We start from the raw sequence: 115,343 nt of genomic DNA, 5'->3' as shown, positions 1-115,343 counted from the left end.
GACGTACCCCTCGCGCAGGAAGCGCCCGCGCGCGTCGAGGTTCCGCGAATACTCCGGGTGCATGATCTTCACCGCGACGTTGGGGCCGCCGCGCTCGCTCGCCTTGAACACGGTCGCGACGCCGCCGCGCGCGATGCGTGAGTCGATGCGCCACCGGTTCCCGATGATGGCGCCGATCCAGCCGGTCTGACGGGGATCCATTCGGGGACTCGGACGCCGAGGTTACCACTTTCCCATAAAACGCCGGAGAACATACGGGTTTGCTTGCTCCCGCTCGGGCCCTTCGCTACGACCGGGCTTCGCTCACATGTTCGAGAAAGTCTCCTGGTATTCTCAGCGCCTCCAGTGCGACACGACGATGGCCCGATGGGGCTTCTCCGGGCAACCGGTGCTCGTCTTTCCCACCGCGGGCGGTGACGCCGAGGAGATCGAGCGCTTCAAGATGATCTACGTGCTCGAGCCGCTCCTCTCGGCCGGGCGCGTGAAGATCTACTCGATCGACAGCGTCGCCGGCCGCGAGTTCTTCTCGAACCAGCACTCGGTCGAGCACCGCTACTGGATCACGAACCAGTTCCACCAGTACATCAAGCACGAGGTCGCCCCCGCGATCCGCCGTGACTGCCGCTCGAACGACATCGGCATCTGGGCGACCGGCGCGTCGATCGGCGCGTTCCACTCCGTCGCTGTCACCTGCCGCTTCCCGGACATCTTCCACCGCGCGCTCGGCATGAGCGGCTCGTACGAGCTCCTTCGCTTCATCGGTCATCCGAAGGCGAACGACTTCTGGCGCGTGTCCTCGCCGCTCCACTTCGTGCCCACGCTCTCGGGCCCGCACCTCGACACGCTCCGCACGCGCTACATCCACCTCGCGACCGGCGAAGGCAAATGGGAGAACATCGGCGAGAGCTTCCGCATGGGGCAGACGCTCGGCAAGAAGGGCATCCCGAACTGGGTCGAGTCGTGGGGCAAAGAGTGGGACCATGACTGGGTGACCTGGCGCGCGAAGCTGCCGAAGTACCTCGACGAGTGGACGCAGGCTGCCGCGCAGCCGAAGGCGGTCGAGGCGCGCGGCTGAATGGACGTCAACGGCGACGACGAAGCAGCGAAGAAGGACAAGACGTCGGCGGGGGAGCTGGAAGGGCCCGACCGCGCGCGCTACGTCCGCGCGCTCCTGAACGATCTGCGCGCGCTCGAGCGCATGGTCGACGAGGACATGTTCGAGAAGAACGTGGCGATGATCGGCGCGGAGCAGGAGATGTTCCTCGTCGATCGCGCGTTCAACGCGTCGCCGACCGCGCTCCAGGTCATCGAGAAGGTCGCGGACAAGCACTTCACGACCGAGCTCGGTCTCTTCAACCTCGAGATGAACGCGGACCCGCAGCCCCTCGCCGGGAGCGGCTTCTCGAAGCTGGAGGCGCAGCTCCACGAGCTCTACGCCAAGGTCAAAGGCGCGTGCTCCGAGATGGGCGTGAAGCCGGTCCTCTCCGGCATCCTCCCGACCCTGCAGCGCACGGACCTCTCGCTCGACAACATGGTCCCGAACCCGCGCTACCTCACGCTGAACCGCGTGATGCGCCAGGCGAAGGGCGAGGACTACGACATCTCGATCAAGGGGCTGGACGAGCTCAACGTGAAGAGCGAGTCCCTCATGTTCGAGGCCTGCAACGCCTCGTTCCAGGTCCATCTCCAGGCGCTCGAGCCGAAGGACTTCGGTCACTTCTACGACGTCGCGCAGCTCGTCCTCGCGCCGACGATGGCGCTCGGCACGAACTCGCCGCTCCTCCTCGGCCAGCGCCTCTGGGCGGAGACGCGCATCACGCTCTTCGAGCAGTCGTGCGACATCCGCACGCGCGACCTCCACGCGCGGCAGGACGTCCCGCGCGTCGGCTTCGGCACGCAGTGGCACACCGACGGCGGCGTGGTCGGCATCTTCAAGGAGAACGTGACGCGCTACCGCCCGCTCGTCGGCATGAGCGGCGAGGAGGACTCGAGCGGCATCCTCGCGAAGGGCGGCGTCCCCGAGCTCCGCGCGCTCCGCCTCCACGGCGGCACGGTCTATCGCTGGAACCGCGCGTGTTACGGCATCTCGCCGAGCGGCAAGCCGCACCTCCGGATCGAGCTCCGCATCCTCCCGTCGGGCCCCTCCATCATCGACGAGGTCGCGAACGCCGCGTTCTGGATCGGCCTCATGCGCGAGCTCACCGAGACGGTGGAGGACCTCCCCGCGCGGATGGAGTTCGAGAACGCGAAGCAGAATTTCTACAACGCCTCGCGCGAGGGCCTCTCCGCGCGCTTCGTGTGGCTCGACGGCCAGGACGTCATCGCGCAGCCGTTCATCCTCGATCACCTCCTCCCGCTCGCGGAGCGTGGCCTCGCGCGCGGCGGCGTCGACGACGCAGAGGCGAAGAAGTACCTCTCCGTCATCGACAAGCGCGTCCGCTCGCTCCACACCGGCACGCGCTGGGCGCTCCGCTCGCTCCAGGACATGAAGCCGCGCGGCCGCGGCAACCGGGGCGAGGAGCTCGCCGCCCTCGTCGCCGCGACGATCGCGCGGCAGGAGACGGCGCGTCCGGTCTCGGAGTGGGAGCGCGCGCGCATCGACGAGCTCCCCGCGCGGAAGACGGGCTGGGAGCGCGTCTCGCAATACATGCAGACGGACCTCCTCACCGTTCACCCGAGCGATCCGGTGGAGCTCGCGGCGGACATCATGACGTGGGAGCGCATTCGGCATTTGCCGGTCGAGGACGAGAACGGCAAGTTCCTCGGCGTGGTCACGTCGCGCGCGGTGCTCCGTCACTACGCGCGCCGCCTCGGCCTGCCGACCGAGAGCTCGAGCATGCTCCCGCGGAGCGACAGCTCCACCTCCCTCATCGCGGAGATCGTCCGCACGACCGGGACGTCGAGCGGCACCGGCAGCTCCCCTCCCCCGGGCGTGACGACCGTGGGCGACGTCATGCGCGCGGATCTCGTCACGATTCCGCCGGACACCTCCACCCTCGAAGCGATCAAGCTGATGCGTACGCACCGCATCGGCTGCTTGCCAGTCGTCAAAGATGGTCGCATCGTTGCAATGGTGATGGAGGAGGACTTCATGGGCATCGCCGCCGACCTCCTCGAAGAGAAGATCCAAAGCCAATGACGCTGCACTACCACCCGGACTGGACCTCTCCCGACCTCGCCGCCGCCGCGCGCGGCCCCGACGTGCCCGCCGGCCGCATCATCGGCCAGATCGTGGGCGAGCACGCGGGCCCCACGCTCATCGTGGTGTGCGGCATCCACGGCAACGAGCGCGCGGGCGTCCTCGCGGCGAAGCGCGTCTTCGCCACGCTCGAACGCCGCAAGAGCCGCATCCGGGGCGAGATCGTCGCCATCTCCGGCAACCTCGCCGCGATGCGCCTCGGCCTCCGTCATCAGGTGCGCGACTTGAACCGCGTCTGGACGGACGCGCGCGTCGCGGACCTGGAGGAGCGCGCCGCCAAGGGCGCCGACCTCGACGCGGAGGACAAGGAGCAGCTCGAGATGCTCCGCGAGATCCGCGCCGGCATCGCGCGCGCGCGCGGCCCGGTGCATCTCATCGATCTCCACACCACGAGCGCGCAGGGCTTCCCGTTCATCCTGTTCGGCGACACGCTCCGCCAGCGCAAGTTCGCGACCGCGATCCCGCTCCCGATCCTGATGGGCCTCGAGGAGCACCTCGACGGCGTGCTCTCGGCGTACTGGTCGACGCAGGGCCTGATCACGATGGGCTGCGAGGGCGGCCAGCACGACGATCCGGGCTCGGTGGACAACCTGGAGGCGGTCGTCCTCCTCGGCGCCGAGTCGGCGGGCCTCTTCGGCGCGGGGACGATCATCGAGACGAGCGCGGCGTTCGCGCTGTGCGAGCGCCGTCGCGGCGATCTCCCGCACATCATGGAGGTCATCTCGCGCCGCGCGATCACGAGGGACGACGAGTTCGTGATGGAGCCGGGCTTCGCGAACCTGGCCCCGGTCCGCGCCGGCCGCCTGCTCGCGCGCGACAAGAACGGCGAGATCCGCGCCCCGCGCGACGGCATCGTGATCCTCCCGCTCTACCAGGCGCAGGGCAGCGAGGGCTTCTTCTGGGGCCGCGAGATCAGCCCGGCGCGTCTGCGTCTCTCGGAGGCGCTCCGCAAGGTGCAGGTCGATCGCTTCCTCAAGTTCCTCCCCGGCGTCGAGCGCACCGCGGTCGCGAAGGACGGCAAGGGCAAGACGCGCCTCACGGTCGACACGAAGCTCGCCGCGTTCTACCCGCGCGACATGTTCCACCTCCTGGGCTTCCGCCGCATCCGCAACCAAGAGGCGGTCTGGCTGGTGGAGCGCCCCCCGGAGGGGTGAGCGCTCGCTCTCGCCGGGCTACGGCGCGATCTCGTTTCCGCTTTCGTCCCACGCACGCGCCGGGCCGCGCTCTTTGCCTTTCGCGAAGGTGCTCTCGCGCTTCTTCGCGCCGGAGAAGTGCCACTCCGTCCAGGGCCCGTCCTTCTTGCCGGCGACGTATTGCCCTTCTTCCTTCGGCTTCCCGTTGAAGTAGTAGGCGCGGAACGGGCCATGGAGCTTGTTCTTCGCGTACGTCTCTTCGCGGAGCTTCTTGCCGAACGACTCGTAGACGCTCCACGCGCCGGTCTTCGCGTCGGCGGAGAAGTCCCCTTCCCGCTCGAGCCACCCCTTCGCGTGGTGTTGGCGCCAGCGCCCGATCTTCCGGCCCGCCTCGTAGGTTCCTTCCCAGGCCTTGCGGTCCTCTTCCCAGTACGAGACGAACGGGCCGTCGAGCTTTCCGTCCTTCATGCCGTAGTCGCAGAACCACTTCGCGCCTTCGTGCTTCAGCATTCCGCGATGACGACCGTCCGCCGCCGCCGGGCTCCCGCCGAGGTTGTACTTCTTCTTCTGCGCGTTCGAGAGGAAGCGCCCGAACGGCAGCCCGGTGAGGATCGAGAGGATCTCCTCGCGCGATCCCAGCTCCGCGTCGAGGATCGCGACCAGGACGCGCGCGACCGGCTTGGCGCTCGCCGCCACCGTCGTCTGATGGAAGCAGGCGTTCTCGAGGAAGCCGAAGGCGTACGGGGGACGGCGCGATCCCGTCAGCGAGGCGAGCGCGTAGGGCAGCGACGCGCCCGTCTCGTCGAAGACCTCGAGCGCTCCCCAGGCGACGCCTTCGAAGATCGAGTGATCGACGCCGATGCTCGCTCCCGTCGCATCGAGCCATCGAGCCTTCAAGGTGGCCTCGTCGACGTGTTTCATCATGGAGGGAGGATCAGAGTAGCCGTCGATACGGTCGGATGCCGAAACGCAAGCGGCCTCGCTCGAAGGACTCTGTACGATCGGCGTTCATGGCGATTCGGTTCCGTCGAGCGATCGTGCTCTTGCTTGGAGGGGGCTTCGCCGCGTGCGCGCGGGACGTGGTGCCGCCCGACCTCGGAGGCGACCCCGACGCCGGAGGCGAGGTCGTTGAAGCCGCGAGCCCGGACGCCGCGACGTGCTGCGACGTGGAAGGCTGGACGTACGACACGGCACGAGGCTGCATGGGCGAATGGATCGTCATCGGGTGCTCGCCGCTGGCGTGTGGACACGGCAACGACGCGACCGGCTGCTATCGCCTCACACGCGACGCGGCGGCGGAGACGACGATCGTCACGCCGCAGGCCTGGTACGACGGCTTCCTCGGCATGAAGACCTGCCCCCGAGACGTCGCGATCCAAGCAGCAACCTCCCGATTCTGCCCCGACGGCGGCTGACGCGCCCGTCGCGCCGCGGCTTTGGCTCTGAACGCGTCCTCGATTCAGTCGGACGACACCAACGACCGCGCGGCCTCGACAAACACGCGCGCGCTCTCGACGAGCACGGAGGCCTCCTCCGGAGCGACGTCGGCAACGCTGTAGTCCGCGATGTTCCGCCGTTCTTGCAGCGCTTGGAACGTGCGGAGGTGCGCGGCGTCCATTCGACCGGTCGCGACCACGCGGGTGGAGAGCAGGCGCTGCACACCGCGATGCGTTCGAGCCTGTTCGCCGAGTTGCGCGAGGAGCGCGCATGCCGCATGAAACGCGGCGTAGTAGGCACGGCTCACCGCATCCCTGCCGAGCCCCAGACCGATCAAGGCCATCGCGGCGCGTAACGATTCCTCCGCGCGAATCAATCTCGGCTCGCGACGCGGCTTCGCGGTTCTCCGGGCTCACAAGGTGATTCCCTCGCGGTCGATGTCCTGCACCAGCAATGCCTCGCGTCGTCGGAGCTCGTCCAGCTCCACGTCGCTGAGGACGATCGGGCTGACGATGAGCCCCTCCGGGGTCGTGCAGGCGACCTCGCCGACGACGCGTGCGCGCTCGCCCGGCGCGAGCGGCGCCGTCACCACCAACACGTCGACGTCGGAGTCCTCGTTGAACTGCCCCCGCGCGTACGAGCCGAACAATCGCATCTCGCGGAATCGCTCGCCAAGCAGCCGCATGGCCCGCTCTTTCCGCGTCTTCAGGAGCAGAACGACCTCCGGTGGCACGCGATGACGACGCTCCTCGAGCGGAGCGAGCGGCAGGGGCAACCCCAGATCGTAGGCGTTGAGCTCCTCGCGAGACGTCACGTGCTCGATTCTAGCGCGTCCGTCAGAGGTGGTGGTCGCCCGCTGCCTCGGGTTGGTAGGGGATCGCGGTGATGCGCTGCGATGAAACCGTGGAGCCGACCTTCGCGCCGAGGAGCACGGCGCCGAGATCGGAGAGGACCGACACGCGATCGGCGGCGGCGGCGTCCCACGGGTACACGAGCGAGACCTCGCGCTCGCGCGCGCCTTCGCGCAGCGTGACGCGGGAGCTCATCGTCACCGCGGAGCGCGGGATCGCGTCCGCGGCGAGGACGGTGAGGCGCTCGAGGCGCTCGCGCAGCCGCGCGCTGCCGGCGGGGTCCGTCTCCGCGTAGACCGCCGCTACCGCGCTCAGGCGACGGACGTCCTGCGCCGTCATCGGGATCGACGCCCCGCGAGGCCGCGTCGCCTTCGCCTGTGCCGGCGGCGCCACGGGCTTCGCGCGCGGCTGCGAGACCGTCTTGCCGAACACCTCCGCGAGGTGCTCCACGAACGCGCGCACGCTCGCCGACGCGAGGCGGCGATGGGCGTGGAGCGCGAGGATCGAGACCTCGTTCGCGTGGAAGTCCTCGAGGATCGCGTGGAGGCGGCCGCTCGCGAGGTCGTCGCCGACGACGAAGCGCGGGAGCACCGCGATGCCGAGGCCGGCGAGGACGGACTCGCGGAGGAAGCGCGCGTCGTCGGAGCAGAGGCTCCGCGCGCTCGGCAGCGGGATCCGCCCTTCGTCCGTGTCGAACTGCCAGTCCTCCGTGTGGAGGAGGCGCAGGCAGTCGTGATGCACGAGGTCCTGCGGGCGGAACGGGATCCCGCGGCGGCGAAGGTAGGCGGGGGCGGCGCAGACGACCGCGCGCGACGTCGCGAGCTTCCGCGCGACGAGGCCGGAGTCGGCGAGGCGCCGCGAGACGACGACGGCGACGTCGAACGGATCCGGCGTCGGATCCGGCGCGCGGTCGATGAAGCGGAGCTCGACCCGGACCTCGGGGTACGCCTGCGTGAACTCGCCGATCGTCCGCGCGAAGATCGGACCCGCGAGCGCCGACGACGCGTGCACGCGCAAGGTCCCGCGCGGCGCCGCGCTCGCGCCGGCGGCGACCTCCGCCGCCTGGTCCGCCTCCGCGACGAGGCGCGCGCACCGCTCGTAGAGCCGCACGCCGTCGGCGGTCAGCGCGAGCCGCCGCGTCGTGCGATGGAGCAGCTTCAGACCGAGCGCCGCCTCGAGCCGCGCCACGCGCGCGCTCACCGCCGACTTCGAGACCCCGAGCGAGCGCGCCGCGTCCCGAAACGACTTCGCCTCGACCACCCGCGCGAAGAACGCCATCCCCACGATGTCGTCCGGCGTCGCACGCACCCAAACATCCTACCAGCACACGAACACGCAAGCCGCCCCAGCTCATGCCCACGCCAGAGGCACCCCTGGGCCCTCGAACGCCGACTTCGAGAAGGGCCCCCAGAAGCGGCCGCCACAGCGGTTGCGAAGCAACCCTCGCGCTCCGCGCGAGGGCCGTGTCTGGGGTGGGAGCTCGAGGGCAAAGCCCTCGAACAAGACAGACTCGAACTAGACAGGATTCGCTTTGCGCCAGTCCTGGATGCGCTGCCAGAAGTGCTCCGTGAACTTCTCGACCTCGTGGGCCGGGAAGAGCGCGGTCACCTTCTGGCGGACGGCGTCCTTCGCCGCGGGGGTGCCGAAGAACTCGTGCGCGACGCCGTCGAGGTGCTTGAGGTGGGTGGCGCAGAACTCCTCGAACTTCTTCGTCTCGAAGCGCTCGTCCGCGATCGCGGCGTAGCGCTCGAGCTTCTCCTCGAACGGGAGGTCGAGGCTCGAGACGTCGATGAACGGCTGCCAGCTCTGGTTCTTCCGCATCTTCCGCTTCGTCGCGGCGCAGAAGATCGACCACTTCACGTAGGCCTTCACGAGCCAGGGGAAATGGTAGTGGAGGCTCGTGACCTGCGAGTCGGGGCACGGGTTCGCGTAGTCGATCGGGTACCAGATCCCGTCCTTCCGCAGCGCCTCGCAGGAGTTGAACTCCCAATCGAAGAAGGAGTTGATCGTCAGCGTGAGCTTGCGGAGGTGCTCCTCCTCCGCCTTGGTGATGAAGTCGGTCTTCGTCGTGTAACGCTCGTGGAGCGGCGCGCTCGGGTCGTAGAGGACGCAGCGGGTCTGCGGGCCGAAGCCGATGCAGCGGACGAAGCTGTCGAAATCGTGGACCGCCGCCTGGACGTGCATGACGGACTTGCCGCTCTCGTCGTAGGCCTTCCACATCGACTCCGCGTCGTCGACCTTCGTGACGCCGCGCCAGCCGCCGCCATCGTACGGCTTCATGAACATCGGCCAGCCGAGCTCCTTGCCGAGGAGCGTGACGTCGAAGAGCTTCGCGTGGCGCGAGAGCGTGAGCTTCAAATCGGGGTTCGGCTCGTACGTCTTCGGCGGGATCATCCACGTCTCGGGGATGCGCATGCCGAGGCGCATCATCGCGACGTAGCTGGTGTGCTTCTCGTTCGCCTGGACGCTCCACGGGTTGTTGAACACGTAGAGGTCATTCATCAAAATGGCCTTTTTGATCCACTCGCGGCTGGTGTGGTACCAGTGCGTCAAGCGATCGACGACGAGGTCGTATTTGACCGGCTGCCGCAGGTTGAACGGCTCGATCATCACCCGCTCGACGTTGAACTTCACGGTGTCGCCGCCGATCGGGATCGCGAGGTTGAGCTCCTTCACGATCGCCTCGAAGCAGAGAGGCCAGCAGATGTCGGCGCCCAGCGAGAGCCCGATTTGGCGAGTAACTTCGGCCATAGTCCTTTATCCCCGTTATTCGTAGATGAACATCAGCGGACCCGGGAAGAGCCACGAGAGGCCCTCCCGCAGGCGGTCGCGCCAGTTTTCCCAGTTGTGACCGTCGCGCGCTTCGACGAACTTCACCTGCATGCCGGTCGTTTCGAGCAGGGGAATGAGAGAGCGATTCTCGTAAATCAATGATTCGTAGACGCCGCAGCTCACGAAGACGCGCTCGCTGACCGCCTTGGGCTCGCTCCGCATCTCGTTCATGAACTCGACGATGCGGTCGAAGAGCGGACCGCGACGGTTGGTCTTGCCGATGTCGGTGAACGCAAAAGAGCCGGACTGGAGCAAGAGGCGCCCCCACACTCCGGGGTAGCGCGTCGCGGTCGAGAACGCGGCGACGGCGCCGAAGCTCGCGCCCATGAGGCAGCGCGACTGCGGGCGATCGATGATCGGGAGTCGCTTCGTGAGGTCGACGAGCAATTCCTCGGTGAGGAACTTCGCGTGCCGCTCGTCGTTCGCGTATTCGCGGAGGCGATCCGGCGAGTCGGTGAAGGCGACGATCATGTCGGGGATTTCGAGGCGCTCGATCAGGTTGTCGAGCACGTTCTTCATCGCCGCGAAGTTGATGTAGTCGGTGCCGTCGTGGACGACGAGGATCGGATAGAGGCGAGACTTGCGGAAGCGCGCGGGCAGATAGATCTTGCCGCTCCGCATTCCGCCGAACGCCTTCGAGTGGAAGCTGAACGGCTCGAGGTAGCCGGGGCGCGAGGTGGCGTCGTACTTCGCCCAATCCGGGAACGCGTAGCCGTCGCTCTGGAGGACGGAGTTGGCGCCGAACGGATCCCGCGCGCGGTTGGGGTTCCGCGGGTCCTCGACCCACTTGAAACCCTTCTCGCGGACGAGCTCGAACTTGTACTCGACGCGCGAGTTCTCCGGGATCTCGAGGGTGAGGTACCAGAGGTCGGTGCCCTCGATCCGCGCGAGCGCGTTCGCGGTCTCGAGGCCGAAGATCCAGTGACGCAGGTTCACCGCGTTGGCTTCGCCGCGCCAGATGAAGGTGCAGCTCCGGCCCTCGACGATCGGGATCGTCCGGCCGTCGAGCCATTTGTCGATCTTCTCCGGCGTCGGCTTCGTGCCGATGAGCTCGTGGATCGCGAGGCGAGGGAGACTCGAAGGTGCTGCGCTCATGAGCCGAGGACTCCGCGGTGCTGGAACACCCCCGACTCCGTCTCGTGGAAGCGCACGTGCATCCCGTCGTCACGCAGGGCGATGACGCCGTGCGCGTGCTCGGGGCCGCGCCTCCGCCACGTCACGCGCGAGCGCGCGGGCATCGCGAGGCACGTCGCCGGAGCGAACCGGCGCGCCATCGTCTGGATCCGCTCGCGGTCGTCGAGCTTCAGCCGCAGCTCCGGCTGCGGGAGGACGACGACGTCGCCGGCGAGGCCGAGGCCCTCGTCGAGCACCTCTACCGCGGCCGGCCCCTGCGGCGGCGAGTGATGGAAGATGACGACGCGCTCGCTGATCGCCATCGCCCCCGCGCACCACGCGAAGATGAATTTTCCCTTCGCGAAGTTCTGGATGTCGAAGAGGCGGAGGCGATTGAGGAGCGACGCGACGTGGCCGCCCGCGATCGCGATCGCGTCGCAGTCCTTCATGATCTCCGCGAGCTCGGCGACGTGCCGCGCGATCGCGGGGCGCGTGAGCGGCTTCCACTTCGCGTCGAACTCCTCGCGGTCGCGGACGCAGCGCTCGAGGTGCATCCGATCGATGTCGCGGATCGCCTGGATGCTCGCGCGCGCCTCGTCCTCGAGGATGTCGGGCGGCGCCTTGCGGTTGTCGATGACGTGCTGCGCCTCGAGCGCGTGCTCCATCCGGATGCGGTAGAAGTCCTGCCGGTGGCGGAGGAGCGCCTGCCGCTCGCGGTGCGCCTCCATCAGCTCGGCGTCGTCGCGGAACGCCTCCTCCGCGCGCTTGTGGAGCTTGAGGTTCACCGCGCGGCCGCCGAGGTGCTCCCGGAGGTCGTCGTCCTCTTCTTCGCGCTCCTGCCACCCCGCCGTGATCGTCGCGATCTTCCCCTCGACCTTCAGCTCCGCGACGGCCTCACCGAGGGTGGGGTCGAATCGTTGCGCGCCGAGCAAGACGATCGCGCGCGTGTGTCCGGAGATCATGCGGTCGCGCGCACCTTCAGAGTCTGGCCGACGATGTCGAGCATCGAGCGGAGGGTGTCGTAGTCGGGGTGCTTCATGCGGAGCCAGGCGTTCGCCATGTACCCCGCGTCGACGCCCTGCGTCGGCGTGCCGGGCGGCGGGAAGTGGCCGTCGATGATCATGCCGCCGAACTTGTGCTCGATCGCGTCCTTGCCGTCGTAGTGCGAGATGCGGCCGTCGCGGTCGGGGCGGAGCGCGATGATGCCGGCGGCGAAGCGGCGCGAGAGGCGCTGGCTCGTGCGGCCGTGGACGATCGCCATCGCCCACTCGCGGTAGATGTCGAACTCGTTCGCGGCGGCGTAGAGGTCCCACGCGCGGACGCCGGGGGGACGGCAGCCGATCTCGCTGAACTTCAGGCCCTTCGGCCCGAAGAACCACTCCATGTGCGTCGCCGACGTCGTGATCTCGAGGGCCTTGATGACCCGCTGCCCCATCTCGCGGAGCTCCTTGTAGCTCGAGAGATCGACGCGGTTCGTCGCCACGAACTGGGGCGAGATCCAGCGCGTGCGCATCGCCTCGAGGACGTTCGGGTAGTAGTGGGAGACGAAGTCGTGGGCGACCTCGCCGTTGATCGTGATCGTGTCGTAGAAGCCCTCGTGCCCCTCGATGAACTCCTCGATCGCGACGGAGCGGCCCTTGTCGACGTGGCAGGCGACGAGCGCGTCGTGGAGCTGGCCCGCGTTCTCGCACTTGTACGTGCCGGAGGCGCCGGCGGCGTCGCGCGGCTTCACGATGAGGGGGAAGCCGACGCGCTGGGCGAAGTCCTTGATCTCGGCGGGATCGGAGCTGCCGATCGACTGCGCGCAGGGGACGCCCGCCTCGCGGAGCGCCTCCTTCATCGAGGGCTTGTCGCGGCAGAGGAACGTGGTCTTCACGCTGATGCCGGGGATCCCGCAGGCCTCGCGGACCTTCGCCGCCGCCATGACGTGCGCCTCGACGACCGCCTCGAGGCGCTGGACGTTCGTGCCGGGGTGGCCCTGCAGCTTCCGCACGACGTGCTCGAGCGCGCCGGCGTCGGTGACGTTGCCGATCTCCTCGTAGTGGGTGAGCTGGCGGCGGAGGTCGTCGGTCAGGGACGACTTCGGCCGCTCGCCGATCCCGATGACGCGGGCGCCGACGGCGTGGAGGGCGCGGACGAACTCGCGCTGATTGGCCGGAAAACAAGGCTCGACGAAGATGACGTCCACGCTGTCCTCGATCTCTAGGTGGGGAACGCAACCTACCAGTCTCCCTCTGCAAATTCCACGGCGCTCTCGATCCCGCGCCGTAGTAGGGTGCGCGCCCCGTGAACGTCCTCTTCGTTTCTGCCGAGGTCGCGCCTTTCGCCAAGACGGGGGGCCTCGGCGACGTCGGCGCCGCCCTCCCCCGCGTGCTCGGGACCAAGGGTCACGACGTCCGCGTCGTCATGCCGTTCTACGCCCGCGTCCGCGAGAAGGCGTCGAACGGCCCGTTCGAGACCGTGCTCAAGGACTGCGTGGTCGTGCTCGGCGGGACGCGGATCGTCTTCTCGGTCCTGCGCGGCAAGCTCCCCGACTCGTCGGTGCCGGTCTACTTCGTGCGCTGCTCCGGCCTCTACGACCGGCAGGGGATCTACACCCAGGACCACGACGAGCACCTCCGCTTCGCGGTCCTCAACTGGGCGGCGCTCCACATCTGCCAGCGGCTCCAGTTCCGGCCGGACATCGTCCACGTGAACGACTGGCAGTCCGCGCTCATCCCGCTCCTCCTCCGCACGATGTTCGCGTGGGACCGCCTCTTCAACGGCACGCGCACGGTGCTGACGATCCACAACATCGGCCACCAGGGCACGTTCGGCGCGGACAAGATCGCCGACACGGGTCTCGCCGACGCGCGCGATCACTTCCATCAGGACCAGCTCCGCGAAGGCCGGATCAACTTCCTCCTCACCGGCATCATGTACGCCAACGCGATCACGACCGTGTCGCCGACGTACGCGCGCGAGATCCAGACGCCGGAGCACGGCGTCGGCCTCGACTACTTCCTCCGGAACCGCCGCGAGTGGACGTTCGGCATCCTGAACGGCATCGACGACGGCGAGTGGAACCCGGAGACGGACACGAAGATCGTCGCCAACTACTCGGCGGAGAACCTCGACGGCAAGGAGGCGAACAAGAAGGCGCTCCTCGAGAACGCCGGCCTCAAGTACTTCCCGCGCGTGCCGGTCGTGGGCATCGTCTCGCGCCTCGCGTGGCAGAAGGGCTTCGACCTCGCGCAGAAGGTGCTCCCGCGCGTCCTCGCGAACCGCGCGATGCAGCTCGTCGTCCTCGGCACGGGCGAGCCGCAGTACGAGAAGTTCTTCAACGCGCTGAGGTACGAGTTCCCACGTCAGGTCGCGTACAAGCGCGGCTTCAGCGAGCCGCTCGCGCACATGATCGAGGCGGGGTCGGACATGTTCCTGATGCCGTCGCGCTACGAGCCGTGCGGCCTGAACCAGATGTACTCGCTCCGCTACGGCACGGTGCCGATCGTGCACAAGACGGGCGGCCTCGCCGACACGGTCTTCAACTTCGACACCACGCGCGGCACCGGCAACGGCTTCTCGTTCGAGAACTTCGACGAGGGCGGCCTCTCGTGGGCGCTCACGCGCGCGATCTCACTCTGGGGCACCGGCGACGGCCCCGACCGCGAGCGCTGGAGGGTGCTCCAGCGCAACGGCATGCGCATGCGCCTCTCCTGGGACGAGCGCGTGACGGCCTACGAGACGGTGTACCGGATGATCGCCCCGGGCCGCGCGTAGCGACCCGCGATCAGCGCTTTCCCACGACCTCGATCGAGGTCGCGCCGCTGCAGATCGGCGCGTTCTCGCCGCTGCAGCTGGCGAGCCGTTCCCACCCGAGCGTCGCGCGGTAGGTGCCGTTGTAGCTGGCGTCGAACGGGACGCTGAGCTGGGCGTCGCCCACCTCCGCCCGCCTGTCGCTCGGCTTCCTGAATACGTTCGCCTGCGCCCCGGTCAGCGAGAAGCGGAGGCACGTCGGCGCGTTGCCGGAGTTCGTGAGCTTCCCGACCCCGGTGCGGTTGTCCGGAATGTTGTCGAGGCTGTAGTAGTAGTACGCGTTCCACGTCTTCGAGACGCTCAAGACGGAGCCGACGACGAGCGCCTTGACCTTCACCGGCCTCACGACGTCGTCATGCCCGGAGCGCGTGACCGTGATCGTGACGTTTTCCTCGATCGGCCCCGGCTTGTCGAGCGCGACCGCGGCCGCGGTCGGCGTGAACGTGATGTCGGCCGTCGTCGCGGTGGTGCTGTTGCCCGCTCCGATCGGGGTGTCGCCGCTCGTCGCGAACTTCGACGCGCCGGTGATTTTGACGGTGCCGCTGGTGGTGCTGTAGTTCGCGATCGTGAGCTTCGCGCCGGCCGTCGGAGCGGACTTGCAGTTGACCCGCCCGACGTCGACGCTCGGCGGGACGATGACCGCCTGGTTCGTCCGCTGCCCCTCCACCTTGACGGTCGGCGCCGAGCCGCAGAGCGGGCCTTCGATCACCGGCGTGAACGTCGCCGAGACGACGTTCGCGTCGACGCCGCGCATGGCGGCCGAGAACTTCACCGCCACCTGCTCGCGCGCACCGATCGTGATCGCGGACTCCGTCGCGAAGCCCTCGTCTCCCGTTTGGTCGAACGACTTGATCGTGATCGGCTGATTGCCGTCGTTCACGAACACGGCCGTCTTGTCCGCCGTGTTCGCGTCGGCGCGCAGCGTGCCGAAGTCGACGAGCGTGGGGTTCACGGCGAGGGTCGCGCCGCTCGTCTCCATCGACGCGTCGATCGTCCTGACCTCCTTCACCCCCTCGCCGGCGCTCACGATGATCTGCACGTTCGCCGTGCCGGGCGCCTTCGGCTTCGCCTTCACCTTCACGGTCTCACGGCCACCCGGCGCGACCGTCCCTTTTCGTGGAGCGTCCACGCTGGCGCCGTCGATGCTGAAGACGTCGTTCTCGCCGATGAAGACCTCGTACGGGACCGGCTTGTCGCTGCCGTTGTAGAGCGTGAGCGACGACTCCTTCTCGTCGTCGCCGCACTTGCCCTCCGGGATCGTGAGCGTCGACGGGCTGATCGTGAGGCCGCTCTCCGTCGCGATCGAGCCCGCGTCCTGGTCGTCGTCGTCGTCGTCGCCGGGGCTCAGGCCGTTCTGGTTGGGTGGGTCGGCCTTGTCGAGCCCGGCGATCGAGGCGCAGGCGACGAGGCCGGCGAGACCCATCCCGGCGAGGGCGAGCGAGAGACGCGGAGGCACCTAGGGAGACTAGCAAACGCCGGATCGCAACCAAGGGCATCCCCTCGCGGGCCGGAGAATCGCTCCTACCCTGTGCTCCGTCCGTTCAGGCGTAGTGGACTTTGACCGTCTCGATGATCTTCTTCACCATCGCGCGGACGCCGTCGGTCGTCTCGTGGCGGACGATGAAGTAGCCGTCGCCCTCGTAGCTGTCGGACTTCGGCGCGCCGAGGGTCGGGATGCGGTAGTCGACGACGTGTTTGCCCACCGCCTCGCGCGTCTCGCCGATGCCGGAGACGCCGATGACGCGGCCGCGGCCCATGCCGCGGACGAACGCGCAGCCGACGGCGTACTTGCGGTGCCACGGCGCGTCGAGCTCGCCGTCGACGACGGCGCGCGCCCACGCGCGGTAGCAGTCGACGTCGTGCGCGAGGCCCGTCATGCGCGTGATGTTCGCGCCGGGCGGGCGCTGCGCGATCTCGCCGATCGCGAGCGAGCCGTCCGCCTTCTGGAACCACTCCATGTGCGTCATGCCGTTGTCGAGGCCGAGCGCCTCGATCGCGGCGGTGCCCATCTTCGCCGCGGCCTGGTACTCGGGCCGGTCCTCCTCGCGCGGGAGGATGCACGCCCACTGGATCCAGTCGTTCTCGACGACCTCGAGGCAGGTCGGGAGGTAGTCGCTCACCGACCAGACCGCGGGCTTGCCGTTGATCGTGATCGTCTCGAACGAGTGCTCACGGCCGCGGAGCATCTCCTCCGCGAGAACGGGATTTTCGCTCGAAACGTTCATTCCGCGGATGACGTGGAGGAACTCCTCCATCGACTTCACGCGGAACGTCGCCTTCGCGCCCATGCCCGCCGGGGGCTTGAGCACCATCGGGAAGCCGACCTTCTCCGCGAAGCCCTTCGCGTCCGCCTCGCTCGTGACGAGGCAGTGCTGCGCGCACGGGAGGCCCGCCGCGCGGAGCGCGTTCTTCATCGCCGCCTTGTCGCGGAAGAGCTCCGCCACCTCCGGCCGCGTGCCGGGGACGCCGTACTTCGCGCGCGCGGTCGCGATCTGGACCATGAGCGCCTCGAGGATGCCGATGATGCGGTACGGCTCGCCGTAGCGGCGGCGGAGCACCTCCACGCCGTCGAGGACGTCGCGCACGTCGAGCGGCTGCGTGACGCGGACGACGTCGTGATAGAGCTTCGCGTCCGCGCCGTCGGGCGGCGTGTGCACGAGGCCGAGCAGCCGAACGTCCGCGAGCTTCGACGTCGCGCGCACGAAGCGCATGGTCGTTTCGATCGGGAAAGGCGCGACGAAGATGACGTTCCTGGGCATGGGGCGCGCGAGCATGGCCCGCGCGGCGCCGGGGCGTCAACACCTCACCACCTCAACGGCGGTGAGCGACAGGGACCGGCGGCGGCGTCACGCACAGCGGAAGCGGCGTGCCCGTCGCGCCGGCGCAGAGCTGCGAGCGGATCGTGAGCTGCCCCTCTCCTTGGGCCGCCCCCGCGCCGCTCCAGCGGATCTCGACGTCGTCGCTCGTTCCCGGCGCGAGCTCGTCCCCCTCCGGCTCGACCTGGAGGCGGCCGTCGCCCGCGAGCACGTAGTCGATGCAGGCCTTCACGTTCCCGTCGTTCCGGACGATGAGCGACGTGTCGATCGGACGGTCGAACGTCACCGACGTCTTCGAGAGGTTCAAGACCACGCCGTTGACCTTGACGGTCAGCTTGATCGTCTTCGTCGCCGCCGCGGCGGCGGGAGAGAGGATCTTCACCTCGAGGTCCGAGGTGTACGTGCCCGGCGTGGCGGTCGGCTTCAGGCCCACCGCGATCTCGCGCGTGGCGGGGGTCGTGCCGGTCGCGGCCGGCACGGTGCCGTCGGGGACCGTGAGCGTGAACGGCGCCGTCTCCGGCACGGTGGCGCTGAAGACGACGGGCTCCGCGGTGGAGTAGTTCGAGATCGTGATCGGCGCGCTGGCCGGCGTCGTGTTGCAAGGGACGGCGCCGAGGTCGAGCGTCGCCGGGTTGACGAGCACGTCCTGGTTGACGCGATGGGCCTTCGCCGCGAGCGCGGGCGCGCCCCCGCACAGCGGCGTGCTCGTCGACAAGGTCCCCGTCGTCTCGATCGGCGAGCCCGCCGCCCCGCCTTCAGCGCGACGAGCGCCGGCACGGTGCCGCCAGCCGGCACCGCGAGCGCGGACGGGAACGTGAAGTCGGCGCTCACGCCCTCGAAGGCGGTGATCGTGGCGTCGACGTCGCCGGTGTTCTGAACGACGATCGGGATCGGCGGCGGCGTGGTCTCGCGCCGGACCTGGCCGAAGTCGACCACCGCGGGAGCGATGGTGAGGCGCGCGCCGTGCGTCGTCGCGCGGAGCGGAACGGAGACCCGCTCCTCGCCCGCGATGAGCACGAGGTCCGCCGTCGTCGTGCCCGGGAGCGCCTGCGTCGCGGCGAGGCGCACGGCGCCGGTCTGACCGGGAGCGACGTCGAGGCGGAGCTTGCCGCCGGTCGCGCCTTCGATCGTGAAGGTGCCGTCGCCGCCGACGCTCGCGTCGATCGCGAGCGGCGCCGCGGTCGGGTTGGTGACGGTGACGGCGGTGGTCTTCGTCTCGCCGCACTGCGCCTCGGAGAACGTCACCGCCGCGGGCGCGACCACGAACGACGCGCCGCCGTCGGCCCCGTCCGCGCCGCCGTCGTTCTCGACCGCGGGATCGATGACGTAGGCGTCGAGGCCGATCACCGGCGCACACGCGACGAGCGCACCGGCGACGATCCACGCCGGACGGAAGGAGCGCAGTCCCACCCATCGAGCGTACCCCATCCGCCCCTTGGGCGTGATAGGACGGCGCACGCCATGAAGGTCGTGTTCCTCTCCCCCGTCTACCCGCCCGAGATGATCGAGTACACGCGCGGCCTCGCCGAGGTCGGCGCGGAGGTCTACGGCGTGGGCGACACGCCCTTCGAGGCCCTCCCCGCCCGCGTGCGGCCGCACCTCCACGACTACCTCCGCGTCCCGCGCATCATGGCGGAGGACGACGTGATGGACCGCGTCAGCGCGTGGATGCGCGGCAAGACGGTGGACCGCGTCCTCACGAACTGGGAGCCGCTCGTCATCCTCGCCGCGCGCCTCCGCGAGCGCTGGGGCGTCCCGGGCATGAGCGTCGACACGGTGACCGGCTTCCGCGACAAGCAGCTGATGAAGGAGCGCGTCGCGGCGGCGGGGCTCCGCGTGCCGAAGTCGCGCCGCGTCGCGACCGAGAGCGAGGTCCGCGCGGCGGCGGAGGAGATCGGCTATCCGCTCATCCTCAAGCCGATCGCGGGCGCGGGCAGCGCGGACACGTACAAGGTCACGAGCGACAAGGAGCTCGAGGCGGCGATGAAGTCGATGCGCGGCGTGCCGGAGGCGAGCTGCGAGGAGTACGTCGCGGGCGAAGAGTTCACCTACGACACGGTCTGCGTCGACGGCGTGCCCGCGTACGAGAACGTGGCGCAGTACCTGCCGAAGCCGCTCGAGATGCGCACGCTCGAGTGGGTCAGCCCCGTCATCATCACGGTGCGTGACCTCCAGCAGAAGAAGATCCGGACCGGCATCGAGCTCGGTCGCAAGGTGCTGAAGGCCCTGAACATGGGCTCGGGCTTCACGCACATGGAGTGGTTTTACACCGCGAAGGGCGAGGCGGTGTTCGGCGAGATCGGCTGCCGGCCCGGCGGGGCGCACCTCGTCGATCAGATGAACTACACCTCGGACATCGATCTGTTCCGCGAGTGGGCGCGCGCGTGCGTGCACGGCGAGATCGCGGCGAAGGGGCCGCGCAAGTACAACACCGGCATCGTCTTCAAGCGCGCGATGGGCCAGGGCCGCATCACGCGCATCGAGGGCCTCGGCGCGTGGCTGCGCGAGTGCGGCGCGTGGGTCTGCGAGGAGAAGCTCCTCCGCCCCGGCACGCCGCGCCGCAACTGGAAGCACACGCTGCTCTCGGACGGCCACGTCATCGTGCGCCACCCGGAGTGGGACGAGGCGCACCGCATGTCGTTCGCCGCGGCGACGGGCATCCGCATGTTCGCGGAGTGAGCGGGGTCAGCGGTCGCGCTCGCACAGCGCGGCGAGCGGGGCCGTGCACGTGAGGTCGCCCCAGTCGAAGGGCTCGTTCGGGTACATGCGCGCGCACTGGTGCCCGCCGTTCGGATCGGGCGGGCGCCAGGCGATGAAGGTGACGGGGTCTTTGGACAGCCAGCCGAAGCCGTCCGGATCGTTCACGCGCTCCGGCGGCGCGACGAAGCCGATCCATTGATCGACGCCGCCGCCGGCGTCGGCGACGAACGCGTTCTCCTCCGCGCTGCGGATCGTCACGAGGTGCATGCCCGCGTCCTCGCACGCGAGGCGCTGCTCGGGCTGCGATCGCTGCTCGCGCAAGCGGAGGTAGCAGCGGCCGAACGCGACGATCGCCGCGTCGCCTTCGCACGGCGCGAGCGGGCTCGCCGCGTCGGCCGCGTGGACCGCGTCGGCGTCCGCGTCCGCTCCCGGCGCGGCGGGCGCGTCCGGGACGAACGCGTCGACGACCACGCTCGCGTCGTCGCCGGAGCCCGGCGCCTCGAAGACAGCGGTGCCGACGAGATCGAGCCCACACGCCGTCGCAGCAGCGCACACCGCAGCCACGGCGACACCAGCAACGACGCGACGCACCACACGACCATCCTACGAAAGCCGACGCGCCACGTCTTCCCGCTCAGCCGGCCCGCGGCCGGTGCGTCGCTCAGGCGGGGCCGCGGCTGGTGCGTCGTTCAGACGGCTGCGTCGCGGTAGGGGCCGCCCCAGCGGGCGCGGAAGCGTGGGCCGCGGGCGAGGAGCTCGGCGAGGCGTTCGCGCTGGTGTGCGTCGAGGACGGCGTGGATGCGGCGGAGCGTGGCGGCGAGGGCCTCCTTCACCTTGCCGGTCGCGTCCTCCGCGGTCGCGCTCGCCTCGACGAGCGCGCTCTCGTCGAACGCCTCGGCGCCGACCGCCTTCGCGAGGTGCTCGCGCGCTCCCTTCAGGCCCTCCTTCGCGGCGCGCGCCTGCGTCTGGAAGTCCTCGATCGCGGATCGGATCTCGCGCTCCTGTCCCGGCGTCGTGTCGAGCCGCGCGAAGACGGCGCGGAGCCAGAAGCTCCCGCCCGGACCGCGACGCCAGCGCGCGCCGCCGCGAGGCCCACACGCATAACCACCGCCGCCGAAGCGCGCGTAGTGCCGCCGGAAGAGGAAGCGCCGCACGAGCGCGACGACACCGATCACACCTGCCGCAATGCCGATCCCACAGAGAGCCATTCGTTACCTCACCTTCGTAACGAACCGATGCCGCGAGCCCGGGCGGAGGTCGCGCGGGGACCGGTAAAGAACCGTAAAGGAGTGTGTGGCTCAGGGGCTCGACGCGTCGCGCTCGCACACCGCGGCGAGGAGCTGGCTGCACGGCCGGTCGACCCATTGCGGCTGCCGACCAGCTCGAGCCGACCAGCTCGAGCCCACGCGCCGCGAGCGCGAGCGCGGGCACGACTATCCGGATGCGGCAGAGAGCCCGATGCGTCACCAGATCGGTCGTAGCACCAACGCTCGTGGTGGTAAGACCGGCGCGTGGCAGCCACGAAGAAGAAGGCGGCGTCGCGCGCGGCGCCGAAGCGGACACCGCGGAAACAGAAGGCCGACTCGGCGGGGCTCGAGCCGCTCGCGTGCCGCGTCGACGAGGGCGATCCCGCGCTCGCGCCGCTCGAGGCGATCATCGAGGCCGAGGGCGGGCTCGTGGTCGGCCGCTACAAGGATCCGCTCGGCGGGCATCCGCTCGTCGCCGCGATCCTGCCGGTCGGGAAGATCGAGCCGACGCCGTTCCAGCGCGACCTCAGCGACACGCATCACAAGCGGCTCGCCGACGTGATCCAGAAGACGGGTCGCTTCCTCGATCCGCTCATCGCGATCACGTCGCCGAAGCACGCGCCCGGGAAGAAGAAGAGCGGCGAGAGCGACGCCGGGTTCTGGACCCCGAATGGACGCCACCGCCTCGAGGCGATGCGCCGCCTCGGCGCGAGGGCGATCACGGCGCTTGTCGTCCCCACGCGCGAGGTCGCGTGGCAGATCCTCGCGCTCAACACCGAGAAGGCGCACAACCTGAAGGAGCGCGCTCTCGAGGTTATTCGCATTTATCGCGGTCTACTCGAAGAAGACGATTCGCTCTCCGAGAAGGGCTTCGCGTTCTACCTCGAGGATCCCGCGCTCGTGACGCTCGGCGTCTGCTACGAGAAGAACCCGCGCTTCGCCGGCGGGGCGTACCACCCGGTCCTCCGCCGCGTCGAGGAGTTCAGCGAGCGACCGATCAAGGAGGCGATCGCGGAGCACGAGCGCCTCGCCGCGCTCACGCTCGAGGTCGAGGCGCAGGTCGCCACCGCGGTGCAGCGGCTCCGCGAGAAGGGCCTCGTGAGCCCGTACCTCCGGAGCTTCGTCGTCGCGCGCGTGAACCCGCTCCGCTGGATCCAGGGCGACCTCCCGCCCGCGGACAAGGTGCTGACCCAGATGCGCGACCGCGCCGCGAAGTTCAACGTGGACAAGGTCAAACAGGACGACCTCGCGCGCATGGGCGGCGGCGTCCCCGACGAGGAGTAAGACCCGACGAAATGCGTCGCCTCGTCCGAGGCGAGACCTTCGCGCCAGCGGCGCCCGAGCCATCGAGGAGCCGCAGCGCGAGGACGACGCCACGCGACCGAGCCAATAGAGGAGACGCAGGGCGAGGCGGAGAGCAGCGACGCGCGGGCCGAGGTCATCGAGAGACGCGAGGCCACGGCGGCGACCTGCGACCCGCGCCAGCGAGATCATCGAGGGACGCGAGGCCACGGCGGCGAGCTGCGACGCGCGTACGAGCTATTCGGGAGGCGCGAGGCGACGGCAGCGACCGCGACCGCGCTTGCCATTCGACGAGACGTGAGGCGACGGCGGCGAGCGGTGACGCGCGGGCTGGGTTGCGCGTCGTGGGTCCTGGGGTGCGCGAGCTTCGAGGTTTTGGGCTCAGTCTGGACGTGGAGGTGCGTGCGGGCCGCAGCTGCGGCGGCGGGAGCTCATCGAAGGCGAAGAGCAGGCAGCGTCCAAATCGCGCACCGTGATCATCGACGGTGTCGGGTGGGGCCAGGGTGAGCAACCGCGGCACCACCAGGCGGGGCGCTGCCCGGCGGGATGACCCACGATCACTGACCTGCAACCACCCCGCGGAGCCTATGCGGGCCTGTTGTTCGCGAGAGAAAAACTGAAGTAACTTTGAATCGGATGCTGGCCCGGGGCGTGCAGGACCATCGAACCGTGATGATGGGACTCGCGAAGACCGCCGTTCTCGGTTTCGCGGCCTGTTTCGCCTTGCTGGCCTGCGAGGCCGAGCAGCCGGAGGCCTTCCAGGGCCCGGTGAAGACCGGCAAGTCCACCAAGGACAAAGACAAGGACGACGACAAGCCGTCGAAGGGCTCGACCTCGACGTCGTCGTCCGACGACGATCCGGAGCCGTCGAGCACGACGCAGGCGCAGACGACCCCCGTGGACGCGGGGCCGAAGTTCCCGGACTGCACCGGCACCAATACGCTCCAGGCCTGCCTCACCTGCTGCGATCAGGGCGGCGTCTACCAGGCCTTCTACACGAAGGCGGTCGCCTGCAACTTCGAGCCGACGTGCAAGAACGCGGCGTCGCAGGAGTGCTTCGCGAACGCGACCTGCACCAACTCGGACCAGTGCATGGCGGCGAACGGCTGCTGGAACAAGCCCGACCCCGAGGGCGACGCAGAGTAGTGACCGGTCCGCGTGACCGGTCCGCGTGACCAGTCAACGGATCCGCTCGACGCTCGCTTCCCACTCCAGACCGTGGAACCGCTCGACGCGGAGCGACGGCCGTAGCGCCTCGAAGTCGTCGAGGCACCGCGCGTTCACGTCGACCCCGTCGGGGTGCGACCGCGGCGTGTAAAACGCGTGTACTCCGCACGTACTGCAGAACGTGTGCTTCGCGACGCCGGTGTTGAACGTGTACGTCGTGAGCGCGTCCGCGCCCGCGAGCAGCGTGAAGGCCTCCTTCGTCACGATGACGTGAAGGAACCCCTTCTTCGTGCAGATGGAGCAGTCACAGTCGTGGACCGGCGCGCCCTCGTCGAACGTCACGCGGAAGCGAACGCGCCCGCAATGACACCCGCCCTCTCGAGAGATCATCTTCGTCCCATAGCAGCGCGCTCGCCCGACGGGGGGCTGGGTGGTGGACTCGGGGATGGTGCCGTGGCTGGGATGCAGGCGCGATGCGGAGCGAAAGGCAGATCCTCGCGACGCCGCATACCGAAGACATCACCGCGCGCTGGAGAGTCGTGCGCGCCTAAAGAAAAACGCACGTAGTCACCACATCACACCAGGGTCCGGGCGGCCGCATCGGGCCGGGCCACGCCAGGGTCCGGGCGGGCGGCCGCGTCGACCCGGGGCCCCAGAAGCGGCCGCGAATGCGGGCGCGTAGCGCCCCGAGCGCAAAGCGCGAGGGCCGTGTCGGGGGTGGGGTGTCGGGGCAAAGCCCCGACGTTGAGAAGGGCCCCAGAAGCGGCCGCGAATGCGGGCGCGTAGCGCCCCGAGCGCGCAGCGCGAGGGCCGTGTCTGGGGTGGGGGTGTCGGGGGCGAAGCCCCCGACTATGGAACCTGCTTCGCGAGGTCCTTGAGCGCCTGCTTGACCTTGTCCTTGGTCGGGACGCTGGCGTGTTCGAGGTTGTCGGCGAGGCCGATGCCGGGGACGTGGGCGCCGGCGAGGAGCGCGGGCGGGGCCCAGAGCTCGTAGAAGAGCTCCTCGACGATGCGGCGGACGAGGTGCTCGCCGAAGTTCGTGATCTCCGTGTCCTCGTTGAGGCAGAGGACGCGGTGCGTCTTCTTCACGCTCGCCTTGATCGCCGTCCAGTCGTACGGGTGCAGCGAACGAAGGTCGATCACCTCGACCTCGACGGACTCCTCGCGCGCGAGCTCGTCGGCGGCGGCGAGCGCCATCGGGACGTTGCGGCCGTAGGTGAGGACCGTGACGTGCTGGCCCGCGCGCGCGGTGCGGGCCTCGCCGATCGGGATGAAGAGGTCGTCGAGCTTCGGCCACTCGGGCTGCCACTTCGAGCGATCGCCGAGCGGCGCGTCGATCATCTTCGAGAGCGCCTTGTCGTCGCCGGGCTCGCCCGGGATCTCCTCGCCCGGGCGCGCCTTCGCGCGGAGGAGCGCCTTCGGCTTCAGGAAGAAGACCGGGTTCGGGTCCACGATCGCCGAGAGGAGGAGGCCGTACGCGTCGCGCGGGTTCGACGGCATCACGATCTTCCAGCCGGGGATGCGCGTCGCCTGCGCGTCGAACGAGTGCGAGTGGTAGATGCTGCCGCGGATGCCGGCGCCGACCGGCGTCATCAGCACCATCGGGACGTTCCAGTCGCCGGCCGACGACCAGTACGTGTTGCCCGCGATCTTGAGGAGGTCGACGGTGTTGAACGCATAGTCGCAGAACTGGATCTCGGCGACCGGCTTGCGGCCCGCGAGCGCGAGGCCGATCGCCATCCCGACGATGCCGCGCTCGTCGAGCGGCGAGTTCCACGCCGTCTTGAGGCCCTGCGTCGCGGTGAAGACGCCGCCGAGCGGCGGGCCCACGTCCTCGCCGAAGATGTCCGTCACCCCGAGCCGGCTCTCGCCGACGTGGAGCGCCATCCGGATCGCCTGGACCATCGTCGCCATGTCAGCCCTCTCCTGCGACGTGGTTCTTCGCCGCGAACACGTGGTCCCAGATCGACTCGCCCGCCGGCTGCGGCTCCTCGCGGACGCGCTTCGAGGCCTCGAGCAGCTCTTGCGTGTATTTTGCACGCATCTCGTCCATCTCCGCGCGCGTCTTGAGCTTCCGCTCCTCGAGCTTCTTCTCCCAGCTCGCGAGGCAGTCGAGCTCGTCCTTCACGAAGTTCGCGCCCGACGCGCTCGAGTGGCCGTTCAGGCGTGAGACCATCGCCTCGAGGAGGTAGGGCTTGCGCTCGGTGCGGACGTAGTCGATCGCCTTCTTGAGGCCCCAGTACGCGCTCTCGACGTCGTTGCCGTCGATCGTCGCGGTCTGCATCCCGAACGCCTTGCCGCGATCGGAGATGCGGACCTCGCCGTGCTGGCCCTCGTACGGCGTGGAAATCCCGTATTTGTTGTTCGTCACGATGATGAGGATCGGCAGCTCCGTGCCCTTGCGCGACGACCACACGAGGCAGGTCGCGAAGTCGCCCTCGGCCGTGCCGGCGTCGCCGCCCTGGACGATCGTGATCCCCTTCGAGCCCGCCGCGCGCTGCGCGAGCGCGGTGCCGGGTGCGATCGAATACTGCACCTCGATCGGCGAGCTGATCGGCGCGACGTTCCACTTCCGCGCCGAGTAGTGGCCCGCGAAGTTGCGGCCCCGCGAGTACGGATCGGTCGCGGTGTTCTTCATCTGCCGGAGCGAGTCGACCGGATCGGCGCCGAGCGCGAGGAGCGTAGCGCTCGAGCGGTAGTGGAGGTGCAGGTAGTCGTGCTGGATCCCCTGCCCCTTGTCGACGAGGAGGCCGAGCGGGACGTTGAACGCCTCCTCGCCCGGGCCGCCGATCCAGAAATACCCGTCACCTTGCCGATACATGGTGATGAGGCGGTCCTCGAGGACGCGCGCCTTCAGCATGAGATCATGAATCTTCAGCGCGAGATCGGGCGCGAGCTCTTTCGCGCCCGAGCCGCCGGGCGTGGCCGAGGAGGACGAGGTCTCGAAGGACGTGGACATCGGGGACGCGTTCTAGCGCGAGTGGCATGTCGAAAGCCACCCTGGTACGGTCGGGCGCGGTGGGTCTCTCGGAAGGCGCAAAGCTCGAGCGCTACGAGATCGTCCGCCTGGTCGGGCGTGGCGGGATGGGCGAGGTCTATCACGCGATCGACACGCGCCTGCGACGGCCCGTCGCCTTGAAGGTGCTGCGAAACGACACGGACCAGAGCTGGGAGACCGGGACCGGCGGCGTCGCGCGCCTCATGCGCGAGGCCCAGGCCGCCGCCGCGCTGAACCATCCCAACTCGGTCGCGATCTACGAGCTCGGCGAGGCCGACGGCGTCCACTTCATCGCGATGGAGCTCGTGAGCGGCGAGTCCTTGCGGAGCCACACGAAGAACCCGCTCACCACGCTCGAGACGAAGGTCGGCTGGCTCGTCGACGCGGCGCGCGCGCTGTGGGCCGCGCATCGGGCCGGCATCATCCATCGCGACATCAAGCCGGCGAACATCATGGTCTCGGACGAGGGCACGGTGAAGGTGCTCGACTTCGGCCTCGCGAAGCCGCTGCCGGAGGGCGCGCAGTCGGCCCCGAACCCGCACAGCTTCCAGACCAACTTCGGCCAGGTCCTCGGCACCCCGCGCTACATGGCGCCGGAGCAGCTCGTCGGCGAGACGCCCGACGGCCGGTCCGATCAGTTCCAGTTCGGGCTCACCGCCTACGAGCTGCTCTCGGGCGAATACGCGGGCGGGCCGCTCGTGCTCGAGGTCATGCCGCTCCACAAGATGAAGCCGGAGATCCCGATCGAGCTCTCCGACGTGGTGATGCGGATGCTGAAGCAGGAGCGACAGGAGCGCTTCGCCACGATGGACGAGGTCGCGCAGGCGCTCGCGCGGTGCCTCCCGCTCGTCGCGCCGCAGGAGAAGACGGAGCGGTTCAAGCCGTTCGACGACGAGACCATCCGCCAGGTCGGCGCGCCGGTCACGGCGGAGATGCTCGCGCCGAAGGACATCCCGCTCCGCACCGTGAACGGCAAGGCGGTCGGCACGGTGAAGATGGCGACGCCGGTCGGCCCGATGACGCCGCTGCCGATGCCGTCGGCCGCCGCGCCCGGGCCGCCGCGGCCCGCGCCGAACCCGAAGAGCGTGACCGCGCCGTTCAGCGCGCCCGTCCCGCCGACGTCGGCGGTGCCGGTGCCGCCGTCGTTCCGCGCGAGCCGCGTGAGCGTCCCCTTCCCCGTCCCCGCGCCGCCGCCGAAGAACGACAACGTCGTGTGGATCGCGATCGGCGTCGGCGTGCTCACCTTCGCGATCGTGGTCGGGGGGCTCCTCGCGCTTTTCCTGCGCTGAGCGCGTCAACTCGACTACGATTCGGGCCCAAGCGCGATGAGTGACGAGCTCCTGTTGCCGCAGGTACCCGAGCCGAAGCCGGAGGATCCCGAGGACGTCTCGTGGGCCCTCTCGACCGCCGAGGCGATGTGGGCGCGCGGCGATCACTCCGAGGGCGTGAAGTGGGTGCGGCGCGCGGCCGAAGCCGCGGCCGACGCGGAGGACGACGCGCGCTCGCTCGAGCTCGCGAAGGCGGCCGCCGACCTCGCGAGCATGCTGACGAAGCGGCAGAGCCGCGCCTCGATCCACATCGACGACGACGAGCTCGTCGCCGACGAGCCGCCGCCTCCGCCGAAGCCGCCGACGGCGAAGCCCGCGCCGCCGAAGCCCGCGCCGAAGCCGGTCGGCGCGCCGGCGTCGATCACGAAGCAGGTCTCCACCCCGAGCCGCCCGCCCGCGCCGCTCCCGTCGAAGACCTCGCAGCCGCCGCCGGCGATGGGCAAAGGCAAGCCGCTCGGCACGAACACGCCGAAGTCGATCCCGCCGCCGAAGATGACGGCGAAGAGCGAGAAGCGGAAGTCGAAGGCGAACCTCGAGAACGAGGCGCGCGCGGCCTTCGCGGCGCCGGACACGTCGCCCGATCCGATCTCCGACACGTCGGAGGCGCCGGTGATCGAGCAGCCGGTGATGCGCCGGAGCCGCCCCGAGCTCGGGAGCAACGATCCTACGTTCGTCGGCAGCGTCGCCGACGTGATCAAGAAGAAGGCCGAGTCGCAGGCCGACGACGGCGCGTGGGAAGGCGAAGACAAGAGCGCGGCGGAGTGGGACGCGTCGCCGACGCAGAACCTCACCGGCGACGAGCTCGGCTTCCCGATCCCGAACATGCCGGACGCGCGCAAGACCTCGGTCCAGCTCGCGCCCGACTTCAAGGCGACCGTCGCCGCGATGCCGAAGCCGAACACCAAGTCGGCGGCGACCTCGACCGCGTCGTCGCGGGCGGTGGAGCCGCACGATCCCGGCATCACGACGACGCAGGCGGTGCGGGTCGTGGTGTGGCGCGACGGCAACGGGGTCCACGTGGCGCCCGCCGGCACCGTCGTCTCTGCGATCACGGTCGACGCGGTCCTGGTCGCGCTCGACGCGAACGCGGATCTCACCGCTTGGCTGACGCAGAAAGGGCGCTAAGAAGCCCTACGACTCAGATTTCAGCGTTCCTTGTGGTAGGAAGGGCCTTCCATGGCGTTCGACGATTTCGGCATCAACGCAGGCTTCGTCGAGGACCTGCACGCGCAATATCGGCAGAGTCCTCAGTCGGTCGAGGAGCACTGGCGGAGCTACTTCGCCTCGCTCGACAACGGCGGCGCGGTCGCGAGGCCGGCGCACACCAACGGCGGGACGAACGGCGCCGCCGCGCACGCGTACACGAACGGCGCGAACGCGCTCGCGAGCGTCGTCCGTGACGACCAGCACGCCGCGGCCGCGATCGCGAGCCGGGTGCAGCAGCTCGTCAACGCGTACCGCGTGCGCGGCCACCTCTTCGCGCGCATCGACCCGCTCGGCCAGGCGCCCGTCGCCGCGCCGGAGCTCGAGCTCTCGCACTTCGATCTGACCGAGGCCGACTACGACGTCGAGTTCCCGACGGTGGGCATCGGCGGCATGCCGACGCGCGCGACGCTGCGGCAGATCATCGATCACCTCTCCGAGACGTACTGCGGCTCGATCGGCGTCGAGTACACGCACGTCGAGGAGCCGGAGGCGCGCGACTGGCTCCAGAACGCGATGGAGTCGTCGCGGAACAAGGCGAAGCTCGACAACGCGGAGTGCGTCCGCATCCTCAAGCACCTCACCGACGCGGAGATCTTCGAGCAGTTCGTGCACAAGAACTTCCTCGGCGCGAAGCGGTTCTCGTGCGAGGGCGCCGAGAGCATGATCGCGATGCTCGATCTCCTGATCGAGTACGCCGCCGCCGGCGGCTGCCAGGAGATCGTCATCGGCATGGCCCACCGCGGCCGCCTGAACGTGCTCGCGAACGTCCTCAACAAGAACGTGCGCGAGATCTTCGCCGCCTTCACCGACTCGAACCCGGAGCGGAACCTCGGCCGCGGCGACGTGAAGTACCACCTCGGCGAGTCGATGGACCGCCCCACCACCTCGGGCAACACCGTCCACCTCACCCTCGCGTTCAACCCTAGCCACCTCGAGTTCGTGAACGCCGTCGTCGAGGGGCGCGTCCGCGCGAAGCAGGACCGCCGCAAGCGCCTCAACGTGATGCCGCTCCTCATCCACGGCGACGCGGCGTTCATCGGCCAGGGCGTCGTGCCGGAGACGTTGAACCTCGCCGGCCTCGAGGGCTACGCGACCGGCGGCACGGTCCACCTCGTCGTGAACAACCAGATCGGCTTCACGACGATCCCGCAGGACTCGCGCTCGACGCGCTACTGCACCGACATCACGCGGATGATGAAGGTGCCTGTTTTCCACGTCAACGGCGAAGACCCCGAAGCGGTGATCCAGGTCACGCGCCTCGCGACGGAGTTCCGCCAGCGGTTCGGCAAGGACGTCGTCATCGACATGCTCTGCTACCGCAAGTACGGGCACAACGAGGGCGACGAGCCGCGCTTCACGCAGCCGGTCATGTACAAGCTGATCGACAAGAAGCCGACCGTGCGCGAGGTCTACGTGAAGAAGCTGGTCGAGAGCGGCCAGCTCACGCAGGTAGAGGGCGATCAGCTCAAGGCCGACCGCCACGCCGCGCTCGCGCAGGCGCTCGAGGAGACGAAGAAGGGCGACTTCAACAAGCCGCCGAAGGCGATGGGCGGCGTCTGGGCGCCGTACATCGGCGGGCCCGACAAGAACGTCGAGGACGTCGCGACGAAGGTGCCGAAGGAGGTCCTCGTCGATCTCGCCGCGCGCCTCGCGACGATCCCGCCGAGCTTCAACGTGAACGAGAAGGTGCAGCGGCTCGTGATCGAGCCGCGGCGCGAGCGCGTCACGAAGGGCGAGCCGTTCGACTGGGGCACCGGCGAGGCGATGGCGTTCGCGACGCTCGTGAACGAGGGCCGCTCGGTCCGCATCACGGGGCAGGACGCGCGGCGCGGGACGTTCACCCACCGCCACGCGACGCTCTTCGACTCGGTCACCGGCGAGCGCTACACGCCGCTCCAGCACCTCGGCGCGGGCAAGTTCGAGATCCACGACTCTCCCCTCTCCGAAGCGGGCGTCCTCGGCTTCGAGTACGGCTACAGCCTCGACAAGCCCGACACGCTCGTCATCTGGGAGGCGCAGTTCGGCGACTTCGCGAACGGCGCGCAGGTGATCATCGACCAGTTCATCGCCTCGGGCGAGGACAAGTGGATGCGCCTCTCCGGCCTCACGCTCCTCCTCCCGCACGGCTACGAGGGCCAGGGTCCGGAGCACTCGAGCGCGCGCATCGAGCGGTTCCTCCAGCTCGCGGCGTCGGACAACATCCAGGTCTGCAACCTCACCACGCCGGCGCAGCTGTTCCACTGCCTCCGCCGGCAGGTGCTCCGTCCGTGGCGCAAGCCCCTCGTCATCTTCACGCCGAAGAGCCTCCTCCGGCACAAGGAGGCGGTCTCGACGACGGACGACCTCGCGAACGGCCGCTTCCAGCGCGTCATCCCCGACGCCGCGACCGATCCGGCGAAGGTGAAGCGCGTGCTCCTCTGCACGGGCAAGGTCTACTACGACCTCCTCGACGCGCGGCGGAAGCTCGGGCGCCAGGACGTCGCGATCGTGCGCCTCGAGCAGCTCTATCCGCTGAACCAGGAGCTCACCGAGGTCCTCGCGGCGTACAAGGACGGCACGCGGCTCGTGTGGGTCCAGGAGGAGCCCCGCAACGCGGGCTCGTGGTACTTCCTGAACGCGAACCTCGTCGCCACGATCGGCGAGCGGCTCCCGCTCAGCGTCGTCTCGCGCCCCGCCGCCGCGAGCCCGGCCACGGGCAGCAAGGCGAGCCACGACCTCGAGCAGAAGCGCCTGATCGAAGAGGCCTTCGCGGGCTGAGCTTGTCTCGTTCGAGAGGGCGGGCCCCGAGTCTTTTTCACGTGTCGTCGAGCGTGATTTTCGAGACCTTCAGCACGCCGCGGAGTACGTAGTCGAGATAGGTTTCGTTGCCCTCTTGCCAGAGGACGAATGGGGCGCGGGTTCGGCCGTCGGGTCCGAACGGAGCGAGGAGCTCCACTGGGCCGAGGAGCGGGAGCTCGTGGAGCGACACGAGCGGCGGGATCGCGCTCTCCTCCTCGAAGCGCGCGACCTCGAAGTCGTCGAACGCCTGGATCGCGCCGCGGTGGCGATCGAGGTCGAGGTGCGCGAGCGGCAAGAGCTCCCAGCCTGCGTCGACGAGGACGGGGAAAATGTCGTCCTCTCCGCCCTCGTCGAAGGGGAGCGCGGCGGCGTCGACCTTCACGTCGATGCGTGAGAGGTGGGCGCGCAGGCGGGACGCGGCGGCGCGATCGGGGCCCCAGAAGGCGCGGAGGACGGCGGCGAGCTCGGCCTCGGTGGCCTTGCGCCAGAGGCGTTCGTCCTTCGAGGCGAGGTCGATCACGCCGTCGGCGCCGGCGTTGATGACGCGCTTTGCCCATTCGGCCGCCTCCGGGATGGAGTCGTCCGCGGCGGCGTCGACGGCGAAGGCGTGGACGAGGAGGAGCCGGCTCGCGACGTAGCGATGCTGGCCGAGGGCGCGGACGAAGCGGAGGAGCTCCTCACCGGCGCGGGTTCCGATCTCGAAGCCGATCATGCGTGGGCTCACATGCTGAAGAAGCTTCGGATCTGCTTCAAGATCCGATCGCGCTCGTTCGCCTCGAGCTTCTTCATCGAGGTCTCGTCGAGGCCCTCGCGCACGCCGACGAGCTCCGTGCGCTGGTGCGCGAGCCGCTCCGAGAGCTCCTGCGCGATCTCGGGGCGCTCGAGGAGGACGCGCTCGAAGGTCGCCCGGTCGAGGCGGAAGCACGCGACGTCCGTCACCGCCACGACGTCGGCCGTGCGCGGCTCGCCCGTGATCAGCCCCATCTCTCCGAAGACGTCGGGCGCGGTCAGCTTCGTCAGCGTCGTCGTGCGCTCCGACATGGGGCCGGGGCCGTCGGGATCGAACCGCGTGCGGATCTCGACCGTGCCCTCGGCGAGGATGTAGAGCCAGTGCGCGACGGCGCCCTGGCGGGTGCAGACCTCGCCCGGGGTGTAGATCACGTGGCCGAGGCCTTCGGCGAGGGTCTCGATCTCCTCGTCGGTGAGGGAGCGGAAGAGCGGGACGCTGCGGAGCGCGTTCACCCTCGCCTCGTGGCGCTCCGTCCGCTTCCGCTGCTTGCGCGCGTCGTCCTCGACCTGGACCCACATCGTGTTGGCGGGCATCGCGAACGGGATGTCCGCGCGCCGGAGCGCGGTGAACACGCGCGTGCGCACGAGCGAGCCGGTGCCGTCGGTCGCGCCCATGTCGTTGACCCAGTAGCGCACGCCGTAGGTCGCGAAGCTCTGCGGCTGCTGGCCGGGCTCGCGACCGAAGTCGATGCAGACGCAGTTCGCGACCGGATCGCGCGCGACGTTCGGGATCGACGCGTTGACGAGGGCCGCGTTCACCGCGTCGATCACCTTCGACGGCGCATAGCGGAAGTCGACGTTGAAGTAGAGCCACATCCGCTGCGGCGTCGGCTTCCCGTCCCGCTTGCCGAGGAGCATGATGTTGTTCGCGAGCAAGAGCGCGTTCGGGACGATGATCGTCGACCAGTCGCGCGTCTCGAGGACGGTGTGCCGCCAGCGCACCGCGCGCACCTTGCCTTGTTTGCCGTCGGCGAGCTGGACCCAGTCGCCCTCCTTGATCGATCCGTCGAGCTGCAGCGCGACGCCACCGAGGATGTTGCCGAGGGTGCTCTGGAGCGAGATCGCGAGCACGGCGCTGACGACGGCGGCGGACGCGAGCGCGCCGCTGGGGTTCAGGCCGTGGGTGGAGAGGACGCCGAGGGTCGAGCCGATGTACCCGACGCCGACGAGGAGATCGCTCGCGATCATCGGGAGCATGACCCCGGCCGCGGGCAAGAGCACCGCGAAGATGCCGGTCGACCCGAGGTTCACGAGCGTGAAGGCCTTGAGGAGCTCGCTCGCGACGAGCGCGCGCGTGGCCCACGTGTCCTCTCCGAGCGCCGCCAGCCCGTGGTGCAACCCGAGCGCGGCGACGTGAAGCAGGAACAGGATGACGAGGCGACGGATCTGCTGCCGCTGGGCAGGCCGAAACCGATTGACGAGCCCCGCCACGACGACGATCGCCGCGAACAGCCCGAGGCCCCAGGTCAGATCGCCTCGCATGAAGCGCGCGATCAAGCACCACCCGGCCACCCTGCGTCAACCCGCTGGTTGAGACCGCCGATGAGTATCCCGTTTCGCCCCTTATGGTGCGTATAGGGATACGCGTCGCAGGGTGATTTCGGGGATTTTCGTGTGGGGTACGGGGGGAACGTCGCTTGCAGCTCAGCCGTGGTAGCCCCCGCGTGTCGAGCGAGGGCGAAGCGGAGGGCGAACGCAGTGAAGTCCGAGGAACGGGCATGTCATCACCACGCACCGCCGCGGCCGCGGCTCCGCATGCTCGGGGTCGCGCTCGCGATCGCCGGCGCGCTCCTCGCCGTGCTCGCGGGCTGCGCCGACGACGCGGACACGCCTCCTTACGAGGAGCTCTCGCTCCGCGACGCGCTCCGCGCCGACCCGGCGTCGATCGCGTCGATGCCGGAGCCCGCGCGGAAGACGCTCGCGGAGCGGCTCGAGCGCGCCTCCATCGCGTCGACGTCCGAGCCCGCGCAGAAGGCGCCCGCCGAGCGGCTCGAGCAGCGCGGCGCGGGAGAGGACCGCGTCGCGCTCGATCCGTCGCGCCTCTCGGCGAAGGAGATCGTCGCCGCGATCGACGCGCAGCGCGAGTCGCTGCCCGCCGACGCGCTCCCGCTCGCGATCGTCGAGCTCGAGGACGACGCGGTGAAGGTGCGCCCCGCGCCGCGCCCGCGCGACGCCGCCGAAGGCGCGCACGCGTCGCCGACGCTCGAGGGGAAAGGCGCGCTCGCGTTGCCGACGCTCGAGGGGGAGGCGGCGGCCGAGGCGACGCGCGCGCTGGAGGAGCGGGCGCTTCGCGGCAAGACCGCGGACGCGCTGCGCGCGATGCTCGAGGAGTCGGGCGCGACGCACCTCGTCCGCGTCACCGGGTGGCCGGCCGGCGCGGTCGCGGTGGACGACACGATCTACGTCAACGCGGCGTGGCTCGTCGCGAACGCGAGCCGCGAGGTCGACGGCGTGGGCGGGGAGCCGGCGCCGCCCGTCGCGATCGTCGCGCCGGGCGTCGCGCCGGCGACGTTCCGCGGGAACCCGTACTCGACGTACACGACGCTCGCGAGCTGCGTCGCCGACGTCGCGGCGCGCTGCGATGACTGCCGCACCAACGGAGCGTGCGACGAGGACGCGACGCTCGACTTCTCCGACGGACGCGCGGAGTGCCTCTTCCTGCTCGAAGACCGCGCGCGGATCGACCAGCTCTGCGTGCTCGCGCTCGCGAGCATCGTCACGGTGCAGGAGTGCGTGAAGAAGGAGGGGTGCGTCCCGCCGACCGGCGCGACGACGCAGAGCGCGCTCGGCGCCGCGATCCCGTTCCTGGAGAAAGAGGCGTGCGTGCGCGCGCTGAACCTCTGCCTCTCCGGCGTCGACGAGCGCAAGGAGGCGCCGCCGAGCACGCGCAGCAACGACATCCGCGTCGAGGGCTGCAGCAATCCCTTCTCCTCGTGCTCCTCCTTCTACGAGGGCTGCAGCAAGGCCTGCGAGCAAGGGAAGTGCAACGGCCGGAGCGGTCCTTCCTGCTCCTCGTGCTCGGGGTGCACCACGTGCTCGGGCTGCGACTCGAGCACGCGCACCGGTAAGAAGAGCGGCTACGGCAGCACCGGCACCGGCGTACCGCCGCCCGTCGGCGGCACGAGCTCGGGGGGCACGTCGTCGTCCGGCGGTACGTCGTCGGGGGACACGTCGTCGTCAGGGGGTACTTCGTCGGGGGGTACTTCGTCGTCCGGCGGTACGTCGTCGGGGGATACGTCGTCGTCAGGGGGTACTTCGTCCGGTGGTACGTCCTCCGGCGGTACGTCGTCGGGCGGCAGCAGCGGATCTTCCGGGAGCAGCGGGTCCTCCGGGAGCAGCGGCTCGTCGTCGAGCGGATGCGGGAGCAGCAAGCGATCGTCGTCGTCGGGGTCTTCGTCGAGCAGCAGCAACTGCGGGAGCTGCAACGACGGAAGCTGCAACTGCGGCGGGAGCAACTGCAACAACTGCGAGGAGGCCCCGCAGAAGGGCGAGCTGCCGATCGGGGCGATGATGCCGCTCTTCTGGCTCGCGCTCCCAGTCATGTTCCTCGGCAAGCGCGCGCGGCGCGTGAAGGTGGTGGCGCGATGAAGCCCGTGCTCGTCCTCTGGCTCGTGCGTCACGGTTGGCCGGAGTCGCTCGCGCCCGACTACGCGATGATGGTCGGCCTCGCGACGCTCCTCGGCTCGGTGCTGGTCCTGCGCCAGGCGGAGCGCGACGGCGCGCGCGTCCACGTGCAGGCGCGCGCCATCGTCTGCGCGTATTTCGGCGCGCTCGTCGGGGGCTACCTCTTCGAGTGGATCCGCGCGGTCCCCGACGCGATCCACGCGCACTCGTTCGCGCCGATCGCGTTCGCGGGGCGCGCCGCGTACGGCGGGCTCATCTTCGGCGCGCTCGCGCCGGCGGTGTACCTGCGCCGCCGCGGCGACACGTTCCTCGACTTTCTCGATCGCGCGACGCTCGGCATGGGCATCGTGTTCGCGTGCGTCCGCTTCGGGTGTTTCCTCGAAGGCTGCGACTACGGGCGGCCGACCGCCTCGGTCCTGGGGGTGCGCTTCCCCGCGGGGAGCATCGCGGCCGAGGCGCACGCGCTCGCGGGGTGGGTCCCCGCCGGAGCGCCGAGCCTCCCCGTGCACGCGACGGAGCTCTACGAGTCCGCGGTCGGCCTCCTCGCGACGTGCGCGGCGCTCGTGCCGCTCCGCCGTGGCCGTCGCGACGGCGCCGCGTTCGCGACCTGGCTCGTCGTCTACGCGATCGGCCGCTTCCTCATCGAGCTCCTCCGCGGCGACGTCGAGCGTGGCCGCTACGCGATGCTCAGCACCGCGCAGTGGGTGTCGGTCGCGATCCTCGCCGGCATCTTCTTCGTCACGCTCGCGCGCCGCCGCCGCCTCGTCGTCGCCGCGGCCGCCGCCGCCGCGACGATGACGGCCCTCGTCGTCGCGCCGTCGACCGCGAACGCGCAAGAGCCGAAGCCGGCGCCCCTGAAGCCCGCGACGGCGGAAGAGGCGCTCCCGACGACGCAGGCGCCCGCGCCCGTGCCCGCTTCCGCGACGGGCGAGCCGGCGGCCGCGACCGCGACGGGCGAGCCGGCGGCCGCGACTGCGACGGGCGGGCCGGCGGCGGCCGCCGCCGACCAGGCGGTCGCGCCGAAGCCGGCCGACGCGGCCGTGGAGTCGCCGAAGCGCGTGACGGCGCGCCTCAACCTCGCGTCGTCCGCGACGATCGCTCGCCCCGACGTGCCGAGCGGATGGGCCCTCGAGCTCGACGTGCTCTATCGTTTGCGGCTCTCGGAGAAATCGCGGATCGACGTCGGCGTCGAAGGTCGCCGCTACGTGAACGTCGAGGCGACCCACTGGTCGATCGGCGTCGCCGCCGATCTCGTGCTCATCGGCGGCAAGCACTTCGAGCTCCTCTTCACGTTCGTGCCGCATCACACGTGGTTCGACTTCGAGAGCGAGTTCTTCACCGACACGAACGCGTACGGCCTCCGCTACGGCGTCGGCGCGCAGTTCCCGTTCGGACCGGTCCTCTTCGGCCTCACGCCGCTCGCCTTCACGACGACGAGCTCCACGACCGTCGGCGTCATCTCGCAATACGAGCCGCGCCTCTGGGCCGGCGCCTCGTTCTGACGCCCGCTCAACGCCGCTCGAGCAGGACGCAGATGGAGCGCACCGTGAACGAAGTCGCCGACACGCCGTTGGGTGCGAACCCGCCGATCTCGATCGTGAGCGACCTCGACCCGGGCTGCCCGCTCCCGAGCACGCCGAAGGGCAGCGCCGTGCTCCGTCCTCCCTGGTCCCTGATCACGACGCCGCCGTCTTCGGCCCACGTCGTCGTGAGGGTCAAGCGACCGTCGAGCTCACGGAGCGGAACGTTCACCACGCTCTGCGGCGGATCCGACGGCCCACCATTCGGCCAGAAGTCCACGTACTGTCCGCTGCCCGAGAGTTGGAGCCCCCAGAGGGGCGGGCCCGACTCGAAGGTCGTCGTACTTCCGTAGTAGTGCGCGATGACGTTCGACCACCACTCGACGCCGGCGTTGGTGCCGGCCTCGACCTTCATCTCGACGTCGACGATGGAGCGACCGATCGACGCGTCGAGCTCGAACGTCGCGTAGATCGAGTTCTTGGCTCCGTTGAGCATCGGCACGATCCAGCCCGCGTCCCCCCACTTCGCCTCCCCGTGCGACTCGAACGGCCCGTCATCGAGCAGGAGATTGAAACACTGCATGTGCAAACGCTCAGGCACGTCTCCGTCCCCGGCGTTCGGGCCCAGCGGCATGTCCACCTTCACGTCCGCGTCGGCCCCCGCATCGGCTTCCGCTCCCGCGTCGTCGTCGGTCGCGTCTGCCGACCCTTCGGCGCCGAACGCCCTGCACGCCGCGAGCACGACACACGCCCCGCTGACGCTGCGCCACGACACAGCGTCAAAGTCTAGCCTGCGCTCAGCTCTCGGCCTTCTCTTTCGTCTCGGCCTTCGACACTTCGGCTTCTTCCGCCGCCTCGGCCGCCTTCGTGCGGCCCTCCGAGAGGGCGACCGGCGTCGCGCGCGCCGTGTCGTCGGCGTCGAGCTTGTTCGGATCGTCGTCCTTCTTCTCGTCGTCCTTCTTCTCTTCAGGCTCTTCGGGCGGCGCGTCCTCGGACGGGAGCTCCTCCGCCAGCGGCGGGGCGGGGCGCGCCCAGGGCTCCTTCGCCGACTTGAGGACCAGCGCGACCCAAACGACGAGGCCGACGACGACCACACCGGTCACGGAGTAGAGGACGTTGGCTTCGGGCATCGCTGGCGCATCGTAGTCATGCGAGGATGCGGGCGTGAAGCGCAAAGTGGGCAAGCGCCCGAGCGCCGCGCCGATCCCGGGCCTCGCGGACGCTCGCAAGCAGATCGACTCGCTCGACGATCGCATCCTCGAGCTGCTCGCGCAGCGCGCGACCGTCGCGCGCGACGTCGCGGTCGTGAAGCGCGCGGCGAAGGTGCCGGTCTTCCACGACCCCGAGCGCGAGCGCGCGGTCCTCGATCGCCTCGTCACCAAGGGCGGCAAGCGCTTCCCGCCCGACGCGATCCGGGCCGTGTTCCGCGAGGTGATGAGCGCGTGCCTCTCGCTCGAGAAGCCGCTCCGCGTCGCGTTCCTCGGGCCGGAGGGCACGTTCTCGCAGCTCGCCGCGCGCCGGCTCTTCGGGCTCCAGGCGCAGTACCGCGAGTGCGCGACGATCGACGCCGTGTTCGAGGCGACGTCGAGCGGCGACACGACCTACGGCGTCGTCCCGTTCGAGAACTCGACCGAGGGCGCGGTCAGCATGACGTCGGACGCGCTCCTCGAAGGGACGCTCGTGATCCGGCAGGAGTACGTGCTCCCGATCTCGCACTGCCTCCTCTCGCAGACGCCGTCGCTCCCGAAGATCACGACGCTCTACTCGCACCCGCAGGCGCTCGGGCAGTGCCGCTCGTGGATCCAGAAGCACCTCCCCCGCGCGACGGTGGTGCAGACGACGTCGACGTCCGCGGCCGCGCGCGAGGCGAAGGCGGACCCTCGCTCCGCCGCGATCGCGTCCGACATCGCGGGCGAGCTCGAGGGCGTGCCGGTCGTGCGCGCCAACATCCAGGACCGCGCCGAGAACGCGACGCGCTTCGTCGTCCTCGGGCGCGAAGACGCGCCGCCGTCGGGCGCCGATCGCACCACCCTCGCCTTCGGCGTGCGCGACCAGAAGGGCGCGCTCCGCCGCGTGCTCTCCGTGTTCGAGGACGCGAACGTGAACCTCACCCGCATCGAGTCGCGGCCGAACCGGAACCGCGCGTGGCACTACGTGTTCCTCGTCGACGTCGAGGGCCACCGCGCCGACGCCGCCCTCGCGTCCGCGCTGAAGCAGGTCGCGAAGAGCACCGACTTCGTGAAGGTCATCGGGAGCTATCCGCGCGCGCAATGAAGCGGGTCCTCGTCGCGCTCCTCTGCTTCCTCGTCCTCGGCCTGCTCGGCTGCGAGACGCCCGGCGGCCAGCGCGAGCCGCTCGCGACGCCGTTCGCGGGGACGAAGGACGTCGAGCTCACCTACGAGGTCGTCGGCGCGCCGATCCCGGCGCAGGGGTTCGGCAAGGACCTCCGCGCGCTCGTGCTCGCGCGGCTCGGCGCGGCGCAGATCGGCGCCGACGTCGACGAGGACGAGGCGGAGGGCCGTCCGCCGCGCCTCCACATCGTGGTCGACGAGAGCCTCGCGCCGCGCGTCGACGAGCTGACGACGTGGACGGGCACGCTCCTCGTGCTCGAGCGCGATCCCACCGTCGTCCTCGCCGCGCCGGCGACCTCGGCCAACCTCACCCGCGGCGGCGCCGACGGCGAGGTCTGGTACGAGGGCCGCCGCGGCGACGTGCTGCGCGCGATCGAGACGTGGACGATCGATCGCGACCACAAGATCGTCGCCGAGCCGATCCCCTCGCCGTCCGACGGCCTCGCCGTCCTACGCTGGCGGACGCGCGTCGTGCGGGCGGCGCCGCGCGGCGAGCTCGGCGACGGCGCGATCGTCGGCTGGGGCGGCGCGCCGAACATCCGCGTCCGCGCCGAGTCGGGCTCGCCGTCGGCGGCGGTCATCGACGGCGTGAAGGACGATCCCGCCGGCGTGGTCCTCGCGCGCGGCCGCATCTCCCTCGGCGCGCCGGCCTTCGCGAACGACGCGCTCCACGTCGACTTCGGCGAGGGCGCCGGCGCCTACGCGCGGGCGCGGCGCGAGCGCATCCTCCTCGCGACGCCGCGCCTCCCTCCCCTCCGTCGCGTCGACGCGGTCGGGCTCCCGCCGAACCGAACCCTCACCATCGCGTGCCTCGTCGTCCCGATCTTGCTCTCGCTCGGGTGGCTCTTCTTCATTCGGCGCTTCGATCGCGCGCACCCCGAGCCGATGTGGCTCATCGGCGCGACGTTCCTCCTCGGCGCGGTCTCCACCGTACCAGCCGCGTTCGTCGAGGAGCTCCTCGCGAGCTCGTCGCACTGGCTCGATCCGAACCTCGTGACGTACGGCGGCCAGATGTTCGCGTTCCCGCTCTCTTTCGCGGTGTTCACGGTCGTGGTCGGCCTCACGGAGGAGGGGGCGAAGCGCGCGGCGAGCGAGCTCGCGGTCCGGCGCGCGGAGTTCGACGAGCCGGTCGACGGGATCGTCTACGGCATCGTCGCGTCGCTCGGCTTCGCGGCGGCGGAGAACATCCGCTACTTCGCGATCGGGCGCCTCAACGCGCCGCTCGTGATCGCGCGCTGCTTCATGAGCGTCCCCGCGCACATGTTCTTCGGCGCGCTCTGGGGCTACGCGCTGGGGCACACGCTCGTCGATCCGAAGACGCGGCGGTGGGCGTGGATCGCGCTCGCGGCCGCGTGCCACGGCCTCTTCGACGCGCTCCTCTCGACCGACGGCGCGGGGATCCTCGCGGTCGTCCTCAACCTGCTCCTCGCCTCCGCCTTCGTCGCGCTCGTGCGCCGCTCGCTGCGCCACGGCCCGATCACGGACGAGATGCGCGCCGCCGCGATCGCGCCCGAGGACCGCGCGCTCTTCCGCGTAGGGCGGCCGCTCCTCTTCTGGGCGTCGGCGGTCCTCCTCCACGCCCTCGCCTTCGGCATCTTCGTCCTCGGCGCGTACTACCAGCTCTCGCGCCATCGACCGTCGATGCTCTTCGTCGTCGGCTCGACCGTGCTCCTCGCGCCGCTGATCCTCGCCGCGCTCGGCGTCGCGACCGCGCTCCCGCTCGACGTCGTCGTCGACAGCTACGGCATCACGTTCGCAGGCGCCGCGCGGCCATGGCGGAAGATCCGCGCGTACAAACGCGTGCGCGATCACATCGAGGTCGACTGCGAGGGCGGCCCGCTCCTCCTCGGCCCCGCGCCGAAGGCGACGCTCGAGGAGATCGGCGCCGCGCTGAAGGCGCACCTCGGAGCGTCGGGCGGCCAGGACCGCGTGAACACGCTGCAGAGCCGGAAGTGACCGCGGCGCCCGCTACTCCGCGAGCCGCCCCGCGACGCGACGACCGAGCGCCTCGAGGAACGCCCCGTACGATCCCTCCGTATCGGCGCCGCACACCGAACCGACGGCGCCCTGCTCGCCGAGCTGCCGCGCGAAGCGCAGCAGCCGGATCCCGGGGTACGCCTTGGCGCGCACCTGCGTCGTGTTCCCGGGGCCGCTGCACAGCGGGAAGTTGTCTTCGGGTCGGCCGCCACAAATGCAAGCGACGCGCATGCAGTCCTCCGGGACCGGCAAAGCGAACGTGCACGCGAACTGGAGGTCCGTGTTCCGGGTCGTCCACTCGCGGCCGTGGACCGGATCGGTGCCGTTGTCGCCCAGCGGCAGATCGGCGCCGCCGAGCCCGGCGCGCGGGAGGCTCGACGGCAGCATGTGAGGATCGAGGCCCGTCGTGTCGTCGCTCTCGAACCCTCCCTGCCCGAGCAGCTTCGTCCAGTCGGGCGCCGGCGACACGAGGCCGGGTGGAGCGCCGGCGAGGATCCCGAGCACGACGCGCCGCGGATCGCGCGGACCGGGCGGCAGCGCACAGAGCTCGTCGCCTTCCTTCGCCGGCAATCCGGTGCTAAACAGCGGATTGTCGCAATTGGTCGCTTGCTCGTACGGTGCCGGCGCCGCGGCCATGCTCGGGCGCGGATGCTCCGAGGCCCGATTGGGCACTTGCCGGCGCGTGAGGGCGGCGACATATCGCTCGATCGGATATCGCGCTTCGACGCCGAAACGACGCTTCATGTCGAACCCACGAAGGTTCAAATGATCGTCGTCGGGCGCGACGAAGCCGTCGAATCCCTCTCCTGATTGCCCATCGACCGGCGACGTCTTGCACTCCGCATCAGCGCGCACCGCGGCGCACGCGGGCTCGCTCGGATCGCAGTCGCGCGCGCGGATGCATGATCGACAATCGGCAGAAAACGGATCCGTCGCGCACGCCGAGGTGCCGCGCGGCGCGGTCGTTCCGAGCGCCGCGACGGGGCGAGATACTTGGGAATACGGGAAACGGAGCGAGGCGAAGCCGTATCCGAGACCACCGAGCGCTCGCGGATCGATCGACGCATCGTCCTCGTCCGAGACGATCAAGATGACGACGGCCGAGTCCGGGCGGAAGAAGGCGCGCCGCTCCGCGAGCAAGGCGTAGTCGACGCCGGTGGGCTCCGCGCGCGCAGCGGAGTCGATCGTGAATCGAAGCGGCGGATCCGGCTGCGCGACGAAGCGGTACATCGCCTCGAGCGGCGACTCGATTCCACATCCATACTCGTCGGCCCCGAGCACGAGCTCCTTCGCCCGCTCCTCGAGCGTCGCCATGTCGGGCACGCTGCCGCCTGGACCGAGGGAGAGGAACCCCGCCTCCGCGCCGTGCACGCTCGGCCCCGCGTCGGCGCCGAAGTGCGTCCGATTCAGCAGCCGGCCGCTGTCGCCGTTGTTGCCGCGGCTCCGATCGCAGATGTCCCCGCCCTGATCGATGGTCGACGAGATCACGCCGACGTGGATGTCGGTCGCCGCGATCTGCCCGAAGAACCGCGCGATCCCACCCGCGACGGCTCGTTGCTTGCTCGCCATCCCAAACGAGTTGTCGACGACGAACAGCACGTCGAGCTTGTCGACGCGCGGAGGCGCCGCATCGACCGGCGCCTCCGCATCGGTCCCCGTCCCCGTCTCCTCCTCCACCGCCGCGTCCGCCGCAACCGCGACCACCGGCCCTCCATCGTCGCCACACGCTACGATGGCGACGAGCCCCGCCACCGCAACGATAGGAAAACCGGCGCGAAGCATGGGCCTACTGGACGAGAGAAAGGCAGCAGACACCGGAACAGTATTCTCCGACGAGACAGTCGGCGTCCGTGCTGCACGTTCCGTGGCTACATACCGGAGCCTGACAGCAACCATCGGCCCCGCAAACGCCCGACCCAGGGATGCAGTTGCTGTTGCTGGTGCAAGACCCGTGGACGCACGTCGGAGGAGGAGGCGGTGGCGGCGGGGGCGGCGCCTCGCATCTCCCGTAGCCCGTCGAAGAGCTCCCGTTGCAGGTCGTGCCGTCACAGCAGTCGCTCGTCACGAGGCAGCTCTGACCGGCAGCGACGCACGAGACAGCACGCAGGCCCAACGGCATCGACTGCTGACCGAGTCCGGGCGCGATGCCTTCCGCGCATCCGCTGCCCCTGCCCGTGAAGTACTGATTCTCACCGCACAGCGTGCTCGCTTCGAAGGCAGGCTCGTTGGGGCGCATCCGCTCCGACGCGACGATCAGGAACGCAATGGTGTTTGCCACCGCGTGCTCGACGAACGGCCGCAGCTTCTCCGGATGGTCTTTGTACGCGTCGATCGAGTGCTGCTGGAGGAGCGGCGTCAAGTACTCGACCGAGGTCGAGTCCTTGAAGATCCAATCGTCGTCGTTCCGAGCGAGGTCGCGCGTCACCCGAGCTTCGTTAATCACGAAGCTCGGGATCGAAATACTGTTCGCGTTCAGGTCGCGCACGTGCTCGAACGCGCTGCGAAGGACGCGGTCGCGCACGGCGCCGAATGCCTCGGTCGAGGTCGGTCTGGGCAAGAGTCCCTCACCGAGCTGCTCGACTGCATCCTCGAACGAACGATGGCCCCACGACGTCGTGCCCGTCACGTGGTGAGGCGCCGCCGAGTCTCCGATCGCGTGAAGCGGCCAGCCGAGCGCCGCGGCGTCGATTCCAGCAAAGGTGTTCCAGCCATGATTGGCGAGATTGCTGACCGGTGAGAACTCCGTGTGACCGACGTTGTGCGCCTGCCACTGGAACCCATTCCGACTCCGTCGGTCGTAGGCGCCGTACCTCTTGACCCCCTCGGAAGCAAACGGATGCAGCGTGAGCCCCGCGATGTCCGTCGCGACCATGATGGCGACGTCGAAGGCACCGGGGAAATTCGGTCCTGCGTTCTCGTAGAAGAGACCACGGGTGTCGTTGAAGCGATTTTGGGTGGCTTCGACGTCGACGAAGTGCCACATGCCGACGTTGACGGCGGCGTCGATTGGTCCAACGCCGGGAACGAGTCCTTGAACGAGCTCGAGCACATTGACGCTGCTCGCGATGTTCTGCGCGTCCGCCATGCTGCAGCTGCGACCAGTGAACAGGTTGTACAAGCAGAGGAATGGAAAGACCAAGGCGCCTCCGGCGTACTCGAAGGCTCGGGATTGCGCCTCCTGCAGGAGACCGAACATTCCCGTGTTCGTTGGACGGACCCACATCGACGAGTCCGCGATCCGCCAGTCCACCGAGGCCGCGTGCCAGCCGAGGACGTCACCGAGGCCGGGCGACCTCCCGTCCGCCCATGGCTTGAACGCGCACGGACGATAGCCGTCCTCGACCACGTAAGGAAACTCGAAGATACGCGCGTTCCCGGCGTTCAGGAGGTTATACTCGCGACCGGCCGGAATTGGACTCTCCGGACGCGCGGAGCTTTTCAAGCGATAGTCGCAAACGCGTGGATCGTTGGCATTCTCGAGAAAAATATCGACCGCGGGTGAACCACCACCAACTATCTGTTTCGGACGGGCGCGAGAGTCGTTGTGGTCACGGTCGTAGAAGCCATCGTAGGCGCCTGTAAGGCCAGTACGAAGCCGCGAGAGATCGTTCGTGGCTCTCAGCGCGCGAGTGATGAAGGCATCCCACTGCGCAGGATCGACGCCATCGGGACGAGGTATCGGACCCGCTTGTGTACTCGAAGCACGCATCGCATCAACGGCAACCTCTACGATACGGCGATGTGTTGGCTCGTTGTAGGCTTGTGCGTCGCAAGCGAATACGCAGAGCGCGCTCGTCGCGCAGACCAAGATTCCCCTTTTCATTCTCGGTGCCCTCCGCGAGAGTCTCGACTTTCGTTCATGTCAGACCTGAAAGCTTCAACCGCGCCGCGCTCGGGGCATACCCGACGCGACGCGCGAGCAGCAGCACAAGCTCCGTCTGTGACTCGAGCCCAAGCGTGAGGCTCGGTGATGCAAACGGTACGCAGAGTCCCGTCGTCGCCGGCGCATACAGGTTCGCGCAGGCAATAGCCGTTATCGCCAAAGCTGCTGCCTCGTCTTGTAGCTCGATCCGAAGAGCCAACGCTCTCTGCGCCGGGCTTAGACGAACACGAACGAGCTGTTGCCCATCAAACGTCGAGCCTCCGTCGGGCCCCGGGCATTCCGGTCGCGCGATGAGGTTGGCCAGTGACGCGTCGGTGTCGAACGGGAGATCGACCTCTATCGCCGAGCCGTCGTCGGGGACATCGATCGTCGTCGCAGCAGCACAGAGGCTACGCTGCTCCGCGGTTGGCTCTGCGCACACGCCACTGACGCATCGGAGGTTGTCCGCGCAGATGGCGTCGCCTTCGCAGGTCGCTCCGACCGGAGCGCCGTCACATGGCGTGACGCCGCGCGATGCTGGATTGCAGAGCCGGCCCGAAGGACACACCTCGACGCGTGAGCGTTTTACGCCTTCTCCGTAGCTGCAGACTTGATACGAATTCTCGCTCACGCACGGGCGCAGGTTGACGTTCTCACACTCGTCGACGAAGCCGCACGAGGCGGCCAAAGTGAAGATGGCGCTCAGGCTGACCGCAAGGACGACAGCCCGCGCGCTGCCTAGCGATCGCCGCATGTGAATCCGAGGGCGGTGCAGCTCGAACGGTCGGATATCTTCCAATCGCTCCAAGGACCGCGGAGCCCATTGCCGTTCATCGCGCGAACGCGGTATCGAAGGCCGACCTTGCCGGCGGTCGTCGCGAGACGTTGCTGCCCGGGCCTCGTGTCAGTTGGTCTCGGGTTGAACTGGATGAAGCCGCTCGGCACGGGACGTCCAAGGTCGACGAGGTCCGCTTTGGATTCGCGGTCTAGGAAAATGACGCCGTAGTGGAAGCCGTTGCTCTCCTCGAGGTCGAACTCGTACCAGATGGGACAGCCCGGCGGTTGGTTCTCCACGGCTCCTGCAAGGATATACGTCCCGCGCTCGAGGGCCGACGGATAGTAGAAGGCTCCGGCCGGAATGCGCTGCGGCACCGTCGCGCCCTTGCAGTGCGGGCTGACAGCGAGGTTCATACCGTCGAGGAGCTTCGCGACGTCGGCGGCGGGCGGGGCCTGCGGAAGTGTCGTCAGCGGGCAACCTCGGTCGTCGGTCGCGGTGAGATCGGGCGTGTTCGGGCAGCGATCGTTCGCGTCGACGACCCAGTCGCCGTCGGAGTCGGGAGAATTGCAGAGCGCGATCGCTGTCCGTGCATCGTCCTCGGCGCGACGGAGCTTCCGCGTGCGATCGCGCGCGAGGGCCAGATACTGCGCAGGCGACATGTGCTGCGCGACGACCTGCGACGCGGCAGCGGTGTAGTCGACGTTCGCGCGCGCGATGAGCCGGTTGGAGCAGGATGAAACTCCGGGCGCACCACAGTAGTTTCCGATGTCGACTTGGTAGGCGATCTCGCGCTCCTTGCCTGCCGGGAGCTCGGTTCGAATGGGCACCTTCGACGCGCATGCTTCGAGGTCGCTCGGCGCGTCGCCTTTGCACACGTGCCTGCAGTGCTCGACCTCCTCGGCGATCCGACGCGCGAGCACCGTGATGGAAGGCCGGCGCTCGCAATCGGCTTCGAGACGCCGCTTCGCGACCTCGCGGCACGCGTTCTCCGCTTCACACGAGCAACGCGGAGCGACGAGCGCACACGCCACGTAAGCAAGATCGTGGGCGAGCTGCGCCTTCTCCGCAGACTTCTTGGCTCGGAGCGCGGCTTGCTTGGCCGTCGTGGCAAGCGTGGCGCACCTGTCACCTCCTCCGGTCGACAGGAGCTCCTGCTCGTTGACACCAATCGTCTCGGTCGGGCTGTCATCACCAACGGGCCCAGGCGGCATCTCGCAACCGAGCCCACAAATAACGACGATGGACGCAACCGTCCCCACCCCGCGAATCCTTGCCGGCGTCATTTCCCCCTCCACCGGCGAGCAGGCTCGCGCGGCAAAAGTGACGCTAGCAGGTGCGGAGGCCCGCGCCAGCCGTTTTATTAGTTCTCAACGATTTCAACGTCTACGAGCAGCTTTCGCGGATCGCGCGCCTGTGACTACTCGTGGACGACGACGCGGGTGCCCTGGTTCTCGGGGGTCGACATCACGCCGTGCCAACCTTCGGGGAGCTTGGGCTCCGTCCAGCCGAAGATGCTCTTGGCGTCTTGGGGGGCGAGGTTCACGCAGCCGTGGCTCTGCGTGCGGCCGAAGTTGTTGTGCCAGAAGGCGCCGTGGAGCGCGTAGCTGCCGTTGAAGTACATGATCCACGGCACGTCCTCGATCGAGTACGGGCCGTCGCTCGCGACGTCGCCGTCCATCGTCGCCGCGATGTGCTTCTCGCGGACGCGGAACTGGCCCGTCGGCGTGTGGTGGTCCTTCTCCCTGTCCACCTTGTCCTCTTTGCCGGTGGAGACCGCGGTCGCGAAGACCGGCTTGTCGCCCTCGAACATGACCAGCGTCTGGGACTTGAGGTTCACGTCGACCCACTTCTCGTTCGGAGCGAGGTCCTTCGGCGGCGCACCCGGGTTCGTCTTGATGACGTCCGACGTCTTCACCCACCAGCCCTCGTCCGTCTCGTCGTAGCTCGCGCCGTTGATCGAGACGCTGTCGCCCGTCAGCTTGAGGACGGTGTGACGCGAGAGGTTCGTGTCCTGCGTCACCGCCTTGCGCGACGCGGAGAGGTTGTAGCGCTTCGCCTTGTAGAACGTGACGATCGCGACCTGGCTCTTCGAGCCCGGCTTGCAGAGGTCGGGCGTCGCCTTGCGCGTCGTCAGCGGCGGCGCGGGGACGCCCGCGTCGGCCGCGATCGCGGCCGCGGTCGCCACCGTCGCGAGCGCCTTCGCCTCGGGGCGCTCCTCGTCGAGCCACACACCGTGGAAGCGGCTCGCGGAGTTGTGCCTGTAGATGCGCTCGTACGGCGCGTAGAGGTTCGCGGTCGTGCGCCACCACCGCGAGCCCTTCTCGCTCATCTCCTTGTCGAGGCCGACGAAGAAGCCCTTCACCATGCGCCGCGCGACGGGGCCTTCGCCCTTGAGCTCGTCGAGCGTGATCTGCGGCTTGCCGCCGTCGTACTGGCGCAGGTACCACGGCTGCTGCGCCTCCGCCTCGTCGACGCCGAGGCCGAAGGGATCGGTCGTCGTCGACGTGATCGTCGTCGTCGACGTCGCCTTCGCGAGCGTCAGCGGGATCGCCCCCGCGTCGAGCTGCTCGTCGCCGTACGACGCGGTCTCCTCTTCCTCTTCTTCCCGCGGCTTGGGCTTCGGCTTGGGCTTCGGCGCGAGCCAGGGCTCGAGCTTGAGGCGCTCCTCGCGCGACGGGTACGTGCGGTAGAGCGGCGTGCCGTGCGCGACGTTGTAGCCGTACTCGTACGGGAGCGGCGTCGTCATGCTCGGCATGTGCGGGCCGAGACGGAAGCGCGGGTGCTTGAGATCGAGCGACGCGTACCTGCCGCACACGAAGCCGCCCTGCACGAGCTCGTACCAGCCGTCCTTGCAGTTGCTCTTCACGTGGGCCTCCGGGTTCACCGGGACCTTCTGGCCCTGCCGAATGTACCCGATGCGGACGGCGCCCTTGTCCCCCTTCTTCGCCTCCTCGTCCTTCTTCGGCCACTCCATGTCGCTCATGATCGGCGTCTGCGGGTAGAGCGCGCCGATGTACGGGCCGTCGTAGGCCGGCGGGATGGGGGCCGCGCCCGCGCCCGCGTCGTGACCGTCGGCCGCAGCAGTGGTCGCGCTCGTGGTCGCCGAGCCGGTTGGAGCCGTCATCTTCTTGGGTGTGGCCGGCGCCGGCTCGCTCGGGTTCTTGTCCTTGCACGCAGCAAGGCCTCCGCCCGTTGCCGACGCCAGAAGAAGGAGGGCGATGATGGGACGAGCCTTCATGGTTCCGCTCTTCGCGCGCTTGGTATGCCAGAAGCCACGGGATTCAGCGAGTTTTTTGCAGACGGTGGAGAACACGCGAGGAGACCGGAATGCCACGGCCGTGCCGCACGTAGGACCCACGGCAGAGGCCTGAAATTCCATGGTTTCGAGCGCTGGTCCGTCTTAGGGTGTGGGCGTGATGGACCTCCGGCGTGTCTAAGCAGACGCACTCGCGCTGGCGCGGCGATCCGACGCGGGGAGCCGAACTCGGCGCGCCCACCGCTCCGCACGCCCAGCCGACCGCGGAGGGCAGCGAGCTCAGCGGTCCCGCGCGCTTCTGGTCGCTCCGCCGAGCGCGCATCGCGTTCGTGCTCGCGCTCGTCGCGTCGAGCGGCGTCCATTGGTACGTCGCGCCGTGGAACCTGCTGCCCCAGACGTCCGACGTCGAGTTCAAGGATCCCGCGGGCGAGCTCGCGATCCCGGTCGACATGCTCGGCGAAGAAGAAGCGACCCCTCCCCCACCCGAGCCCGCGCCGCCCGCGCCGGCACAGCCGGAGCCGACGCCGAACGCGACGGACGATCAGAACACGCCGGGCAAGCGCGACGCCGGTCCTCCGCCGATCGTCGAGGACGCGGGGGTCCCGCTGAGCACGCTCGACGCGGGCGCGGAGGGCGTCGACGGCGGTGAGATCGTCGACGCGGGGGTCGAAGACGGCGACGGCGGGCTCGACAGCGACGCCGGTCTCGTCGCCGCGCTCGGAGACGCGGGCACGCCGGGCGCGGACGGCCCGCGCGATCCCGCCGCGATGTTCGGGCTGAGCAAGATCGTGAACACCGGCGTGCAGAACATCGTGCTCGGCGTGAACACGACGCTCGTGAGGCAGCACCCGGTCGGCGGACGCCTCGGCCCCGTCCTCATGGCGCTCCCGCAGTGGCGCGACTTCTTCAAGGGCTCGACGACGACCTTCGAGCCGGTGCGCGACTCGGAGTGGATCCTGATCTACGGGCCGTCGCTCATCCGCACCGAGAAGGACGCGATGCTCGTGAAGTACAACGTCGACGACGCGATCGTCGACCGGACGATCAGCGACGTCACGAAGGCGTCGCCGAAGGGCGGCCCGTTCGACGCCGGCGTCCCGGGCGTGAAGGCCTCGCTCGGCTTCGCCGATCGGAGCGAGCGCGTGTTCCTCCGGCCGCAGCCGCACCTCATGGTCATCGTCCCGCCGTCGCACGGTCACGAGGCGGCCCTCGTCTTCAAGAAGCAGACGCCGAAGGGCCCCTCGCCGGCGGAGGCGATGCGGCTCATCGTGAAGAACCCGTCGCAGCAGATCGCGATCCGCGGGCTCAAGTTCGCCGAGTCGCTCAGCGAGATCCGGCTCTGGATCATCCCGCGCGACGACGGCGGCGCGGACGTCTACGCCGAGGGCGACAACACCGACGCGGAGGCGGCGGCCGACAACGCCGAGCGCCTCAACGAGCTGCTCCGGAACGTCAACAGCATCGGCGTGCGCATCGCGACGCGCGGCCTCTTGAACCAGGCGAAGGTCGACGCCGATGGCAAGAAGATCAAGCTCCACGTCGTCGCGACGCAGGAGCAGCTCGAGGCGATCCTGCAGCTCGTCGCCGCGTCGCTCAACGTCACGCTCCCGCCGCCCCCCGCCCCGCCGGCCTCCGCGAGCGGCGCGAGCGGCACCACCTTCCCTCCACACCGCGAGTGATGTAATCGGCGGCCATGCATCTGGCCGCCATTCTCCTCGTCTCGCTCGCTCTGGTCGGTTGCTCGAAGAAGGTCGAGGAGCTGCCGCAGACGGACTTCAAGCCGGTGTCGCCGCCGCCGCCGCAGGGGCCGAAGGAGCTCGTGAAGGAGGACGTCGTCGTCGGGTGGGGGCCCGAGGCGAAGGAGGGCGACACGGTGAAGGTCCACTACACCGGCACGCTCCTCAACGGGACGCAGTTCGACTCGTCGGTCGGGAAGGCGCCGTTCTCGTTTCAGCTCGGCAAGGGCAACGTGATCAAGGGCTGGGACCAGGGCGTCCCGGGGATGAAGGTCGGCGGCAAGCGCAAGCTCACGATCCCGTCCGAGCTCGCGTACGGCGAGAACGGCTCCGGCGACAAGATCCCCCCCAACTCACCGCTCAAGTTCGACGTCGAGCTCCTCGAGATCGAAGGCGTCGACGCCGGCCCGCCGCCGAAGGACGCCGGCGCGGACGCCGCGACCGCGACCGCGACCGCGAAGAAGGACGCCGGATAGACGCCGGCGTCACGGGTACGGGATCGGCGTGCCGTCGTCGTCGTAGACGTTGTCGCGGATCGTCGGGCTCGGGTCGTCGATCGTCCACGGGCCGTACCCGTGGTCGCGCCCGAAGCGGTTGCCGATGATCTTCGTCCCCGTCGGCACGGTCGCTCCTTTGCCGCGGATGTTCAGCGTGTAGCCGCCGCCCGAGAGCCAGTTGCACTCGATCGTGAGGTTCTCGACGCGCGCGTTCTCGTCCCCGGTCTGCACGCACGCGTTGCTCGCCCCCGCGATGACGTTGTGGCGCAGCGTGACGTTCTTGCCGCCCGTCGACTGCACGCCGTCGTTGTGCTGGCCGCGGCCGTTCCGCAGATCGTGGATCCAGCAGTCCTCGATGAGGACGTCCTCGTCCGCCTTGAAGCCGTCCGCCCCGCCGTGCACGTCGACGCGGCGCGCGGTGTAGTGCGCGAACGACACCGCCGACGTGACGGCGTCGGACGTGCCGACGATCTCGCTGTCCTCGATCAGGAGCCCGCGATGATCGTCGTAGCGGATCGGGTAGTAGTCGCCGCTCGTGATCCGGACGCGCCGGATCGTGACGTTGTCGGCCTTGACGACGATCTCCCCGGAGACGTCGAGGTCCTCGACGACGGCGCCGTCCTCGGTCACCGTCACCGTCCCGCTCGGCGTGAGCTTCGTGCCCGCCGGCACGCCGGTCGTCGTCGGCCCCGGCTTCGGCCGCTCGCATGGGTTCGCGGCGACGCCGCCGTCCGCGGGCGCGCCTGCCTCTTCGCCTCCGGGCGCGCCGCCGTCGCTCCCCGGCGGGCTCGTCGAGCCGCCGTCCGTGTCGGGCGACGCCTTCGAGCCTTCACTGCTGCACGCGACCAGGACCAGAGCGAAGAGCACGCGACGCATCGAACGAACGTACCTCGTCCGCGCGTCAGTCGCTCCACCCGGCGTGGAGGAGCGCGACGTCGTCGCCGAGGCGGCACACGGCGTCGAGCGCGACGATGTCGGAGAGAGGATGGCTCCCCGGCAGATCGAGGTGGAGCGCGAACCACTCCGCCGTCTCCGGCAGCCGCGCCAGCTCCTCGCCGAGCGGCGCGAGCTCCGCGGCGACGACGCCGGCGTCGACGAAGCTGGCAAAGAGCTCGACGAGGTCGCGGCCCTCGAGCCGCCGACGCGCCACGATCAGCGCGCCCGCGTCCCCCGTCCATCGAGCGACCGCGCTCCGGAGATCGCCCGTCGTCACGTCGATCTGGAGGTTCAGCACGCAGTTCACGCACTGGCTGAACGGCCCGGCCTCGTCCGCCAACCGCTCGTCGACCGCACGAACGAGCGCGACGAGGCGAGCGAAGACCGTCACTTCAGCTTGCAGATCTTCGCTTGCTTGAAGAGCGCCTTCGTCTGGTTCGTGTAGAACCCGATCGAGCCGCTGACGGGGGCGACGGTCGCGGTGGCGGTCGTCGTGACGCCGCGGACCGTGACCTCGCAGGTGACCTTGTTCGCCTTGAAGGTGCCCTTCATCGTGAAGACCTCGTTCACCTGCACCGCCTCGCGGTCGACGCGCACGACCGGCGTCGCGGTGATGCCGCCGGGGCTGCCGTTGAGGCGCACGATGCTCGTCTTCTGCGTCACCGTCTGACTGCCGTCGACCTCGACACCGCAACCGACCGCGGAGAGGACTCCGTTCGTCATGCTCGTCGCGAAGGTGATGAACATCTGGCGATGGTTCGGCGTCGCGAGGTTGCCGATCTCGGTCGACGCGGCCTGCACCTCGACGATGGCATCCGCGACGTTCGGGTCTTTCGTGAAAACTGCCTGATCCGGCGAAGCTGCGAGGCGCCCCTGGACGTAGCCCGCGTTGTAGACCCAGCTCGCGGGGAAGCCGTCGGCCCGCGCGAAGAAGCCCTTGTCGGTGAGGAGATCGTCCTGGAGGAGGCGCGTGCCCGCGACCGCCGCGTTGTCCGGCTCGCAGTCGACGTCGTCGGCGACGCCGTCCTTGTCCCTGTCGGCGATCGGCGCTTCGTCGTCGTCGTCGTCGCCGAGATCGACGTCGCCGGTGTTGGGCGTCTGCGCCGGGGTCTGCGGGGCGCCGCTCGTCGTGCTCGGCGTCGCGTCGTTGTCCTTGTCATCGCCGCCGCCGATGTCGCCGCTGGTGGCGGCGGCCCCGCGCCTCAAACCGGTCCCGTTCACGTCCGGACTTCCACAACCGGTCGCGGCTGCAAGGCCTACAGCAACGATGAACACTGCATACGTGTGTACGTTCCGCATGTCCCTTCGAAAACCATAGCGCGAATTCACGGAAAGGCTTGTTTTTACGCATGATCCTGGGCGTCTCCCGATCCAGATGCGCTAAGCTCTGCGCGTGCTGCGCAGGCGCCTCCTCTCCTTCGCGACGACCCTCCTCGCGGCCGGCGCGGCGTCGTGCGCCGCGATCCTCGGATTCGAGCGGCTTTCCGAGGACGGCCTCCCGCTCGAAGACGCCGGCGTCGACGCGGCTGATGGTGCCGCGATCCAGGACTCCTCCGCCGCGGACCAGGGCGCGCCCGGCCCGTGCGGCGAGATCGGGATCGTAGGTCCGCCCGCCGACGCCGCGGCGGGGACGGCGCCGCCGCTCATCCTCGCGCTGAGGCTCCTCGACTTCGGCGTCGACGTCGACGGCGGTCGCCCCGACGTGCCGGGCTACAACCTCGATCGCGCGTGCTCGCCCACGATCGCGACGAGCACGTGCACGACGGCGGTGCTCGAGTCGACGTTCGCGAAGAGCGCCGCCGACAAGTCCACCGCCGGCCTCGACAACGCGGGCTTCAGCCTCATCGAGTACATCGGCGGCTTCAGCAAGCTCCTCAGCGCCGAGAGCATCAACGACGGGATCCGGGAGGGACGCTACGGCGCCGTGCTGCGCGTCACGGGGTGGAACGGACAGCTCGACGACGACGCGCTCCAGATCGAGGTGTTCCCCGCGATCGGCATCCTCCCGCGCGACGACGGCGGTACGACGGGCGACTTCGACGACCGCTGGGTGCTCGACGCGCGCTTCGAGGTCGCGCCCGGCGCCGGCGCGTCGCGCGTGAAGTCCGACACCGCGTGGATCACGGGCGGGCACCTCGTCGCGCGCTTCAGCAGCGCGACGCTGCCGATCCTCCTCTCGGACGATCCGAAGCCGTTCGACATGACGCTCACCGACGCGATCCTCACCGCGGAGGTGACGACCGCGGACGGCGGGCCGTCGCTCGTCCGCGGCGTCGTCGCCGGCCGCTGGAAGACGTCCGATTTCCTCGGTCAGGTCCGCACCATCTACGTGAAGGACGGGAGCGGCCTCGTGGACAAGACGCTCTGCGACGACGACTCCACCGCGCGCATCATCTATGGCGCGGTGAAGAAGGAGATCTGCGACGCGCGCGACATCCGCTCCGACAGCCAGGACCACGCCGAGCCGAAGCAACCTTGCGACGCGCTCTCGGCCGGGATGAGGGTCGAGGCGTACCCGATCGCGACGCTCGGCGTGTTCGAGGCCGGCGCGCCGATCGCGCCTCGCTGCGAGAGCGACACCGCGGTCCCCGCCGGCGACGACTGTCCGTGAGTCACCTCATGGACAGCCGCCCTCGGCGAGGAGCGGCTGGAGGAGGACGCCCGGGTCCGAGTGCGGGGGCGCCGTCTTGCTCGTGGCGCGGAGGCGATCGAGGGTGCGGAGCATCCGCGGGTAGTCGCCGCCGCACTGCTGGAGGAGCTCTCGGAGCTGGGGCTTGCCCGAGCCGTAGGTCTTCATCTGGATGAGGCTCGCGTTGTTGATCGCGCGCCTCGACTTCGTCTTCGCCTTCAGCTCCGCGATGATGCGCTTCTTCTCCGCGAGGCGCTCCTCCTTCGGCCGCTTCCGATCGGCGTAGAGCTTCGCGAGCTCGTCGTAGGCCTGCTTCATCAGCGCGCCGCGCTCGGCGCTGCGGGCGCGGTGCTCGAGGAACGCCTTCTTCTCGACCGAGTCCGGTCCGACCGCCTCGTCGAGGTACTTCGCGGCGAGCTCGTCGCCGAAGAACGAGGCAACGCTCTCGTTGAGCGTGCTCTGGCTCGGGACGTAGAACGTGGCGTGGAGCGTCTCGTGGAGGACCGTGTCGGCGAGCTCGCCGAGCGCGTCCTCCTCGCTCGAGATCATCGTCGAGAGGATCGGATCGTCGAACCAGCCGAGCGTGGAGTACGCGGGCGAGGGCCGCACGTCGACGTCCCAGCCGCGCCGCGCGAGCTCGGCGCCGTAGGCCTGCGCCTCCTTCTTGTCGAACCAGCCCGTGTACGTGATCGAGCCGACGATCGGAAACTTCCAGACCTGCGGCCGGAACGCGAGCGGATGGCACGCCGAGACGACCCACACCACCGCGGGGCGCCGGATGTCGATGTAGCGCTCGTAGTTCTTCGTCCGCTTGAGGCCGTAGCGCTCGCCGAACGCCTTGATCCTGGCGACGTGCGCGAGGAGCTCCCGCGTCCGCTTGTCGAGGTGCTCGCCTTCGACGATCTCGGCGATCTCGATGCCGGCACTGTTGAGCTGATCCTGCCCCGCTGCCGCTTGCGTGATGTAGCGGACGGGCAGACAGCCTCCGAGGACGAAAGCGAGCAGAAGAACGAGAGATCGCGCCACGCGCATCGATTGGCAGCATATGCTTGACGCACCCGCCGCCTTCGGCAAAAACCACCGGCACACGACGACATGGACCAACTCTCGGCGCATCTCGATCGTGGATGGGACCTCGCCCAGAAGGGCGACGCGGCCGGCGCGAACGCGTGCGCGCGGCGGGCGCTGGAGATCGATCCGCAGTCGCCGGAGGTCCACAACCTCCTCGGCTACACCTCCGCCCTCGCGGGCGAGTCGGACGAGGCGCTCGAGCACTACCGCCAGGCGATCGCGCTCGACGAGACGTACCTCGAGGCGATGCTCAACGCGGCCGAGGTGCTGATGCACCCGCTCGGCGATTGGGACGAGGCGATCAACCTCTGCGACGACGCGCTCGACTACGCCGAGACGAAGGAGGAGATGGCGGACTGCCTGCTCCTCCGCGTCGACGCGCTCCTCGGCAAAGGCGACACCGAAGAGGCGAAGAGGTGCATGGCGCGACTCCCCGATCCACCGTTCGAGAACCCGAGCTACGTCTTCCTGATCGGCCGCGCTTACTACGAGCTCGGCGAGACGCAGAAGGCGGCGCCGTTCATCGAAGAGGCGGTCCGCACCGATCCCACCCACTCCGACGCCCACTATTACATGGGCCTCCTCCGCGACGACGCGGGCGACACGCGCGGCGCGGTCGAGGCGTTCCTCCGCTCGCGCGCGCTCGACATGACGAAGCCGCCGCCGGCGTGGGCCCCCTCCCCCGACGCGTTCGCGCAGCTCGTGAAGCGGGTCATCCAGGGGCTCGACGCGCTCTTGGGGCGCTGGGTCCGCGACGCCGACGTGTACATCGTCGACGTGCCGGGCGCGGAGCTCGTCGTCGACGGCGTCGATCCGCGCGCGATGGTGCTGCTCGACGCGCGTCCGCCGGAGGACGGCGCGGAGGGGCAGCTCCAGGCGCGCCTCTTCATCTACCAGCGCAACGTCGAGCGCGGCGCGGGCTCCGCGCTCGGCCTCGAGAGCGAGCTCTCCGCCGGCCTCGAGCGCGAGATCACGACCGTGTTCCTCGATCGCGATCCCGCCGAGAAGGCGTCGATCCACCAGCTCAACTGAAGTAAACCGGCCTGCATGCGCAGGCTCTCGCTCCTCGTCCTCCCGCTCGTCGTCGCATGCGCGGGTCCCGCCGCTCCGTCCGGCAAGCCGCGGTCCGTGCTGCGCGCGATGCACGACGCGCCGCAGCCGGTGCCGAAGAAGATCGAGCGCTTCCAGGTCGCGCCGGCGTCGGCGAGCAAGATCGCGTTCCAGCGCATCGCGAAGATCCCGGAGCCGGGGTGGAGCGTCCCGCGCTCCGCCGCGCACGCGCCGGACGGCAAGACGATCACGTTCCTCGCGAGCGAGTCGGGCGACGAGACGATGTCGCTCTTCGCCTACGACCTAGAGGCCGGCAAGAGCGACGTGATCCTCCGCGCGAAAGATCTGGGCGGCGCGGACGCGGAGACGCGCTCGCGCGAGGAGGAGCTGCGCCGCGAGCGGCAGCGCGATCGGAGCGAGGGCATCACCTCGTACGTCTGGGCGCGGCGCGCGCCGGTGATGGTCGTCCCGCGGCGCGGCGACGTCTGGGTCCGCGCCGCGGACGGCAAGGTGAAGCAGCTCACGAAGACGCCGGAGCCGGAGATCGACGCGCGTCCGTGCGACACCGGCGCGCGCGTCGCGTTCGTGCGGAAGAGCGAGCTCTGGATGGTGGACGTCGCGTCGGGGAAGGAGACCCAGCTCACGACCGGCGCGACGGAGGGCGTGACGCACGGCCTCTCGGACTACGTGGGGCAAGAGGAGCTCGGCGAGCCGCACGGCTACTTCTGGTCGCCGAAGTGCGACCGCCTCGTCTACCTCGAGGTCGACGAGCGGCCGGTCGAGAAGATCCCGGTCCTCGGCTGGCGCGGCCAGGGCGAGGACCTCATGCTGCAGCGCTACCCGCGCGCGGGCGCGAAGAACCCGAGCGTGCGCGCCGGCATCCTCGACGTCGCGACGAAGAGGACGACGTGGATCACGCCGCCGGCCGATCCGAAGGCGGAGCGGTACGTCGGCCGCTTCACGTGGGCGGAGGACGGGAGCGCGCTCTTCCATCAAGCGATGCCGCGCGATCAGAAGAAGCTCGCGCTGATCCGGGTGGAGCCGGCGACGGGCAAGTCGACGGAGATCGCGAGCGAGACGAGCCCGGCGTGGGTGCATTTCTCGCCGGCGCGGGTGCTGGAGCGGTCGGCGCAGGTGCTGTTCACGTCGATCAAGACGGGGCATCGCCACATCGAGCTGCGGAGCCAGAAGGACGGCACGTTGATCCGCACGCTGACGAAGGGCGACTGGGACGTCGACGCGATCGTCGGGCTCGACGAGGCGGGCGGGCGCGTGCTCTTCACCGCGACGAAGGACGGGCCGCTCCAGCGGCAGCTCTACGCCGCGCGCCTCGACGGCGAGGCGGACGTGGTGCGCCTCACGAGCGAGCCCGGCGTGCACTCCGTCCGCGTCGACGAGACCGGCAAGACGTGGGTCGACGTGCACTCGTCCGCGACGAGGCCGCCCGCCTCCGTCGTCGTCAAGGACGGCAAGCCGCTCGGCGAGCTCCGCCCCGCGCCGCTCGATCCCGACATCGTGGGCCTCGGCATCCGCCCCGCCGCGCTGGTGCAGGTCCCCGGCGCGGACGGCACGCTCCTCAACGGCGCGCTCCTCACGCCGCGCGACGTGACGGGGCGTCATCCCGTCGTCGTGGTGGTCTATGGCGGGCCGGAGTCGCAGTCGGTCATGGATTACTGGTCGCCGCGGCTCTTGTGGCAGCACCTCGCCGACCGCGGCTTCGTGGTCTTCCAGGTCGACGGGCGCGGCACCGGCGGCCGCGGCCGCGCGTTCGCGCAGAAGGTGCACAAGCAACTAGGCAAATACGAATTGGAGGACCAGATCGCCGCCGCGAAGTGGCTCGCGACATTGCCTTATGTCGACGCCTCGCGAATTGGCATTTACGGGCATAGCTATGGGGGATTCATGGCGGCGCTCGCGATGCTCGAGGGCGGCGGCGTCTTCCAGGCCGGCGTCGCGGGCTCGTCGGTGACGGACTGGCGCCTCTACGACACGGGCTACACCGAGCGCTACATGGAGACGCCGGCGACGAACGCGGACGGCTACGCCGCGACCGACCTCGCGAAGAAGGCGCCGGGCCTCACGGGGAAGCTCCTCCTCACCCACGCGATGATGGATGAGAACGTGCACTATGCAAACACCGCTCGCCTCGTCGACGCGCTGATCGCGGCCGACAAGCGCTTCGAGCTCCTCGTGCTGCCGGGGGAGCGGCACGGCCTGCGCATCCCCGCCGCGCGGGCGTACATGCCGGCCCGCATCGCGTCGTTCTTCGCGGAGAACCTCTGAAGCGCGGCGCGCGTTCAGTCGGTCGAGGCGATGACGTCGTCTCCGATGACGCCGTGGAGGGCGTGCACGGCGACGGCGAGGACACCGGCGAGGACGACGCTCGCGGCGAGGGCGGCGGACGTGAGGAGGAGGACCTTCGCGGTCTCGGAGCGCCGGCGCGGAGGGTTCGGTCGGAGGCTCATGCGCCGGTCGACAAGCACCCGCCGTGCCGAGCGCGGCGCAGCGTGAATTCCCCGCTCGTTCGTACGACGCACGCGACGATCGATGTCGCGTCTCACGGCACGTAGTCGCGCGCTGCGACGACGGCGCGCTCGCCAGGCACACGCCGGTCGCGCGCGAACGTGTCAGTGCCAGGTGCCGACGCTGAAGCCGAAGTTCTGGTAGCGCTCGGCCATGTCGATGAAGGAGCTCACCTTCCACTGGTGATCGGGGAAGAGGCCGAACACGCTCCACTCGAAGATGCGGACGTCGACGCCGACCGTGAAGTGCTCGCGCGAGGTGCCGTCGCGGAAGCGGGAAGGCTCCACGTAGAGGCCCGCGCGCGTCTTCAAGAGGTTCGGGACCGCCTCGCTCTCGACCGAGAAGCGGGGGGTCATCGTGACCCGCTGCCCCACGAGCTCGCGGCGCTGATCGATGAAGCCCTCGAGCGCGACCGCCTGCTCGCTCGCGCCCGTCATCAGGACCGAGGCGAGGAGGGTGACGCGCTCGCGCGGCCAGTTCATGTAGCGGGCCTGGCGCTCGAGCTCGAGCTTCTTCTTCGCGTCCTTGAGCTCGGCGTCCTCCACCTCGCGGATCGCGACCTCCTCCTTCGCCATCTCGGAGAGGCGGCGCGCGCGCTCGAAGCGATCGAACGGCGTCGCGCTCGGCATCTGCGCGATCACGGCGCGCTGGTTCTCGACGCGCAGCGCGCGGGCCTCCGTGATCGCGCGCTCCAGCTCGAACTCGTGGTCGTGCGGATCGATCCAGCGCGGGTTGAGCGGCCGCGGGCCGAGCTGGTACGCGACGCCGAACTCGATCTCCCACGGCTGCACGACCTTCGTCGGCGAGATGAAGGAGGTGCGCCCGACCTTCTGGATCGTCGTGCCGTCGACCTGCTGCTCGCGGATCAGGCTCTCGATGCTGAAGTTGCTCGCGGCGGAGACCGGCGCGCGCGCGGTGAGGCCGACGCGGAACTGCTTGTCCTCCGGCTTCACGATGAGCCCCGCCTGCGGCGCGACCCCGAACATCGAGATGACGGTGCTCGTCTCGCCGCCGCCCTTCTCCTGGATGCCCATGTACGCCATGCGCACGCCGGCGCCGACGCAGAGCTGGTTCCGCATGAAGCCGTACGCCCCGACCGCGTGGAAGCGCGCGATGCCGACCTGGAGCGACGCCTGGTCGGAGCTCACCGCCGCGACGTCGTACGTGAGCGCGTCGGCAGTGACGGTGAGGCCGAAGCTCCCGATCTGCCCCCACAGCCCCGCGTTCAAGTAGAGGAAGCGATCGGTCGTCTCCACCGTCGGCGGACGGTCGATCCCGGCCTGGCGGTTCCGCTCGATCTGCCGCTCGATCCCGCGCTCGCCGCGGTTGTTGAAATCGGTGCCGCCGAAGGCGCCGGGGAAGGAGATCCCGGCGGTGGGCTCCCACTCGAAGTGATCGACGCTGTGCGCCTCGCGCACCGCCGGCGCGGCGGCGTTGTTGTAGACGCCCTCGAGCGCCTCCGCCGTCGCCGCGGTCGCGCCGGCGAGGCCGGTGATGCGTCCCGGCGCGAGGAGCGGGCCCTGGAACAGCTCGAGCGCGTAGTCGTTCTTCTCGATCCGGACGTCGGGAGCGGGCTGCGCCGACGCGCGCGGGCTCGCGCTCAGTGCGACGAGGGCTGCGCAGGCTGCTGCCGCAAGAGGAAGCGGACGAGCGGCTCGGCGTCGATCTTCGCGGTGGCGAGGAGCGTCTCGATGAGCCGCTTGCCGAGGCGCGCGAGCTCGAGGAGCTGCTGGATGCGCTCGTGCTGCAGCTCCGCGCGCGCGCGCGTCTTCGGATCCGGCGAGTGGCGGAGCCTCCCGACCTCCTCCAGCGCGTTCTCGAAGGCTTCGATCGCGGTGACGATCTCGGTCTTCTCCCGCTCGCTGAAGACGCGGGAGATCATGCGCCACAGCTGCACCTCCGCCGCGTAGAAGTCCTTTCGCTCACCTTGAACCCAGACCTTGCGTACGACGCCCCACCGCGAGAGCTCGTTGAGCGTCATACTCACGGCGCCGCTGGAAAGGGAGAGGGCTTGACGAAGATCCTCCGCGCTGAGCGGCTCGAGCGACAGGTAGAGCACCGCCCAGATGCGGCCCATGTTCCGCTTGAAGCCCCAGAACTCCATGAGGCGGCCGACGACGTCGCTGACCGCCGCCTCGCTCGGCCAGAGCTTGTGCTCGGAGGAGGTCACGACACCCTTGCGGCGAGGCCGCGCGCGACGTCGGCGAGGGCCTCGCTCGCCGCGCAGCGCCGCACGATCGCGAGCTCCGAGAGCGCGCGATCCGTCTCCGCCCGCGCGAGCGCGCGGACCTTCTCGCACGCCCCCGACTCGCGGACGCGGACGCCGAGATCGCGCGCCGCGTCCGCGTCGCCGGCCCGCACGCGACCGACGAGCGACGCGACGTCGCTCCCCGTCATCGCCGCGGCGCGGATGAGCGGCAGGGTCACCTTCCCCTCCGCGAGGTCGGCAAACAGCGTTTTCCCCGTCTTCGCCGCATCGCCGTCGTAGTCGAGGAGGTCGTCGACGAGCTGGAACGCGACGCCGAGCGACGCGCCGAAGCGGCCGAGCGCGTCGATCGCCTCGCTCGGGGCCCCGCCCGAGCGCGCGCCCGCGCGGAGCGACCACTCGAAGAGCGACGCCGTCTTGCCGCGCACGATCTCGAAGTAGGTCGCCTCTTCGAGGCTCACCGCGGTGCGGCCGCGGAGCTGCACGATCTCGCCGTCGACGAGCTTGCCGAGCGTCGCGACGAGCTCGGTCCACGTCGCGGTGTCGCTCGCCCCCGCGCCGAGGCTCGCGAGGCGGAGCGCCTCGACGAGGAGCATGTCGCCGGCGAGGACGCTCACGGCGTTGCCCCAGACGCGGCGCGACGTCGGACGGCCGCGGCGCTGATCGCCGTCGTCGATCACGTCGTCGTGGAGCAAGGTCGCCATGTGGACGATCTCGGCGGCGGTGGCGAGGTCACGCGCGCGCGCGTCGATGGTGCCGAAGCACGCGGCGGCGAGCATGAGGCCGAGCGGGCGGACGCGCTTGCCGCCCGACTCGACGAGGTGCTGCGCCGACTCGCGTCCCGGCGAGACGCCGCCGGCGACGCGGCGGCGGAGGAGCTCCTCGACCTCGGCCATCTCGCGCGCGACGAACGACCGGATCTCGGCGACGCGCTCCGCCGGCAGCGCGCCGACGAGCGCCGGCTGCGCGGTCTCTTGCAGGATCGGGAGGGCGCTGGCGAGGGTCATCGGTCGTTTCCGCACCTTCCAAAACCGCCGCAGTTACGAGCGTTTGCCAGCAACTTCCGGAAGTTTCAAAAAGATTTGAACGAACTATGGGGTGAACGCGCCCAGGGGTCAAGCGGAGCGGCGCCAGCCCGGCGCTCGAGCGCGGCGAACCGGGCCCCTGCGGAGCGACGGAGAGTCTGCCTGCTCGTCCGTCGCTCCGCTGGTCCGCGCCGCGTGGTGGCGTCTGCCCTCGCCTCCGCGCGTAAGTCGCTCGCGGCTACGTCTGCGCGTGGCGCTCCGCGTAAGGTTGGCCCGCGCGGCGGATCGCGGCGACGACCGGGCTCGTCGACTCGCGCTCGATCGTCGTGCCCGGCTTGCGCTCCGTCGCGGTCGGCGACGCCACCGGCGCGCGCGGCAGCATCCGCGCGACCAGCGTCATCGCCTCGGTCCACAGCTTCGGCATCAGCGTGCGCACCGCCGGCGAGAGGCGCGCCTCCGGCGTGAACGACACCTCGATCGCGCCGCGCGCGATGCCGCTCACGATGCGTCGCGCCGCGCGGTCGGCGTCGATGGTGACGAGCGGGAGGGACGTGGCGGCGCCGAACCACGCGTACTCGAGGTCATGATCGCCCTTGAACTGCGCGTGCTTGAAGGAGCCGGTCCGCATCAGCCCCGGCACCGCGGTCAGCACGTTCACGCCGTCGAGCGCGAGCTCGGGGCGGATCGACTCCGCGAGGCCCATCGTCGCGAACTTCGCCGCGCAGTACGGCGCGAGGTGCGGGACGCCGACGCGCGCGCCGATCGACGTGACCATCGCGATGGTCCCCTTCCCTCGCGCGCGCATCAGCGGCGCGACCGCGAGCACGGGGTGCAAGGTGGAGCGGAAGACGTTCGCGTGCGCCTCCTCGAAGTCCGCCCTCGTCCACGCGCCGATCGGGCCCACCGTGATCGTCGCCGCGTTCGTGACGAGCACGTCGATCGGGCCGAGCTCCACGCCGGCGTCGTCGATGAAGCGCTCCACCTCGCCCGGGCTCGAGAGGTCGCAGCGCTCCGCGACCACGTGCACGCCCCGCTCGACCAGCTCCGCCGCGAACGCGTCGAGGTCCTCCTCCGTCCGCGCGCAGATCGCGATCTTGTCGACGCCGCGACGCACGAGCTCGAGCGCGATCGCGCGGCCGAGCCCCCGCGAGGCGCCGCACACCACCGCGGTCGCGCCGCGGAGCTGGGTCCGCTTGCGGAGACCCGCGAGCTCGAGCACCAGCTTGCCGAGCGCGAGACCAAGAGCGAAACGAGAGACCTTCATGCGCGCAGGGTGTGCACCCCACGTGCCGTGAACGCCTCAGGTGTCGAGCGCGATGCGGCGGCCCTTCATGCGGGCGGCGCAGACGAAGGCGACGAGCTCGGCGACGTCGTCGGGATCGACGTCCGGACCCGGTACGACCGCGTTCGTCTTCCCCGCCGGCGTCGCGGTCGCGGCGACCACGACGGTGCGCGCGACGTCGGGAAGCGTGCAGTCTGCACGTGTCGCGATCGCGACGTCGACGGGGCCGAAGACCTCCGCCGCGCGGGCGGTCGCGGCCGCGAGGTCGCCCACCACGTGACGTGCCTTTCCGCCCCCGTACGCAATCTCGCCCACCGTCTCGCCGAGCGCGCGCTCCTCGGGACCGCACACGACCACGCTCGCGCCACGCGCCGCGAGCGCGAGCGCGACCGCGCGGCCGATGGGGCCTCCGCCGCCCTCGATGATCGCGACCTTCCCGGCGAGCGTCTTCATTGCGGCGAGCACGATACCCGAGTAGACCCCCACCGTGACTCGAAGACAGGTGTCGCGCGTCGTCTACGGCCTCTTCGTGGTCGTCGTCGCGGTCTTCGTGTCGTCGAACGTCTGGCAGGTCGCGAAGACCATCTTCTTCGGCGGAACCGCGACCTACCCCAAGGTCGCGGAGGCGTGCGGCGCGGCGATCGAGCGGGAAATCGCGGCGATCGAGCGCGCCCGCGCCGCCGCCGCGCCCGCCGGAGACGCCGAAGATGCGCGCGCTCGCTACGCCGCGACGCGCAAGAGCGAAGGCGTCGATCTCGACGGCATCTGCCGCGAAGATCCGAGCGGCGTGGACGCCGTCGCCGCAGTTCGTCGCTACGACCGCGCCGCAGAGTCCCACGCCGTCCGCGCCGCGTCCGAGATTGGGCCTGTGCGGCAGAGCGCACGGTCGTTTATAAGGGTCCCCTAAAATGACGCAGGAAACTACGGCCGACAAAGCAGCGGCACCCGCGCCGACGTTCGACGCGATCGCGCTCGGCGCCGACATCCGCAAGGCGGTCGACGCGCTCGGCTACGTCAACCCCACGCCCGTACAGCTCGCCGTGTTCGAGTCCGCGAGCCGCGGCAAGAGCCTCGTCGTGCAGGCCCGCACCGGCACCGGCAAGACCGCCGCGTTCGGCCTCCCGATCGTCGACGCGCTCGTGCGCAAATCGCAAGCCTCGGTGCAGGCGCTCATCCTCACGCCGACGCGCGAGCTCGCGCTCCAGGTCTCGCGCGAGCTCGAGCAGCTCTCGCAGTTCCGCGGCACGAAGATCATCGCGATCTACGGCGGCGCGCCGATGGGGCGGCAGGTCGAGGCGCTCGAGCAGGGCGCGCAGATCGTCTGCGGCACCCCGGGCCGCGTCCTCGATCACATCCGCCGCGGCACGCTGAAGACCGAGGACATCCGCATCTTCGTCCTCGACGAGGCGGACGAGATGCTGAGCATGGGCTTCCAGAAGGAGCTCAACTCGATCATCGAGACGCTGCCGAAGGACCGCCAGGGCCTCTACTTCAGCGCGACGCTCCCGCCCGACGTCGAGCGCCTCGCGAACAACCACCTCAAGGACCCGGAGTGGATCACGCTCTCGAGCGACCAGATCGGCGCGCTCGAGCTCACGCACTACGTCTACCTCGTTCGCGAAGGCGACAAGCGGTCCGCGCTGAACCGCATCATCGAGGTCGAGGACCCGCAGAGCGCGATCGTCTTCTGCAACACGAAGAGCGAGACCGAGTCGCTCGCGGAGTCGCTGAAGCGCGCCGGCTACGAGGCCGACTGGCTCAACGGCGACCTCGAGCAGCGCGAGCGCGAGCGCGTCATGGCCGCGACGCGCGAGGGCAAGCTCCGCTTCCTCGTCGCGACGGACGTCGCCGCGCGCGGCATCGACATCTCGCACCTCACGCACGTCATCAACGCCGACTTCCCCGAGTCGGCGGAGCAGTACGTCCACCGCACCGGCCGCACCGGCCGCGCGGGGCGCACCGGCACCGCGATCTCGATCGTGGGACCGAAGGACGTCGGGCACCTCTACATGCTCCGGCTCACGTACAAGATCCGCCCGATCGAGCGGATGCTCCCGACCGCGGGCGAGCTCCGCACGCGCGCGGAGGCGGACATGATCGCGTTCCTCGCCGACGCGTACGCCGGCAAGACCGCCGACGCGCAGCACCTCGCCGTCGCGCGCCGCCTCCTCACCGACGATCGCGCCGAGGTCGTCATCGCCGGCCTCCTCGCCGATCACCTCGGCGCCTCCGCCCCGCAAGACGCCGCCGACGCGCGGCGCGCGAAGAACCCGCCGCCGATCGTCCCCCACCCCGCGCCCGCCCCCGCCCCGCAGATCCGCGAGCGGACCGACCGCCCCGCGCGCAGCGACCGCGAGCCCCGCACGCTCCGCGACGGAGAGCGCCCCGCGCGCGGACGAGATCGGGATCGCGATCGTGACCGCGGACCGCGTCCCGCGACGGCGGAGCCGAGCGAGGTCCGCCGCGAGCGCCGCCCGGTGAAGGAGCTCTCGAGCTGGGAGCCGCCGGAGGAGAAGGACGACGACGCGCCGCTCTTCGACGAGGCCGGCACGAAGCCGGGCCTCGGTCCGTCGGGTCGCGAGGCGCTCCGCGATCAACGTGAGCGCGGGCGCGATCGTGGTCGCGGGCGCGCGCGCGTCCAGGTCGACGAGGACGCCGGCGCCGACGCGAAGACGATCGAGATGAACCGTCCACTGCCCGCGTACCACATCGAGGACGAGCCCACGATCGCGTTCACCGGTCGCCTCCCGAAGCCGCGCGCGGAAGAAGAGCCGGCCTCTCGCTCCGAGCGCTCCGAGCGCGCCGAGCGCTCCGAGCACCAGGAGCCGCGCGAGGGGGACGATCCCGCGTTCACGAACGTGTTCCTCAACGTCGGCCGCCGCGACGGCCTGAGCCAGGACGACCTCCAGCGCCTCGTCACCGAGAAGGCAGGCCTGGGTGACGCCGATGTAGGCCACGTGCGCCTTCGCGATCGGATCTCCTTCGTCGGGATCCGGAAGGAGCGCGCCGACGACGCCATCAAGGCCCTCATCGGCGTGAACGTCGGCGATCGCGTCCTGAACGCCGAGGTCGCTCGCGGCCGCTGACCGCGCGCGTTCCGTCCAAAAAGAATTCAGCGTCGGCAGAAGGAAAGCGCGCGCTCGCCGCCGTATTGAGCGACGGATCGCCCTTCGGGTACGGTTGGGACTATGTCTGCAGTCGCCGCGCCTGCTTCGAAGGGCGTGCAAGCCAACGCGCCGGTCACGTTCCGCGCCATCATCGACTCACGGAGAGCGGAGGATCAGCGGCTCGGCCTCGACGACGCGATCGCCGTCATCGTGCCCGTGTGCGTCGATCTCAAAGAGCGCCACGCGAAGGGCGAGAGCTTCTACGTCCATCCGTCCGCGATCGCGAAGGGCCCCGACGGGCTCTATCGCCTGAACCCGCAGCTCGCGGTGAACCCGAAGGACCCGCGCGATCGCGCCGCACTCGCGCCGGAGGTCCTCCGCGCGAACGGCCCCGGCGGCGCGCGCGCGAGCGTGTTCGCGGTCGGCGCGATGCTCTACGAAGCGGTGTGCGGGAGCCCGGTCGGCCCCGGCATGCGCCGCCCGCGCGACGTCGATCCGAAGCTCCCCGAGGCCCTCGAGCACCTCCTCGCGAAGGCGCTCGTCGCCGATCCTTCGCACCGCCCCGACGACCTCGGCGCGCTCGCGGCCGCGATGCATCACCTCGCGCCGATGAAGAGCATCCCGCCGCCGGACGCGGACGTGTCGAAGCTCGATCGCAGCGACAACTTCGAGGTCGACATCCGGCTCTCGATCATGCCGCCGGAGCGCGACTCGAACATCCCGATGCCGCCGGGGTCGGGGGACAACCTCCAGATCGTGATGCCGCAGAGCGGCGCGGCCGCGGCCTCCGCCGCGGCGCAGGCGGCGGCCACGCAGGCGATGGCGATCGCGGCGGCGAAAGATCCGACGCGTCACCTCGCGAGCCTCAAGGCGCGCCTCGAGGCCGATCCGCGCCCGCGCTACGTCGTCAACAAGGCGCGCATGGACCACGGGCCGTTCAACGCGGTCGAGCTCCTCCAGCAGATCGCGTCGCACAAGTTCGTCGGCGGCGACACGCTCCGCGACGAGCTCACCGGCGGCGCGAAGACGATCGACGAGTGGGAGGAGTTCGCGCCGTTCGCGCAGCACGCGCGCCTCCACCGCGACATCGCGCAGGAGAAGAAAGAGGTCGCGAAGATCGAGAAGGCGGAGAAGACCTCCGGCCGCGCGAAGCTGTTCATCGGCATCATCGGCGCCATCGCGCTCCTCGCGGTCGGCGTCCTCTTCGTCGTGAAGACGGTCGGCTCGCGCAAGGACAGCGGCGAGCTCGGCGACGATCCGAGCGCGGTCGACCTCTCCGGCGGCGGCGCGCTCAAGGGCAAGAAGAAGCCGGTCGGCGGCGGAGGGGGTGGCGGCGGCGGAGGTGGCGGCTACGTCGGCGGCATGAGCTACGAGGCCGCGCTCGCGTCGAACAACCAGGAGATCACGATGGGCGCGAAGAGCGGCCCCGATCTCACCGACGGCCAGATCTCGGGACCGATGCGCGGCGGCGGCTTCCTCGGCGCGTGCGGGACCCCCGACAGCATGAAGGTCACGGTCAGGGTCGCGATCAAGAACGGCCGCGCGGTCGGCGTCACCGTGATCACGAACCCGTCGAACGCCGGCGTCGCCGGCTGCATCGACGGCGCGGTCCGCCGCCTCTCGTGGCCCTCGTCCTCGAAGATGGACACGTTCACGACGCAATACTGAGCGCCGGCACGTCGGCTGCAACGTCGCCCCCGCATGGCGGCACGACGCGCGGCTCCGAAGAAGAAGACGAACGACGAGACGGACGAAAAAGCCTCGCCTGGGGCAGGCCGGTCCATCTGGACGGGCTCGATCAGCTTCGGCCTGCTCCAGATCCCCGTGTCGCTCTACACCGCAGAGAGCCGACAGGAGAGCTTGCACTTCCGCATGCTCGACAAGAAGGACCTCGCCCCGATCCGCTTCGAGCGCGTGAGCTCCAGCACGGGCAAGCCCGTCGCGTGGAAGGACATCGTGAAGGGCTTCGAGATCGAGAAGGACAGCTACGTCGTCGTCGAGCCCGAGGACTTCGCGAAGGCGAACGTGAAGGCGACCCAGACGATCGACATCCAGGACTTCGTGCCGGTCGATCGGATCGACCCCGTCTACTTCGAGACGCCGTACTACGTCGTCCCGCAGAAGCGCGCCGCGAAGGCGTACGTGCTCCTCCGCGAGGCGCTGCAGAAGAAGAACGCCGCCGCGATCGCGACGTTCGTGCTCCGCACGCGCGCCCACCTCGTCGCGGTGATGCCCGCCGGCGACGCGCTCCTCCTCGAGGTCCTCCGCTTCGGCCACGAGCTGAAGGACGTGAACGACATGCCGCTGCCGTCGAAGACGGACGAGGAGGCGATCACGGCGCGCGAGGTCGCGATGGCTTCACTACTGATCGACGGGATGATGACCGACTGGGACCCGAAGAAATACAAGGACGCCTACTACCGCGACGTCATGAAGATCATCGAGGAGAAGGCGAAGAAGGGCGAGGCGAAGGAGCGCCACGCGAAGGTGACCGGCACCGTCGCGCACGACGTCGTCGACCTCCTCGACCTCCTCAAGAAGAGCGTCGGCAGCGGGGCCGCCGCCAACGACGCGCGCACGCGCCCGCGGAAGGCGACCGCCAAGCGCGCGACGCGAAGGAAGAAGGCGGCCTGACATGTTGCGGCGCTCCGCTCTACGACTCAGCGCCAAGGCGGCGGACCTTCGCGACGTCGACGACAGCGCGCCCGGCATTCGACGCCGGCCGCACGGCAAGAGCCCGCGCAAGCTGCGCTCCGAGGCCGCGGCGGCGCGCGGCGTCGGGGAGGTCCGCGGCGCCTACACGCGGAGGAAATCGGCATGAAGCGGGACAACGAAGGCTCGCTCTCGCGCTACAACACCATGCGCGACTTCGACGTCACGGACGAGCCGTCGGGGCGGATCGCGCGCACGAAGTCGGGGCGCTCGTTCGTGATCCAGAAGCACGACGCGACGCGGCTCCACTACGACTTCCGCCTCGAGCTGGACGGCGTGCTCCTCTCGTGGGCGGTGCCGAAGGGACCGTCGCTCGATCCGCACGACAAGCGGCTCGCGGTAGAGACCGAGGACCACCCGATCGACTACCGCGACTTCGAGGGCACGATCCCGAAGGGGCAATACGGCGGCGGGCCCGTCATCGTCTGGGACCGCGGGACGTGGGAGCCGATCGGCGATCCGCGCGCGGGTATGAAGAAGGGGCACCTCGACTTCGTCCTCCACGGCGAGAAGGTCGCGGGCCGCTACGTCCTCGTCCGCACGCGCGGCGACGCGAAGAAGCCGTCGTGGCTCCTCATCAAGCGGACGGACGAGCACGCCGTCCCGAAGCGCGACATCACCGCCGAGCGCCCCGAGAGCGTGCTGACGGGACGGACGATCGCCGACCTCGTGAAGGGGAGAGCCGCGTCCAAGCTGCCCGCCTTCGGCTCGATCGCGCCCGAGCTCGCGACGCTCGTGAGCGACGTGCCGAAGGACGGCGACTGGATCTACGAGATCAAGTACGACGGGTACCGCACGCTCGCGTGGCTCGAGGACGGCGCGGTGAAGCTCGCGTCGCGGCGCGGCCTCGACTGGACGAGCAAGTACCCCCACGTCGCGGACGCGCTCTCCCGCGTGCGCGCGAAGAGCGCGGTCTTCGACGGCGAGATCGCCTACGTCCTCGAGGACGGGCGCACGAGCTTCCAGGAGCTGCAGAACGCGCTCGCCTCCGGCGACGCGGCGGAGCAAGGCCGCCTCGTGTACTTCGTCTTCGACCTGCTCTTCTACGACGGCGCCGACCTCACCGGCGAGCCGCTCACGGCGCGGAAGGACAAGCTCCGCACGGTCCTCGCCGGCGAGGCGCCGCCGCTCAAGATGAGCGACGACGTCTCGGACGGCGAGGCCTTCTTCCGCGAAGCGTGCAAGCTCGACCTCGAGGGGATCATCGGCAAGCGCGCCGGCGCGCCCTACCGCTCGGGTCGTGTAAAGGACTGGATCAAGGTCAAATGCCAGAAGCGTCAGGAGCTCGTCATCGTCGGCTTCACGCCGCCGAAGCGCGGGCGGACCGGCATCGGCGCGCTCCTCCTCGGCGTGCACGACGACGCGCGCTCGGGCCTCCGCTACGCGGGCAAGGTCGGCACCGGCTTCTCGAACGAGACGCTCGCCGATCTCGCGAAGCGCCTCTCGAAGATGGTGGTGAAGGAGCCGCCGGTCGCGAACGCGCCGCGGACGCGCGCGGTTACGTGGGTCGCGCCCAAGCTCGTCGCGGAGGTCCGCTTCAGCGAGTGGACGAGCGACGGCGCGCTCCGCCACCCCGCGTTCGAGGGCCTCCGCGAAGACAAGTCGCCGAAGGAGGTCGTGCTCGAGGTCGCGAAGCCGCCGCCGAAGAGCGCCCACGCCGCCCATGCCCCGCACGCCTCGCACGCCGCGCGGAAGAAGGCGGCCGACACGGCGAAGCCGCGCGTCGACGGCGTCGTCATCAGCCACCCCGAGCGGGTGATCGACGTGTCGAGCGGGCTCACGAAGCTCGACCTCGCGCGCTACGCGGGCGCGATCGCCGAGGTGCAGCTCCCTTACGTCGCGAAGCGTCCGCTCATGATGCTCCGCTGTCCGGACGGCGCGCAGCCCAAGAAGGTGCGCTGCTTCGTGCAGAAGCACTCGGGCCAGGGGATCGACGGGGTGAAGCTGTCGAGCAAGGTCATCGCGGGCGAGGAGGCGCTCTACGTGACGAAGGCGAACCAGCTCGTCCTGCTCGCGCAGAACAACACGATGGAGCTCCACGGCTGGGGCGCGACGTTCCCGCGGTGGGATCGCCCCGACTGGATCGTGCTCGACCTCGATCCCGACGAGGCCCTCCCCTTCGCGACGGTCGTCCTCGCCGCCTACGAGCTGCGCGCCGCGCTGAAGACGCTGAGCCTCGAGAGCTGGGTGAAGACGACCGGCGGCAAGGGCCTCCACGTCGTCGTCCCGCTCGCGCGTCGTTACGACTGGGGGACGGTGAAGCGCGTCTCGCAGCGCATCGCGGAGCTGATGGCGCAGGCCGCGCCCTCCCGCTACGTCGCGACGATGGCGAAGAAGCACCGCGTCGGGAAGGTCTTCATCGACTACCTCCGCAACGCCGAAGGCGCGACCGCGGTGCTCCCCTACTCCGCGCGCGCGCGCCCCGGCCTCCCCGTCGCGCTGCCGGTCTCGTGGAAGGAGCTCCGGGCGATCGATCCGCGCGCCTTCACGATCGCGACGGTGCCCGCGATCGTCGCGAAGCGGAAGGCCGACCCATGGGCGGACCTCCTCACGACGCGTCAGACGCTCCCGAAGGAGCTGCTGCAGCTCGAGGCGTAGCTCAGGGCCCCGGCTTCGGCATGCAGATCGCGGTGGGTCCACCGGCGACGAAGCAGGTGGTTCCCTGGATGCAGTCCGCATCGGAGACGCAGGGGAACGCGCACTTCTGATGCTGGAGGTTGCAGCGATGGGTCATGCACTGCGAGTCGTTCGAGCAAGCGAGCGCGGTCGGTCCGGGTGTCGCCATCTGTCCGGGCGGCGTCGAGCCTGCGGGCGCGGTCGGCGTGTAGCCCGGCTGCTGGTAGCCCTGCTGCTGGTAGTCGGCGGGATACGCGCTCGGCGCGGGCTGCCCCACGACCTGCGCGGGCGCGATCGGCGTCGCGGGCGGCGGGTCTTCCTTGCAAGCTGCGGCGAGCACAACAACAGGAACGACGGCAGCGACGAGCAGAGAAGCGCGTGTCATGACGCTCCTTCCTAGCATGTTTCCCCCCACACTTCGCCCCGCGAAACGAGCGGCCCCCGAGGTCGACGGCTCACAGACGAGGCCACCCCGACGCGCACGTCGTCGCGCCCTCTGGCTCGTCTCCTCTGGTATGGTCGCGGCCGCATGCGTTCGTGGGTCGTGGTCTTCGTCGTCGCGTTGGTTGGGTGTGCGCGCACGGCGCCGCCGACGCCGGTGGGGATTGACGCTGCGGTCGCGCCGCTGCCTGGGCCGATCGCAGCGACGGCGGCGGGCGAGGATGCGTCGGCGTCGGCGTCGCTCGCGAGCGCGGACGGGGATGGGGACGCGGGGGGCGCTGCGGACGCGGCCGCGACGGCGGCGAGCATCGCGGCGCTCCTCGACTCCGGGGTAGATCCCGGGACGCTCCCGCAGACGAAGGATCGCCCCGCGCCTTCGAGCCCCGCGCTCGATGCGCGCGCGGCGACGCTCTGGGACGCGATCGTGAACGACGATCCCGATCGCGGGATGCCGTTCTTCTTCCCGGTGACGGCGTACGAGCAGGTGAAGGCGATCTCGCACGCGTCGGCCGACTGGCGCCGCCGCCTCGTCAGCGCCTACAAGCGCGACATCCACGGGCTCGCGAAGCGCCTCGGGGACAAGGCGTCGTCGGCGAAGATGGTGCGCTTCGAGGTCCCCGACGAGCGCGCGCGCTGGGTCGACGTGGACGAGGAGTACAACAAGCTCGGCTACTACCGCGTCTTCGGCTCGAAGATCGTCTACGAGATCGACGGCAAGGAGCGGACGTTCGAGATCTCGTCCCTCATCTCATGGCGCGGCGAGTGGTACGTCGTCCACCTCACCGGCTTCAAGTGATCGCGGCCTCCCATCGCCCCGCCCACTGAACCGACGCGCGCTGGACCGCGCCCGCGGACGGCGAGGACGGGCGAGTCGCGCGTACTGGCACGAAGTCCCCCCAGCTCGCGCAACGCGCTTGCGCAAGCGTCGTCGCGGGTTGCGCAAACGAAGCGGCCAAGTCCGCGTCACGTCGAGGCGCGCCGATCGGCCACGGCCCGCCTCCGATCCGGCACGGAGGATGCTGTAGGCAGGCATCCCACTTGACCGCTTACTTACATTCATCATCACACTTGGGAGCCTCCGCCATGCGCACCTCGTTTTCTTTCATCCTTACGCTCGCTTCCATTGCTTTTACGGGCTGCGCGGCGGTGTCGGAAGACGGGACGGCGGGCGCCGAGGCCGACGTGACCGCGCCCTCGAGCGCGTACACCTCGCTCGAGGACAAGGACTGTCGCGACCTCGCGCCCGTGGGCGAGGAGATGCTGCTCTACCGCGAGGTCTGCGCGGGGATGCCGGGCTACGAGCTGCTCGTCGAGGACGTCGACGCACGCAGCAACGTGCAGGTGAAGGCCGGCGACAAGACGATGGACCTCGCGGTGTGGAGCCGCCTCCCGGCGTTCTCGCGCCTCGGTTCGAAGGCGGAGTGGCGCGGTCCGGTGACGTCGCCGGGCGTCGTCGATCCGTACGCGCTCATCTTCCGTTACTTCCAGAGCGACGGCGAAGGACACGAGAAGAGCTACCTCGTCGTGTCGCGCATCACGCAAGAGGCCGCGTGCATCGTCGACATGGTCGATGGCGGCGAGGCGAACGCGAACGTCCGCGCCCGCGAGATCGCCGACGGCGCGCGCGACTTCCAGTGCCCGACGAAGGAGCGGCCGCCGCAGGCGACGAGCATCTTCACCACGCTCGAGGACTGCCCCGTCGTCGCCTCGAGCGACGATGAGGGTTGGGCGAACATGGCGTGCACGGGCACCGGCGGCTACTCGCTCGACCTGCATCACGGCGACCTCCGCGAGAACGTCGTCGTGAAGCGCGGCGCGGCCGAGGCCGACCTGAACCTATGGGCTATCGGCAACGGCGGCTTCAGTCGCGTCGGCCCGACCGCCGACTGGCGCGTCCACGGCCCCGACCGGAAGGTGCACGGCCTCGTCTTCCGCTTCTTCCAAGTGACGGGCCCGGACGCCGACGCGGAGAACAACTGGCTCGTCGTCTCGAAGATCGCAGGGGACCACGCCTGCATCTACGACGTCATCGACGCGAAGAAGCACCCGAACGCGAACGTGCTCGCCCATGAAGCCGCCGACGAGTCCTACGCCAACCCCTGCCCCGCACGAACCCCCGCTGCACGCTGACGCACGCGGGAGCGCTCTTTCTGGTGGGTCGAGCGGGGAACGATCCCGCGACCTACGGATTAAAAGTCCGCAGCTCTACCGACTGAGCTATCGACCCGAAATTGAATGGTTTTGATACGTTGAAGGCCGTTTGGCGTCCACCTCTTTCGCTGCAGCGGCTGCGAAGCTTGATCTGCCACGGTCTGCGCCACGCGTCGATAGCGGTTCACCGTACCGGGACGATAGGCTGAGCGGATGAGCCCGCTCGCCGCGTGTCCGTCATGCTCGCGTCACGTTCGGATCGATGAAACCCGGTGCCCGTTCTGCGCCCGGCCTCTCGCGGGCGCGTTCGACGATCGGCCGCCGCCTCGGCGGCTCGTGGGGCGCTTCTCGCGCGCGGCGATCTTGGCGCTCGGGACCTCCGCCGCTGCTGCCGGCACCACCATCGCCTGCTCCTCCGACGAGCCCGAAGGGTCGATCATCCCGCACTACGGCGGGCCCCCCATCCACGCCGACGCCGGCGCCGACGCCGACGCCGATCCCGGAACGAACGCCGCGCTCTACGGCGCCCCCGCGCCGCCGCCGGACTCCGGCTCGAGCCAGTGACCGAGCGACGAGAACACGTGCATCCGTGCGCATGACTCTCGACGTTCGGTGCGACGCGCGGGTACCCTCGGCGCATGTCGAACGCATTCGAGGACGTCGGGCGCTTCTTCCAGACCGCGAGCAAGCTGATCGGGCTCAGCGACGATCTCACGCTGCAGCTCATGACGCCGCATCGCGAGGTGCGCGTGGAGTGCAACATCCGCAAGGACGACGGCACGATCGGGACCTACGTCGGTTACCGCGTGCAGCACGACAACGCGCGCGGACCCTTCAAGGGCGGGCTCCGCTACCACCCCGAGGTCGACGCCAACGAGGTGACCGCGCTCGCGTCGCTCATGACGTGGAAGACCGCCGTCGTCGACGTGCCGTTCGGCGGCGGAAAGGGCGGCATCTCGGTCGATCCGCGCGCCCTCTCGCCCGGCGAGCTCCAGCGCCTCACGCGCAAGTTCGTCGACGGGATCCACGAGATCGTCGGGACCAACGTCGACATCCCCGCGCCCGACATGAACACGAACCCGCAGATCATGGCGTGGTTCATGGACCAATACGCGATGCACCACGGCTTCCAGCCCGGCGTCGTCACCGGCAAGCCCGTCGACCTGTTCGGATCGCTCGGGCGCGACGCCGCGACGGGACGCGGCTGCATGATCGTCGCCGAGGCGTGGCTGCGCGAGCAGGGCAAGACCTTCCAGGGGACGAAGGTCGCGGTGCAGGGCTTCGGCAACGTCGGCTCGTGGGCGGCGCGGCTGATGCGCGAGAAGGGCGCGACCATCGTCGCCGCGAGCGACGTGAGCGGCGGCGTCCGCAACGACGAAGGGCTCGACATCGACGCGCTCATGGAGCACGTCCGGAAGACGGGCGGCGTGAAGGGCTTCGCCGGCGCGTCTGCGACGACGAACGAAGAGGTGCTCGCGGGCGCGTGCGACATCGTCGTGCCGGCCGCCCTCGGCGGCGTGATCAACACCGGGATCGCGAAGGAGATGCGCGCGAAGCTCGTCGTCGAGGGCGCGAACGGCCCCACCGTCCCGGACGCCGATCAGGTGCTCCAGCAGCGCGGCATCACCGTCATCCCCGACATCCTCGCGAACGCAGGCGGCGTGACCTGCAGCTACTTCGAGTGGGTGCAGAACGTCCAGCAGTTCCGCTGGGAAGAAGAGCGCGTCAACGCCGAGCTCAACAAGTACATGCTGCGGGCGTACGAGGGCGTCGCGAAGACCGCGAAGTCGAAGAACATCGACATGCGCACCGCCGCCTTCGTCGTCGCCATCGAACGCGTCGCCGCCGCGACCAAGCTGCGCGGCCTCTAGCTCCAGCGACGCGAACGGACTGCATGGGTGTAGAGCCCTTGCAGTCCTCACCGCCTCACTGCGCCAGCGCGCACTTGATCGCGTCGTCGCAGGTCTTCGCGTCGTCGATGCAGTCGGCCTGCTTGTCGGCCTTCTCCTTCTCGGCGTCACTGAGCTTGTCGTACTTGTCCGAAGACTCGGAGCAGTTCGACTTCTGGAAGCCCTGCTGGCTTTCGCAGAGCTCGTTGACCTTCTCACATGCATCCTCGGCGCTGTTCGAGCACGCGACGGTGAGCAGCGCGATGGACGCGACCAGTGAGACGACGATGATCTTCTTGAGCATGGTTTCCTCCCGCCTGCCTCGGTAGACCGAAGTTGCCGCAGCAGCCAGGGCGAAGTTGCAGCGCGCGAAAAGGTTGCCTCCTGCATGGTTCGATGCCAAACAGCGGGCGTGCGCCTTAGGTGGTTCGTCGCCGGCCTCGCGTCCGTCCTCGCGCTCGCCGGGTGCAAGGGCGGGAAGAAGAGCGAGATCGCCACGTCGATCACGACGACCCACGCCGCCGACTACGTGCTCGAGCCGCCGGCGCCGGGGGCGATCGAGACGGTCGACGTCGTGTCGGATCGCGCGGTCGTCGTCGTCGCTGGCGACGGCGAGGAGGCGCGTCGCCCCATCGTCCACCTGCACGGCACCTGCAGCGAAGCGCGGACCGACATCGAAGGATGGAGCGCCGTCGCGCGCGGCTACGGCACCATCGTCGCGCTCGAGGGCGACACCCCGTGCGCCGACGGCGTCGGCGGGCGCACCTGGCAGAGCGACGCCGCCGCGCTCGACCAGCGCGTCGACGCCGCGATCGAAGCGGTACGCAGCGTGCGCGGGCTCCCGCTCGACGCCGGCGAGGTCCTCGTCGTCGCGGACTCCGCGGGCGCCCTCTCGGCGCTCGCCCTCGCCGCGCGGGCACCTGCGAAGTACACGCGTCTCGTGCTCATCGGGATCCCCGCCACGCCGCCCGCCTACGAGCTCGACGCGGTGCGCGCGATCGCGGTCCTCGCGTCCGATCGCGAGCCGCAGGACAAGGCGCGCCGCGCGATGGAGTCCTTCGCACAGGCGCGCATCACGACGCGCCTCTGGACCCTCGCCGGTGCGTCACACGGCGACTACGGGCTCGGCGGCGCGCGCACGATCGGCGAAGCGCTCGCGTTCGTGACGCAGCGCTGACGCCGCGCCGAAACGCCACGCCCTCGCGTCGTGCGTGGCGATCGTGCGTGCGGCGCGCGTCCGCGAGGACCGTGGATCGTCCGGCGAAGCGGCGTGAACGCGCGCGCGCCGGCGCTCCGGCACGAGGAGTGCTGACGCGGCCCGCCCGAAGCACGAACGCTTCGACTCTCTATCGACTCTCTGGAGAACGACATGAACCTCACTCATCTCGTAGCTGTCACCTGCGTCGCTGCGGCGATCGGCTGCGGCGGCAGCGACACGCAGACGAAGACCCCCGAAAGCGAGAGCACGACGAACTCCGGCACGATGACGAACACGCCGCCCGCGACGATGCCGACCGGCGACGCGCCGGCCACGCCGGACGCGAACCCCGGCTCCACCACGAGCGGCGCCACGATGCCGTCGGACACGACGACGACGACCGACACGACGTCGACCGACAAGACCGACAAGAAGCCGGAGGGCACCAAGAAGTAGAGCAGGAACGAACGCCCGGTGGAGAGAGCGGCTCTCCTCCGGGCGTCGTCGTCTTCGCGCGTGAATCAGAAGCGTCCGACCGCGCCGAGGCCGCCGCCGCCCGCGAAGGACACGGGCAGGACGTGGACCTCCGGCTTCGTCGCGGCGGTCGCGGGCTGACGGACCTGCACGCGCTCGCGCTCGGGGATCACGAGCGACGAGAGCGCGGTGAGGACACCGATGCCCTGGACCGCGCCGCTCGCGATGATGAACGCCTTCGCGACGCCTTCGCTGTCGCCGCACGGGTTCACGTCGCAGTTGCGCTGCCCGAGATCGAGCCAGGGGCCGACGACCGGGATGTAGAGGCGGTTGTCCGCCTCGCGATCGCTCTGCGCCGCCACGAGGACCGAGGGCACGTACGAGAGGAGGAACAGCGAGCCGCCCGTCACGAGGAGCGTCTTGTTCGGACGATCGTGGCGCTCCTCTTCGACGATCCGATCGGAGCTCGTCACGTAGGACGCTTGCGTCGTCGTGGTCGTGCTCACTCGCTGCTGCTGCGGGGGCGGCGGCGGCGCGGGCTGCGGCGGCGCGGGTTGTTGCGCCGCGGGCTCCGGTTGCGGTTCCTGGTCCGTGTCGTCCGCGAAGCTCGGAGAGACGACCATGAAGGTCGCGGTGGCTGCGGCGACGGCGATGGAAATACGAGGCGTGCTCATGATGACGACCGAGACAGCAACGCGCGCGCCGGGCTCCGTTTTCTCAGCTCGTGCGAAGAACATGCAGGTTCCACGCATCCGACCACGGAGCACGAGCGCGACGACCTCGCACCGGTGAGGCCGACGTGAACGACGGGCCACGGGCGGAACCGCGCTTCACGAACCGGCGTTCACGATCGCGGTCGTGCGCCGCGAGGGACCCCCGAAATCGCGGGGGATTCGGGGGTGTCCACCGTGGTCCGAACCTTGATATGACCTGAGCCACAACCCACCGTCGATGGAGGCGCTCCCCATGTCGCTCGCTTGTCGTGGTCTCTGGTCCCTCGCGTTCGTCACCCTCGCCTGCGGCGCCGGCTGCACCGTGAATCAGAGCAGCGACGCGGATCGCTTTCGCGAGGCGATCCCGACGCAGCAAGAGGTCGCGCTCTCGGTCCCCGGCGGCTCGGACGGCACGACGATCGGCAAGCGCAGCGCGGGCCTCGGCGTCCGCACCAACGGCGCGGGCGGCAACGCGCAGTACTACCAGTTCACGCGCGACGTCACCGGCGCCGTCGACCTCACGACCGGCGTCATCCTCGGCGGCATCTGGGCGATCGTGAACACCGAGCCCACGAGCCTCGAAGACAAGAAGGCGGTGTGGGGTCCCGGCTCCGGCAACGCGCTCGAGCCGGCGGTGTGGCGCTTCACCGTCACGGAGGTCGGCGACGCGGAGTACGACTACGCGCTCGAAGGACAGCCGAAGAGCGGCGGCGAGTGGCTCGCTGTGCTGAAGGGACATGGCTGGGGCAAGTCGAGCCCGAAGCACCGGCAAGGCTGGTTCGAGGCCGACAACGACGCGTACAAGAAGCTCGAGCCCACGCGCGGCAAGGACGAAGGCACGACGAAGATCACGTACGACCTCCAGAAGCTCCCCGCGACGATCGCGGTGGAGCTGCGGCCCGAGCCGGCGAAGGGCTCGCTCGACGTGAAGGTCGTGCACGAGAGCGACGGCGCGGGCTCCGTCGACATCGCGGGCACGACCGACGTCTCCGACGCGAAGGACACGGCGCTCGAGACCGTCCACCTCGTGAGCAAGTGGAACGCGACGGGCGCGGGCCGGGGCGACATCTCGATCTCCGGCGGCGACCTGCCCGCCGAGATCCCGAGCGTGACGGCGAGCGAGTGCTGGTCGGCGACGTTCCAGCGCGTCTACTACAAGGACTCGGTCGACTTCGAGCCGCCGGAGGGCGAGGAGAGCGCCTGCGCCGTCAGCGCGAGCCAGCTGTAGTCCTCACTCGAGGACGCGCGTCCGCACCGCGGCGCTGGAATGTTCCGCTCCGAACGGAGGCGGCGGATCAATCGATCGACCCGCTACGTTTCTGCGTCGCGCGGCGCGCGCACCCTGCTAGAGGCGTCGCCATGCGCCGTGCACTTCATCTGCTCCTCGCGCTCGCGACCAGCGTCGCCATCCTGTTCGCCGCCGCTCCCGCCTCTGCCACCGGGCACGCGCACGCGGCGGCCAAGCCGGCCCACGGCCGCAAGGCGGCGAAGCCCCCGGCTCGCCATCACCACGGCCACGCCGCGCACACGCCGAAGGCGCGCCCGCACACGGCGAAGCCGCACGGCGCGAAGCCGAAGGCCAAGCCGAGCCAGCGCCACACGCACGCACCGGCCGCACGCAAGCACGCCCACGCCCCCGTCGCGAAGTCGCACGGCCGCGCGCACCGCCACCACTGAGCGCGCGACGCGCCTTCGCGTCAGGGGAGATCCGTCAGCGCGACGCCGAGCTTCTCCCTCGCGATGGTGTCGAGGTGCGGGCGGGCGCCGACGAAGTGCAGCGTGCGGTGGACGTGCACGAGGTCGCGGCCCGGGGCGAGCTCGGCGCCGGGTGAGCTCGTTTCGATCTCGTAGAAGCCGCCGAGCGGGGGCTTGCCGGGCGCCGGCGGGCCGTCGTTGTAGCTGTTCACGACGTCGCCGGCGTAGGGCTCCTTCTGCTGCTCCCACATGCTGTTGACGTAGGGCGCGCCCTTGACCGGACCGCTGTAGCTCACGACCGTGAGGAGGCTCTGCGATGGGCTGTAGCTTCCGAGCACGCTCTTCGCGCGCGACGGCGAGAGGCCGATCTTTCCGCGCTGCTTGCCGTCGCACGTGAACGCGAGGAAGCCCTTGTCCGCGCTCACGACGAGCCGCTCGGGCGGGACCTTGCCGAAGTAGCGATCGTTGACGATCTCGCCAGGACCGTCCTTCTCGAACGGGACGATCACGCGCGCGTCCGCCGCCGGCGCGAACATCGCGAGGATCCAGATCGACGGCAGGCCCGTCTCCTTCGTCCACGGCTTCGTCCCGCGGTTCACGATCTTGTTCGACGTCTCGTAGCCGACGTACCCCACGCCCGCCGCGACGTCCGTTCGTGGAAGGAGACGCACCGTGCGCTCGACCTCGACGACGAGCTCCGTGCCAGACCACGTCACCACCGTCATCGTGCGCCGAAACGTGACGAGGCCCGGCTGCCGATCGGCGACCTCCCACGTGCCCTCCTGCATCGCGTGCGGCGTCTGCCACTCGTCGAACGTGAAGGGTTTGCCCGGCGGGAAGTAGAGGCCGTTCTGCCCGCCTTCGGGCCCGAGCCAGAAGCGGTCCTCGCCTCCGTAGTTGTCGAACTGCGTGCCCGTCTTCGCCGACTCGATGAACGGCCGATTGATCCAGCCGAGGCTCTGCCCCGCCGGCGACACCGCGCTCGTCATCACGCGCCCCTGGTACTGCGCCGAGAGCGCGACGCGGCCGCCGGCCGGATCCTCGAGCACGATCGTCTTCGCGCGCGCATCGAGGAACGCGACGTCGTCGGCGAACGACGGCGCCGCCGCCGTCACCACCTTCGCCTCCGTCTCCGCGCCCCGAACCGGCGCCGACTCACGACAGCTCACGACGGTACCGATCGCGACGACGAAGACGAGACGCCCGAGCACCGCCGCAGGATACACGGCGCGAGGTTTTTCATTCGCGCCGTCGTCAGCGACACCAGCACTGCGGCGTCACCGCGACCTGGCCGTCGAACGTCGTCCCGCAGGAGCCCGTCCACGCGGTGAAGCCCTCGGCGGTGCAGGCGTCGCGGCAGTCGCGGACCTGCCTCGTGTTCGAAGCGGTGCAGAGCGTGATCGTCCCGTCGCCGTTGCACGCCGGCGCGGTGCCCGCGCTGCACGGAGGGAAACACGTTTGGGAGATGGAGGAGCTCGTGCTCGCGAGGTCGGCGCAGGTGGCGCTCGGGATCGCGGCGGCGCACGCCGACGTGACGCGGAGCGGGAAATACTCGTTCAGACAGAGCTCCTGCGAGAGGCCGATCCCGCACTGTCCGACCAGCTTCTTGCATAGGCCGTCGGCGTCGAGCGGCTGGAGCGGACCCGTCGTGGAGCCGCCGGCGTCGCCGAGCGTGCCGCCGCCGCCGCCACCCGACTCCGTTCCCGGCGGCGGCTCGCATCCGAGGAGGACCGCGAGAACGATCCCCACCGCCACCTTCACCGCGCTCGCGATGCTCATCGCCCGATGATAAGACCTGGCCCCATGAGCGAAGTGGGGAAGATCGTCGGGCTCCTCAAGTCGGATGCGATCGAGAAGAAGATCGCCGCTGCGATCGTGCTGGGCGAGCTCAAGGCGAAGGGGCCGGGCGTCGTCGAAGGCCTCGCCGCGACGCTGGAGAGCGGCGTTCCCCTCCTCCAGGTGCACGCGCTCGACGCGCTCGCCCGCGTCGGCGCGAAGAAGGCGCTGCCGCAGATCTTCCCCCTCCTCTCGCAGCACGACGACGACGTCCGCCGCGCCGCCACGCGCGCGGTCGCGAGCGTCGGCGAAGAGGTCGTCCCGATCATCAAGGAGAAGATGGGGAGCGCGGGGCCGGAGGAGCGCCGCGCGCTCGACGCCGCCCTCGCCGAGCTCGGCGGTAAGGACGCGTTCTCCGCCCTCATCAAGGGCCTCGCCTCGAGCGACGCGGAGGCGGCGAAGGCCGCCGCTCTCGCGGTGCGGCAGCAGATCAAGAACGCCGACGGCAACAAGCGGCGCAGCTACCTCGCCGAGGTCGAGCGCTTCCTCGACGCGCAAAAGAAGAAGGCCGGCGCGGCGGGCGCGATCGCGGCGGCGGTGAAGATCTTGGGGTACCTCGAGGACGAGAAGACGATCCCGACGTTGCTCGCCTACGCGAACGACGAGAAGGCCGATCCGTCGGTGAGGCAGGAGGCGATCATCGCGTTCCGCTTCGCGCTCTCGAAGGACAAGCCGAGCGCGAAGGTCGTCGACACGCTCGTGAAGGCGGCCGAGGCGCCGGACCGCACGCTCGCGCAGACCGCGCTCCACACCCTGGGCTCGCTCCAGGTCTCGGACGACACCGCGAAGCGCCTCGAGAAGATCGCGCTCCACCCCGACTTCGCGCGCGCGAGCTTCGTCCTCGATCTCCTCGGCCGCATGGGCGGCGCGGCGGCGTCGAGCGTGCTCACGAAGGTCCTCGTCTCGACCGCGGATCGGCGCTACGCGGAGGCGGCGGCGAACGGCATCGCGGGCAAGGAGGAGGCGGTCCCCGCGCTCGCGAAGGCGCTGCTCGAGGCGACGAACCCCGATCGCGCGTGGGTCCTCGCCAAGGTGCTCCGCCCCACCGCGAAGAAGATCGCGCCGGCGCTGCGGAAGCAGCTCCTCGAGGAGGCGCTCGATCGTCTCGGCAAGGGCGAGCGCAACTACGAGGCGCACCTCGACGTCGCGCGCGACGCGGATCCGGACGCGGTCGCCGACGCGCTCCGCGCGCTCGCGGGCCGTCTGCGGAAGAAGGACGAGAACAAGGCGCGCGTCGTGCTCTCGATCCTCTGCAAGATGGACCGCGCGACGAACGACGATCGCTACGCCCTCGCGTCGCTGGAGCTCTCGCTCTCGAACCGCGACACGCGCCCGGCCTCGCGCGCGGGCGACGAGTCGCTCCGCATCCTCGGCGCGCTCCTGCGCCAGGGCTTCGACGTCGCGAAGTCGCTCAAGAAGGATCGCGCGCTGGAGCTCGACCACCTCTATTACGTCGGCTTCCATTTCACCGAGCTGAACCACCCGCTCGGCGAGGAGCTGCTCGAGGAGGTCGTGAAGAAGGGCGGCCGCGCCAAGGTCGCGAAGATGGCGAAGAACAAGCTCGCCCTCGCCGAGGCCTGACGGCTCGTCGGCCCGAGTTGGCATTCCGCGCCGAATCTGCGCACAATTCGGGCGTGCGTCGTTTCGCCGTGCTCGCGTTGGTGGGGACGTGTGTCGGGTGGGCCGCGGTGACCTCGCTCGAGGGGTGCAGCGCGGAGACGCCGGCGACGCCGAAGAAGGACGCGGGGCGGAACGCGAGCTCGTCGAGCGGCAGCGGCGACGACGACGACGACAACGGCGGGTCGACCACGTCGTCGAGCTCGTCGAGCTCTTCGAGCGGCGGCGACGCCGGCAACGACGCGGGCCCCACCACGCTGTCGAACCCGAAGAAGGTCACCTGCGGGACGAAGGAGTGCGACACGACGAAGGACGCGGAGAAGCTCTGTTGCTGGCCCGACAGCGACGAGAAGAAGGCCGCGTGCGACGACATCTGCGAGGCGGAGCAGGGGCTCGAGCTCGCGTGCGACGAGAAGGCCGACTGCAACGACGCGGGCGTCGGCTGCTGCCTCACCTTCAACGGCTCGTCGTGCGACGAGGGCACCGGCTGCACCGAGGGCCCGCCGCTCTGCAAGCTCGACGCGGAGTGCACCGGCACCGACAAGTGCAACCTGATCGACTGCAAGCGCGGCGCCGTCACGATCAAGATCCGGACGTGCACGAACGGCCTCGCCGTACCCGACGGCTGCGAGACCAACTGAGCCTCCGCACGCTCGTGCGGCTCCGCGCGGCTTGATTTCCGCGGCGGCCCGACGAAGATGGGCGCCGCGATGCTCGACCTCGTCCGCACCTCCCTCCACAAGGCGATCACGTCCCCCGTCGGTGAGGGCTTCTTGCCCGTGCGTCTCCCGAAGGAGATCGCGCGGCGCATGAACGCGCTCCTCGGCGACCCGATCTGCTCGCAGGAGGAGCTCGATCGCCGCCGCGCGGGGCTGGCGAAGCTCGAGGAGCTGAAGAGGAACGGCGGCAAGCCCGCCGGCGGCTCCGCGCCCATCGCGAAGGCGCAGGCGCCGGTGATGGTCTACTTCGAGAAGGACCGCAACGCCCGCATGCTCGGCCGCATCCAGGAGATGCTCGACGCAAAGGCTGTAAAGTACACGCTCCTCGACATCGCCGGCGACGCGACGACACGCGACTTCGTGATGCGCGAGGCGAAGTGCAAGGACGACGACCTCCCCGTCGTGTTCGTCGCCTCGTCCCCGGTCGGCGGCTACAACGACCTCGTCGACTGGGACGTCTCCGGCAAGCTCGCCAAGGCCCTGACCGGCGCCTGATGGATCCTGATGGCGACGGGGCCCCAGAAGCGGCCGCGACAGCGGGCGCGAAGCGCCCCGAGCGCGAAGCGCGAGGGCCGTGTCTGGGGTGGGGGTGTCGGGGGCAACGCCCCCGACGTTGCATGAGACTCCTCTCGTACAAGCTTCGCTTCCGCGATCGCCACGTCCGCGCGGTCCCGGCCGGCGTGACGGGCCCGGGCGTCGACCTCCGCGGCGCCGACGCCGACGCGGCCCTCGCCGCCGCGCGCCCCATCGTCGCGTGGCTCGAGGAGCGCGAGCCCGGCATCGAGGTCCGCTCGATCTCGGTAAACGCGAAGCGCGTCCTCGTCTCGCTCGAGTCGACCCCCCGCCCCCGCGTCCTCCGCTTCGACCCACCAAGCGCCAACGAGCTCCGCGACGCAGGCGCAGCAGCAGAACGCATCATCGCCGACGCCTGCGAGCGCACCCTCGCACGGCGCGCCTGCTAGCGTTCCGCGCTACGTTGGCTTCCGAGGACGCGGTCGCGCGAGAAGGCATGTTCGATCCGAGCGGCTTGCTTCCTGAGGTCCTTGCCAACGAGCACGCGGGCTATCGGCTCGGCGAGGACCTCTCGCGTCTGGCCCGCGTCCTCTCCGTCCACGCGCCCGAAGCTGCGATCTTCTACGCCGGCCGCGTCCTCGAGGCCCTCACCGCCGAGGAGCTCTTCCTCGCGACGCGCGAGAAGAGCGCGAACGTATTCTCGTCCCTCGTCCGCCTCGACGAAGCCGGGCTCCTGTCGCCGAGCTCGCGCACGTTCGGGCATGCGCTGCGCCGCCTCTCCAACGAGGCTCGCCACCTGCACCGCGCGCTCGGCGCGCTCGACGTCGACATGGCGATGAGCCTCCTCGGACGGATCCTCGTCTGGCACTTCGAGCGCTTCCCGCTCGGCGCGCGCGTGGGGTCGCTGACCGCGCCGGGACGGGAGCTCCTCGTCCTCACCGCGTCGCCGGTGCCTTCGTTGCTCGCGATCCTCGACGAGCCCGCGGTCGATCTTCGAGCGCTGAAACGATGGTGGGAAGAGCACGAGAGCGTCGGTCTCGCGAACCCGACCCTCACCTCGCTCTACGCGGAGGTGATGCTCGCCGCGGGCTCCGAGCATCATCACGCGGCGCTCGGCGCGCTCGAGCGCGCTCGCTCCTCGTTCGCCGACCTCCGTCTTCGGCAGCTCCTCGCGTGGGGGGCTTCGCTCGTCGGCGAGGTGGACGAGAGCGCCGCCCAGCTCGACGCGCTCGCGGAGCAATACGATCGTGACGAGGAGACGCTCGCGATGTCGGCCGGCGCGCTGAAGCGGCAGTGGGCCGACCTCCCGCGCTGGGAAGGGAGGAGCGGCGCGCGCCTGAAGCACCTCGGTCGCGTCGTCGAGCGCTACCGGCGCGCCTGGGAGGTCGGCCGTCGTTCGAGCACGTACGCGGGGGTGAACGCCGCGTCGATGACGCTCCTCCTCGGTGACAAGGAGGGCGCCGAGAAGATCGCGGCCTCCGTCGTCGCGCTCTACGATCGCCGACGTGGGATCATGGCCGCCGCCGACCAGATCGCGTTCACGGGCTACTGGGACCGCGTTACCCTCGCCGAGGCGTCGCTCGTCCTCGGCGCGGCGGACGAGGCGCGACGACTCTACCGATCCGCGTTCATGGAGCACGAGCATCAGCCGACCTACGTCGCGATCACGAAGCGCCAGCTCGCCCTTCTCCTTCCGGCGCTCGAAATCGCACCCGGCGTCGAAGCGTTCCTCGATGGCGATCGCGATGTGGTCCACGCCTCTGCTCGTCCTGGGGCCCCTCGCCGTCGTCACGATCGTCCTCGCCGTCGTCGCCTCGAGGCGCGAACGCGAGACGTGGCGCGATCCTTCTCTCTTCGAGGACCGTACGCGCGCGCTCGGATCGCCCATCCTCGACGCGACCCTCCTCCTCCACCTCGCCCAGCCGCTCGTGTGGGCGGCGGACACCGCTTCGAGCGCGGCGATCGGTGTGCTCGGTGCGCTCACGCGCGCGAACGCCGTCGGCCTTGGCAAGGTCCAGCGGGCGGCGACGTCGGGGCTCGTCGCGGCGGTCGTCAACGTCATCCTGTCGATGCGTACGGGGCTCCGCGGTCGCTTCCGCATCGTCCTCTTCCGCAGCTTCCACGAGCCGCACGCGACGCTGACCGCCAAGATCGCCGCCCCCGTGCTCGCCGAGCTGGGGCACTTGACGATGCTGAGCGACAACGGCTTCGTCTCCTATACGCCGGAGCGGCGCGGGTTCGAGCTGCTCGACCCCGCGTCGATCCGCGACGACGCCGGCGTGATTCACTCCGAGGACGACGAGTGGCAGTCGAAGGTGCTCCGGCTCCTTCGCGAATGTGACGCGGTCGTCCTCGACTCTTCGCTCGGCTCGCAGAGCCTCGACTGGGAGCGCGCCCGGGCGCTCGAGCAAGTGCCGGCGCATCGTGTCATCGAGGTCTCCTCCGCCGTCGACCCTCCGCCGGGCGTGATCTCGTACGGCTGCTCGCGCTCCCACTTCTTGTGTCGCATCCTGAAGCCGATGCGCGCGATCGCTCGAGAGGCGAGCGGCGTCGTCGTCGGCGCGGACCTGCAGCTCCGCGAGCCGGACTGAGCCGACCGTCAGCGAGGGCGCTTGAACTCGACGCTCGTGCCCAGGTGGCCGAGTGCTCTTGCTTCGAGGCAGCACGGGGAGCCTGGCTCGACCTCGCGGCAGCCGGCGGGACGGACCTCGTAGATCGCGCAGGGGTATCGCTGCGGGTCGGTGCGATCGAGGCCGGCGCAACGCTCGCCGTCGTTCTTCACGAAGCGGAAGTAGGGCGGGCGGTCCTCGAGGTCCGTGTAGATGGGGAGGAGCCGCTCCCCCATCCTGCGCTCGTCCGCCTCGAGGAGGCTCACCGTTCGTGGACCGTGGTGGCAGCAACGCCCACACTCCACACAATCTCCGCCCTCCGGATCCGGGACACCGGGGAGAGGTGTCAGGGGCATGCGACTCCCTCGGTACCGTTAGCCGTCGCTAACGACAAGCGCTGCCTTGGGTTTTTGGCCGCGGCAATTGGCCGCTGCATTGAACGCGTCGGGATACACGATAGACTCGGAGGCTGGATGGGCCCGATTCGATGACCGATCGGACGATTCACGGACATGCTACTTTCGGCGATTCGCCCGAAGAAGCCGCGTCGACGATCCGGGGACTTACGCTCCCGGACGTCATCGACGGCCGCTACCGCGTGCTCGGGCGCGTCGGCGCCGGGACGATGGGCATCGTGCTCCGCGCGGAGGACCTCTTCCTACAACGACCCGTCGCGATCAAGATCGTGGAGCCCGCCGCGGACCAGCAGGTCGCCGAGCGCTTCGTGAAGGAGGCGCAGGCGCTCGCGCAGGTCCGGCACGAGAACGTCGTCCAAGTCTACGCCTTCGGCCGCTTCCAGACCGCGTCGTACCTCGCGATGGAGCTCGTCGTGGGGCACTCGCTCGAGTCGATGATCGACGCCCACGCCCAGAACGGCGCGACGATCGCGCTGCCGCGGGCGACGGCGATCCTGCGCGCGATGGCGGCCGGGCTCGACGCCGTGCACGCGCGGCAGCTCGTCCACCGCGACGTGAAGCCGGCCAACGTCATCATCGAGAAGAACACCGACCGGCCCGTGCTCATCGACTTCGGGCTCGCGCGGAAGCGCAGCGCCTCCAACCCCCGCATGTCGATCACCGGCGGCACGCCGTCGTACATGGCGCCGGAGCAGGCGCAGGACCCGCACGGCACCCGCGTCACCGCGCGCACCGACCTCTACGCCCTCGCTTGTACCGCTTTCGAGCTTTTCACCGGAAGACCTGTTTTCGAGGGAAATGATATTTTTGCGATGCTCCTCGCGCACATGAACGACGCTCCGCGGAAGATCTCCGCCGTGCGGCCCGAGCTCGCGCCCTTCGACGACGTCCTCCTCCGCGCCCTCGCGAAGGACCCCGCCGCCCGGCACGCCTCCGCGTCCGAGATGATCGAGGCCCTCCACGCGCGGCTGCCCCTCGTCGACGAGAGCCCGGCGATCGGAGAGCTCGGGCCGCAGGTGCTCGTCGTCGCCAACGACACCGGGTTCCGGCGCTCGCTGATCCGCAACACGACGCAGACGCTGAAGACACGCGGCCACGAGATCGTCCTCGAAGAGGTCACCACCAGCAGCGAGGCGGTGACGCTCGGCGGGAGCCACCCCTACGACCTCCTCGTGATCGACGACGAGTCGATGGCGGGCCGCACCGGCGAGCTCGTTCGCCTCGCGCGCCGCAAGAACCCGGAGGTCGAGATCGTCGTCGTCAGCCGCGACCTCCCCGCCACCCTCGCCTCCCTCGGCGAAGACGCGAAGGTCCGCCACATGGTGCCGAAGCCGCTCAACGTCCACGTCCTCGCCGCCGTCCTCGGCCGCACCACCCTCGGCGGGAACGGCGCCGAGAGCGGCAGCGAGAGCCCGACCAGCGGCCCACGCTCGACGCGTAAGTAGCCTGGCCCCAGCCCCCATCCCTATCCCTATCCCCCATCCCTCAGGCCACCCCTCTCGGGCCACCCCTCTCGGGCCACCCCCTCTCGGGCCACCCCCTCTCGGGGGTCCGGGGCGTAGAGCGCGTCTTCGCGCGACCGGCCCCGGCGGGGAGAGCTCGAGAGGGGCAGAGCCCCTCTCGAACAAGAGAGACTAGCCGGTTGGGCTCAGCGCGAGCGCGGCGGGCCAGGCCGCGTCTTCGACCATTGACCAGACCGAGCGCAGGTCGCGGCGGAGGTCCTCCGCGGTGGGGCGCAGGCGCGGGTCGCGGCGCAGCGCGGGCTGGAGCACCTCCGCGAGCGGGGCGATCTCGGGGTTCGCGAGGAGCGCCTTCACCGCGGCGGGGAAGCCGTCGTGCGCGAGGTGGAGCGAGACCTGCGCCACCTCGTTCGGAGCGTCGAAGAGGAGGCGGCCCATCAGCATCTCGAAGGCGACACAGGCGAACGAGTAGATGTCCGCGTGCGCGGGCGACGCGACGTAGCCCGGCGGGAGGACTCCCCAGACCTCGGGCGCGCCGTACGGGCCCGTGCCGCAACCCTGGCGCAGCTTGCGGCCCGCGAGGCCGAAGTCCACGAGCACGCCCTGCTCGCCGCGGCGGAGGAGGACGTTCGACGGCTTGATGTCGAGGTGGCCGAGGCCGACGGAGTGCATCGCCTCGAGCCCGGCGAGGACGTCGTCGAGGATCTTGAGGCACTGCCTCATGTCGAGCGTGCGCCCGTGGATCACGCGCTCGAGCGTGACGCCCTCGACGAGCTCCATCACCAGGATCGGGAGCGGCTTCGTCCCCATGTCGAAGGTGACGAAGCGGGCGAGGTTCGTGTGGCTCGGCAGGAGGATGAGCGCGGAGGCCTCCTCGCGGAACATCTTGAGGAACTCGTCCTGCGACATCACGCGCGCCGCGGTCGCGTTGTAGTCGGGCACCTTCAGCGCGAGCCGCTCCGCGTTCGGGTCGCCCTTCTCCTCCGAGCGGACGACGACGAACACCGACGCGGTGCCGCCGATGCCGAGCGCACGCTGCACGTAGAAGCCGCCGATCGTGCGGCGCGCGGGGAGCCAGGCCGGGAGCTGATCGGTGACCGCGACGATCCCCGCCTCCGCCGACGGCCGCTCGACCGGGAGATCGGCGAGCCCCCAGAGGATGCCGGAGACGAGCCGCCCGATGCCGTGCGGGATCCCCGCGACCATCTCGTCGATCGCGGCGCCGAGCTGGTCCTCGAGCAGCGTCGTCTCCGCCTCCGCGAGGACGCGCGAGACGTGGACCGAGAGGAGGCTCGGGTTCGGGCTCGGCGGCGCCATCGACGACACCTCCGGATCGAGCCGCGCGCGCGCGCCGGCGCACATCTGCGCGAGCGCGCCGACCCAGGTCTCGACCGACGCGACGACGTCGGCGTCGGAGGTGCTCGTCGTCGACAGCGCGGAGAGCGAGCCGACGCTCGCCGTCGTCGTGAGCGCGCCGTGGATGCGCACGAGCACGCGCTGGAGCGCCTCGCTCCGCGCCGAGCCCTCCGGCGCGAGCTCGTTCGCGAGCTCACAGAGCGCCTCGAGCCGCCGGTTCTCCGGCTTCCTCGACGGCCGCATCGAGTCGGGGCCGCCCTCCTCCGACGACACCGCGAGGGTCGGCTCCGAGTCGCGGAGGTACTTCGCGTAGCGCGCGAGGACGTGCCGGAGGTCGGGGTCCATCGAGGCCTCGGCGAGGGTCTCGAAGTCGCGGCGGCCGCGGATGCGGAGCGCGAGGACGAGGAGCGCGTCGGCGACGTCGCAGACCACGAGCCGCACGAGCGCGTCGAGCGCGCGCGCGAGCCCCGCGAGCAACGTGCGCTTCAACATCGGCGCGGGATCGGTCTGGAAGTGATCGAGGAGCGACCGCACCGTGCGGAGCCAGAGCGCGCGGAGGCGACGCGCGCGCTCGTTCTCCGCCGGCACCGCGCGGACCTCGGAGTCTTCGACGCGGCGCGCGTTCGGCGCCGGCGCGGGCTCCTGCATCTCGCCGAGGTCGCCGTCGACGAGGTGGAGGAGCGCGCGGAGACGACGCAACCGGAGGGTTGCATGTCGCGGCGCGGAGCCTTCGTCCGCGATCTGCTCCGGGCTCTCGCACGCGACGATCCAGCCCGCGAAGCGCTCGCGGATCGTGTCGAGCGCGGTCTCGCTCGCCCGCGCGTCGGCCGCGCTGCCGAGGCGGAGGAGGTCGCCGATCACGGGCCGCTCGAGCAGGCTCGTGTCGAGATCGCGCATGACCGCCATCGACGTGCGCCGCGCCATCGCGCCGGCGCGGCCCTCGGCGTGATCGTCCTTCGCGACCGCCTCGAGCGCGTCCATCCCGCCCTGCGCCGCGACGAGCACCTCCCGCGCGCGCGCGTACGCGCCGGGCGCGCCCTCGGTGACGAACGCGTCGAGCGCGGCCGCCGCGAGCGAGCGCACCGGCTCGTCGTCGCGCGCGGCCGACTCGAGGTCGCGCCCGATCTCGCGGTAGAGCGCGTCGGCGCCGTCGTCGCGCGCGGCCGTTATCGTGCGCCGCTTCTCCTGCGCCGCCTCGAGGAGCTCGCGCGCCTGCGCCGTGACGCGGTCGACGACCTTGGACGCGCCGTACTCGTAGCGCAGCTCGAGCACCGCCTCCGCGACGTCGTGCGTCGCGACGCCCATCAGGAGGTCGAGCATCTTGCCCGCGACCTCGGGCTCGGCCTCGATCGCGCGCGGCACGCCCCAGACGAACGCGGACGCGCTCGCGGGATCCTCCCACGTGAAGAGGCCGCGCTTCACGACCCCCTGCATCACCTTGAGCGCCTCGTCCGGGCGGACCGCGGCGTAGGCGGCGAGCGACGCGGCCGCGCGGCGCCACTCGGTCGGGGAGAGGCCCTCCTTGAGGCCGTCCAGGATCTCCTGCCGGAGCTGCGGGATCCAACCGGCGATGAGGCCGCGCGCGACCGCGACGTAGCGCCAGACGAGCGACTCGCGGTCGTCGAGGAGACGCGTGTAAGCTGCACGCACCGTCTCGGACATGAACGGCCGCATCCCGTGCATATCGCCCATCTGCGCGCGGCGGGCGGCCTCGCGCGCGGCGCGCTCGAGGATCTTCGCGGCGAGGCGGCGCGCCGGGAGCGAGCGCGTGGAAGGGAGGAGGACCCAGTCGCGCTGGAACTCGCGCCGCGAGAGGAGCGCGTGCGCGAGCGGGCCGTCGGCGATGCCGTGCGCGAGCGGGAGCTCGGTGACGATCGCGATGCGGGAGCGGACGTTCTGGCTCGCGAGCCCCTTCCCGCCCGACTGCGCCATGCTCGTCGCGATCGCGGCGAACGTCTCGGCGTTGCCCGCGAGCATGCGCGCGAGGACGCGGCGACCGAGCTCGCGCTGCTCGGTGCCGACCGGGAGCGCGGCCGCGAGCGTGTAGAGCGCGACGCCCGCCGCCGACGGCGAGAGCCAGTCGAGATCGTCGGCGAGCCCCGCCGCGAGCGCGGCGCTGACCCCCTTCACGAGGACGTCGGGGTGGATCCCCTCGAGCGGTCCGGGACCGTCGTCGGCGTTCGCGCGCGAGAGCGCCGCCATCGCTTGTCGCCACAGCACGCGCCGGTCGGCCGCGCTCGCGGAGGCGAGCTCGAGGAGGCTCGCGACATAGAAGGAGGTGTCTCTCACGCGCTCGCCAGAGCATACGAGGCGAGCACGGCGCGGGACCAAATCGGAGGCTCGCCGACGAGTCGTATGTGTGTCGTATGTAGGAGATCAGGCGCACGATTTTCTGAAACCTGGTGGGCGAGGAGCCCGGACCGTAACGAGGATGAAACAGCCACCGAGCGCGTGGGATCCCCAGTTTCCCGAGGTTTTGCGGCGAAGCGAGCGGGCACGACCGTTGCGAGAGCCCCCACCATGCGGAACACGGTGGCGGCGCTGGCGTGCGGGCTCTTCGTCACCGTCGTCGCGTGCGGCGAGGTCGACCCGTACGGCGACCTCGGCGACGTCAACGGCGCGTCGACGGCGAAGGACGACGACGACTCGGCCGCCTCCTGCTCCTCCGAGATCAAGGGCGTCGACCCGGAGAGCCTCACCGCGTGCAAGGGCACCAAGTCCGGATCGAAGGGCCGCTGCGTCCCGAAGGCGACCCTCGCGAACTTCGCCGACACCTTCGAGTCCGCCGACTGCAAGGGCGAGGCGGCGTGCGTCCCGGAGGAGCTCGTCAAGAGCGGCTCCAAGATCGAGCTGAAGAAGTGCACCGGCGTCCTCAACTCCGAGGGCCGCTGCTTCTGGCCGCTCGCGAAGGACGTCATCGCGAACTACGACATGCTCAAGGGCGCGACGAAGGACCAGTGCGAGGGCGACCAGGTCTGCGCCCCGTGCGCGCACCCCGTCACGAAGGCGGAGACCGGCCTCTGCAAGCTCGGCGGCGGCGGCAACTGCGACAGCGGCGGGACGGGTGGCTCGTCGTCGAACGGCACGCCGGACCCGATCGGCAAGTGCCCGCAGGAGGAGGAGATCCTCCCCGCGGAGTCGTTCAAGCAGGAAGACTGCACCTCGAACATGCTCTGCGTCGACGCGAGCCTCGTCGGCGAACAGGCGGGCAAGCTCGCGAAGTGCAAAGCTGGCGTGTGCGCGCCGAAGAAGTCGGTGCTCCGCGGCGGCGGCTACGTGCCGAAGACGTGCAAGTCGACCGGCGGCTTCGAGGGTCGCTGCTCGAACGTCGGCATCCCGGAGATCGGCGCGCAGAAGGCGCTCCTCCCGAAGGCGGACTGCGACGCCGACGAGCTCTGCGCGCCCTGCTTCGATCCGCGCACCGGCAAGGAGACCGGCGCGTGCTCGCAGGCCTCGTGCGACAAGCCGAAGGATCCGCCGAAGACGTTCGCGCAGTGCTGCGGCGGCACCGGCCGCTGCGTCCCGACCGAGGCGGCGGGCGAGAACGCGAGCAGCCTTGGCAAGGACACGTGCTCCGGCGAGACTCCGGTTTGTGCTCCCAACGAGTTCGTCGGCCTCGCGCAGCCGCGCTCCTGCAAGGCCGGATTCGGTCTCATCAAGGGCATCTGCCTCTCGCGCTGCAGCGTCACGACCGGCGGCGCCTTCGCCGGGCTCATCAAGGGCGACTGCGACGACGGCGAGCTCTGCGCGCCCTGCAGCAAGGTCCCCCCGGGCACCGCCGGCTGCAACTGAGAATATTCAACGCAGGGGCTCTGCCCCTGCACCCCGCTCGCACGATGCAGAAAACGCGAAGACGCGTTTTCTGCATCGTGCTCGCTTCAGTTGGGGGCTCGCGACGACGGCCGTCCTCGTGATGGTCTTGGTGTCGGGTCGCGCCGCCGCCGGCGGGATCGACGAGATGCCGGATCAAGGGGCGGAGGCGCTTGGGCGCGGCGCGACGTTTACGGCGAAGGCCGACGACGCGACGGCGCTCTACTACAACGTCGCGGGGCTCGCGCGGCAGCGCGGGACGAAGCTCCAGATCACGGCGAACAACCACTTCAACACGATGACGTTCCAGCGCGCCGGCGAGTACGCCGACGACTCGACCGATCCGCTCACGCCGTGGGGCGGCCGCAAGTACCCGCTCGTCGAGGACAAGAACAAGTCGTTCACGCTGCCGATGCTCGTCGCGTCGTCGGACTTCGGCGTCTTCGATCGCCTCACCTTCGGGCTCGGCGTCTTCGGCCCCGCCGCGACGGGGCGCACGTTCCAGCTCGGCGTGAACGGCCTCCCCTCCCCTAGCCGCTACGACGCGGTGCAGTCGAAGTCGCTCCTCCTCTTCCCCACGCTCGGCGCCGCGTACCGCGTCACCGACCAGCTCGACATCGGCGTCTCGGCCTTCCTCGCCGTCGCGGACGTGAACCAGATGGCGATCGCGTACGCCGACTCCGGCGGCGGCGCGTGCAAGAACCCCGAGTACCGGCCGTGCGACGCGGAGGGCCGCTTCACCGGCAAGGGCACGAGCGCGGGCGCGGCGCTCGGCGCGATGTTCCGCGTCAACGAGGCGATCCAGCTCGGCCTCCAGGTGCGCTCGCCGGTGTCGATCAACATCAACGGCAGCACGACCGCGAAGATCGGCGCGTCGAAGGAGTTCGGCGAGCCGACGACAGCGGGGACCACGCTCGATCTCCCGTGGGTCGTCCGCCTCGGCGGCCGCTACGTCACGATGGAGAAGACGGAGGCCGAGAAACGCGAGCTCTGGGACGTCGAGCTGAACCTGACCTACGAGACGTGGGGATCGGCGCAGGACCCGGGCCCGCAGGTGAAGACGGCGGACCCGCTCGGCACCGGCGACGTCACCACGATCCAGAGCCTCCACAAGTGGAACGACACGTTCGGCGTCCGCGTCGGCGGGGCCTACAACTACGCCCTCGACGCGCGCGACGACGCCGCGGCGGAGAACATCCTGGTCTTCCGCGCGGGCGCCTTCTTCGACAGCTCGGCGACGGAGCCGAAGTACACGCGCCTCGACTCGAACACGCTGCCGAAGATCGCGGGCACCGCCGGCCTCGGCTTCAAGCACGGGCCGTGGAGCATCAACCTCGCCTACGCCGCGGTCGCGTCGCTCCCGCGCACCGTCACCGACGGCGAGCTCCGCCCCAACAACGGCGCGAAGGGCGGCGACAACGTCGACGGCGACGGCAACCTGCTCCCGCCGGTGAACAACGGCGACTACGCGGCCTTCTCGCACGTGCTCGCGATCGGCGTGGAGGTGAACTTCGAGCGGTTCTTCCGCGACCGGAAGCCGACCTTCGGCGATCCGGAGTACGAGAACCTCGCCGGCGACGTGCGCGCGCCGAAGCCGAAAGAGAAGGAGACGACGAACGAGGACGAGGACGCGGACGCGGACTCGCCGCCGCCCGTGAAGGCGAAGCCGAAGCCGAAGTCGAAGGAGGAGGTCGAGCCGCCGGGGACGTGGTGGAAGCCGCGCGTCTCGGACGAGCAGCTCAAGCCGTACCAGGAAGAGGACGACGAAGAGGAGGAGCCGCCGCCGAAGCCGGCGCCGCGGCGCCCGAGACGCTGATCCACGGAGGTCCGATTTGCGACTACGTCCGATGCTGTTCACCATGCTCGTATGCAGCGCCATCGCGTCCCGCGCGAACGCGGAGCCGCCGCGCGCGTCGATCGCGCGGGAGCTCGCGGTGTCGATGGGGACGACGACGCTGCTCTCGCCGGCGGTCTACACCGGCGCGCGCTTCGTCGGTGAGTCGTCGCCGAGCCTCCTGACGTCGGCGCTCCCGGCCGTGCTCCTCGCCGCGGCGCTCCCGCCCGCGATCGCGGCCGGCGCGCTCTCGTTCGAGCGGAGCCGCGACGGCGCGCGGAGCGGCTTCGTCAAGCCGTACCTCTATGCGCTCGGCGCGCAGGTCCTCGTCCTCGCCGGCTCGTTCCTCGCGAAGACGTGGGTCGCGGAGCCGAAGGACCTCATGCTGATGTCGCTCGCGACCGGCCTCGCGACCGGCGGCGCCGCCACCCTCGGCGCGGAGATCCACTTCCGATGAGGGCGGTGCTCCTGGCCGTCGCGCTCGTTTGTGTCGCGCCGGCGGCGGCGGAAGCGGCGCCGTGTCCGGCGCGGGCGGCGTGGCCGACGAACGGGTTCCCGCGGCGGACCGAGGAGACGGCGCGCCTCTTCCCCGAACGCGTGCGCGCGCTCGAGGAGTACATGTTCACGCTCGAGGGCGCGAACGAGGACCGGAAGGGGATCCGCACCGACGCGCTGATGGTCATCCATCAAGGCGCCGTGTTCTACGAGCACTACGGGCGCGGCTTCACCGCCGCGAACCCGCACCTCGCGTGGTCGGTCTCGAAGACGGTGACGCAGCTCCTCACCGGGATGGCGGTCGCCCACGGCGCGCTCGCGATCGACGACTCGATGTGCCGCTTCTTCCCCGACTTCGGCCGTCGCTGCGACCTCACCGTGCGGCACCTGCTCGAGTTCGCCTCCGGCTTCGACTGGGCCGAGAACTACGAGGACGACGGCTCGCGCCAGGACTCGAGCGTCGTCGCGATGCTCTACGGCGAGGGCCACCGCGACATGGCGAGCTTCGTCCTCGAGCACGATCGCTCCGACGCGCCCGGCGCCGCGTACCGCTACTCCACCGGCGACTCGACGCTCCTCGGCGGCGCCGTCGATCGCGCGATGCGCCCGCGCTTCGGCGACGACTACCCGTGGACGGTGCTCTTCGATCCGCTCGGGATCAAGGAGATGACGATCGAGCAGGACCTCGCCGGTCACCGCGTCGGCGGCGCCTACTCGTGGGCGCCGCCGGAGGACTGGGGCCGCCTCGGCTTCTTCATGCTGAACGACGGCTGCTGGGAGAACGGGCGCATGCTGCCGGAGGACTGGATCGCGCAGGCGACGACGCCGAGCGAGGCGTTCCTCCGGAAGCGCCACGACGTGGGGGCGACCGATCAGCAGGGGCGGCAGCTGTGGCTCAACCGGAAGCTCCCCGGCGTCGCGGAGCAGCCGTGGCCGGATCTCCCGGAAGACACGTATTCAGCGATCGGCCACTGGGGCCAGTACATCGCGGTGATCCCCTCGAAGGACCTCGTCATCGTCCGGAGCGGCGACGATCGCGACGACGAGGCGCTCGACGTGAACCGCTTCTTCAAGCTCGCGCTCGCGCTCACGGGGGAGCCGTGAAGCGCGGGCTGGCGCTCGCCGCGGCCGCGCTCGTCGTCGGCGCGTCGGCGTGCAGCCGCTACGAGGACAACGACCTCGAGCTGCTGACGGTGTACTCGGCGAAGATGACGTGCTCGTGCGTCTTCGTGATGAAGCGCGACGACGCGTACTGCCGCGAGTGGGCGCGCGAGGTGCCGAACGTCCGCACGCTCACGATCGACCACGAGAAGAAGCGCGTCGAGGCGCAGGCGATCGGCTTCTGGGGCGCGAAGGCTCGCTACGTCGACGCTCGCCGCGGCTGCGTCGTGGAGTAGCGGGCCACGCGCGGCGACGATCGTGCTATGAGAAGCACGCTTTGATCGTCCTCGACAATGTCACCAAGCGCTTCGGTCCGAAGATCCTCTTCGAGAACGTCTCGATGCAGTTCGATCCCGGGAAGCGCTACGGCCTCACCGGCGCGAACGGCGCGGGCAAGTCGACGCTCCTCAAGATGCTCGAGTTCAACGAGGACACCGACACCGGGTCGATCACGATCCCGGGCAAGCTCCGCCTCGGCGTCCTCCGGCAGAACCACTTCGAGTACGAGCACGAGCGCATCCTCGACACCGTCATCATGGGCAACAAGGCGCTCTGGGACGCGATGCAGGAGAAGGAGAAGCTCCTCGCCGGCGACGTCACCGACGAGGTCGGCATCCGCCTCGGCGAGCTCGAGGGCATCGTCGCGGAGGAGAACGGCTACGTCGCCGAGAGCGAGGCGGCGGAGCTCCTCGTCGGCCTCGGCATCCCGATCGACAAACACGAGTCGAAGATGAGCTCCCTCGCCGGCGGCTACAAGCTGCGCGTCCTCATCGCGCAGGTGCTCTTCGGCCGGCCGGACGTGCTCCTCCTCGACGAGCCGACCAACCACCTCGACCTCGAGTCGATCCGCTGGCTCGAGAGCTTCCTCTGCAACGAGTTCAAGGGCACCCTCGTCGTCGTCAGCCACGACCGCCACTTCCTGAACGAGGTCGCGACCCACATCGCCGACGTCGACTACCAGACGATCACGGTCTACACCGGCAACTACGCCGACTTCGTCGACGCGAAGTACGAGAACAACCAGCGCGCCGCGGCGCAGGCGGCGACGGCGAAGAAGAAGGTCGCCGAGCTCCAGGAGTTCGTGCAGCGCTTCGGCTCCCACGCGTCGAAGAGCAAGCAGGCGCAGTCGCGCGTGAAGCAGATCGACAAGCTGAAGGAGGAGCTCGCGACGAAGGGTCCCAAGCGCTCGTCGCTCGTGCGCCCCTTCGTCCGCTTCGAGTTCGAGAAGCCGTCCGGCCGCGACGTCTGCCGGATGGAGGACTTCTCGAAGACCTTCAAGGACGACAAGGGCAAGGACATCGTCGTCTTCGAGAAGGCGAACCTGCACGTGAACCGCGGCGACAAGATCGCCGTCATCGGCCCGAACGGCGTCGGCAAGACCACGCTCCTGAAGCTCATGATCGGCGGCTTCCCCGGCCTCGACGAGGACACCAAGCTCGACGGCCTCAAGGCCGACGACGGCGTCGTCAAGTGGGGCCACGAGACGTCGGTCGGCTACTTCGCGCAGGACACGCACGAAGCGCTGAACCGCACCGCCGCCGGCATGAACGCGTTCCAGTGGCTCTACCAGTGGGACAAGATGGCCCCGCAGGAGAACATCCGCGCCGCGCTCGGGCGCCTCCTCTTCACCGGCGAGGCCGGCCTCAAGGCGGCCGCGACGATGTCCGGCGGCGAGTGCGCGCGCCTCCTCCTCGCGAAGCTCATCGTGCTCAAGCACAACGTGCTCGTCCTCGACGAGCCGACGAACCACCTCGACATCGAGTCGATCGAAGGCCTCCTCGAGGGGCTCAAGCTGTTCAACGGCACGATCGTCTTCGTCAGCCACGACCGCCACGTCGTCAGCTCGCTCGCGACCCGCATCGTCGAGCTCCGCCCGCGCGCCCCCGGCGAGGGCGCCGACATCCTCGACTTCGGCGGCACCTACGACGAGTTCCTCGAGCGCCAGGAGCGCGAGCGCGCCAAGGCCGCGAAGGCCAACTAGCGCGCCCCCTCGCAGTAGCCGAAGCTGCAGACGGGGCGGTCGCCGGCGCAGTCGAAGCTCGACGCGCACGGCTTGCACTCGGGGGGCGTCGCGCCGGGCGCGGCGGCCTCGAAGGCGCAGTCGCACGGCGACGTCGGGGTGTACGGTTCGAGCGGCGCGGCCTCGCGCGCGCGCTGGACGTGCATCGCGCACTGCGGGACGTTGCCGGTGCGCTTCAGCGCGCCGAAGAGATCGACCGAGCGCACCGGCGGCTCCTGGCGGCTCGTCATCACGTAAACGAGGCGCCGCACGGTGTCGTCGCGCGCCGACTTCTTCGCGCCGGTCGGATCGAGGTGCGGGTTCGCGACCGCGATCGGCTCGCCGGCGCTGGTGCGCGCGAGCACGTGGAGCGGGAGCCACATGTAATAGTGGCCGTCGCGCACGTTGCGGCGATCGAAGCTCGCGGGATCGCTGTCGGGGTAGAACGCGACCGGCTGGACGTAGTGCTTGTACGCGAGGGCCTTCAGGACGTCGCGGTTCGGGTCGACGATCTCGGAGGAGCTGAAGCCGATCGTGGCCTGCGGGTTCGGCGACGTGCGGATCGCGGCGAGCATGTTGCTCGAGCCGTTCGCGTCGCGGCCGCGGAGCGCGTCGGGCGGGAGGCCGAGCGAGAGCGCCACCGTCTGCTGGTTGCCGGAGCTCGCGCGGCGGCGGAAGACGAGCTCCTCGTTCGTCCACGGCGCGACGCCGGAGCCCGCGCCGAAGCCGAAGACCTTGTACGCCGCGGCGGCGCTGATCGCGCGCTCGCGCGCGGTCGCCGGCACCGTGAACATCACGGTGTTGGCGGGGCCGACGTAGTCCTCGACGTTGGCGGGGAGCGTGAGCTGCTCGGAGAGGCCGGACTCGCCGGCGCACGTCGTCGCGAAGAGCGCGGACGTCGTGACGTCGGCGGGGTGCTCGCCGCTCAGCGTGCAGCGGTTCTTCGTGCCGTCGGCGTCGAAGTAGACGATCTCGCCGGAGAGCTTCGGCTCGCCGATGAGCATGCTCGCGACGCCTTCGCACGAGCCCCGCTCCGCGTAGAAGATGGTCGCGGCCGAGCCCATCGCGCGCGCGATCGTCTCGAACGGCAAGCCCGTCGCGCCGAGCACCATCACCGGGTTCGGCTTCGTGGAGATCGGGCACGGCGGCGCGGGCGGGAGCGGCTCGCCCGGCTCGGAGGGATGGTCGCCGACGAACGGCGGCAGGTCGGGGCCGCGCGGCGGCAGCGCCGGACGCGGGGTCGCCGCGGAGTAACCGGCGATGCGCGTCTCGTCGTCGAACTCCTCGTAGCGCGCGTCGGTGCACGCGATGAGGAGCTCGTCGTTCGTCTGCGGCTCGCAGTCGAAGCAGCCGCGACCGCCGAAGCCGCTCCAGTCGATGCACTCGGCGCGGATCCCGGCGTCGAGGTACGTGTCCTTGTTGCCGCGCGCGCCACCGTCGACGACGAAGTAGCCGCTGCTGCTCGTCGACGCGCCGCGGCCGTAGCCGTAGTCGGGGCTGTCGTACGCGCCCCACCCGGAGGTGCAGGCGACGAGCGTGGCGCTCGCGGCGACGGCGCCGGCGAGTTTCTGCGAGAGGGCGAGAGGCTTCATTCGACGTGGTTTCCTCGACGTTGGAGATCGAAAGCGGAGTTGGAGCTCAGAAGCGCAGCGCGAAGCCGGCGGAGAAGATCGGGCTGTAGGTCGAGCGCTGGAGGTAGCGGCGATCGTTCGTCGGGTCGGGCTTCCGCTCCTCGACCGCGAACGCGGGCATGTCGGCGCGCAGCGTGATCGCGCCGCCGACGACGTGCGTGCGCATGAGATCGAGGCCGATCTCGGCGTAGCCGGCGAGCCCCGCCTTCCCTTTCAGGTCCTCGCTCACGTAGCCGCCGTGGTGCATCACGGTCTGCTTCCGCGCGATGAAGTCGACGCCGAGGCCGAGCCCGGCGAAGGGCGAGAAGTCGGTCCCGGCGAAGTGGTGGCGCGCGCCGCCGGTGAGGCTCGCGTACGAGAAGTCGGCGTCGCCGTCACGCGCGACGTCGACCGCGCCGAGCGTGACGATCGCGCCCGCGACCGACGCGGGCTTGTTGAACGCGTCGCCGGCGAGGCGAAGATCGCCGACGAACGACCAGCGCTCCGAGCCGGCCGAGATGGCGAGGTTCGCGCCGGCTCCGATCGCGCCCGCGCCGCCCGCGCCGATCATGCCCATCCACGCGTGGACGTGCGACGCGCGCTTCTTCGGCGTGCGCGTCTCCTCACCGACGACGTTGTTCACCGTCACCGTCTCGGCGACGGGCTTCTGCTCCGCGCTCGCCTCGACCAGCCGCGGCGCCGCGACGCTCACCTCGTCGAGGCCCGAGAGGATGACCTGCTCGTCGCGGTCGCCGTCCGGCGCGCGCTCGACGAGCGTGAGGATCACCTTCGACCCGAGCTTGCCGAGGTGGACGCGGAAGCGCCCGCTCCGCCCAGCCTCGCGCACCGCGCGGCAGACGATCTGCTCCACGCCATCGGCGTCCGCGTCGGAGAAGCCTTCGTGTTTGTCCACCGCGCAGCTGGCCTCCTCCTCCGCCGCCGCCGCGACGCGCGCGGTCCCCACCCCTCCAACCACGGCAAGAAACACGAAAAGCCTGGAGAAAAGAGAACGCCGCATCGTCGCTCCCCGACCATGCGAGTTCCGGTCCAGTCATCGAACCACTTGCAAGTGGTTGAACCATTTGACCACTGCGCAGCGAGCTACGCGCGAAACCGACCAGCTGGTTCGCGGCGGTCGCCGCCCGTCTCGGGGGTCCGGAGCGGTTGCCTTCTCGGGGACGGTTGCCGTCAGCTGCTTCGCGGTGGGCTCCCGTCTCGGGTTCCGCGGCGGTTGCATTGCCCTCAGCTGCTTCGCGGCGGGCTCCCGTCTCGGGTTCCGCGGCGGTTGCATTGCCGTCAGCTGCTTCGCGGCTCCCGTCTCGGGGACGGTTGCCCTCAGCTGCTTCGCGGCGGGCTCCCGTCTCGAGCTCCGCGGCGGTTGCATTGCCCTCAGCTGCTTCGCGGCGGGCTCCCGTCTCGGGCGGCGGAGCCCCGCGCGAGCACCCACTCTCGAACAAGCGCCCCTCGGCGGCGGCACCGCGCGCGGAGAGGCCCCCGGCGGGAGAGCTCGAGAGGGCAGAGCCGGCAGAGCCCCTCTGCGGGCCTCCGGGGGCGGAGCGCGCCCCGCGCACGGAGAGGCCCCGACGGGTGAGCTCGAGAGCAGAGCCGGCAGCCCCTCTGCGGGGGTCCGGGGGCGTCGTAGCGCGCCCCGCGCGCGGAGAAACCCCCGGCGGGTGAGCTCGAGAGGGCAGAGCCGGCAGGCCCCTCTGCGGGGGTCCGGGGGCGTCGGAGCGCGCACCGCGCGCGGAGAACCCCCGGCGGGTGAGCTCGAGAGGGAGCTCGAGAGCCCCTCTGCGGGGGTCCGGGGGCGTCGGAGCGCGCACCGCGCGCGGAGAAACCCCCGGCGGGTGAGCTCGAGAGGGCAGAGCCGGCAGGCCCCTCTGCGGGGGTCCGGGGGCGTCGAAGCGCGCACCGCGCGCGGAGAACCCCCCGGCGGGTGAGCTCGAGAGGGAGCGGGCAGGCCCCTCTGCGGGGGTCCGGGGGCGTCGGAGCGCGCCCCGCGCGCGGAGAAACCCCCGGCGGGAGAGCTCGAGAGGGCAGAGCCCTCTCGAACAAGAAAAGCCTCAGCGCATGAACGGGATGCCCAGCGCGGCGATGCTTGCCTCGATCTGCTGGCGTGCGATCGAGCCGCTCTCGTCGACCTCGTAGTCGTCCTTCTCGATCTTCAGCGTGCGCGTCGCGGTGACGTCGGCCTTGCCGACGACGTGGTACTTCACTACCCCCGTCATCGCCTCGCGCGTGAGCTGGAGCGCGAGGTCGATTGGGATCGCGGTCGGGACGCGGACCTGCGTCGTGCGATCGGCCGGGAGCCATACGCCCTCGCCGCCCGGCGACCAGTTGATGGGCAGCGTGTAGCGGTCCATGAACGTCACGTTCCCCCGCATCGCGCGGACCGCGACGTCGTAGCTGTTGGGGTTCGTGACGTCGAGCACGACCGTCATCTGGACGGCGAGGCTCGGCGGGAAGCCGACCTGCACGCCGGCCATCTCCGCGTGATGAACCTTCATCGTCGGCTTCTTCGCGCACGCGGCACAAAGGACGACGAAGACGACAAGCGACCACCGAAGAAAGCGGCTCACGAAGCCCAGGGTAGACGGGTCCGCCGTCCGTTTCGATGCAATCCCGACGCGTTCGGAGCTATTGCCGCAGCAGGTGGAACGGGAGCTGGAACGTGACCTTCGCGTCCGGAGCCGGGAACTCCCAGGTCATCACGTCGTTCGCGATGCAGCGCGCCACGACGTTCGCGGTGTCCATGTTGCCCTCCGCCGTGATGCCCTGCGCCTCCGCGGAGGCGACCTTGCCGTCCGGGCTCAACGTCGTGAAGATCGTGACGCTGAGCTTGCGGAGGCCCGCCGGCGCGGCCTCCCAGCAGTTGCGCTTCGTGTGGGGGCTCTTCTCGCGGACGACGCGCTCCACCGTGGAGGCGTCGAAGACGCGCTCCTCCCCCGCCCCCGCGTCCGGATCGGCGTGCGTGCAGCCGTCCTCGGCGCCGCCCCACGTCGAGCAGAGCGTCTCCGCGACCACGTCCTTCGCGCAGCGCTTGCCGTCGAAGGTCCAGCCCTCCGGGCACGTCGGCGGCGGCGCCTCGCCGTTCAGCGGGAGGAGCGCGACGCGGAGCGGCGCGGAGCAGCCGGAGAGCTCGACGCCCTCCGCCTCGGCGCGCTGGCAGATCGGCGCGAAGCCCTCGCGCGTGAGCGCCTCGCCGCCGCCGGAGAACACGTTGTCGGTCGCGTTCGGGGACGCCTGCGCGACCGCGAAGCCGCCGACGTACACCGCGCTCACGACGTGGGTGGCCTTCTTGCAATCGAGGCCGACGAGGTCGTACTCCGTGATCGTGCTGCCGACCGGGAGCGCGGCGGCGCCGACGAGCTTGTAGTCGGCGCGCAAGACGCGCGGTCCGCCCAGCGTCATCGACAGGTTCGAGGCGCCGACGGGGAGCTGGGCGAGGAGCTCGTCGATCGTGCGCGCGGTCCGCGTGTCCGCCGAGCTCATGGGAGAATACACGTATCGGTCCTTCGGCCCGACGCAGCCCGGCAGGAGCTCGAGCTCGACCTCGCACCCCTTCGCCTGGTACCGAACCGCGACGACGCCCCGCCGCCGGAGCTTGTCGAGCTGCGCCCGGCTCTCTGCGTCCCACGCCATGAGCTCGGGCTCCCGCGGCGCCCGCACCGCCGCGCAGTTCGCCCCCGCGTACGGATCGGCGACGGTGGGCGTCACGGTAGAGGCGGCGCGCGACGAGGTCTTGCATGCGGCGGTGGGCAGCAGCAACACGCTCACGACGACGACGACCCGACCCACCATGGCCACCAGCAACCTACTATACTTGGGCACGTTGCCGCAGCCTGTTCGCCTGATCACGAAGGACTACGCGCGCACGACGCTGCGTCCCGGTCACCGGCCGGTCGTGCGCGCGCTCGCGGAGGCGATGTTCTCGCCCGACGGCGAGGTCGCGCCCGAGCGGCTCGACGCGTTCGTCGACGACGTCGACGCGTTCATCAGCCCGGCGAGCAAGACGCTGCGCTTCGGCCTCGTCCTGATGCTCGTCGTCATCCGGTGGTCGCCGCTCCTCTTCTTCCGCTTCCGGACCTTCGACGAGATGAGCGTCGACGATCGGCTCGCGCACCTCGAGCGGCTCGAGCACTCGAAGGTGCGGCAGCTCCCGCTCCTCGTCGTCGCCTACAAGACGATCATGACGATGATCTTCTACGAGGAGGAGGAAGAGCAGCGCGCGATCGGATACCCCGGCCCCGAGCGCAAGCGCTGGAAGCGCGGGGCGTCGCTCCCGATCGCGAACGTCGCGAACGAGGCGCGGCCTTGACCCTCCCCGTCCTCCGCGGGCGCGAGCAGACGGCGCCGTTCTCGGCGAGCGTCGACGTCGTCGTCGTCGGGTCCGGCGCCGGCGGCTCCGTCCTCGCGCGCGAGCTCGCGAGCGACGGGCGGAGCGTGCTCGTCCTCGAGGAGGGCGGTCACTACACGCCCGAGGAGTACGGCGCGCTCACGCCGTCGCACTCGTTCCGGCGCCTCTCGCGCGAGGCCGGCATGTCGGTCGCGCTCGGCCTCGGCGACACGCCGCTCATCAGCCTCCTCGCCGGGAAATGTGTCGGCGGCTCGAGCGTGCTCACCGGCGCGGTGTGCTTCCGGATCCCGGAGGAGGTGCTCGAGGTCTGGAGCGGGCCGCTCGGCCTCGATCGCATGACGCCGGAGGGGCTCGATCCCTACTTCTCGCAAGTCGAGAAGATCTGCCACGTCGAGGACGTGCCGGTCTGGATGCGCTCGCGCGCGACGGAGCTCTTCGTCGAGGGCGCCGACAAGCTCGGCATCCCGATGAAGACGATGCGCCGCAACACGAAGGGCTGCATGGGCGCGGCGCGCTGCAACTTCGGCTGCCCCAACGGCGCGAAGATGAGCGTCGACGTCTCGTTCCTCCCCGCCGCGGTCGAGCGCGGCGCGAGGATCGTGTCCGACGCGCTGGTCGAGAGGATCGACATCACCGGCGGACGCGCGCGCGGCGTGCGCGGCCGCTTCCTCGACGCCGTCACCGGCGAGCCCGGCGTCCGCTTCGACGTGCGCGCGAAGGTCGTCGTCGTCGCGTGCGGCTCGATGCACACGCCGCTCTTGCTCCGGAGGAGCGGCCTCGACTCGGTGCACATCGGGCGCCACCTGACGCTCCACCCCGCGGTGCGCATCGGCGCGCTCTTCGACGAGGAGGTCGACGGCTGGGACGGCGCGCTCCAGAGCGTCTACACCGATCACTTCCTCCACGACGGCATCTGGCTCAACGGCGTCTACAGCGCGGTGAACGTGCTCGCGGCCGCGTTCCCCGGCATCGGCCGCACGCACCGGAAGCTCGTGAAGCAGATGCCGAACCTCGCCTTCTTCGGCGGGATGGTCCACGACGACGGCGGCGGCCAGGTCCGGCGCTGGATCTCGCGCGAGCCGCTCGTGCTCTATCGCATGGCGGCGCGCGATCGCGAGCGCCTCTTCAAGGCGATCCACATCCTCGCGAAGATGGCGTTCGCCGCCGGCGCGAAGGAGGTGCTCACGCCCGTCTTCGGCGCCCCGACCGCGAAGAAGCTCTCGGAGCTCGACTACCTCCTCGAAGGAAAGGTCCCCGCCGGCCGCGTGGAGTGCATGGCGTTCCACCCGCTCGGCTCCGCGAAGATGTCGGCGCGGAAGGAGGACGGCGTCGTGAAGCCGACCGGCGAGACGTGGGCGGTCGAGAACCTCTTCGTCTGCGACGGGAGCGTCCTGCCGACGAGCATCGGGGTAAACTCGCAGCTGCCGATCATGAGCGTGGCGATGATGTTGGCGCAGGGGATGCGGTCGGACTGGTCGACCTACGCGCGGCGATCATGAGCAAGGAAGACGAGCTCGACGCGCCGACCGTGCGGCCGAAGAAGCAAGAGGCCGCGGACCCCAACAACACGATCGTCGTCGCGCGCTCCGTGCAGCAGGGCCTCATCTCCGACACCACGCCGGACGGGAATGAAGCGCTCCTCGCCGAAGAGCGCCCGCGCGAAGTCCTCGTCGCGTCGGAGATGCCGCCGCAGTCGATCCTCGAGCTCGTGCGCCTCGAGCCGGCTACGCGCCTCGTCGTCGAGGGCCGCGTCGCTTCGGGCGGGATGGGCCGGATCGACGTCGCGGTCGATCGCGCGCTCGAGCGCCGCGTCGCGATGAAGACGCTGCACCCCGAGCTCCGCGCGGACGAGCAGTCGGTGCGGATGTTCCTCCGCGAGGCGCGGCTCACCGGCCTCCTCGATCACCCCCACATCGTGCCGGTCTACGACATCGCGGAGGGCAACGACGGGCAGCTCTATTTCACGATGAAGCTCGTCGAGGGCAAGACGCTCCAGGCGATCGCGGACGCGCTCCCCCGCGGAGTCCCCGACACCGCGACGCTCTACATGCTCCTCGACGTCGTCGCCCGCGTCTGCGACGCGCTCGCCTTCGCGCACTCGAAGGGCGTGCTCCATTGCGACCTGAAGCCCGCGAACGTGATGGTCGGCGAGTACGGCCAGGTCTTCCTGATGGACTGGGGGATCGCGAAGATCGTGAAGACGGAGGAGGCGATCACGCCGTCGAAGCGCCCGAAGGCGGGCGCGCCGTCGATGACCGACGACTCGATCATCGGCACCACCTGTTACATGTCGCCGGAGCAGGCGCGCGGCGATCGCAAGGCCCTCGACGCGCGCTCGGACGTCTTCCTCATCGGCGCGCTCCTCTACGAGCTGCTCACGCACCGCCCGCCCTACGTCTCGAAGGACCGCCTCGAGACGCTGCTGATGGCGCAGGCGGCGCAGGTGATCAGCCCGCGCCGGATCGCGGGCGAGCTCGCGGTGCCGCTCGAGCTCGATCGCATCGTGATGCGCGCGATGGCGAAGGACCCCGCCGATCGCTACCCCTCCGTCGCGGCGCTGAAGGAGGACGTCGTCCGCTTCATGCGCGGCGGCGCCGAGTTCCCGCGCAAGACCTTCGCCGAGGGCGAGATCATCGTCGCGGAGGGCGACGAGGGCGACGCGGCGTACATCGTGGTGGAGGGCCGCTGCGAGGTCTCGAAGGAGATCGGCAACGGCCCGCAGGTGCTGCACACGATCGGCGTCGGCGGCGTGTTCGGCGAGATGGCGATCCTCACCAAGAGCGCGCGCACCGCCACCGTCGTCGCGGCGGAGGCGACGACGTGCCTCGTCGTGACGTCGCAGGTCCTCGAGCAGGAGCTCGCCGCGCTGAAGCCGTGGATGGCGACGCTCCTGAAGTCGCTCGCGACGCGGTTCCGCGACATCGACACCGCGCACCGCGCGACGTTCGCGCACGCTCCTTCGCCGGCGCGCATCGCGAACCAGGTGCTGATGCACGTGCTGGCGTGGGGCGAGGACGGCGCGATCGCGTGGTCGAAGCTCGTCGCCGACCTCGAGGCGCAGCTCGGCTCGCCGCCGCTCACGCTCTTCGCCGTCATCGGCCGCTACGGCCTCGAGCTCGACGTGGAGGCGGATCGCCTGCGCATCCCGGACGTGGACGCGCTGCGCGAGCGCCTCCGCGGCGAGCTGGGGTGAGCGCGGGTGAACGCGCCCTCGCTCGAGGACGTGCGCGCGGCGGTGCTTCGGCTCTTCATCGACGCGCCGGGGGCGGGGCTGCGGAAGGAAGACGAACAGAAATGCCGCGAGCTCCACGCGCTCTTGCCGTGGATCGCGAAGGTCCGCCGCGGCGCGCACGTCGTCGACGCGGCCGCGGGCAAGGCGAGCGTCGGCCTCGTCGCGGCGGAGCTGCTCGAGGTGGGGGCGCTCACCGTCATCGAGCGCGACGCGGGCCGCGTCGCGGCGTGCCGCGCGGCGGCGAAGCGGCTCACACGTGAGGTGCCGGTCGACGTGCGCGCGAGCGACGTCGCGGCGGCGGACGCGTGGCCGCCGGAGCCCGACGTCGTCGTCGCGCTCCACGCGTGTGGACCCGCCGCCGACCTCGTGCTCGACGGCGCCGCGCGCGCGGGCGCACGCACGGTGCTGGTGGTGCCTTGTTGCTACGGCGACGCGGTACCGTTCCGGCGACGCGCGACCGCCGCGGTCGAGGGGCTCGGCTACGTCGCGGACGATCTGCTCCGCCGCCGCATCGCCGCGTCGCTGGTCGATCTCGAGCGCGCGCTGCGCCTCGAGGCGGCCGGCTACGAGACGAGCGTCGAGGAGCTCGTCGCGCCGACGGTGACGCCGCACAACCTCCTCATCGCGGGGCGAAAGACGGGCTCGCCGGTCCGCATCGCCCGCGCTCGCGCCCGCCTCGACGCCCTCCACGCCGCCGCGATCCCCGCTACAATCGACCCATGACGCAGAAGCTCACCATCAACGGCGATCGGCTCTGGACCTCCTTGATGGAGCTCGCGCGCATCGGCGCGACCCCGAAGGGAGGCGTCTGCCGCCTCGCGCTCACGGACCTCGACAAGCAAGGGCGCGACCTCGTCGTCTCGTGGGCGAAGCAGGCCGGGATGACGGTGACGATCGACAAGATCGGCAACGTGTTCATGCGCCGCGAGGGCAAGAACCCCAAGCTCGCGCCGATCGCCACCGGCAGTCACATCGACACGCAACCCACCGGTGGCAAGTTCGACGGCAACTACGGCGTGCTCGCCGGGATCGAGGTCGTGCGCACGCTCAACGACAAGAAGATCGAGACCGAGGCGCCGATCGAGGTCATCTTCTGGACGAACGAGGAGGGCTCGCGCTTCGTCCCCGTCATGATGGGCTCCGGCGTCTTCGCGGGCGCGTTCACGCTCGAGCACGCGTACGCGGCGAAGGACGTCGACGGCAAATCGGTCGAGGAGGAGCTCCGTCGCATCGGCTACGCCGGAGACGAGGAGCCGGGCAAACACCCGCTCGGCGCGTACTTCGAGGCTCACATCGAGCAAGGCCCGGTGCTCGAGGACGCGGGCAAGACGATCGGCGTCGTCACCGGCGTCCTCGGCCTCCGCTGGTACGACTGCGTCGTGAACGGCATGGAGGCGCACGCGGGCCCGACCCCGATGGCGCTCCGCAAGGACGCGCTCCAGGTCGCGACGCGCATCATGCAGGAGGTCGTCGCGATCGCGAACCGCTACCCGCCGTACGGTCGCGGCACGGTCGGCTTCGTCCAGACCTTCCCGAACAGCCGCAACGTCATCCCCGGCCGCGTGAAGTTCTCGATCGACCTCCGCAACGTCGACCAGGAGCGGCTCGACACGATGGACAAGGAGATCCGCGCCTTCATCGAGAAGACGGCGGCGGACTCGAAGCTCGAGATCAGCCTCGAGCAGGTGAGCTACTTCGCCCCGTGCCCCTTCGAGAAGGGCTGCATCGACGCGGTCGAGCGGGGCGCGAAGGAGCTCGGCTACTCGTACATGGAAGCGGTCAGCGGCGCGGGCCACGACGCGGTGTACATGGCGCGCCTCGCGCCGGCGGGCATGGTCTTCATCCCCTGCAAGGATGGCATCAGCCACAACGAGATCGAGGACGCGAAGCCGGAGCACATCGAAGCCGGCTGCAACGTCCTCCTCCACGCCATGCTCGACCGCGCCGGCGTCGCGAAGGGCTAGTCGACGAGGTCGGGGCGCGTGCGGCGGACGACCTCGGCGAAGGCCTCTTTGTCGAGGGCGCGGTCGAGGGCGGTCTCGGCGGAGATCGCGCCCGACCCGAGGTGGCGCTCGAGGTCGGCGTCGAGCGTCTGCATGCCTTGCGGGGAGCCGGCGACGAGCGCCTCGGCGACGCGGGTGTACTTGCCGTCGCGGACGATGGCGGAGATGGCCGCGTTCGCGACGAGGACCTCGTGCGCCGCGACGCGCGGCTTGCCGCCGGCGCCGGGGAGGAGATGCTGCACGACGACGCCCGCGAGGCAGTCCGCGAGCAGCGACTGGAGGCGCGGGTGCCGCTCCGGCGACACACCCGCGAGGATGCGCTGGAGCGCCCCCGCGCTGCCGCTCGCCGGCACGGTGAGGAGGACGAGCACGCCGTCGCTCGCGAGCTTCAGCACCGGCTCGACGTCCTCCGTCGACGGCAGGTCCGAGACGACGAGGACGTCCGGGTTCTCGCGCGGCGCGCTCCTCAGCGCGGACGCGAACGTCGGGACGTGGGTGCCGATCTCGCGCTGCGTGATCTGCGCGCGGAGAGACTCGTGCACGAACTCGATCGGGTTCTCGAGCGTGAGCACGTGGCAGGGGCGCGTCTTGTTGACGTGATCGACCATCGCCGCGGTCGTGGTCGTCTTGCCCGCGCAGGCCGGGCCCGCGACGACGACGAGGCCGCTGCGGCGATCGGCGAGGCGCCACACCACCTCGGGGAGACCGAGCTCCGTGAGCGAGGGCACGCGCGCCGGCACGAGGCGGAACGACGCCGCGATGCCGGAGTGCTTCACGTAGTAGCTGGCGCGGAAGCGCGCGACGTCCTTGAACTGGATCGCGAGGTCGAGATCGAGGTCGGCGGCGAGGCGCTGGCGCTGCGCCGGAGTCACGAGCTCGAGCAACATCTCCTCGAGCTCCTTCGCCGTGACGGGCTGATCGCGGAGCGGAGCGATCTCGCCGCGCACGCGCCCGAGCGGAGGCTGGTTCACCGCGAGGTGCAGATCGGTCCCGCCGCGCTTCACGAGCTCGTCGAGGATCGGATCGATGTTCGCCACTAGCCTCTCCTCCCGGCGACGAGCGCGTCGAGATCGACCGGCGACTCGGCGTACTGCCGCGCGACCTCGATCGTGACCTTCTGCGCGCGGACGAGATCGGCGAGCGAGCTGTCGAGGTGGACGACGCCCTTCCCGCTCACCTTCCCGCCCGCGAGCTCGTGGAGACGTCCCTGCTTGATCGCGCCCCAGAGCGCGACCGAGGCGGGGAGGAGCTCCACCGCCGCGTGGAGACGGGTGCGATCGGCGCTCGGCACGAGCTGCTGCCCGACGACGAGGCGCAGCGTCGACGCGAGCGCGGCGCGCGCCCACGCGTGCTCGGTGGGGCCGAACATGCGCAGCATGCGCTCCGCCGCCTGGACCGCACCGGGCGCGTTCATCGTGCCGAGGACGAGCCGTCCGCCCTCGGCCGCGGTGAGCGCGAGGCGCACCGAGTCGACGTCGCGGAGCTCGTGCACGACGACGACGTCGGGATCCGATCGGAGCGCGCTGTGGAAGGCCTTCGCCTTCGTGCGGGTGTGGAGGCCGACGTCGCGCTGGCTGACGAAGCCCTTCTTCCGCGGATGCACGTGCTCGATCGGCTCCTCGATCGTCGCGACGTGCTTCGCCGACTCGCGGTTGAGCATGTCGACGAGCGCGGCGAGCGTGCTCGACTTGCCGTGACCGGCGGGACCCGCGATGACGACGAGGCCGCTCTCGTGCCGGATGCCGGCGGCGACCGCCTCGGGCAAGCCGAGCGACGCGAGCGTGGGCAGCTCCTTCGCGATGACGCGGAGCGTGAGCTTCACGCCCGTGCGCTGGCGCGACACGTTCACGCGGAAGCGCCCGTGGGTGAGGTGCTCGACCGCGAACTCGCACGAGCCCTCCTTCTCGAGCGTCTCGCGGAGGCGCGCCGGCACGATGTCCTTCGCGATGCGCTCGACCTGATCGGCGGGCACGCTCTGGGTGCGCTGCTGCAGATCGGACGCGACGCGGAGGAGGACGGGGCGGCCCGCCGCGATGATGAGGTCCGTCGCCTTCGCCGCCACCGCCATCGAGAGGAAGGAGTCGATCGCGGCGGAGGAGTCGACGCGCGGGCGGTCCTTCTCCGGGATGTTCGGCGCGGTCGTCGTCGGGACGGGGCCGCGCGCCTTCGCCTGCGTCGCGGCCTGCTGCGACGCGCGCGCGACGTCGACGCCGCCGGGCAGCGAGACCGTGTCGCCGTCCGCGTCCGCGTCGGCGTCGATGACCTTCTTCGTGCCGGGCTGCGCGGTCGTGATCTCGACGTCGTCG

101 protein-coding genes and 1 tRNA gene (1 of these 102 running past the window's edge) are annotated in these 115,343 nt (G+C 70.2%); 52 read left to right on the top strand and 50 right to left on the bottom strand.

Annotated features, from left to right (window positions below):
• Window positions 1-201 carry the start of a protein kinase gene (locus KF837_11450; GenBank protein ID MBX3227926.1) on the bottom strand. Its footprint begins 1,533 nt before the window's first position, so the window shows 201 of its 1,734 coding nt (coding positions 1-201); its start codon is at window positions 199-201; its stop codon lies beyond the left edge, outside the window.
• Between the two features lie 106 nt (window positions 202-307).
• On the opposite strand from KF837_11450, the gene KF837_11445 reads away from it, so the two are divergent.
• Genes KF837_11445 through KF837_11435 form a run of 3 tightly spaced genes read left to right on the top strand, consistent with a single transcriptional unit; the run spans window position 308 to window position 4,353 of the window.
• A complete protein-coding gene (locus KF837_11445) occupies window positions 308-1,075 on the top strand; it encodes a hypothetical protein (GenBank protein ID MBX3227925.1) in 768 nt (255 codons plus the stop codon).
• Window positions 1,076-3,139 (top strand): CBS domain-containing protein, encoded by a 2,064-nt coding sequence (locus KF837_11440; GenBank protein MBX3227924.1) that lies wholly within the window; start codon window positions 1,076-1,078, stop codon window positions 3,137-3,139. It begins immediately after the preceding gene.
• Window positions 3,136-4,353 (top strand): succinylglutamate desuccinylase/aspartoacylase family protein, encoded by a 1,218-nt coding sequence (locus KF837_11435; protein ID MBX3227923.1) that lies wholly within the window; start codon window positions 3,136-3,138, stop codon window positions 4,351-4,353. The genes KF837_11440 and KF837_11435 overlap by 4 nt, the downstream gene beginning before the upstream one ends.
• Before the next feature lie 18 nt (window positions 4,354-4,371).
• On the opposite strand, the gene KF837_11430 is transcribed toward KF837_11435, so the two are convergent.
• On the bottom strand, window positions 4,372-5,256 hold the full coding sequence (locus tag KF837_11430) for a hypothetical protein (protein MBX3227922.1): 885 nt from the start codon (window positions 5,254-5,256) through the stop codon (window positions 4,372-4,374).
• Window positions 5,257-5,342: 86 nt separating this feature from the next.
• Here KF837_11430 and KF837_11425 point away from each other — a divergent pair, with 86 nt between their 5' ends.
• Window positions 5,343-5,747 (top strand): hypothetical protein, encoded by a 405-nt coding sequence (locus KF837_11425; protein ID MBX3227921.1) that lies wholly within the window; start codon window positions 5,343-5,345, stop codon window positions 5,745-5,747.
• A gap of 44 nt (window positions 5,748-5,791) precedes the next feature.
• Here KF837_11425 and KF837_11420 read toward each other — a convergent pair whose 3' ends face one another.
• The 7 genes from KF837_11420 to KF837_11390 all read right to left on the bottom strand — a co-directional run bounded on the left by KF837_11420 (window position 5,792) and on the right by KF837_11390 (window position 12,753).
• Window positions 5,792-6,112 carry a HEPN domain-containing protein gene (locus tag KF837_11420; GenBank protein MBX3227920.1) on the bottom strand — a complete coding sequence of 107 codons (321 nt, stop codon included), beginning with the start codon at window positions 6,110-6,112 and terminating at the stop codon, window positions 5,792-5,794.
• Between the two features lie 69 nt (window positions 6,113-6,181).
• Window positions 6,182-6,583 carry a nucleotidyltransferase domain-containing protein gene (locus tag KF837_11415; GenBank protein MBX3227919.1) on the bottom strand — a complete coding sequence of 134 codons (402 nt, stop codon included), beginning with the start codon at window positions 6,581-6,583 and terminating at the stop codon, window positions 6,182-6,184.
• 22 nt (window positions 6,584-6,605) lie between these two features.
• The gene (locus tag KF837_11410; GenBank protein MBX3227918.1) at window positions 6,606-7,928 is read right to left on the bottom strand and encodes a LysR family transcriptional regulator; all 1,323 of its coding nucleotides are present in this window, start codon (window positions 7,926-7,928) and stop codon (window positions 6,606-6,608) included.
• Between the two features lie 207 nt (window positions 7,929-8,135).
• Window positions 8,136-9,296, bottom strand: coding sequence for a hypothetical protein (locus KF837_11405; GenBank protein MBX3227917.1), 1,161 nt, complete (start codon window positions 9,294-9,296; stop codon window positions 8,136-8,138).
• A gap of 90 nt (window positions 9,297-9,386) precedes the next feature.
• Entirely contained in the window at window positions 9,387-10,547 is a 1,161-nt protein-coding gene (locus KF837_11400; GenBank protein ID MBX3227916.1) for a DUF3327 domain-containing protein, read from the bottom strand.
• Window positions 10,544-11,527 (bottom strand): hypothetical protein, encoded by a 984-nt coding sequence (locus KF837_11395; GenBank protein ID MBX3227915.1) that lies wholly within the window; start codon window positions 11,525-11,527, stop codon window positions 10,544-10,546. The genes KF837_11400 and KF837_11395 overlap by 4 nt, the downstream gene beginning before the upstream one ends.
• Window positions 11,524-12,753, bottom strand: coding sequence for an ATP-grasp domain-containing protein (locus KF837_11390; GenBank protein MBX3227914.1), 1,230 nt, complete (start codon window positions 12,751-12,753; stop codon window positions 11,524-11,526). The genes KF837_11395 and KF837_11390 overlap by 4 nt, the downstream gene beginning before the upstream one ends.
• 98 nt (window positions 12,754-12,851) lie before the next feature.
• Between KF837_11390 and KF837_11385 the strand changes: the two genes are divergently transcribed.
• Window positions 12,852-14,324, top strand: a complete 1,473-nt coding sequence (locus KF837_11385) for a glycogen synthase (protein MBX3227913.1) — start codon at window positions 12,852-12,854, stop codon at window positions 14,322-14,324.
• A 10-nt stretch (window positions 14,325-14,334) separates the two neighbouring features.
• On the opposite strand, the gene KF837_11380 is transcribed toward KF837_11385, so the two are convergent.
• The 3 genes from KF837_11380 to KF837_11370 form a co-directional block, all read right to left on the bottom strand.
• Window positions 14,335-15,816 (bottom strand): hypothetical protein, encoded by a 1,482-nt coding sequence (locus KF837_11380; protein MBX3227912.1) that lies wholly within the window; start codon window positions 15,814-15,816, stop codon window positions 14,335-14,337.
• Between the two features lie 85 nt (window positions 15,817-15,901).
• Entirely contained in the window at window positions 15,902-17,119 is a 1,218-nt protein-coding gene (locus KF837_11375) for an ATP-grasp domain-containing protein (GenBank protein MBX3227911.1), read from the bottom strand.
• A 52-nt stretch (window positions 17,120-17,171) separates the two neighbouring features.
• Window positions 17,172-17,891, bottom strand: coding sequence for a hypothetical protein (locus KF837_11370; GenBank protein MBX3227910.1), 720 nt, complete (start codon window positions 17,889-17,891; stop codon window positions 17,172-17,174).
• A gap of 390 nt (window positions 17,892-18,281) precedes the next feature.
• On the opposite strand from KF837_11370, the gene KF837_11365 reads away from it, so the two are divergent.
• Window positions 18,282-18,506: a hypothetical protein gene (locus KF837_11365; GenBank protein ID MBX3227909.1), complete on the top strand. Its 225-nt coding sequence runs from the start codon at window positions 18,282-18,284 to the stop codon at window positions 18,504-18,506.
• A 131-nt stretch (window positions 18,507-18,637) separates the two neighbouring features.
• Window positions 18,638-19,855, top strand: a complete 1,218-nt coding sequence (locus tag KF837_11360; GenBank protein MBX3227908.1) for an ATP-grasp domain-containing protein — start codon at window positions 18,638-18,640, stop codon at window positions 19,853-19,855.
• A 6-nt stretch (window positions 19,856-19,861) separates the two neighbouring features.
• On the opposite strand, the gene KF837_11355 is transcribed toward KF837_11360, so the two are convergent.
• Complete coding sequence (locus KF837_11355; GenBank protein ID MBX3227907.1) at window positions 19,862-20,440, bottom strand: C-type lectin domain-containing protein; 579 nt, start codon at window positions 20,438-20,440, stop codon at window positions 19,862-19,864.
• Window positions 20,441-20,565: 125 nt separating this feature from the next.
• A complete protein-coding gene (locus tag KF837_11350) occupies window positions 20,566-21,084 on the bottom strand; it encodes a periplasmic heavy metal sensor (protein MBX3227906.1) in 519 nt (172 codons plus the stop codon).
• A 303-nt stretch (window positions 21,085-21,387) separates the two neighbouring features.
• Between KF837_11350 and KF837_11345 the strand changes: the two genes are divergently transcribed.
• Together KF837_11345 and KF837_11340 are read left to right on the top strand one after the other, a co-directional pair.
• Window positions 21,388-22,407 carry a chromosome partitioning protein ParB gene (locus tag KF837_11345; GenBank protein ID MBX3227905.1) on the top strand — a complete coding sequence of 340 codons (1,020 nt, stop codon included), beginning with the start codon at window positions 21,388-21,390 and terminating at the stop codon, window positions 22,405-22,407.
• Between the two features lie 687 nt (window positions 22,408-23,094).
• Complete coding sequence (locus tag KF837_11340; protein ID MBX3227904.1) at window positions 23,095-23,571, top strand: hypothetical protein; 477 nt, start codon at window positions 23,095-23,097, stop codon at window positions 23,569-23,571.
• Between the two features lie 33 nt (window positions 23,572-23,604).
• On the opposite strand, the gene KF837_11335 is transcribed toward KF837_11340, so the two are convergent.
• From KF837_11335 to KF837_11325, 3 genes are all read right to left on the bottom strand, one after another.
• Window positions 23,605-23,982: a GFA family protein gene (locus tag KF837_11335; protein ID MBX3227903.1), complete on the bottom strand. Its 378-nt coding sequence runs from the start codon at window positions 23,980-23,982 to the stop codon at window positions 23,605-23,607.
• Between the two features lie 459 nt (window positions 23,983-24,441).
• Window positions 24,442-25,506 (bottom strand): alpha-ketoacid dehydrogenase subunit beta, encoded by a 1,065-nt coding sequence (locus KF837_11330; GenBank protein MBX3227902.1) that lies wholly within the window; start codon window positions 25,504-25,506, stop codon window positions 24,442-24,444.
• Window position 25,507: 1 nt separating this feature from the next.
• Window positions 25,508-26,551 carry a thiamine pyrophosphate-dependent dehydrogenase E1 component subunit alpha gene (locus KF837_11325; protein MBX3227901.1) on the bottom strand — a complete coding sequence of 348 codons (1,044 nt, stop codon included), beginning with the start codon at window positions 26,549-26,551 and terminating at the stop codon, window positions 25,508-25,510.
• Window positions 26,552-26,610: 59 nt separating this feature from the next.
• On the opposite strand from KF837_11325, the gene KF837_11320 reads away from it, so the two are divergent.
• From KF837_11320 to KF837_11310, 3 genes are read left to right on the top strand one after another with little or no spacing between them, the layout of a single operon-like run.
• Window positions 26,611-27,879 carry a serine/threonine protein kinase gene (locus KF837_11320; protein ID MBX3227900.1) on the top strand — a complete coding sequence of 423 codons (1,269 nt, stop codon included), beginning with the start codon at window positions 26,611-26,613 and terminating at the stop codon, window positions 27,877-27,879.
• A 36-nt stretch (window positions 27,880-27,915) separates the two neighbouring features.
• Complete coding sequence (locus KF837_11315; protein MBX3227899.1) at window positions 27,916-29,043, top strand: hypothetical protein; 1,128 nt, start codon at window positions 27,916-27,918, stop codon at window positions 29,041-29,043.
• 51 nt (window positions 29,044-29,094) lie between these two features.
• Window positions 29,095-31,881, top strand: coding sequence for a 2-oxoglutarate dehydrogenase E1 component (locus tag KF837_11310; protein MBX3227898.1), 2,787 nt, complete (start codon window positions 29,095-29,097; stop codon window positions 31,879-31,881).
• A 37-nt stretch (window positions 31,882-31,918) separates the two neighbouring features.
• On the opposite strand, the gene KF837_11305 is transcribed toward KF837_11310, so the two are convergent.
• A complete protein-coding gene (locus KF837_11305) occupies window positions 31,919-32,614 on the bottom strand; it encodes a hypothetical protein (GenBank protein ID MBX3227897.1) in 696 nt (231 codons plus the stop codon).
• 8 nt (window positions 32,615-32,622) lie between these two features.
• Window positions 32,623-34,173, bottom strand: coding sequence for a mechanosensitive ion channel family protein (locus KF837_11300; protein ID MBX3227896.1), 1,551 nt, complete (start codon window positions 34,171-34,173; stop codon window positions 32,623-32,625).
• A 273-nt stretch (window positions 34,174-34,446) separates the two neighbouring features.
• On the opposite strand from KF837_11300, the gene KF837_11295 reads away from it, so the two are divergent.
• Together KF837_11295 and KF837_11290 are read left to right on the top strand one after the other, a co-directional pair.
• The gene (locus KF837_11295) at window positions 34,447-36,279 is read left to right on the top strand and encodes a hypothetical protein (protein ID MBX3227895.1); all 1,833 of its coding nucleotides are present in this window, start codon (window positions 34,447-34,449) and stop codon (window positions 36,277-36,279) included.
• Entirely contained in the window at window positions 36,276-37,817 is a 1,542-nt protein-coding gene (locus tag KF837_11290; GenBank protein ID MBX3227894.1) for a prolipoprotein diacylglyceryl transferase, read from the top strand. The genes KF837_11295 and KF837_11290 overlap by 4 nt, the downstream gene beginning before the upstream one ends.
• 7 nt (window positions 37,818-37,824) lie before the next feature.
• On the opposite strand, the gene KF837_11285 is transcribed toward KF837_11290, so the two are convergent.
• Together KF837_11285 and KF837_11280 are read right to left on the bottom strand one after the other, a co-directional pair.
• On the bottom strand, window positions 37,825-38,418 hold the full coding sequence (locus tag KF837_11285; GenBank protein MBX3227893.1) for a hypothetical protein: 594 nt from the start codon (window positions 38,416-38,418) through the stop codon (window positions 37,825-37,827).
• 214 nt (window positions 38,419-38,632) lie between these two features.
• Window positions 38,633-38,965 carry a hypothetical protein gene (locus KF837_11280; GenBank protein ID MBX3227892.1) on the bottom strand — a complete coding sequence of 111 codons (333 nt, stop codon included), beginning with the start codon at window positions 38,963-38,965 and terminating at the stop codon, window positions 38,633-38,635.
• Window positions 38,966-39,038: 73 nt separating this feature from the next.
• Between KF837_11280 and pheA the strand changes: the two genes are divergently transcribed.
• The gene (gene pheA / locus KF837_11275; GenBank protein MBX3227891.1) at window positions 39,039-40,109 is read left to right on the top strand and encodes a prephenate dehydratase; all 1,071 of its coding nucleotides are present in this window, start codon (window positions 39,039-39,041) and stop codon (window positions 40,107-40,109) included.
• On the top strand, window positions 40,106-42,142 hold the full coding sequence (locus KF837_11270) for a PrsW family intramembrane metalloprotease (protein MBX3227890.1): 2,037 nt from the start codon (window positions 40,106-40,108) through the stop codon (window positions 42,140-42,142). Before pheA ends, KF837_11270 begins: the two co-directional genes overlap by 4 nt.
• 12 nt (window positions 42,143-42,154) lie before the next feature.
• On the opposite strand, the gene KF837_11265 is transcribed toward KF837_11270, so the two are convergent.
• The 5 genes from KF837_11265 to KF837_11245 all read right to left on the bottom strand — a co-directional run bounded on the left by KF837_11265 (window position 42,155) and on the right by KF837_11245 (window position 49,927).
• Window positions 42,155-43,867 (bottom strand): hypothetical protein, encoded by a 1,713-nt coding sequence (locus KF837_11265; GenBank protein MBX3227889.1) that lies wholly within the window; start codon window positions 43,865-43,867, stop codon window positions 42,155-42,157.
• Window positions 43,868-43,949: 82 nt separating this feature from the next.
• Entirely contained in the window at window positions 43,950-45,971 is a 2,022-nt protein-coding gene (locus KF837_11260; GenBank protein MBX3227888.1) for a hypothetical protein, read from the bottom strand.
• 49 nt (window positions 45,972-46,020) lie between these two features.
• On the bottom strand, window positions 46,021-46,779 hold the full coding sequence (locus tag KF837_11255; protein MBX3227887.1) for a hypothetical protein: 759 nt from the start codon (window positions 46,777-46,779) through the stop codon (window positions 46,021-46,023).
• Entirely contained in the window at window positions 46,764-47,834 is a 1,071-nt protein-coding gene (locus KF837_11250; protein ID MBX3227886.1) for a hypothetical protein, read from the bottom strand. Before KF837_11250 ends, KF837_11255 begins: the two co-directional genes overlap by 16 nt.
• A 386-nt stretch (window positions 47,835-48,220) precedes the next feature.
• Window positions 48,221-49,927, bottom strand: a complete 1,707-nt coding sequence (locus tag KF837_11245) for a L,D-transpeptidase (protein ID MBX3227885.1) — start codon at window positions 49,925-49,927, stop codon at window positions 48,221-48,223.
• Between the two features lie 305 nt (window positions 49,928-50,232).
• On the opposite strand from KF837_11245, the gene KF837_11240 reads away from it, so the two are divergent.
• Window positions 50,233-51,738, top strand: a complete 1,506-nt coding sequence (locus KF837_11240; GenBank protein ID MBX3227884.1) for a hypothetical protein — start codon at window positions 50,233-50,235, stop codon at window positions 51,736-51,738.
• 14 nt (window positions 51,739-51,752) lie between these two features.
• Window positions 51,753-52,271: an FKBP-type peptidyl-prolyl cis-trans isomerase gene (locus tag KF837_11235; protein ID MBX3227883.1), complete on the top strand. Its 519-nt coding sequence runs from the start codon at window positions 51,753-51,755 to the stop codon at window positions 52,269-52,271.
• A 9-nt stretch (window positions 52,272-52,280) separates the two neighbouring features.
• Here KF837_11235 and KF837_11230 read toward each other — a convergent pair whose 3' ends face one another.
• From KF837_11230 to KF837_11220, 3 genes are read right to left on the bottom strand one after another with little or no spacing between them, the layout of a single operon-like run.
• Complete coding sequence (locus KF837_11230; protein MBX3227882.1) at window positions 52,281-53,168, bottom strand: right-handed parallel beta-helix repeat-containing protein; 888 nt, start codon at window positions 53,166-53,168, stop codon at window positions 52,281-52,283.
• 25 nt (window positions 53,169-53,193) lie between these two features.
• Window positions 53,194-53,619, bottom strand: a complete 426-nt coding sequence (locus KF837_11225) for a hypothetical protein (GenBank protein MBX3227881.1) — start codon at window positions 53,617-53,619, stop codon at window positions 53,194-53,196.
• Complete coding sequence (locus KF837_11220) at window positions 53,616-54,449, bottom strand: hypothetical protein (protein ID MBX3227880.1); 834 nt, start codon at window positions 54,447-54,449, stop codon at window positions 53,616-53,618. Before KF837_11220 ends, KF837_11225 begins: the two co-directional genes overlap by 4 nt.
• A 172-nt stretch (window positions 54,450-54,621) precedes the next feature.
• Between KF837_11220 and KF837_11215 the strand changes: the two genes are divergently transcribed.
• Window positions 54,622-55,839, top strand: a complete 1,218-nt coding sequence (locus KF837_11215; GenBank protein ID MBX3227879.1) for a hypothetical protein — start codon at window positions 54,622-54,624, stop codon at window positions 55,837-55,839.
• A 6-nt stretch (window positions 55,840-55,845) separates the two neighbouring features.
• Here the strand turns inward: KF837_11215 and KF837_11210 are convergent, their stop codons facing one another.
• Window positions 55,846-56,883: an aminopeptidase gene (locus tag KF837_11210; GenBank protein ID MBX3227878.1), complete on the bottom strand. Its 1,038-nt coding sequence runs from the start codon at window positions 56,881-56,883 to the stop codon at window positions 55,846-55,848.
• Window positions 56,884-56,952: 69 nt separating this feature from the next.
• On the opposite strand from KF837_11210, the gene KF837_11205 reads away from it, so the two are divergent.
• Both KF837_11205 and KF837_11200 read left to right on the top strand, forming a co-directional pair.
• The gene (locus KF837_11205; GenBank protein ID MBX3227877.1) at window positions 56,953-57,960 is read left to right on the top strand and encodes a tetratricopeptide repeat protein; all 1,008 of its coding nucleotides are present in this window, start codon (window positions 56,953-56,955) and stop codon (window positions 57,958-57,960) included.
• 15 nt (window positions 57,961-57,975) lie between these two features.
• Window positions 57,976-60,261, top strand: coding sequence for an alpha/beta fold hydrolase (locus KF837_11200; GenBank protein ID MBX3227876.1), 2,286 nt, complete (start codon window positions 57,976-57,978; stop codon window positions 60,259-60,261).
• Window positions 60,262-60,275: 14 nt separating this feature from the next.
• On the opposite strand, the gene KF837_11195 is transcribed toward KF837_11200, so the two are convergent.
• The 6 genes from KF837_11195 to KF837_11170 all read right to left on the bottom strand — a co-directional run bounded on the left by KF837_11195 (window position 60,276) and on the right by KF837_11170 (window position 65,467).
• Window positions 60,276-60,443, bottom strand: a complete 168-nt coding sequence (locus KF837_11195; protein ID MBX3227875.1) for a hypothetical protein — start codon at window positions 60,441-60,443, stop codon at window positions 60,276-60,278.
• A 162-nt stretch (window positions 60,444-60,605) separates the two neighbouring features.
• Complete coding sequence (locus KF837_11190; GenBank protein MBX3227874.1) at window positions 60,606-61,919, bottom strand: hypothetical protein; 1,314 nt, start codon at window positions 61,917-61,919, stop codon at window positions 60,606-60,608.
• A gap of 182 nt (window positions 61,920-62,101) precedes the next feature.
• Window positions 62,102-62,671, bottom strand: a complete 570-nt coding sequence (locus tag KF837_11185; GenBank protein MBX3227873.1) for an ArsR family transcriptional regulator — start codon at window positions 62,669-62,671, stop codon at window positions 62,102-62,104.
• On the bottom strand, window positions 62,668-63,714 hold the full coding sequence (locus KF837_11180) for a polyprenyl synthetase family protein (protein MBX3227872.1): 1,047 nt from the start codon (window positions 63,712-63,714) through the stop codon (window positions 62,668-62,670). The genes KF837_11185 and KF837_11180 overlap by 4 nt, the downstream gene beginning before the upstream one ends.
• Before the next feature lie 256 nt (window positions 63,715-63,970).
• The gene (locus KF837_11175; GenBank protein ID MBX3227871.1) at window positions 63,971-64,996 is read right to left on the bottom strand and encodes an SDR family NAD(P)-dependent oxidoreductase; all 1,026 of its coding nucleotides are present in this window, start codon (window positions 64,994-64,996) and stop codon (window positions 63,971-63,973) included.
• A gap of 36 nt (window positions 64,997-65,032) precedes the next feature.
• Window positions 65,033-65,467 carry an SDR family NAD(P)-dependent oxidoreductase gene (locus tag KF837_11170; protein ID MBX3227870.1) on the bottom strand — a complete coding sequence of 145 codons (435 nt, stop codon included), beginning with the start codon at window positions 65,465-65,467 and terminating at the stop codon, window positions 65,033-65,035.
• Window positions 65,468-65,501: 34 nt separating this feature from the next.
• Here KF837_11170 and KF837_11165 point away from each other — a divergent pair, with 34 nt between their 5' ends.
• The 6 genes from KF837_11165 to ligD all read left to right on the top strand — a co-directional run bounded on the left by KF837_11165 (window position 65,502) and on the right by ligD (window position 73,431).
• On the top strand, window positions 65,502-65,921 hold the full coding sequence (locus KF837_11165) for a hypothetical protein (protein MBX3227869.1): 420 nt from the start codon (window positions 65,502-65,504) through the stop codon (window positions 65,919-65,921).
• Window position 65,922: 1 nt separating this feature from the next.
• A complete protein-coding gene (locus tag KF837_11160) occupies window positions 65,923-68,100 on the top strand; it encodes a DEAD/DEAH box helicase (protein ID MBX3227868.1) in 2,178 nt (725 codons plus the stop codon).
• Between the two features lie 102 nt (window positions 68,101-68,202).
• Entirely contained in the window at window positions 68,203-69,789 is a 1,587-nt protein-coding gene (locus tag KF837_11155; GenBank protein ID MBX3227867.1) for a hypothetical protein, read from the top strand.
• A 33-nt stretch (window positions 69,790-69,822) separates the two neighbouring features.
• Window positions 69,823-70,755, top strand: a complete 933-nt coding sequence (locus tag KF837_11150) for a Ku protein (GenBank protein ID MBX3227866.1) — start codon at window positions 69,823-69,825, stop codon at window positions 70,753-70,755.
• A 1-nt stretch (window position 70,756) separates the two neighbouring features.
• Window positions 70,757-70,942, top strand: a complete 186-nt coding sequence (locus tag KF837_11145) for a hypothetical protein (GenBank protein MBX3227865.1) — start codon at window positions 70,757-70,759, stop codon at window positions 70,940-70,942.
• Complete coding sequence (gene ligD, locus KF837_11140; protein MBX3227864.1) at window positions 70,939-73,431, top strand: DNA ligase D; 2,493 nt, start codon at window positions 70,939-70,941, stop codon at window positions 73,429-73,431. The genes KF837_11145 and ligD overlap by 4 nt, the downstream gene beginning before the upstream one ends.
• 1 nt (window position 73,432) lies before the next feature.
• Here the strand turns inward: ligD and KF837_11135 are convergent, their stop codons facing one another.
• A complete protein-coding gene (locus KF837_11135; protein ID MBX3227863.1) occupies window positions 73,433-73,834 on the bottom strand; it encodes a hypothetical protein in 402 nt (133 codons plus the stop codon).
• 144 nt (window positions 73,835-73,978) lie between these two features.
• On the opposite strand from KF837_11135, the gene KF837_11130 reads away from it, so the two are divergent.
• The gene (locus KF837_11130) at window positions 73,979-74,686 is read left to right on the top strand and encodes a hypothetical protein (GenBank protein ID MBX3227862.1); all 708 of its coding nucleotides are present in this window, start codon (window positions 73,979-73,981) and stop codon (window positions 74,684-74,686) included.
• A gap of 350 nt (window positions 74,687-75,036) precedes the next feature.
• On the top strand, window positions 75,037-76,020 hold the full coding sequence (locus KF837_11125; protein ID MBX3227861.1) for a hypothetical protein: 984 nt from the start codon (window positions 75,037-75,039) through the stop codon (window positions 76,018-76,020).
• A gap of 21 nt (window positions 76,021-76,041) precedes the next feature.
• Here KF837_11125 and KF837_11120 read toward each other — a convergent pair.
• A tRNA-Lys gene (locus tag KF837_11120) sits at window positions 76,042-76,117 on the bottom strand.
• Window positions 76,118-76,377: 260 nt separating this feature from the next.
• Here KF837_11120 and KF837_11115 point away from each other — a divergent pair.
• Window positions 76,378-76,605: a hypothetical protein gene (locus tag KF837_11115; GenBank protein MBX3227860.1), complete on the top strand. Its 228-nt coding sequence runs from the start codon at window positions 76,378-76,380 to the stop codon at window positions 76,603-76,605.
• Between the two features lie 74 nt (window positions 76,606-76,679).
• Window positions 76,680-77,912 (top strand): glutamate dehydrogenase, encoded by a 1,233-nt coding sequence (locus tag KF837_11110; GenBank protein MBX3227859.1) that lies wholly within the window; start codon window positions 76,680-76,682, stop codon window positions 77,910-77,912.
• A gap of 55 nt (window positions 77,913-77,967) precedes the next feature.
• Here KF837_11110 and KF837_11105 read toward each other — a convergent pair whose 3' ends face one another.
• Window positions 77,968-78,234 (bottom strand): hypothetical protein, encoded by a 267-nt coding sequence (locus KF837_11105; GenBank protein ID MBX3227858.1) that lies wholly within the window; start codon window positions 78,232-78,234, stop codon window positions 77,968-77,970.
• Window positions 78,235-78,342: 108 nt separating this feature from the next.
• Here KF837_11105 and KF837_11100 point away from each other — a divergent pair, with 108 nt between their 5' ends.
• A complete protein-coding gene (locus KF837_11100) occupies window positions 78,343-79,107 on the top strand; it encodes a hypothetical protein (protein ID MBX3227857.1) in 765 nt (254 codons plus the stop codon).
• A gap of 192 nt (window positions 79,108-79,299) precedes the next feature.
• On the top strand, window positions 79,300-79,584 hold the full coding sequence (locus KF837_11095) for a hypothetical protein (protein MBX3227856.1): 285 nt from the start codon (window positions 79,300-79,302) through the stop codon (window positions 79,582-79,584).
• Between the two features lie 65 nt (window positions 79,585-79,649).
• On the opposite strand, the gene KF837_11090 is transcribed toward KF837_11095, so the two are convergent.
• On the bottom strand, window positions 79,650-80,276 hold the full coding sequence (locus tag KF837_11090; protein ID MBX3227855.1) for a hypothetical protein: 627 nt from the start codon (window positions 80,274-80,276) through the stop codon (window positions 79,650-79,652).
• 292 nt (window positions 80,277-80,568) lie between these two features.
• On the opposite strand from KF837_11090, the gene KF837_11085 reads away from it, so the two are divergent.
• Window positions 80,569-81,543, top strand: a complete 975-nt coding sequence (locus KF837_11085; GenBank protein ID MBX3227854.1) for a hypothetical protein — start codon at window positions 80,569-80,571, stop codon at window positions 81,541-81,543.
• Between the two features lie 131 nt (window positions 81,544-81,674).
• The gene (locus tag KF837_11080) at window positions 81,675-81,992 is read left to right on the top strand and encodes a hypothetical protein (GenBank protein MBX3227853.1); all 318 of its coding nucleotides are present in this window, start codon (window positions 81,675-81,677) and stop codon (window positions 81,990-81,992) included.
• A gap of 20 nt (window positions 81,993-82,012) precedes the next feature.
• Here the strand turns inward: KF837_11080 and KF837_11075 are convergent, their stop codons facing one another.
• The gene (locus tag KF837_11075) at window positions 82,013-83,221 is read right to left on the bottom strand and encodes a hypothetical protein (protein MBX3227852.1); all 1,209 of its coding nucleotides are present in this window, start codon (window positions 83,219-83,221) and stop codon (window positions 82,013-82,015) included.
• Between the two features lie 43 nt (window positions 83,222-83,264).
• Entirely contained in the window at window positions 83,265-83,789 is a 525-nt protein-coding gene (locus KF837_11070) for a hypothetical protein (GenBank protein ID MBX3227851.1), read from the bottom strand.
• Window positions 83,790-83,813: 24 nt separating this feature from the next.
• Here KF837_11070 and KF837_11065 point away from each other — a divergent pair, with 24 nt between their 5' ends.
• The 5 genes from KF837_11065 (at window position 83,814) to KF837_11045 (ending at window position 89,286) form a co-directional block, all read left to right on the top strand.
• On the top strand, window positions 83,814-85,427 hold the full coding sequence (locus KF837_11065; GenBank protein MBX3227850.1) for a HEAT repeat domain-containing protein: 1,614 nt from the start codon (window positions 83,814-83,816) through the stop codon (window positions 85,425-85,427).
• Between the two features lie 53 nt (window positions 85,428-85,480).
• A complete protein-coding gene (locus KF837_11060; GenBank protein ID MBX3227849.1) occupies window positions 85,481-86,104 on the top strand; it encodes a hypothetical protein in 624 nt (207 codons plus the stop codon).
• A 69-nt stretch (window positions 86,105-86,173) separates the two neighbouring features.
• Entirely contained in the window at window positions 86,174-86,677 is a 504-nt protein-coding gene (locus KF837_11055; protein MBX3227848.1) for a hypothetical protein, read from the top strand.
• Window positions 86,678-86,799: 122 nt separating this feature from the next.
• On the top strand, window positions 86,800-87,144 hold the full coding sequence (locus tag KF837_11050) for a hypothetical protein (protein MBX3227847.1): 345 nt from the start codon (window positions 86,800-86,802) through the stop codon (window positions 87,142-87,144).
• A 1,296-nt stretch (window positions 87,145-88,440) separates the two neighbouring features.
• Window positions 88,441-89,286: a hypothetical protein gene (locus tag KF837_11045; GenBank protein ID MBX3227846.1), complete on the top strand. Its 846-nt coding sequence runs from the start codon at window positions 88,441-88,443 to the stop codon at window positions 89,284-89,286.
• 8 nt (window positions 89,287-89,294) lie between these two features.
• Here the strand turns inward: KF837_11045 and KF837_11040 are convergent, their stop codons facing one another.
• On the bottom strand, window positions 89,295-89,660 hold the full coding sequence (locus tag KF837_11040) for a YkgJ family cysteine cluster protein (protein ID MBX3227845.1): 366 nt from the start codon (window positions 89,658-89,660) through the stop codon (window positions 89,295-89,297).
• A gap of 131 nt (window positions 89,661-89,791) precedes the next feature.
• On the opposite strand from KF837_11040, the gene KF837_11035 reads away from it, so the two are divergent.
• Entirely contained in the window at window positions 89,792-91,165 is a 1,374-nt protein-coding gene (locus tag KF837_11035; GenBank protein ID MBX3227844.1) for a protein kinase, read from the top strand.
• A gap of 189 nt (window positions 91,166-91,354) precedes the next feature.
• Here KF837_11035 and KF837_11030 read toward each other — a convergent pair whose 3' ends face one another.
• On the bottom strand, window positions 91,355-94,825 hold the full coding sequence (locus tag KF837_11030) for a serine/threonine protein kinase (protein ID MBX3227843.1): 3,471 nt from the start codon (window positions 94,823-94,825) through the stop codon (window positions 91,355-91,357).
• Between the two features lie 231 nt (window positions 94,826-95,056).
• On the opposite strand from KF837_11030, the gene KF837_11025 reads away from it, so the two are divergent.
• From KF837_11025 to KF837_11000, 6 genes are all read left to right on the top strand, one after another.
• Entirely contained in the window at window positions 95,057-96,328 is a 1,272-nt protein-coding gene (locus KF837_11025) for a hypothetical protein (GenBank protein MBX3227842.1), read from the top strand.
• A gap of 130 nt (window positions 96,329-96,458) precedes the next feature.
• On the top strand, window positions 96,459-98,162 hold the full coding sequence (locus KF837_11020) for an outer membrane protein transport protein (GenBank protein MBX3227841.1): 1,704 nt from the start codon (window positions 96,459-96,461) through the stop codon (window positions 98,160-98,162).
• Between the two features lie 43 nt (window positions 98,163-98,205).
• A complete protein-coding gene (locus KF837_11015) occupies window positions 98,206-98,637 on the top strand; it encodes a hypothetical protein (protein MBX3227840.1) in 432 nt (143 codons plus the stop codon).
• Window positions 98,634-99,779 carry a serine hydrolase gene (locus tag KF837_11010; GenBank protein MBX3227839.1) on the top strand — a complete coding sequence of 382 codons (1,146 nt, stop codon included), beginning with the start codon at window positions 98,634-98,636 and terminating at the stop codon, window positions 99,777-99,779. The genes KF837_11015 and KF837_11010 overlap by 4 nt, the downstream gene beginning before the upstream one ends.
• The gene (locus KF837_11005; GenBank protein ID MBX3227838.1) at window positions 99,776-100,072 is read left to right on the top strand and encodes a hypothetical protein; all 297 of its coding nucleotides are present in this window, start codon (window positions 99,776-99,778) and stop codon (window positions 100,070-100,072) included. The genes KF837_11010 and KF837_11005 overlap by 4 nt, the downstream gene beginning before the upstream one ends.
• 41 nt (window positions 100,073-100,113) lie before the next feature.
• Window positions 100,114-101,817, top strand: coding sequence for an ATP-binding cassette domain-containing protein (locus KF837_11000; GenBank protein ID MBX3227837.1), 1,704 nt, complete (start codon window positions 100,114-100,116; stop codon window positions 101,815-101,817).
• Here the strand turns inward: KF837_11000 and KF837_10995 are convergent.
• The 4 genes from KF837_10995 to KF837_10980 form a co-directional block, all read right to left on the bottom strand.
• Window positions 101,814-103,427, bottom strand: a complete 1,614-nt coding sequence (locus tag KF837_10995) for a hypothetical protein (GenBank protein ID MBX3227836.1) — start codon at window positions 103,425-103,427, stop codon at window positions 101,814-101,816. The two genes, KF837_11000 and KF837_10995, sit on opposite strands and share 4 nt — an antisense overlap.
• A gap of 46 nt (window positions 103,428-103,473) precedes the next feature.
• Window positions 103,474-104,409, bottom strand: coding sequence for a hypothetical protein (locus KF837_10990; protein ID MBX3227835.1), 936 nt, complete (start codon window positions 104,407-104,409; stop codon window positions 103,474-103,476).
• Between the two features lie 1,099 nt (window positions 104,410-105,508).
• A complete protein-coding gene (locus KF837_10985; GenBank protein MBX3227834.1) occupies window positions 105,509-106,024 on the bottom strand; it encodes a hypothetical protein in 516 nt (171 codons plus the stop codon).
• Window positions 106,025-106,082: 58 nt separating this feature from the next.
• Entirely contained in the window at window positions 106,083-107,246 is a 1,164-nt protein-coding gene (locus KF837_10980; GenBank protein ID MBX3227833.1) for a hypothetical protein, read from the bottom strand.
• Window positions 107,247-107,277: 31 nt separating this feature from the next.
• On the opposite strand from KF837_10980, the gene KF837_10975 reads away from it, so the two are divergent.
• The 5 genes from KF837_10975 to KF837_10955 are packed head-to-tail and all read left to right on the top strand — an operon-like array spanning window position 107,278 to window position 112,998.
• Window positions 107,278-107,763 (top strand): hypothetical protein, encoded by a 486-nt coding sequence (locus KF837_10975; protein ID MBX3227832.1) that lies wholly within the window; start codon window positions 107,278-107,280, stop codon window positions 107,761-107,763.
• A complete protein-coding gene (locus KF837_10970; GenBank protein MBX3227831.1) occupies window positions 107,760-109,301 on the top strand; it encodes a GMC family oxidoreductase in 1,542 nt (513 codons plus the stop codon). Before KF837_10975 ends, KF837_10970 begins: the two co-directional genes overlap by 4 nt.
• Window positions 109,298-110,995 carry a protein kinase gene (locus tag KF837_10965; protein MBX3227830.1) on the top strand — a complete coding sequence of 566 codons (1,698 nt, stop codon included), beginning with the start codon at window positions 109,298-109,300 and terminating at the stop codon, window positions 110,993-110,995. Before KF837_10970 ends, KF837_10965 begins: the two co-directional genes overlap by 4 nt.
• Window positions 110,996-111,001: 6 nt before the next feature.
• Entirely contained in the window at window positions 111,002-111,757 is a 756-nt protein-coding gene (locus tag KF837_10960; protein ID MBX3227829.1) for a methyltransferase, read from the top strand.
• Window positions 111,754-112,998, top strand: a complete 1,245-nt coding sequence (locus KF837_10955) for a Zn-dependent hydrolase (GenBank protein ID MBX3227828.1) — start codon at window positions 111,754-111,756, stop codon at window positions 112,996-112,998. Before KF837_10960 ends, KF837_10955 begins: the two co-directional genes overlap by 4 nt.
• On the opposite strand, the gene tadA (KF837_10950) is transcribed toward KF837_10955, so the two are convergent.
• Both tadA (KF837_10950) and tadA (KF837_10945) read right to left on the bottom strand, forming a co-directional pair.
• Window positions 112,995-114,074 carry a Flp pilus assembly complex ATPase component TadA gene (gene tadA, locus KF837_10950; protein MBX3227827.1) on the bottom strand — a complete coding sequence of 360 codons (1,080 nt, stop codon included), beginning with the start codon at window positions 114,072-114,074 and terminating at the stop codon, window positions 112,995-112,997. The genes KF837_10955 and tadA (KF837_10950) overlap by 4 nt on opposite strands.
• Window positions 114,074-115,343, bottom strand: a 1,270-nt coding sequence (gene tadA, locus KF837_10945) for a Flp pilus assembly complex ATPase component TadA (GenBank protein ID MBX3227826.1), incomplete at its 5' end; no start/stop codon positions are given. The genes tadA (KF837_10950) and tadA (KF837_10945), both read right to left, overlap by 1 nt.

The organism is Labilithrix sp. (genome assembly GCA_019637155.1).
Taxonomy (GTDB): domain Bacteria; phylum Myxococcota_A; class Polyangia; order Polyangiales; family Polyangiaceae; genus Labilithrix.
Note: the sequence above shows the minus strand (reverse complement) of the source record. Positions and strands in the feature narration are given on the sequence as shown.

Excerpts from the sequence above, each read along its gene's own strand:
- KF837_11445 (MBX3227925.1), top strand. The coding sequence starts at position 308 with ATGTTCGAGAAAGTCTCCTGGTATTCTCAGCGCCTCCAGTGCGACACG.
- KF837_11440 (MBX3227924.1), top strand. The coding sequence starts at position 1,076 with ATGGACGTCAACGGCGACGACGAAGCAGCGAAGAAGGACAAGACGTCG.
- KF837_11435 (MBX3227923.1), top strand. The coding sequence starts at position 3,136 with ATGACGCTGCACTACCACCCGGACTGGACCTCTCCCGACCTCGCCGCC.
- KF837_11430 (MBX3227922.1), bottom strand. The coding sequence starts at position 5,256 with ATGATGAAACACGTCGACGAGGCCACCTTGAAGGCTCGATGGCTCGAT.
- KF837_11425 (MBX3227921.1), top strand. The coding sequence starts at position 5,343 with ATGGCGATTCGGTTCCGTCGAGCGATCGTGCTCTTGCTTGGAGGGGGC.
- KF837_11420 (MBX3227920.1), bottom strand. The coding sequence starts at position 6,112 with ATGGCCTTGATCGGTCTGGGGCTCGGCAGGGATGCGGTGAGCCGTGCC.
- KF837_11400 (MBX3227916.1), bottom strand. The coding sequence starts at position 10,547 with ATGAGCGCAGCACCTTCGAGTCTCCCTCGCCTCGCGATCCACGAGCTC.
- KF837_11395 (MBX3227915.1), bottom strand. The coding sequence starts at position 11,527 with ATGATCTCCGGACACACGCGCGCGATCGTCTTGCTCGGCGCGCAACGA.
- KF837_11375 (MBX3227911.1), bottom strand. The coding sequence starts at position 17,119 with ATGCCCAGGAACGTCATCTTCGTCGCGCCTTTCCCGATCGAAACGACC.
- KF837_11360 (MBX3227908.1), top strand. The coding sequence starts at position 18,638 with ATGAAGGTCGTGTTCCTCTCCCCCGTCTACCCGCCCGAGATGATCGAG.
- KF837_11350 (MBX3227906.1), bottom strand. The coding sequence starts at position 21,084 with ATGGCTCTCTGTGGGATCGGCATTGCGGCAGGTGTGATCGGTGTCGTC.
- KF837_11335 (MBX3227903.1), bottom strand. The coding sequence starts at position 23,982 with ATGATCTCTCGAGAGGGCGGGTGTCATTGCGGGCGCGTTCGCTTCCGC.
- KF837_11330 (MBX3227902.1), bottom strand. The coding sequence starts at position 25,506 with ATGGCGACGATGGTCCAGGCGATCCGGATGGCGCTCCACGTCGGCGAG.
- KF837_11325 (MBX3227901.1), bottom strand. The coding sequence starts at position 26,551 with ATGTCCACGTCCTTCGAGACCTCGTCCTCCTCGGCCACGCCCGGCGGC.
- KF837_11315 (MBX3227899.1), top strand. The coding sequence starts at position 27,916 with ATGAGTGACGAGCTCCTGTTGCCGCAGGTACCCGAGCCGAAGCCGGAG.
- KF837_11310 (MBX3227898.1), top strand. The coding sequence starts at position 29,095 with ATGGCGTTCGACGATTTCGGCATCAACGCAGGCTTCGTCGAGGACCTG.
- KF837_11305 (MBX3227897.1), bottom strand. The coding sequence starts at position 32,614 with ATGATCGGCTTCGAGATCGGAACCCGCGCCGGTGAGGAGCTCCTCCGC.
- KF837_11300 (MBX3227896.1), bottom strand. The coding sequence starts at position 34,173 with ATGCGAGGCGATCTGACCTGGGGCCTCGGGCTGTTCGCGGCGATCGTC.
- KF837_11295 (MBX3227895.1), top strand. The coding sequence starts at position 34,447 with ATGCTCGGGGTCGCGCTCGCGATCGCCGGCGCGCTCCTCGCCGTGCTC.
- KF837_11290 (MBX3227894.1), top strand. The coding sequence starts at position 36,276 with ATGAAGCCCGTGCTCGTCCTCTGGCTCGTGCGTCACGGTTGGCCGGAG.
- KF837_11285 (MBX3227893.1), bottom strand. The coding sequence starts at position 38,418 with ATGCAGTGTTTCAATCTCCTGCTCGATGACGGGCCGTTCGAGTCGCAC.
- KF837_11280 (MBX3227892.1), bottom strand. The coding sequence starts at position 38,965 with ATGCCCGAAGCCAACGTCCTCTACTCCGTGACCGGTGTGGTCGTCGTC.
- KF837_11270 (MBX3227890.1), top strand. The coding sequence starts at position 40,106 with ATGAAGCGGGTCCTCGTCGCGCTCCTCTGCTTCCTCGTCCTCGGCCTG.
- KF837_11255 (MBX3227887.1), bottom strand. The coding sequence starts at position 46,779 with ATGCGGCGATCGCTAGGCAGCGCGCGGGCTGTCGTCCTTGCGGTCAGC.
- KF837_11245 (MBX3227885.1), bottom strand. The coding sequence starts at position 49,927 with ATGACGGCTCCAACCGGCTCGGCGACCACGAGCGCGACCACTGCTGCG.
- KF837_11235 (MBX3227883.1), top strand. The coding sequence starts at position 51,753 with ATGCATCTGGCCGCCATTCTCCTCGTCTCGCTCGCTCTGGTCGGTTGC.
- KF837_11230 (MBX3227882.1), bottom strand. The coding sequence starts at position 53,168 with ATGCGTCGCGTGCTCTTCGCTCTGGTCCTGGTCGCGTGCAGCAGTGAA.
- KF837_11205 (MBX3227877.1), top strand. The coding sequence starts at position 56,953 with ATGGACCAACTCTCGGCGCATCTCGATCGTGGATGGGACCTCGCCCAG.
- KF837_11200 (MBX3227876.1), top strand. The coding sequence starts at position 57,976 with ATGCGCAGGCTCTCGCTCCTCGTCCTCCCGCTCGTCGTCGCATGCGCG.
- KF837_11195 (MBX3227875.1), bottom strand. The coding sequence starts at position 60,443 with ATGAGCCTCCGACCGAACCCTCCGCGCCGGCGCTCCGAGACCGCGAAG.
- KF837_11180 (MBX3227872.1), bottom strand. The coding sequence starts at position 63,714 with ATGACCCTCGCCAGCGCCCTCCCGATCCTGCAAGAGACCGCGCAGCCG.
- KF837_11175 (MBX3227871.1), bottom strand. The coding sequence starts at position 64,996 with ATGAAGGTCTCTCGTTTCGCTCTTGGTCTCGCGCTCGGCAAGCTGGTG.
- KF837_11170 (MBX3227870.1), bottom strand. The coding sequence starts at position 65,467 with ATGAAGACGCTCGCCGGGAAGGTCGCGATCATCGAGGGCGGCGGAGGC.
- KF837_11160 (MBX3227868.1), top strand. The coding sequence starts at position 65,923 with ATGACGCAGGAAACTACGGCCGACAAAGCAGCGGCACCCGCGCCGACG.
- KF837_11155 (MBX3227867.1), top strand. The coding sequence starts at position 68,203 with ATGTCTGCAGTCGCCGCGCCTGCTTCGAAGGGCGTGCAAGCCAACGCG.
- KF837_11150 (MBX3227866.1), top strand. The coding sequence starts at position 69,823 with ATGGCGGCACGACGCGCGGCTCCGAAGAAGAAGACGAACGACGAGACG.
- KF837_11145 (MBX3227865.1), top strand. The coding sequence starts at position 70,757 with ATGTTGCGGCGCTCCGCTCTACGACTCAGCGCCAAGGCGGCGGACCTT.
- ligD (MBX3227864.1), top strand. The coding sequence starts at position 70,939 with ATGAAGCGGGACAACGAAGGCTCGCTCTCGCGCTACAACACCATGCGC.
- KF837_11135 (MBX3227863.1), bottom strand. The coding sequence starts at position 73,834 with ATGACACGCGCTTCTCTGCTCGTCGCTGCCGTCGTTCCTGTTGTTGTG.
- KF837_11130 (MBX3227862.1), top strand. The coding sequence starts at position 73,979 with ATGCGTTCGTGGGTCGTGGTCTTCGTCGTCGCGTTGGTTGGGTGTGCG.
- KF837_11110 (MBX3227859.1), top strand. The coding sequence starts at position 76,680 with ATGTCGAACGCATTCGAGGACGTCGGGCGCTTCTTCCAGACCGCGAGC.
- KF837_11105 (MBX3227858.1), bottom strand. The coding sequence starts at position 78,234 with ATGCTCAAGAAGATCATCGTCGTCTCACTGGTCGCGTCCATCGCGCTG.
- KF837_11095 (MBX3227856.1), top strand. The coding sequence starts at position 79,300 with ATGAACCTCACTCATCTCGTAGCTGTCACCTGCGTCGCTGCGGCGATC.
- KF837_11090 (MBX3227855.1), bottom strand. The coding sequence starts at position 80,276 with ATGAGCACGCCTCGTATTTCCATCGCCGTCGCCGCAGCCACCGCGACC.
- KF837_11085 (MBX3227854.1), top strand. The coding sequence starts at position 80,569 with ATGTCGCTCGCTTGTCGTGGTCTCTGGTCCCTCGCGTTCGTCACCCTC.
- KF837_11080 (MBX3227853.1), top strand. The coding sequence starts at position 81,675 with ATGCGCCGTGCACTTCATCTGCTCCTCGCGCTCGCGACCAGCGTCGCC.
- KF837_11070 (MBX3227851.1), bottom strand. The coding sequence starts at position 83,789 with ATGAGCATCGCGAGCGCGGTGAAGGTGGCGGTGGGGATCGTTCTCGCG.
- KF837_11065 (MBX3227850.1), top strand. The coding sequence starts at position 83,814 with ATGAGCGAAGTGGGGAAGATCGTCGGGCTCCTCAAGTCGGATGCGATC.
- KF837_11055 (MBX3227848.1), top strand. The coding sequence starts at position 86,174 with ATGCTCGACCTCGTCCGCACCTCCCTCCACAAGGCGATCACGTCCCCC.
- KF837_11050 (MBX3227847.1), top strand. The coding sequence starts at position 86,800 with ATGAGACTCCTCTCGTACAAGCTTCGCTTCCGCGATCGCCACGTCCGC.
- KF837_11045 (MBX3227846.1), top strand. The coding sequence starts at position 88,441 with ATGTGGTCCACGCCTCTGCTCGTCCTGGGGCCCCTCGCCGTCGTCACG.
- KF837_11040 (MBX3227845.1), bottom strand. The coding sequence starts at position 89,660 with ATGCCCCTGACACCTCTCCCCGGTGTCCCGGATCCGGAGGGCGGAGAT.
- KF837_11035 (MBX3227844.1), top strand. The coding sequence starts at position 89,792 with ATGACCGATCGGACGATTCACGGACATGCTACTTTCGGCGATTCGCCC.
- KF837_11025 (MBX3227842.1), top strand. The coding sequence starts at position 95,057 with ATGCGGAACACGGTGGCGGCGCTGGCGTGCGGGCTCTTCGTCACCGTC.
- KF837_11015 (MBX3227840.1), top strand. The coding sequence starts at position 98,206 with ATGCTCGTATGCAGCGCCATCGCGTCCCGCGCGAACGCGGAGCCGCCG.
- KF837_11010 (MBX3227839.1), top strand. The coding sequence starts at position 98,634 with ATGAGGGCGGTGCTCCTGGCCGTCGCGCTCGTTTGTGTCGCGCCGGCG.
- KF837_10995 (MBX3227836.1), bottom strand. The coding sequence starts at position 103,427 with ATGAAGCCTCTCGCCCTCTCGCAGAAACTCGCCGGCGCCGTCGCCGCG.
- KF837_10980 (MBX3227833.1), bottom strand. The coding sequence starts at position 107,246 with ATGGTGGGTCGGGTCGTCGTCGTCGTGAGCGTGTTGCTGCTGCCCACC.
- KF837_10965 (MBX3227830.1), top strand. The coding sequence starts at position 109,298 with ATGAGCAAGGAAGACGAGCTCGACGCGCCGACCGTGCGGCCGAAGAAG.
- KF837_10955 (MBX3227828.1), top strand. The coding sequence starts at position 111,754 with ATGACGCAGAAGCTCACCATCAACGGCGATCGGCTCTGGACCTCCTTG.